The following is a 113501-nucleotide window of genomic DNA, read 5'->3' as shown; positions in this document are numbered from 1 at the left end:
CCCATGCGCCCAAAGCCCACAAAAGCAGGAGTTGTGCGAAAAACCGGGTTTTCCTGAGGGATGTCGGACGGCGGATCATCGTGGGAGCGACAAGACTGACAATCTGGCGAATGTATCATTTAACAATATTTATTATCATTGTATGAATATAAGTGACAATAGCGGTGTGCCAGCGATCAGCCACCGTTCCGCTGCGGCGCCTTCTCGCCCGCCCGGCCATGCGGCCCGCGTTTATGGATTATCCTTACACAGGCGCCGCCCCGAGCGGCCGCATCCGTTACAGGCACGCCCACGACACTCCATGACCGCCCCAGACACCCTCACCATCGCCGACCGCGTCTTCCATTCCCGCCTGCTGGTCGGCACCGGCAAGTACCGTGATTTCGAACAGACCCGCGAGGCCATCGAGGCCAGCGGCACGGAAATCGTCACCGTCGCCATCCGCCGCACCAACATCGGCCAGAACCCGGGCGAACCGAATCTGCTGGATTTCCTGTCGCCGGACCGCTACACCATCCTGCCGAACACGGCCGGCTGCTACACCGCCGACGACGCCGTGCGCACGCTGCGCCTGGCGCGCGAACTGCTGGACGGCCACAATCTGGTCAAACTCGAAGTCCTGGGCGACGCCGGCAACCTGTTCCCCAACATGCCGGAAACGCTGGACGCCGCGCGCACGCTGGTGGCCGACGGTTTCCAGGTCATGGTGTATTGCAGCGACGACCCGATCCAGTGCCTCATGCTGGAAGACATCGGCGTGGCGGCGGTGATGCCACTGGCCTCGCTGATCGGCTCGGGCATGGGCATCGTCAACCCCTGGAACCTGCGCCTGATCATCGACCAGTCCCGCGTCCCCGTGCTGGTGGACGCCGGCGTGGGCACGGCCTCGGACGCCGCCATCGCCATGGAACTGGGCTGCGACGCGATCCTGATGAACACCGCCATCGCCGGCGCGCGCGACCCGATCCGGATGGCGCGCGCCATGCGCCTGGGCGTCGAGGCCGGGCGCGAAGCCTACCTGGCCGGCCGCATCAAGCGCAAATACTACGACGCCGACCCCAGTTCGCCGGCCGAAGGCCTGCTGCCCTCGACCCGGGCGGCCTGACCCGATCCCGCGCACGCCGGGGCGACCCGCCCCGCCCCCATCCGCACGGAGCCTGCGATGATTCCCAATACCCTGTCGATTGCCGGCGTGGACCCCTCGGGGGGCGCCGGTGTCCTGGCCGACGTCAAGACCATGAGCGCGCTGGGCGCCTACGGCATGGCCGTGATCGCCGCCCTGACCGCGCAGAATACCCGGGCGGTCACGGGAATTTCCCCTGTGCCGCCGGAATTCGTCGCCGCCCAGATCGACACCCTGTTCGCCGATGTGCGCGTGGACGCCGTCAAGATCGGCATGCTGGGCCAGGCCGGCGTCACCCGCGTCGTGGCCGACCGCCTGGAATATTGGAAACCGGCGCATCTGGTGCTGGACCCCGTCATGGTCGCCAAGAGCGGCGACCATCTGCTGGAACGCCAGGCGGTGGTCGCCTTGCGCGAAGGCCTGATCCCGCTGGCCACCGTCATCACGCCCAACCTGCCGGAAGCCGGCGTGCTGCTGGGCCAGAGCCCGGCCGACAACCTGAAGGACATGCGCCGCGTCGCCGAACGCCTGCGCCGGCTGCTGGCCGACGATGGCGAGCGCTGGGTCTTCCTGAAGGGCGGCCACCTGCCCGGCGACGACACCATCGACCTGCTGCACGACGGCGACCGGCTGATCGAACTGCCGGGCCGGCGCATCGATACGCCCAACACGCACGGCACCGGCTGCACATTGTCGGCGGCGATGGCCGCCCTGCTGCCGCGCGCCCCGGACGTGCCCGAGGCCGCCCGCCACGCCAAGGCCTGGCTGGAACGCGCCATCGCCGCCGCCGGTCAGCTTCAGGTCGGCTCCGGTCACGGGCCGGTGCATCACTTCCACGCCCTGTGGCCCAAGCCCCAAGACTGACCCCTATCAAAGCCAGCGGCCGGGCCGCTGGCCTATAATCGGACTCGAATCAACCTCAGGTATCTTCGCGACATGAACGTCAACGACATCACAGACGCCGATCGTGCCCGTTTCAACATGGTCGAACAGCAGATCCGTCCCTGGAACGTCCAGGACGAACGGGTGCTGCAGGCCGTCTTCGACATGCCCCGCGAACGCTTCGTTCCGCCGCATCTGCGCGCCCTGGCCTTCGCGGACACGGAACTGCCGCTGGTGATCGACGGCGTCGATACCCGCGAAACCATGCTGTCCCCGAAAGTCGAGGCCAAGCTGGCCGAGGAACTGCGGCTTCAGCCCACCGACTGCGTGCTGGAAATCGGCACAGGCTCGGGCTACCAGGCCGCCCTGCTGTCGCGGCTGTGCCAGCAGGTCACCAGCATCGAACTCGAAAGCCGCCTGTCGGCCTTCGCCCAGGCGAATCTCGCGCGCAGCCAGGTCGCCAATGTCGCCCTGGAAACGGGCGACGCGCACGCCGGCTGGGGCACCGCCGAATACGACGCCATCCTGATCACCGGCTCGGTGCCCTCGGTGCCCGATGCGCTGAAATACCAGCTGGCCGTGGGCGGCCGCATGGTGGCCATCGTCGGCCACAGCCCGATCATGACGGTGTGCCGCATCACGCGCACCAGCGCCGCGAACTTCGACACCGCGTATCTGTTCGACACCTACGTGAAACCCCTGCGCGGCACGGCGCGTTCGCGCTTCAAGTTCTGATCTTGCGCAGCAGCGCCGTGGTCGAGCGCTGGTGCTCGAACGGGATCGCAACAGCCCGGCCGCCCCATCCGCGCACCACGGCGGTTTCCGGCAGCGCGTCCATCTCGTAGTCGCCGCCCTTGACGATCACGTCGGGCCGCAGCGCCCGGATCAGCTCCAGCGGCGTGTCCTCGGTGAACAGCACCACCGCGTCCACACAGGCCAGCGCGGCCAGCAGGGCGGCCCGATCGTCCTGACCATTCAGAGGCCGGTCGTCGCCCTTGCCCAGGCGGCGCACGGAATCGTCCGTGTTCACACCCACGATCAGCGATGCCCCCAGCCGGGCGGCCTGATCCAGGTAAGTGACATGACCGCGATGCAAAATATCGAACACGCCGTTGGTGAACACCAGCGGACGCGGAAGGCGTCCTTCGCGCACGGCCCGCTCGCAGGTCGCGCGGTCGAGGACCTTGGACTCGAAACGCGCGGCCGCCATCAGAGCCCCCCCCCACGCGTCAACGCCCAGACCGCCACGGCCAGTCCGGTCGCCAGGATGCCGCACAGCACGGCCAGCAAGGCGTTGGAACGATCCTGGGCGCGGCGCAACCGTTCGATTTCGGCCCGCATCGCCGGCCCGGGATCGGGATGGTTCAGGCGGGTGTAGACCAGTCGGGGAATCTGCGGCAGGATCTGCGCCCACTGGCTGGCCTCCTGGTCCAGACGCTGGCGCAGGCCGCGCAAGCCGACGCGCTGGTGCATCCATTTTTCCAGAAAGGGCTTGGCCGTCCGCCACAGGTCCAGGCTCGGATCCAGTTCGCGGCCCATGCCCTCGACGTTCAGCAGGGTCTTCTGCAGCAGCACCAGTTGGGGCTGGATTTCCACATTGAAGCGCCGCGAGGTCTGGAACAGGCGCAGCAACACCTGCCCCAGGGAGATTTCAGCCAGCGGCCGATCGAAATAGGGTTCGCAGACGGCGCGCACGGCGCCTTCGAGTTCCTCTTCGCGGGTGGTGGGCGGCACCCAGCCGGACTCAATGTGCAACTGGGCGACCCGACGATAGTCCCGCTGGAAAAAGGCGAGGAAATTCTGCGCCAGGTAGTTCTTGTCGAATTCCGACAGTGAGCCGACGATGCCGAAGTCCAGGGCGATGTAGCGCCCCAGGGTATCCGGATCGTCGGACACGTAGATGTTGCCCGGGTGCATGTCGGCGTGGAAAAAGCCGTCCGTGAACACCTGCATGAAGAAGATCTCGACCCCCTGGCGCGCCAGCAGGGGGATGTCCACACCCAGCGCGCGCAGGCGTTCGACCTGGCTGACTGGCACGCCGCGCATGCGTTCCATGGTGAAGACCTGGCTGGCGCAATATTCCCAGACGACCTCGGGCACCCGCAACAGGTGGGCGCGACCGGTGTCGGGACCGAAATTGCGCCGCAGCTGGCTGCAGTTCGCGGCCTCGCGGATCAGGTCCAGTTCATCGTGCAGGTATTTGTCGAATTCGGCCACGACCTCGCGCGGCTTCAGGCGCCGCCCGTCGGGCGCCAGCCGCTCGACCAGCCCGGCCAGCGCGCGCAGCAGCGTCAGGTCGCGCTCGATGGCTTCCCGCATCCCGGGGCGCAGGACCTTGACCGCAACCTCTCGGCCGTCGTGCAGCACGGCGAAGTGCACCTGGGCGATGGACGCCGAGGCCACGGGATCCCGGTCGAAACGGGCGAACAGGTTCTGGGGCGCGTCGCCCAGGGACTCGCGAATGATGTCGGCCGCCTGATCGGACGGAAAGGGGGGCACCCGATCCTGGAGCCGGGCCAGTTCGTCGGCGATGTCCTGAGGCACCAGGTCGCGGCGCGTGGACAGGACCTGGCCGAACTTGACGTAGATCGGCCCCAGGGTTTCAAGGGCCAGGCGCAGGCGTTCGCCGCGCGGGCGACGTGGCCGGCGGCCCAGGCAGACGATCTTCAGCAGCGCATGCGCCCAGGGGTGCTGGATGCCGGACAGGACCAGTTCGTCGAGCCGGTAGCGCAAGCCGATCCACAGGATGTAGACCAGGCGCAGGAACGTCAGCATGTCCCGCCCTCCAGCCGCCGCAGACGGACGTCAAGGCGTTCCAGACGGACTTCGAGGGCCCGACGCCCCTCCGTCCAGGCCCTCAAGTCCGTTTCCCGGACGCCCAGGCCGGATTCCTCGCCCAGATATTCCGTCAGATTGTCCTGCGCGCGGCGCGCGGCCCGCCGCAGGCCGCCGGCGAGTTCGCGCGCGCCCCGGGTCAGGCGCACGGCCGCCACATCGCCCACGACGCGCGACAGGTCGTCCTCGACATCCCAGCGCAAACCGCGTGCCAGGTCGGACACCAGGTGCGCCAGTCCGGCGTCCCCCTGGATATGCGCCAGACCGGTGATGCCAGCCAGGCCTTCGTCGCGCCAGGCGCCGGGCAGGTCGCGGCGGCGGTCGGGCGGGATGGACAGGATCACATCGGGCACCACGGCCCGGTCGCACGCCCGCAACGTGCCGTCGGAAGCGATCGCGCATTGCAGCGTCCAGGGTTCGCCCGCCGTCAGGCGAATCGATTTGCCGGCATGGCCCGCCAGCTTTTCACACGCCCAGCGCTCACGGCGCAGCAACGCGTTCAGCCCCCGGAGCAGGACATCGGAGGGGGAAGGAAAGGGCAAGGGAAGGGGCATGATCATGGACGACGGGACCGGACGCGCCAGGTCGGGCGCAGGGCAGGCCCCAGTTTACCGGTTTTGCGCATCGCGCAGGCGGGCCGGAAAAGCGCGTCGGACCCTGTCCCGTGTGCTCCCGAGGGGGCCGCAACGCAAGCGGCCGCCCGCCCCGGGAACGGGCGGGCGGCCGCGAAAACAGGCCGGACGCGGCGGATCAGCGCGCGTTGGTCTGCTGGATGCCGGCCAGCAACCAGCCGGCGTCATCGGCTTTGTACAGGTTCCAGACTTCTTCGAAGTGGAAGGCCTCGGACCCCGCCGACTCGCGCAGCATGCCGGAATAGCGCACACTGGCCAGGTGGCCTCCAGCCACGGTCTCGATGCCCAGCAGTTCGGCGTTCAGCAGCACGACATCAGTGCGGTTGCCCTCTTCGGGGCTGGGCAGGCGGGGAGTGATTTCCACCAGAAGATCATCGGTCAGGAATTCACGCAAACTGTCGCGGTTGCCCGCATCCCACAGGGTTTGCACACGCGTGAACTGCTGCTTGGCCTGATCCAGGAAGGCCGGCACGTCGAAGCCTTCCGGGATGAACCAGGATGGATCCTGGACCTGGACAGAGGGCGCGGACTCGATCACCGGCGCGGCGGACGAGGCCGACGCAGACGCCGGGTGGGCACCGGACGGATCGAAGCCACGATCCTGGGGCTCGGACTGTCGATAGCTGTTGCCCGAAGCCGTGGCGCCCGCGGCGGCCAGCGGCCGCTGGGCCCCGCGCAGGCGGCGCACCAGGAACATGACGGCGAAGACCACCAGGCCGATCAGCAAGGCGCTGGAGAGGAATTCCAGGAAGGCGCCGGACAGGCCCATGCTGGACAACAGGGCGGCGATCCCCAGGCCGGCGGCGATGCCGGCGATGGGGCCCAACCAGCGGGACATGCCCGACTTGGCGGCGGCGCCCGCGGCGGCCGTGCCCGCCGCACCGGCGGCCGGGGCGGCCGCGCGCTGTGTGGTCTGGGCGGCCGGCGGCGTCACGGCCTGGCGCTGCTTGACGACGTTGGTGGACTGGCGGCCGAAGCTCAGGCCGCCGCCCATGCGGCGGGCTTCCGCATCCTGGGTCACGGTCATCATGGTCGCAGCCGCCATCAGCAGCACAGAGGCGGCGGCCCAGCGGGGTAGACGAAGGTTCATGGAGTCTCCTGGAGGGTCAGGACCGATGCGTATTCCGGCAACCTGACAGAAAGCTGAATGAACCTGTAAATTACCATAGAACCCGCTGATCCGCTGGGCGGAAATGTTCTTTTTACGCATCGAAATACACACAGGCCGCCCGAAGGCGGCCTGTGTGATTCGCGGGAACGGCGACATGCGCCGCCCTGAGGACGGCTACGGATCAGTCCAGCCGAACCCCCTCGTGCAGCGCGACCACGCCGGCCGTCATATTGAAGTACCGCACACGGTCCAGGCCGGCCTCGCGCATCATGCCGGCCAGGGTCTCCTGGTCCGGATGCATGCGGATGGATTCCGCAAGGTAACGGTAGCTGGCCTCGTCGCCCGCCACCAGCTGGCCCATCTTCGGCAGAATGTTGAAGGAATACCAATCGTACGCGGGCGCCAGGGCCGGCGTCACGCGGGAGAATTCCAGTACCAGCAGTTTCCCGCCCGGCTTCAGCACGCGACGCATTTCCGCCAGGGCGCGGTCCTTGTGCGTCATGTTGCGCAGACCGAACGCCACCGACACCCGATCGAAGTACCGGTCCGGAAACGGCAGGCACTCGGCATCGCAGACCGCCACCGGCGCGACCACGCCACGGTCCAGCAGGCGGTCGCGGCCCACACGCAGCATGGAATCGTTGATGTCGGTCAGCCAGACCTCGCCCTCGGGACCGGCGCGGCGGGCAAAGGCGCGCGCCAGGTCACCGGTTCCCCCGGCGATATCCAGCACCCGCATGCCTGGCCGCACCTGGGCGCGTCCAATGGTGAAGGCTTTCCAGACGCGATGCAGTCCGGCCGACATCAGGTCGTTCATCACATCGTAGCGCGAGGCCACGGAATGGAAGACTTCGGCCACGCGGCGCGCCTTGTCCGTCTCCTGGACGGTCTCGAAGCCGAAATGGGTCTGCGGCTCCTGGCCGGCGTCTGATACGGGTGTGCTCATGATCCCCGTATCGTACCACCGCAGCAGAGCCCCACGACGCGCGGGCTTCGCCCTATATGACAACGTCACATCAGTGAAATAATGCGACCGTATGATGACAACCGTACCGGACCGATCATCCCGCGGCCGGAACGGCGCGGTCCTCTCCGGGCCACGCCGCCTTGCGAGACGAGACCCGCCCTATGCCCGCCACCATCCTGCTCATCGAAGACGAACCCGCCATCCAGGAACTGCTGACCGTCAACCTGAAACACGCCGGTTATGGCGTGCGCAGCGCGCTGGACGCGCAGCAGGCGCTGGAACAGATCCAGCAGGTACTGCCCGACCTGATCCTGCTGGACTGGATGCTGCCAGACCAGCCCGGCATCCGTCTGGCCCGCCAGTTGCGCGGCGACGCCCGCACCCGGGACATCCCGCTGATCATGCTGACCGCGCGCAGCGCCGAGCAGGACAAGGTGGACGGCCTCGAGGCCGGTGCCGACGACTACATCACCAAACCCTTTTCTCCGCGCGAATTGCTGGCGCGCGTCAAATCCCTGTTGCGCCGCCGGGCGCCGCAACTCACTCCCGACCCGATCGAGGCGGGCGGGCTGCGTCTGGAACCCGACTCCCGGCGCGTGTCCGGCAACGGCCAGCCCCTGTCCATGGGGCCGACGGAATTCCGCCTGCTACACTTCCTGATGACGCATGCGGAGCGTGTGTACAGCCGCAGCCAACTATTGGATCAGGTCTGGGGCGATCACGTCTTCGTCGAGGAACGCACCGTGGACGTCCACATCCGCCGCCTGCGCAAGGCCCTGTCGCCCGCCGGCCTGGAAGGCGCCATCCAGACCTCGCGCGGGGCGGGCTATCGTTTCAGCATCACACACCCGCAATGAGCAAGACTCTCGTTTCCATCGCGCTCTGGGCACTGGGCGGCTGGCTGCTGGGCGCCTGGCTGGGCCCCGCCACCGGCTGGGCCTTCTTCGCCCTGGGCCTGCTGCTGATGGTCCTCATCAGCGGCCTGCAGTTGTCGCGCATCGCCCGCTGGGTGAGCGCCATCGACGAACCGCCGCCGCCCTCGGTCGGCCCATGGGACGAGATCCTGGCGCCCATCTACCGCAAGCTGAAGCAGAACCGCCTGGACCTTCAGGACCGCGCGCGCAACTTCCACCGCGCCCTGCTGGCCGCCGAGGCCCTGCCCGACGGCGCCCTGACGCTCGCCCCGGACAAATCCCTGCAATGGTGCAATCAGATGGCGGCCGGCCACCTGGGGCTGGACCTGGACCGCGACCGTGGCCACAGCATCCTCAACATCGTACGCGCGCCGGAATTTGCCCGCTATGCCGACCAGGACACCTGGGACCGCCCCCTGATCCTGCACCTGGAGCGCGGCGGCCTGGCCCGTACGCTGTCGCTGCATCTGGCCCCCTATGGGGTCGGCCAGTTCCTGATGGTCACGCGCGACATCACCCAGATTGAACGGCTGGAAAACACCCGCAAGGATTTCGTCGCCAACGTGTCCCACGAAATGCGCACGCCGCTGACCGTGCTGTCGGGTTTCGTGGAGACCCTGCAGGACATGCCGGGCGATGCCCTGACGGACGAACAACGACGCCACTACCTGGACCTGATGGCGCAACAGGCCCACAACATGCAGGCGCTGGTGGCCGACCTGCTGACCCTGTCTTCACTGGAATCGACGCCCAACCGCGAAGGCGCTCCCGTCCTGGTCACGGCCCTGGTGCGCACCGCCCTGGCTCAGGCCCAGGCGCTGTCCGCCGGACAGCACACGTTCGACGTCCGGCTGGACGAAACCCTCCGCATCCTTGGACAGGACACCGAACTGGCCTCGGCGGTCGGCAATCTGCTGACCAACGCCGTGCGCTACACCCCGGCGGGCGGCGCCATCACGGTCCTGTGGGAATCGACGCCCGACGGAGGCGCGGCCTACCGGGTCAGGGACACCGGCATCGGCATCGAGCCGGCCGATATCCCGCGCCTCACGGAACGCTTCTTCCGGGTCGACCGGGGACGGTCGCGCGCCACCGGCGGCACGGGCCTGGGACTGGCCATCGCCAAGCACGTCGCCATGCGCCACGAAGCCACGCTGGACATCCGAAGCACCCCGGGCAAGGGCAGCGTCTTCAGCATCCTGTTTCCGGCGGCGCGCGTCTGTCGGCCCGATGACCTTCTTCGGGCACCGGCTCAGCCGTCCTCGCCCGCCCAGGCCGCCTGACCTGAAAGGCCGCCCCGCTACAGGAACAGGCGGTAGGCCGGATTCTCGGTCTCGTTCCAGCAGGGATAGCCCAGCGTGGACAGGAATTCCTTGAAGGCCTTCTTGTCGGCGGGCGGCACCTGAATGCCGACCAGAATGCGTCCGTAGTCGTCGCCCTGATTGCGGTAATGGAACAGGCTGATGTTCCAGTCCGGATTCATGGCCCCCAGGAACTTCATCAAGGCGCCGGGACGTTCGGGAAATTCGAAACGGTACAGGACTTCGTTTTCGGCCAGGCCCGAACGCCCCCCCACCATGTAGCGCAGGTGGGTCTTGGCCATTTCGTTGCCGGTCAGGTCCAGGGTGGGGAAATCCAGCTTGCGGAAATGCGCCGCCAGTTTCTCGATTTCAGGTTCGGAACGGATCTGCAAACCCACGTAGACATGCGCCTGTTCGGCATCGGAGATCCGGTAGTTGAACTCCGTCACGGCCCGCTGCCCCACGGCTTCGCACAAGCGCAGGAAACTGCCGCGCTTTTCCGGCAGGGTGATGGCGAACAGGGCCTCGCGCGCCTCGCCGACGTCGGCGCGCTCGGCCACGAAACGCAGCCGGTCGAAATTCATGTTGGCGCCGCAGGTGATGGCCACCAGCGTCTTGCCCTTCCATTTGTGCTGGGCGGCATAACGCTTGGCTCCGGCCAGCGCCAGCGCGCCGGCCGGCTCCAGGACGCTGCGCGTATCCTGGAATACGTCCTTGATGCCGGCACAGACGGCGTCGGTATCGACGGTGACATAGTCATCGACATATTCGCGCGCCAGCCGGAAGGTTTCCTGGCCCACCTGCTTGACCGCCGTCCCGTCGGAGAACAGCCCCACATCGGCCAGCCGGACCCTGCGGCCGGCCTGGACGCTGCGCACCATGGCGTCCGAATCCACAGTCTGGACGCCGATGATCTTGATTTCCGGGCGCAACTGCTTGATGTAGGCCGCCACCCCGGCGATCAGGCCGCCGCCGCCGATGGCGACGAAGACCGCGTCGATGGGGCCTGGGTGCTGGCGCAGGATCTCCATGCCCACGGTCCCCTGGCCCGCGATGACGTCGGGATCGTCGAAGGGATGCACGAAGGTCAGCCCTTCGCGCGCCTGCAGTTCGGCGGCATGTTCGGCGGCGTCGGTGAAGCTGTCGCCGAAGAGCACGACCTCGCCACCCAGGGCGCGCACGGCGTCGATCTTGACCTGGGGCGTGGTCACCGGCATGACGATCACCGCCCGGCACTTCAGACGGCTGGCCGACAGGGCGACCCCCTGGGCGTGATTGCCGGCCGATGCGGCGATGACGCCACGCTTCAGTTCGTCCCCGCTCAGGTGCGCCATCTTGTTGTAGGCGCCGCGCAGCTTGAAGCTGAACACGGGCTGCGTGTCCTCGCGCTTGAGCAGCACGGTGTTGCCGATCCGCTTGGAAATTCGGGGCGCCGGGTCCAGAGAAGTCTCGTGTGCGACGTCATAGACTTTGGACGTCAGGATGCGTTTCAGATAATCGACGGACATGGCGCGAATGGCGGGAGGACAGGTAATCGAAAAGAATATCATAGGCCTCGGACGCCCCATGCCCGTCGAATATGGACGGCCTGCGGCCCGCGAGCCAGGAAGCGCCTTCCGCCAGGGGGCCGGCGGCTCGACAAACCGGGGCGCGCGCCGTAAAGTTCTGTCACTTATAGACAAGCAGATCTCAGGCGCGGACCGTGCAGGACACAGACGGGAGAATCCTTCGATGACACTGTCCGTCAAGCCGGACAGTCCCCGCAAGTCCCCGATCACCGGTGGGGCTGGCTTCCGGTCGCCCAGCCTGTCGCTCCTGCAATTGTCGATCCTGCTGGCCGGCATGGCCGCCATCGCCCTGGTCTGGATCACCACCCTGCAGCGCATCACCTTCGAACGCGCCCAGGCCGTGACCGCCGCCATGCGCTCCAACGCCAACCTGGCGCTCGCCTTCGAGCAGCAGGTGGCCCGCACCCTGAAAGAAGCCGAGCAGATCGCCGCCTTCGCCCGCCAGGAATACCTGCGCGACGGCAAGCGCCTGGACCTGCGGCACTGGGTCGAACAGCGCATCATCCGCGATGGGGCCTTCACCATCCTCAGCATCGTCGACGAGAACGGCGACATCGTCACCAGTACGCAAGGCGCCAGTCGCGTCAACTACGCCGACCGCGACTTCTTCACGAAACAGCGCGACAGCCGGGAAGACTCGCTTTACCTGGACCGCCCCGTGCTGGGGCGGATCTCGGGCCAATGGCGCATCCCCATGTCCCTGCGCATCCGTCAACCGGACGGCGGCTTCGGCGGCGTGGTCGTCCTGTCGGTGGCGCCCGCCAATCTCGCCCATCTTCATGAGGGAATCGAGCTGGGGCCCGCCGACATGCTGGAAATCGCCGGCCTGGACGGCATTCTTCGCAGCCGCCTGATCGGCACCCGCCCCACGTACGGCCTGGACCAGGGCAAGCACGCCTGGAACCTGCGCCAGGCCACCCAGCCCGAGGGCGCGTTCGTGGACGACGGCGGATCCATCGACGGCGTGACCCGCATCATCAGCTACCGCACGATGGCCGACTATCCGTTGATGATCACGGTCGGTTCGGATTATGCCGAGGTCCTGCGTTCCGCCCAGCGGCGGCGCACGACCTATCTGTTCATCGCCTCCGGCGTGACGGCCGCCCTGGCCGGCCTCATCGCCCTGTTTCTCCTTCTGTCCCTGCGCCAGCGGGCGGCCACCGAAGCCCTGGAGGCCAACGAAGCGCTGTTCCGGGCCACGTTCCATCAGGCGGCCATGGGCATCGCCCGCATCGCGCCGGACGGCCGCTTTCTGGAAGTCAACGAAAAACTCTGCCGGATGTTGGGCTACGACGCGCCCGAATTGCTGGAACGGACCCTGTTCGATCTGGCGGATCCCGGCGACAGGGACGGTGCGCGCGCCTTCCTGAAAGCCCGGCTGACGGCGCATTTCCTGGGGCCGCCGCCCGAGGTCGAGAAAACCTACCGACGTCGCGATGGCGGCGTGCTCTGGGTCTGCGAAGCACTCAGCATCGTGCGCAATGCCGCGGGCCTACCGGATTTCCTGGTGGCCGTGGTGCAGGACATCACCGCCCGCAAGGACCTGGAGACCCGCCTCGCGCACGATGCCCTGCACGATGCGCTGACCGGCCTGCCCAACCGCATCATGTTCCAGGACCGTTGCGCCCGCGCCCTGGAATCCGCGAACCGGCACCATGGCCTGGCGGCCGTGCTGTACCTGGATCTGGACGGCTTCAAGGAAGTCAACGACAGCTACGGACACGCCATGGGCGACATTCTGCTGCAGCAGGTGGCCGGCAGCCTGGAGCACTGCGTCCGCGCCGAATCCGAGGACACCGTGTCCCGTTTCGGCGGCGACGAGTTCGGCATCGTCCTGTCGGGGCTGGACAGCCCCGAAGGCTGCGAGCGCGTCGCACTCACGATCCTGGACGCGCTCATCCAGCCCTTCGACCTGGCCGATGGCATCCAGGTACGGATCTCGGCCAGCATCGGCGCGGCGATCCATCCCCGGCACGGCCAGGATCCGGACGCCCTGGTGGCCCATGCCGACGCCGCCATGTACGCGGCCAAGCATTCCGGCAAGAACCGGTTCCGCTGGGAACCCCTGCCCGACGCGCCCGAGAACCGGCACATCTCCACGAGCCGTTCATAGCCGCCCCGGCCGGGCTACACTCCACACACCATGGAAGCCTGGCTGCAATCCTCGATCCACACCCTGCTGGCCCTGTTCGCGCTGCCCAAGGTCGGCCTGCCGGCGATATTCCTCGTCAGCCTGGTCTCGGCCACGCTGCTGCCGCTGGGGTCGGAGCCGGCCGTCTTCGCCTATGTGCAGGTCGCGCCCTCCATGTTCTGGCCCGCCGTCCTGGTCGCCACCGCGGGCAATACGCTCGGCGGCGCCATCAGCTACGCCATGGGCGCCGGGGCGGAAGCCGCCTGGCACCGCTGGCGCGCCAGCCAGCCGGACCACGCCGACGACGCCCCTCCGCCCCCCCGGACCGCTGGCGGCGACACCCCGTCTCCCGGCGGCCGCTGGCACGCCCTGACCACCCGCTGGTTCCAGCGCTTCGGCCCGCCCGCGCTGCTGCTGTCCTGGTTGCCCGGCGTCGGCGACCCGCTGTGCGCCGTCGCCGGCTGGCTGCGCCTGCCTTTCTGGCCCTGCGTCGCCTTCATGGCCATCGGCAAATGGCTGCGCTACATCGTCATGACGGCCGCCCTGCTGCACGCATGGCCGTGGCTGAGCGGGTGGCTGTGAGCGACGGATCCCCTCACCGCTCAAAACTTCCAGACATAAGCTCATCCCGAACCGGGGGCGTTTTGCCCTTAAACTAAGAGATTGCCCCTACGGACTCCAGGGGCACCGATATCTCGACACCCTCATGAACGCCCCTGTCGCCCGCGAACTGCTCGCATCTCCCCAGGCGCCGCGCCTGCGTGAAATCCCCTACAACTACACCTCCTGGTCGGACCGCGAAATCGTCTGCCGGCTGCTGGGCGAGGCGTCCTGGCGGGTGCTGTCCGAACTGCGCTCGCAACGACGCACCGGCCGCTCGGCCCGGATGCTGTTCGAGGTGCTGGGCGATATCTGGGTGGTGCTGCGCAACCCTTACCTCCAGGATGACCTGCTGGACGACCCGAAGCGCCGGCACCTGCTGATCGAGGCCCTGAACCACCGGCTGGCCGAGATCGACCACCGCCGCGACGACGATCATGGTCCGCGCGACGCCCAGGTCCAGAAGCTGCTGGCGGCGGCCCGGGGCGCCGTCGCGGACTTCGAGGCCCGCTTCGTCGAAACGGCCGAATTGCGCCAGGCGACCCTGAGGAAACTGTCCCGCCTGACCCGCCGCGACAATATCCGCTTCGACGGCCTGTCGCGCGTCTCGCACGTCACCGACGCCACCGACTGGCGCGTGGAGTATCCCTTCGTCGTGCTGACGCCCGACACCGAGGACGAGATCGCCGCCCTGGTGCGGGCCTGTATCCGGCTGGACCTGACCATCATCCCGCGCGGAGGCGGCACCGGCTACACCGGCGGCGCCATCCCGCTGACCTGGCGGTCGGTGGTCATCAACACCGAAAAGCTCGACGCCATCGGCCCGGTCGAGGCCGTCACGCTGCCGGGGGTCGAGGCTCCCGTCCACACGGTCCTGACCGGCGCGGGCGTGGTGACGCGCCGCGTGGCCGAGGCCGCAGAGGCCGCCGGGCGCGTCTTCGCCGTGGACCCGACATCGGCCGACGCGTCGTGCGTGGGCGGCAACGTCGCCATGAACGCCGGAGGGAAAAAAGCCGTGCTCTGGGGCACGGCGCTGGACAACCTGGCCTGGTGGCGCATGGTGGACCCCCAGGGCAACTGGCTGGAGGTCACCCGCCTGGATCACAACCTGGGCAAGATCCACGAGGTCGACGAGGCCCGTTTCGAGCTCCAGTGGTTCGATGGCGCCAGGCAACCCGGACAGGCCCCGCTCAAGAGCGAAATCCTGGCCATCGAAGGCCGGCGATTCCGCAAGGCCGGCCTGGGCAAGGACGTCACCGACAAGTTCCTCGCCGGCCTGCCCGGCGTGCAAAAGGAAGGCTGTGACGGCCTGATCACGGCCGCGCGCTGGATCCTGCACCGCATGCCGACGCACACGCGCACCGTCTGCATGGAATTCTTCGGCCAGGCGAAGCTGGCCGTGCCCTCCATCGTCGAGGTGAAGCAATATCTGGACACCCGGGGCCGCGCCCGGGGCGTGCTGCTGGCCGGCCTGGAACACCTGGACGAGCGCTACCTGCGCGCGGTCGGCTACGCCACCAAGAGCAAACGCGGCACGCTGCCCAAGATGGTCCTGATCGGCGACATCGTCGGCGACGACGAGCATGCCGTGGCGCTGGCCGCCAGCGAAGTCGTGCGCATCGCCAATTCGCGCCACGGCGAGGGATTCATCGCCGCCAGCCCGGAAGCCCGCAAGAAATTCTGGCTGGACCGCGCCCGAACAGCCGCCATCGCCCGCCACACCAATGCCTTCAAGATCAACGAGGACGTGGTGATCCCGCTGGCACGCATGGGCGAATACACCGATGCCATCGAACGCATCAACATCGAGCTGTCCACCCGCAACAAACTGCGCCTGGCGGACGCGCTGGAAGCCTATCTGGACGGCGACCTGCCGATCGGCAAGGCCGAGGATGCCGACGACGCGGCACACACCCGCGACACCATCCTGTCCGCGCGCCGCCGCGACGCCCTGGACACCCTGACCGCGGTGCGCAGGCGCTGGGCCTGGCTGCTGGACCACCTGGACGCGCCGCTGGCCGACAGCCTGGACACGCTGTCCTCACTGGGCCTGGACGAACGCCGCGCCGAACTCGAAGAACGCCTGGCCACCCAGCCGGACGCACGCATCATCGACCTGGTCCAGGACCATACCCTGCGGATTTCCTGGAAAACCGAGATCCGCGGCGCCATGGAGCGCCATTTCGCCGGCGCCGAATGCGCCGCGATCCTGGCCGGCCTGCAGGCCACCCACGACCGCATCCTGAAAAGCCGGGTGTTCGTCGCGCTGCACATGCATGCGGGCGACGGCAACGTCCACACCAACATCCCCGTCAACTCCGACGACTACGAGATGCTGCGCGAGGCCAACGACGCCGTCGCCCGCATCATGGACATCGCCCGCAGTCTGGACGGCGTGATCTCGGGCGAACACGGCATCGGCCTGACGAAATACGAATTCCTCAGCGAGGCCGAACTGGCGCCCTTCCAGGACTACAAGCGCCGCATCGACCCGGAGGGCCGCTTCAACGCCGGCAAACTGATGCCCGGCGCCGACCTGACGCGCGCCTGGACGCCCAGCTTCAACCTGCTGGGCTACGAATCGCTGATCATGCAGCGCACCGAGATCGGCGCCATCTCCAACGCCATCAAGGACTGTCTGCGCTGCGGCAAGTGCAAGCCGGTCTGCGCCACCCACGTGCCGCGCGCCAACCTGCTCTATTCGCCGCGCAACAAGATCCTGGCGACCTCGCTGCTGATCGAGGCCTTCTTGTACGAGGAACAGACCCGGCGCGGCGTCAGCATCCGCCACTGGGAGGAATTCGAGGACGTCGGCGATCACTGCACACTGTGCCACAAGTGCTTCAACCCCTGCCCGGTGGACATCGATTTCGGCGACGTATCCATGGAAATGCGCTCCCTGCTTCGCCGCATGGGGAAAAAGTCCTTCAACCCCGGCACGGCGGCTTCGATGTTCTTCCTGAACGCGAAGGATCCGCGCGTCATCAAGGCCACCCGCACCGCCATGATCGGCATGGGCTACAAGGCCCAGCGCCTGGCCCACGACTTGCTGGCGCCCGTGACGAAAAAACAGGTGGCGCAGCCACCCGCCACAGTGGGCAAGGCCCCGGTGCGCGAACAGGTGATCCACTTCGTCAACAAGAAGATGCCCGGCGGCCTGCCCAAGCAGACCGCCCGCAAGCTGCTGGACATCGAGGACCCGCACATCATCCCGATCATCCGCGACCCGGCCGCCACCGCCCCCGACAGCGAGGCGGTGTTCTATTTCCCGGGTTGCGGATCCGAGCGCCTGTTTTCCCAGGTGGGCCTGGCGACACAGGCGATGCTGTGGCACGTGGGCGTGCAGACCGTGCTGCCCCCCGGCTACCTATGCTGCGGATATCCGCAGCGCGGCAATGGCCTGGCCGACAAGGCCGAGCAGATGGTCACGGACAACCGCGTGCTGTTCCACCGCATGGCCACGACGCTGAACTACCTGGACATCAAGACCGTGGTGGTCAGTTGCGGCACCTGCTACGACCAGCTCGAAAGCTACCAGTTCGACAAGATCTTCCCGGGTTGCCGGCTGATCGACATCCACGAATACCTGCTGGAAAAGGGCGTGGACATCGCCGGCGTGCAGGGCGTGCGCTACATCTACCACGACCCCTGCCACACGCCCATGAAGCAGCAGGATCCGATGAAGACCGTGAAGTCCCTGCTGGGCTCGGACAAGGCCATCAAGACCGACCGCTGCTGCGGCGAATCCGGCACGCTGGCGGTTTCGCGCCCGGACATCTCCACCCAGATCCGCTTCCGCAAACAGGAGGAACTGGCGAAGAACACCGCCGCCATCCGCGCCGACGGCTTCCAGGGCGAAGTGAAGATGGTGACATCCTGTCCGTCCTGCCTGCAGGGCCTGTCGCGCTACGAGCAGGACACCGGCCTGTCGGCCGACTACATCGTGGTCGAAATGGCCCGGCACCTGCTGGGCGAGAACTGGATGCCGGATTACGTGAAGGCCGCCAACGCGGGCGGCATCGAGCGGGTGCTGGTGTAACCGGGCACCGTGGCCGCTTCGCCACGCGGGAGAACCACGGCTGGATAACCACTTTTTCAGAGTGGGTATTGGCAAACGATCAAAATTGATCTAAATTTGTTTTTGCTCTGAATTTTCAGAAAATACTGAAATCACAAGAACAAACGAATACCATGCCGCTCTCTTCACAATCCGAGCGCTTCATCCTGCACTTCGGCGAAATGGGCAGCCGCTGGGGCGTGAACCGTACCGTCGGTCAGATCTACGCACTCCTGTTCATCGCGCCGCATCCCCTGCACGCGGACGAAATCGCCGAAACACTGAAATTCTCGCGATCCAACGTCAGCATGGGACTCAAGGAGCTGCAATCATGGCGCCTGGTCCGCCAGGCGAACCGCGTCGGCGACCGGCGCGATTACTACGAATCACTGGGCGATGTCTGGGAAATCTTCCGCGTCCTCATGGAAGAAAAACGCAGGCGGGAGATCGATCCGACCCTCAGCCTGCTGCGCGACATGCTCCTTGAGGAACCCAAAAGCGAGGACGAGGCCCAGGCCCGCCAGCGCATGCAGTCCATGCTGGAGCTGATCGAACTGTCCACCGACTGGTTCGACGAGGTCCAGCGCCTTCCGCCAGAAACCCTGCAAAACCTGATGCGGCTCGGCGCCCGGGTCCAGAAGGTGCTCGATTTCGCCGGCAAGCTTCGCAGTCCCAAACCCTCGGGGAATCCATCATGATCGACTTCGACGTCGTCAACCTGTCGCGGTTCCAGTTCGCCGCCACCGCCCTGTATCACTTCCTGTTCGTGCCGCTCACGCTGGGCCTGTCCTTCCTGCTGGCGATCATGGAAAGCGTCTACGTCATGACCGGCCGCGCAATCTGGAAGCGCATGACGATGTTCTGGGGCTCGCTGTTCGGCATCAATTTCGCGCTCGGCGTGGCTACCGGCATCGTGATGGAGTTCCAGTTCGGCATGAACTGGTCCTACTACAGCCACTACGTCGGCGACATCTTCGGTGCGCCGCTGGCCATCGAGGGCCTGATGGCCTTCTTCCTCGAAGCCACGTTCGTCGGCCTGTTCTTCTTCGGCTGGGACAGACTGTCCAAGCTCGGCCATCTCGTCGTGACCTGGCTCGTCGCGTTGGGCACGAATCTTTCCGCCCTGTGGATCCTGATCGCCAACGGCTGGATGCAGAATCCCGTCGGCGCAGTGTTCAACCCCGACACCATGCGCATGGAAATGACCGACTTCGCCGCCGTGCTGTTCAATCCGGTGGCCCAGGCCAAGTTCGTGCATACCGTCAGCGCCGGCTACACCGCGGGCGCCATGTTCGTCATGGCGATCAGCGCCTGGTACCTGCTGCGCAAGCGGCACATCGACCTGGCCAAGCGCTCGATGGTCGTGGCCGCAAGCTTCGGCCTGGCCGCGTCGCTGTCCGTGGTCGTGCTGGGCGACGAGAGCGGCTACCTGACCACCGAGCACCAGAAAATGAAGATCGCGGCCATAGAATCCATGTGGCAGACGGAGCCCCCGCCCGCCAGCTTCAATCTGATCGCCATCCCCAATCAGGCGGAACGCAAGAATGATTTCGCCCTGGAGATCCCCTACGTGATGGGTATCATCGGCACGCGCTCGCTCACAACGCCCCTGCTGGGCATCAACGAACTGGTTGCGCGGGCCGAGACGCGCGTGCGCAACGGCATCGTTGCCTACGAAACCCTGCGTCACATCCGCGCCCATCCGGACGATCAGGCCGCCCGCAAGCGTTTCGAGGAAATCTGGCCCGATCTCGGCTACGGGCTGCTGCTCAAGCGCTATACACAGGATCTCTCCAAGGCGACAGACGACCAGATCCGCCAGGCGGCATTCGACACCGTCCCGAACGTGGCACCCCTGTTCTGGACATTCCGCATCATGGTGACCGTCGGCTTTTATCTGATCCTGTTCTTCGCCACCGCCTTCCTGCTCGCTTCGCGCGGACGCCTGGACGTCAGTCCCCGGATGCTGAAGATCGCGCTCTGGAGCCTTCCCCTACCCTGGGTGGCCATCGAATGCGGCTGGCTCGTGGCCGAATACGGCCGCCAGCCCTGGGTCATCGAAGGCGTGCTGCCCACCTACTACGCGGCCTCCGGTCTGACACTCGCGGACCTGGCCATCAGTCTGGCGGTCTTCCTGGTGCTGTACACCGCACTGCTGGTCATCGGCGTGAAAGTCATGCTGCGTGCCATCCGGAAGGGCCCCGGAGATGCGAGCGACCCTCTGGATCCAGCGGCACCCGGCGTGCCCGGACGGATCCCCCTGCAGGCCTGAACGGGAGAGCACAATGGAAACTTTGATTCCTCTGGACTATGGCACGCTGCGCGTGATCTGGTGGGCCCTGCTGGGCGCCCTGCTGATCGGCTTCGCAATCATGGACGGCTTCGATCTGGGCGTGGCCGCGCTGCTGCCCCTGGTCGCTCACACCGACGCCGAGCGACGCGTGGCGCTGAACCTCGTCGGTCCGGTCTGGGAAGGCAACCAGGTCTGGCTGATCACGGCGGGCGGTGCCATCTTCGCCGCCTGGCCCCTCCTGTACGCGGCATCCTTCTCGGGCTTCTATCTCGCCATGATGCTGGCACTGCTGGCACTGATCCTGCGGCCGGTCGGCTTCAAGTACCGCAGCAAGCTCGAAAACCCGCGCTGGCGCGGCAGCTGGGACGCCGCGCTATGCTTTTCCGGAACCATCGCGGCCCTGGTGTTCGGTGTGGCCATGGGCAATGTGATCCTGGGCGTGCCTTCGGGATTCGACCCGGACACCATGCGCCCCGTCTACTCGGGCCACTTCTTCCAGTTGTTCACACCCTTCGCCCTGCTGGCGGGCGTCCTGAGCGTCACGCTGGTGGCCATGCATGGCGCCGCGCTGCTGGCCTGGCGCACGGAAGACAGGGTGGCCGCCCGGGCGCGTCGCTGGGGAGCGAGGGCGGCCCTGCTGTCGCTCGCGCTGTTCCTGATCGGGGGCTTCTGGGTGGCGTACGGCATCCAGGGCCATGCCATCACCAGCCTCGTCGACCCCGGCGCCCCCTCCAACCCGCTGACCAAGAGCGTCGCGCTGCAGACCGGCGGCTGGCTGCGCAATTTCACGATCTGGCCCGCGATGTGGCTCGCTCCGGCCGCCGGCGCGTGCGGGGCACTGCTCACGGCCATCCTGCTGTCCATCGGCCGCGCCGGCCTCCTGTCGTTCCTGGCTTCATCCGCCTCGTTCGCCGGCGTGATCCTGACCGCGGGCTTCGCGCTGTTTCCCTTCATCCTGCCCTCGTCGAGCCAACCTGCGGCGGGGCTGACCGTCTGGGACGCGTCATCCAGCCATCTGACCCTGTGGATCATGCTGCTCGCGACCCTGATCCTGCTGCCCATCGTCACCGCCTATACCGCCTGGGTCTACCGCGTCATGCGGGGCAAGGTCACGGCGGAATCGATCGACACCGCCCCCCACGCTTATTGAGGCACCGGACATGTGGTATTTTTCTTGGATCCTGGGCCTGGGCCTGGCCTGCGCATTCGGCATCCTGAATGCAATGTGGTTCGAACTGCGCGAGGGCCATGCGCACGCGCCGCCCATGCCGCCCCCGGACACCGAGTGAACGATCGCTCCAGCCTGGAATACGATCCGGCCATCGTCCAGCCCTCAACGCCGGACCAGGCCCGATGGCTGCGGGGTCTGGCGCGCCAGGCCCGGGTGCCACTGGCCCTGGCATCGGCGGCCCCTCTGCTGGCCGGATGCCTGCTGGTCTTCCAGTCCTGGCTGCTGGCGCACACCCTGGAAGCCGGATTCATCCAAAGGGTCGGCCGCGACGCCCTGCTGCAGCCGCTCGCCTGGATCGCCGCGCTGATCCTGGCCCGCGCGGCCCTGGCCTGGATGGCGGAACGGGCGGGCGCCCTTGCCGCCGAACGCATCAAACGCGCCGTCCGCCAGATGCTGATGCGCACGCTGCTGGCGGCCGGTCCCGCATGGACACGGCGCCAGGCATCCGGCGAACTGGCGGGCGCGGTCGTTGAGCAGACCGAAGCCCTGGACGGCTATTTTTCCCGTTATCTGCCTTCCATGGCGGCCGCCCTCGTGCTGCCGATCGCATTTTCCCTCGTCGTCCTGCCCGTCGACCTCGTCGCCGGCCTCCTGCTGCTGGCGACCGCCCCGCTGATTCCGCTTTTCATGGCACTGGTCGGCTGGGGCGCGGAGGCGGCCAGCCGGCGCCACCTGCGGACGTTCGCCCGCCTGTCGGGTTTCTTCGCCGACCGGCTGCGCGGCCTGTCCACCCTGAAATTGCACGGCCGGGCGCAGGCCGAATCGGAAACGGTCGCCCAGGCCAGCGATACGCTGCGCGACCGCACCCTGGCCGTCCTGCGCATCGCGTTCCTGTCCTCCGCCGTGCTGGAGTTCTTCGCCGCCCTGGGCGTGGCGGGTGTCGCCGTCTACATCGGCCTGAGCTACCTGGGCTACCTGGATCTGCGCACCCAGCCCCTGACGCTCCAGGCGGGATTCTTCTGCTTGCTGATGGCGCCGGAAGTCTACGCGCCCCTGCGCCAGTTCGCCGCCCACTATCACGACCGCGCGGCCGCGCGGGCCGCCGCTGTGCAGATCGAAGCAACCTTTGGCGTCCTGCCTCCCCTCGGCGCCGCGATGCCGCAACCGCCCGACCCCGGCCGGGACACGGATACCGAAGCCCCGCCCACGGCCCCGCAGGCATCGGGCCTGGCCGTGCAGGCGGGCCCATTGCGGCTGATTCTGCCAGAACGATCCAGGCCCGTCCTGGATGGGCTTTCCTTGTCGATCCAGCCGGGCGAGCACGTCGCCTTGCTGGGTGGCAGCGGTGTCGGCAAGACAACCTTGCTCGAAGTCCTGGCGCGGCTCCAGACCGCCGAAGGCCCCCTGAGACTCGATGGACGCCCGCTGGCCGAATGGCCGGAATCCAGGCTGCGCGAACGGGTCATCCTGATCGGCCAGCGCCCCTGTCTGCTCCAGGGCTCGATCGCAGACAACATCCGTCTCGGACGCCCCGAGGCAAGCGCCGCGGAAATCTCCCGCGCCGCGCAACGGGCCTGCGTGACCGAGTTTTCCCAACACATGCCTCACGGTCTGGACAGCCGGCTCGACCCGCGCGGACACAGCCTGTCTGGTGGGCAGGCGCAGCGCGTCGCCCTGGCTCGGCTGTACCTGCGCGCCCCCGGCCTGATCCTGCTCGACGAGCCCACCGCCCATCTGGACGAAGCCACGCGCAACGCCGTACTGGATGGGCTCCTGGATTTCGCGCGCGGCCGCACCCTGCTGCTCGTCACCCACTCCGTCGAGGTGGCGCGCCGGCTGCCGCGCCGCCTCCGGCTGGAGAACGGCCGCATCGGGGCGGCAACATGACAGCACCACACAACCCCGGCAGCCTGCCCACGGATGCGCAACAGGGCGACCGCCCGATGGGCCGAGGGCGCCTGCTGGCACAGATCTACCGGCGTCATTGGCCAAGCCTGGCCGCCACCGTGGCCCTGGCCCTGCTGACGGCGCTGGCCGGCGCGGGCCTGCTGGGCGTCGCCGGCTGGTTCCTGACCGGCGCGGCCCTGGCCGGAGCCGCCTCGGCGAGCGCGGCCCAGGCCTTCAACCTGTTCGCACCCTCGGCGCTGGTGCGCGGGTTCTCGTTCATCCGCATCGGCGCCCGCTACGCGGAACGCCTGGCCGGTCACACGGCGACCCTGCACCTGCTCGCGGAACTGCGCAGCACGCTTTTCCGAGCGCTGGCCCGGTTGTCACCCCGTCAATTGGCCCGTTATCGCTCGGGCGACCTGGTGGCGCGCCTGACATCGGATGTCGATGCGCTCGATACCCTGTTCCTGACTCTGATGGCGCCGCTGCTGAGCGCCCTGCTGGCCGGCCTGGCCATGACGGCCATCCTGGCCTGGCAGTTGCCGGCAGCCGCCGGCGCCGTCGCCGCGGTTTTTCTTGCGGCCTGTCTGCTGGTCCCGGCCATCCTGCTTCACCAGGCCAAAGCGCCCGGCCAGGCCATCCAGGACAGCGCCGCCCAATTGCGCGCAGCAGTCCAGGAAGCGACCGAAGGCCATGCGGACATCCTGTCCCTGGCGCTTTCGGGACACATCCTGGAGCATTTCGATCAAGCCTGCGGTCGCGCCGCCCGCGCCCGCAATGCCCAGGCCAACCTGAGCGCCGGTGGCCAGGGCCTGATCCAGGCCGCCACCGGCATCGCCCTGCTGGCGATCCTGTGGACCGGCCTGGATGCCGTCGACCGCGGCCAGCTGGCCCCGCCCGTGATGGCCGGCCTGCTGCTGGGGACCCTGGGCCTGTTCGAAACCATCGGCCCCGTCATGCGCGGCGCGACCCGCATGGGTGCCGCGCTGGCCGCCCTGGTGCGCATCGAAGCCATTACATCGGTGGAAACCGACCTGCGCGATCCCCCTGCGCCCCGGATGCCGCCAGCCGGGAGCGCCTTGCAGGTCCGGGGGCTGCATTACGCCTATCCGGAGGCTCCGGACAGGCCGGTCCTGGACGGTCTCGATCTCGACCTCCCGCCCGGCAGCCGCACCGCGCTGACGGGGGCCAGCGGCGCGGGCAAATCCACGCTGCTGCACCTGTTGCTGCGCCTGGACGATCCCCAGGCTGGCCACATTTTCTATGGCGGCATCGATCTGCGCGCATGCGCCCAGGCCACGCTGCATGCGCGCATGGCGCTGCTGGCGCAGGATGCGCCACTGTTCCTCGGCACGATACGGACCAACCTGCTGATCGGCGACCCGCAGGCCGATGACGCGTCGTTGTGGCACGCCCTCGACGCCGCGCGTCTGGGCGCCTTCGTCCGCAGCCTGCCGCACGGCCTGGATACCTGGATCGGAGAAACGGGGGCCTGCCTTTCCGTCGGCCAGGCACGCAGGCTGGCCCTGGCACGGATCCTGTTGTCACCCGCAGAAATCTTGCTGCTCGACGAGCCAACCGCGGGTCTGGACGCCGACACGGAGGCGGAGTTCCTGGCCGACCTGCCTCGGGCGACCCGGGGCCGCACCGTCGTGCTGGCCACGCATGCGCCCCTGCCTCCCGGGGTCGTGGATCAGACTATGGCTCTGGATGCTCCGGACCCGTCTCGAATTCGCAGACCGTATACACCGGCAGACCCGAATCCCGGACGGCCTTCGAGCCGCCCAGGTCGGGCAGGTCGATGATGGCGGCGGCCTCGGCCACGTTGGCCCCCAGGCGCTGCAACAGGCGGGACGCCGCCAGCATCGTGCCGCCGGTGGCGATCAGGTCATCGATCAACAGCACGCGCTGGCCGGGCCGCACCGAATCCGTGTGCATCTCCACCGCGGCATTGCCGTATTCCAGGGCGTATTCCTCGGCCACCGTGCGAAACGGCAGCTTGCCCTGCTTGCGCACCGGCACGAAACCCAGGTTCAGTTCGTAGGCCAGCACCGAGCCCACGATGAAGCCGCGCGCGTCGATCCCCGCCACCAGGTCCAGACGCTGGCGCATGTAGCGGTAGACGAACAAATCGATCAGCACGCGGAACGAGCGCGGATCCTGCAGCACCGGGGTGATGTCCCGGAACTGCACACCGGGTTTCGGCCAATCGGGCACGGTGCGGATCGTGTCGCGGATGTACTGGGCCGGATCGGTTTGCATGGCGGGGTCCTGTGGCGGGAGCATGAGGCGGGCACAGTTTAACAAGCCCGCCCTCTCACCGGGGTGCCCATTCCGCTTAAAATCGCGGGATGCATGCCCACCCCAGACCCAGCCCGGAGGCGATCCGTGCCAGCGCCGACCGCACCTTCGGCATCGAGATCCAGGCCCTGCAAGCCCTGCAAGGCCGCATCGACGCGCGCTTCGCCCAGGCGGTCGGCCTGATCCTGGACTGTCCGGGCCGCGTCGTGGTCACCGGCATCGGCAAATCCGGCCACGTCGCCCGCAAGATCGCCGCCACCCTGGCATCCACCGGCACGCCCGCCTTCTTCATGCACGCGGCCGAAGCCATCCACGGCGATCTGGGCATGCTCACCGGCCAGGACATCCTGCTGGCGATCTCCTATTCCGGCTCGGCCCAGGAACTGATCACCATCATTTCCGTGGCCAAACGCATGGGCACGCGCATCATCGCCCTGACCGGCCACGCCGGTTCCGAACTGGCCATCAGCGCCGACCTGACGCTGGACGCCGCAGTGGACCAGGAAGCCTGCCCCCTGAACCTCGCCCCCACCGCCAGCACCACGGCCGCCCTGGTGCTGGGCGACGCCATCGCCGTCGCCTGCCTGGAGGCGCGCGGCTTCAACCGCGACGATTTCGCCCGATCGCATCCCGGCGGCGCCCTGGGCAGGCGGCTGCTGACCTCCGTGGCCGACATCATGCGCAGCGGCGCGGCCCTGCCGCGCGTCGCCCCCGACACCCTGATCCCCGACGCCCTGACCGAAATGTCGGCCAAGGGCATGGGGATGACCATCGTCCTGGAAGCCGGACGCCCCGTGGGCCTGTTCACCGACGGCGACCTGCGCCGCATGATCGCCCAGCACGGCGACATCCGCGCCCTGCCGGTCTCGGCCGGCATGAGCCGCCACCCGCGCTCGATCGCGGCCGACGCGCCCGCCATCGAGGCCGCCACGATCATGGACGAGCACAAACTCAACCAGATGCTGGTCCTGGATGGCGACGGGCTATTATTGGGGGCTCTGCACATGCACGACCTCCTCGCCGCAAAGGTCATCTGATGAACGAATTGCCCGGTTTCTCCCATCCCGCCGAAGCCCAGATCCTGGCCCGCATCCCGGAAGCGGTCCGCGATCGGGCTCGCGCGGTGCGCATGATGGTGTTCGACGTCGACGGCATCCTGACCGATGGCAGTCTCTGGTATGGCGAACACGGCGAGGCCGTCAAGCCCTTCAATGCGCTGGATGGCCACGGCCTGCGGCTGCTGCGCGAGCAGGGCATCCACGTCGCCTGGGTCAGCGGCCGGAAAAGCGCCATCACGGCCCGCCGGGCGGCCGAACTGGGCATCTCGCCCATCCTCCAGGGTGTCCGCGACAAGATCAACACGGTCGAAGACCTTGCCCGCGAGGCCGGCCTGTCCCTGCAGGACTTGGGCTACATGGGCGACGACATCATCGATCTGCCCGTGCTGCAGCGGGTCGGCTTCGCCGCCAGCGTGCCCAACGCGCCCTTTTATGTCGGCCAGGCGGCCCACTGGACCAGTACCCTGCGCGGCGGCGCGGGCGCCGTGCGCGAATGCTGCGACCTGATCCTGGCGGCCCAGGGCCGCCTGGGCGCCTGCTTCACGGCCTCCCTGTCCACGCTGGGCGGAGCCATCCAGTGAAGGACCGCCTGCCCAGCCTCGTCGCCGTGCTGCTGCTCGGCCTGCTGGTGCTGGGCACCTGGTGGGCGTCCGACTACACCCTGCGCTCGATCCAGGTCGACCCGCCCCGGCGCGTCACCCACGAACGCGACTCCTGGTCGGACCGGTTCACGATGGTGCGCACGGACCCCGCCGGACGCGCCATCAACCGCCTGGAAGGTTCAGCCATGGAACACTTCCCGGACACCGACGCCTACGAAATCACCTCGCCGCGCGCGGTCGGCCACCAGCCCGGCGCCCCCATCACCGAGGGCACCGCCGATCACGGCACGCTGGACGAGCGCGGCGACCGCATCGTGCTCAACGGCAACGCCCACCTCAAACGCCTGCCGGACGCCAATCACCAACTGCTGGACGTGCGCAGTTCCCAGCTCGTCATCGAACCCAACCGGGACCTTGTCCACACGGACCGCCCGGCATTGGTCGTCAACGGCCATTCCACGCTGCGCGGCAAGGGCATGCGCTACGATAACCGCACCCGCCAACTGACCGTCACGGCGGCCAGCGACGTCAAGATTTCGGGCGAAGACCAGGCCGCCCGCAACGCCGCACCCAAAAAGAACGCTCAACCATGAAAATCCCGTCTTCCGCCCTGATCGCGGCGATCGCCGCCGGCCTCTTGTCCCTGGCTTCCCTGGCGGCCGCCGCCCAGGACACGCCCGCGCCCAAGGACGAGCCCGACACGGTCATCCTGTCCGACACCCTGCACTACGACGACGTCAACAAGACCAGCACCTTCACCGGCAATGTGATCCTGACCCGGGGCGCGATGACCCTGCGCGGCGACAAGCTCGTCACCCGCGAGGACGCTCAGGGCAACCAGTTCGGCACCGCCACGGCCGACAAAGGCCGGGTCGTCACCATCCGCCAGGAAAACCCCGAGAAATTCGAGACGATCATCGCCACCGGCCTGCAGGCCGACTACGCCGGATCCTCGGGCGACATCACCCTGACGGGCCAGGCCACCGTGACCCGCCTGATCTGCGGCCAGGCCTTCGACAACGTCCGCGGCGCCCGGATCATCTATCACGAAAAATCCGGCACCTACGAGGCGTTCGGCGGACAGAACTCGGCCGCCGCCGGCGGGCGCGTCCGGTCCCTGGCACAGCCCCAGTCCCGCATCGACCAGGCGATCGCCCGGTGCAAGGCCAAGAAAGCGGGCCGGTCGTAATGCCCATGACCACGCACGACGCCACTTACACGCCGAACGACGCCGCCCGCGCGTCCGGCAGCCTCCAGGCCATCGGCCTGGGCAAGACCTTCGGACGCCGCGCCGTCGTCCAGGACGTTTCCCTGTCGGTGGACAGCGGCGAGGTCGTCGGCCTGCTCGGCCCCAACGGCGCCGGCAAGACCACCAGCTTCTACATGATCGTGGGGCTGATCCCGGCCGACACGGGCCGCATCCTGATCGACCAGCACGACGTCACGGGCATCCCCATGCACCGGCGCGCGCGGCTGGGCCTGTCCTATCTGCCCCAGGACGCCTCGGTCTTCCGGCGCCTGACGGTGGAACAGAACATCCGCGCGGTGCTGGAACTGCAGCGCGACGCCCAGGGCAAGCCCCTGTCGGCCGCCGCCCTGGAAGAACGCCTGGAATCGCTGATCGACGAACTGCAGATCGAACACATCCGCCGCAACATGGCGATTTCCCTGTCGGGCGGGGAACGCCGCCGGGTGGAGATCGCCCGCGCCCTGGCCACCCACCCGCGCTTCATCCTGCTGGATGAGCCCTTCGCCGGAGTGGACCCGATCGCCGTGATCGAGATCCAGCGCATCGTGCAATTCCTGAAGGGCCGCAACATCGGCGTGCTGATCACCGACCACAACGTGCGGGAAACCCTGGGGATCTGCGACCGCGCCTACATCATCAGCGAAGGCCGCGTCCTGACCAGCGGCCATCCCAGCGAGATCGTGGACAACGAGGCCGTGCGCCAGGTCTATCTGGGCAAGAACTTCAGGATGTAGGGCGACCGGCGCGGGAGGTCCGCGAAGACTGCGCCGCGTCCGGGCCGATCCCGGTATCCTACACCGAAAACAGGCGCTTGATGTTGCGGATGCAATGGGTAAACTGGACCTGTCATCGAACTGTCAGAAAAGGAGATCCATCCCGTCCATCCCCGGTTCCCTCCGAACCCTCCCCGTCTTTCCGCAAGGAGTCTGCATATGAGCCTGACAATCACCGGTCGCAATCTGGAAATCACCCCGGCCATCCGCGAATACGTCCTCACCAAGACGGCGCGTGTCCTGCGGCACTTCGATCAGGTCATCGACACCCAGGTCATGCTCTCGATCGAGCCCCTGAAGCACACCGCCGAAATCACCATGCGCCTGCGTGGCAAGGACCTGCACTGCGAAGCCTCGGACGAAAACCTGTATGCGGCCATCGATCTGCTGGTCGACAAGGCCGACCGCCAGGTCATCAAGTACAAGACCAAGGCTCAGGATCACGTCGTCCACGAACCCCCGAAACGCCAGGAAGTGACCGTCTGACGGCACGCGCGGGCCGGTCTCCGGCCCGGGACCACACATGGCCTCGAGACTTCCGTCCGGGGCCATATTGTTGTGGGGCCCATTTACCTATAATGGACGCCATGAATCTCACTCCCCGCATCCTGCCGCCCGACAATATCGTCCTGGATCTGGCCGCGACCAGCAAGAAACGCGCCTTCGAACACGCCGGGCTGCTGTTCGAGAACCACCAGGGCGTCGCGCGCACGGCGGTGTTCCACAGCCTGCTGGCCCGCGAACGGCTTGGATCGACCGCGCTGGGCCACGAGGTCGCCATCCCGCACGGACGCCTCAAGGACCTGCGCGAGCCTCACGCCGCCTTCATCCGGCTGGCCGAGCCCGTCCGATTCGATGCCAACGACGGCCGCACGGCCCGCCTGCTGTTCTTCCTGCTGATCCCGGAAACCGCCACCCAGACCCATCTGGACCTGCTGGCCGGCATCGCCCGCCTGATGTCCGACGCCGGCATCCGCCAGGCGTTGACGCAATCTGCGGACCCCCAGGAAGTCCATCACCTGATCCTGACTGGCGCGAGCGCCCCGGCCCCTGAACATGCTGACCATCCAAGAGCTGATTCGTGACAACACCGAGAAGATCCGTTTCTCCTGGATCGCTGGCCAGGACGCCGCCGACCGGCGTCTGATTCCCGACACCAGCGGCGCCGCCGCCGACCTGATCGGCCACCTGAACCTGATTCATCCGGGGCGCATCCAGGTCTTCGGCGCGGAGGAAGTGTCCTACTATCTGCGGCTCGACCCGCGCCGCCGCCAGCACCACATGGACGAGCTGGTCTCCGGAGGCGTCCCCGCCATCGTCATGGCGGCGGGCACCCAGACGCCCGAGGATCTCCGGGCCTACTGCCTGGCGCACGAAATCCCGCTGCTGTCCACGGCCACCGACGCAGCCCTCCTGATCGACCTGCTGCGCATCTACCTGGGCAAGCGGATGGCGCCCAAGACCACGGTGCACGGCGTCTTCATGGATGTCCTGGGCCTGGGCGTCCTGATCACCGGGGAATCGGGACTGGGCAAGAGCGAACTGGCCCTGGAACTGATTTCCCGGGGGCACGGACTGGTGGCCGACGACGCCGTCGAACTCTCGCGCACCGCGCCGAACTTCATCGAGGGCCAATGCCCGCCTCTGCTCCAGAACCTGCTGGAGGTCCGCGGCCTCGGACTGCTGGACATCCGCACGATCTTCGGCGAGACCTCGGTGCGGCGCAAGATGAAGATCAAGCTGATCGTCCACCTGGTGCGCCTGACGCCCGACAACTTCGAGCGGCTGCCGACCCAGGACGAATACCAGGACATCCTGGGCATCCCGATCCGCCGGGTGATGCTGCAGGTCGCGGCGGGCCGCAACCTGGCCGTGCTGGTCGAGGCCGCCGTGCGCAATACCATCCTCAGCCTGCGCGGCATCGACACCATGGGCGAATTCATCGAACGCCAGGCCCTGGCCATCATGGAGAACTCCCGGGAGGCCCGATCATGACGACGCGCCCCCCCTCGTTGCGCACGCCATGCTGAACATCGTCCTCATCACCGGAATCTCCGGCTCTGGCAAGTCCGTGGCCCTGCGCATGCTGGAGGACACCGGCTATACCTGCATCGACAACCTGCCGGTGCGTTTCCTGCACGAATTCATCGCCAGCACCCAGGACAGCGGCCTGGAACGGGTGGCGGTCGCCATCGATGTGCGCACGCCGGGCGATCTGGACGACCTGCCCGGCATCCTGACCAGCCTGCGCGCCATGGGCACGGCGCTGCACGTGATCTTCCTGGAAGCCGACGACCATACCCTGATGCAGCGCTATTCCGAATCCCGGCGCCGCCATCCGCTGACCGACCGCCTGCAGCACGAAGGCCTGGAAGCCTCGCTGCAGGACTGCATCACCCGCGAACGGGAACTGCTGGCCCCCCTGCGCAACCAGGAACACGTCATCGACACGTCGGACCTGGCGCCCGGGCAACTGCGCGCCTGGGTCCGTGACCTGGTCCAGACGGACCGCCCCTCGGTCATTCTGACCTTCGAGTCTTTCGCCTACAAGCGCGGCGTTCCGCACGATGCCGATCTGGTCTTCGACGTGCGCTGCCTGCCCAATCCCCACTACGACGCGCAGTTGCGCCCGTTGACGGGGCGCGACGCTCCGGTCGCCGCCTGGCTGGCCCAGTTCGGCAGCGTCGAATCCATGATCGACGACATCGCCGCCTTCATCCGCAAATGGCTGCCCTTGTACATGCAGGACACACGCAACTACCTGACCGTGGCCATCGGCTGTACCGGCGGCCAGCACCGTTCGGTCTACGTCACCGAACAGCTCGCTCGGCGTTTCGCGGACCACTCCCCCCTGCTGGTGCGCCATCGAAACCCCAAACTGCAGGAGACCCGGCCATGAGCGCCGGGATGCGCGCGGACGCGGGGCAGTCCTTGCGGACTGGCCTGCGCCTGGCGAACCCGGGCGCCTTGCAGGCCGCGAAGTGGACGATGCGCCACCTGACGCTCGTCCTGCTGGGCGCCACGCTGGTGGTCCTGGCGGGCTGCGCCTCGCGCTCGGGCGGCTACTACAAGGACGACGGCCCCGGCCGCGACATCCCGGCCGACATCGCCTCCATTCCCGACGCCGTCCCGCGTATCGAGCGGCACGCCCCGGCCAATTTCCGCCCCTACGAAGTCTTCGGCGTGCGCTATGTCCCCATCGCCGAGGATCGGCCCTACCGCCAGGAAGGCGTGGCCTCTTGGTACGGCCGCAAGTTCCATGGCGAAAAGACCGCCAACGGCGAAACCTACGACATGTACGCGATGACGGCGGCGCACCCGACCCTGCCCATCCCAAGCTATGCGCGGGTGACCCGGGCGGGCACCAATCGCTCGGTGGTCGTGCGCATCAACGACCGGGGTCCCTTCCATCCAGGCCGGATCATCGACCTGTCCTACGTGGCCGCCGCCAAACTCGGCCTGATCGGCCCCGGCAGCGGCCGCGTGGTCGTGCAGGCCATCACCAACACCGACATCCGCGCCGGCCGCTATCCGGCGGCGCCCCTGATGGCCTCGGCCCCGGCGTCCCCGCCGCCCGACGCGGTCCAGGCCAGGCCGGTCGGTCTGCCCGCCGCCCCCCTCGAGCCCCTGGCGCCCGTTCCCACGGTTTCCGAGGCATCCGGGCCGGGCGGCATCTACCTGCAGTTCGGCGCCTTCTCCTCGGCCCAGAACGCCCAGTCGCTGGCCCAGCGCGTCAACACCGAGGCCGCCGGCCAGGCCGGCCCCGCCACCGTCATCCACCAGCCGCCGCTCTACAAGGTCCGCATGGGCCCCTACCTGTCGCGCGACGAAGCCGCGCACACCGCCTCGCGTCTGGCGGAATCCGCCGGCCTGAACCCCGTGATCGCGCTGGACCAAGGGCTTTGATCAGCGTGCTCCGATTCGTCAGGCGCCGATCAGTCCGCAGGGACTGATCGGCGTCCGGACTCATGCCTGCGCCAGGGCCCAGGCGTACAGCCGGTCACGCGCCAGGCCCGTGGCCCGGGCGCCGATCCGCGCCGCGTCGCGCACCGACAATTCCTCCAGCAGCGCTTCCATGACCCGGCGTTGCTCGGGTGACAAGTCCTCGTCCGGCTCGCGCGCCGACTCGTCGGCATGCACCACCAGCACGAACTCCCCCTGTTCCCGGTGAGCGTCCTCGTCCAGCCAGGCGAGGGCATCGCCCGCCGCCAACGTCCGGATTTCCTCGAAACGTTTGCTCAGTTCGCGCGCCACAGTCACCCGCCGGTCCGGCCCGGCCGCCATCGACAAGTCCATGAGCGCGGCCCGCAGGCGGTGCGGTGTCTCGAACATCACCACCGGCACCGGCCAGGCGAGCCACTGGTCCAGCCACTTGCGCCGCGCCTGGGCCTTGGACGGCATGAACCCGGCAAAGGCGAAGCCGGGCGCATCGTCGCGGGTGGCTCCGCTCGCCATGAGGGCGGCCACGACGGCGCTGGGCCCCGGCAGCGGCACGACCCGATAGCCGGCCGCCTGGACTTCACGCACCACCCGCGCCCCCGGATCGCTCACCGCGGGTGCGCCTGCGTCGGACACCAGGGCGATGCGCTCGCCCAGGGACAGCCGCCGGATCACGGCGCCGGCCGCCTCGCGCTCGTTGTGGCGGTGGGCCGCCAGCAGTGGCGTATCGATCCCCCAGGCGTCGAGCAACGCCCGGGTGGTGCGGGTATCCTCGGCGGCAATCGCGTCGCAGCGGCGCAGGGCCTCCCAGGCCCGCAGGCTCAGGTCGCCCAGATTGCCGATCGGCGTGGCGACCACGTACAGACAGCCCGCCGGCCACGACTGGCCCGCCACCTGCTCGGCGTGACGTTTCCATGTCGGCCCGGTCTTTTCCCAGTCTGCGCTGTCCGTCATACTCGTTGCTTCCTCTTTTCTTGCGGATTGGATGTCCAGCCATGCCCGCCGATCCTTACGAAACCGCCCTGCAGGCCCAACGCCGCGCGGCGACGCGCCGCCGGCGCCATGCCCGGCGATCCGGTACGTCTCCCGGCCGCGCCGGCGCGGCCGGCGACGAACCGCCGACGGGGTCTCCGACCCAGCGCCAGGGCCGCGAGGCCGAGGCCCGCGCGGCGCGCCACCTGCGGGCGCACGGCGTCCGCATCCTGGCGACCAACCTGCGCTGCCGCGCCGGGGAAATCGACCTGGCGGCCCGCGAAGGCGGCCTGCTGCTGTTCATCGAAGTGCGGGAACGCCGCAACCCGTCCTTCGGCGGCGCCGCCGCCAGTGTAAACCGCGCCAAGCAGGCCCGGCTGATCCGGGCCGCACGCCACTTCCTGCCCCGGCTCGTCCGCCTGCATTTCGGCGGCGACGCGCCGGCCTGCCGCTTCGACGTGGTGGCCTTCGACACGGACCAGCCCCACTGGATCCGCGACGCCTTCCGCGCCTGAGCCCCGGTGCGACCCGCAAACTGTTACGTTCGGCGGCGCCGGGGTCGCGCGCTCATGCGATAATCGGCTCCATGGACATGACCTCCCGCATGACGTCGCATTTCGACGACGCCGTCGACGCGTTCCGCTCCAGCGCCCGCGACCTGGCCCCGGCCCTGGCGGCCGCGGTCGACCTGCTTTTCGGCGCGCTGACCAACAACGCCCGCATCCTCGCCTGCGGCAACGGCGGCTCCGCCGCCGACGCCCAGCATTTCGTCGCCGAACTCGTCGGACGCTTCGAGCGCGACCGCCTGCCGCTGGCCGGCATCGCGCTGAACACCGACACCTCCATCATGACCGCCGTGGGCAACGACTACGGCTTCAACGCCGTTTTCGAACGCCAGGTGGCCGCCCTGGGACAGCCCGGCGACATCCTGGTGGCCATCACCACCAGCGGCAATTCGCCCAACGTCCTGCGCGCGATCGAGGCCGCACACGAACGCGACATGCAGATCATCGCCCTGACCGGCAAGGGCGGCGGCCAGATCAATTCCCTGCTCTACGAGACCGACATCCACCTCTGCGTCCCGCACGACCGCACCATGCGCATCCAGGAAGTCCACATCCTGCTGCTGCACGCGCTGTGCGACGGCATCGACGCACTGCTCCTGGGAGACCCCCTCTGATGCCCGTGCCCGCCCGCCCCCTCGCCCGCCTCCTGATCGGCCTGGCCTGCCTGGCCTCCCTGTCGGGCTGCGGCCTGTTCGTCGTGGGCGGCGCCGCCGCCACCTCCGCCGCCGTGGCCACGGACCGGCGCACCGCCGGCGAGCAGGTCGACGACCAGACGATCGAACTGCGCGTCTCCAGCGAAATGAACAAGGCCTTCGGCGACAAGGCGCGCGTCCTGGGCACGTCCTACGCGGGCCGGCTGCTGCTGGTGGGCGACGTCCCCACCGACGCCGACCGGCAACGGGCCGAGACCATCGCCCGGGACATCACCAAGGTCCGCGCGGTGGACAACTACATCCGGGTCGGGGACATCACGCCCCTCAGCGTACGCACCAACGACACCTGGCTGACTTCCAAGGTCAAGAGCCAGCTTGTCGCCACCGAGCACGTGCCCTTCCGCACCATCAAGGTCACGACCGAACGCGGCGTCGTCTACCTGATGGGCAAAGTCACCGACGACGAAGGCCGCCGCGCCGCCTCCGTCGCCTCCGGCATCTCGGGGGTCAACAAAGTCGTAAAATTGTTCACGATCGTGGCGCGCGAAACCCTGCTCACCGAGCCCGGCACGCAGGGCGCCGCGCCCGTCACCGATTCCAGTTCATCCGGCGCTTCCTCACCGCCGCCCGCGGGCAACGGTGATGGCGCCCAGACCATGCCTGTGCAATGAAAAAGATCCTGATCGGCCTGGCGGCCGTCGTGGCGATCGGCGCCGCCGCCCTCTGGCAATTCCAGGGCTCCGCCCAGGCGGCGCCCGATGTCGCCTTCACCGACCTGAACGGCCGCACCGTCACCACGCAGGATCTGCGCGGCAAGGTCGTGCTGGTCAAATTCTGGGCCACCAGCTGCACCACCTGCGTGGCGCAGATGCCCGACACCATCCGCCACTACCAGGAACTGAAAGCCCGGGGCTTCGACACCATCGGCGTGGCCATGCAGTACGACCCGCCCAACTACGTCAAGAACTTCACCGAAACGCGGCGATTGCCCTTTCCAGTCGTGATCGACGCCCAGGGCAAGATCGCCCGGGCCTTCGGCGACGTCCGTCTGACCCCCACGGCCTTCCTGATCGACAAGCAAGGCCACATCATCAAACGCTATCTCGGCAACTATGACGAGAAAGCCTTCATGGCCACGGTTGAAAAGGCGCTGGCTTCCTGACATGACGAATACCGCCCAGGACATCACGTCCCAAACGCCGGCCGCCCTCAAGGCCGAGGTGCTCTCCGAGGCGCTGCCCTACATCCGCCGCTTCCACGGCAAGACCGTCGTCATCAAATACGGCGGCAACGCCATGACCGACGAGCACCTGCAGCGCAGCTTCGCCCACGACGTGGTGCTGCTCAAGCTCGTCGGCCTGAATCCTGTGGTGGTCCACGGCGGCGGCCCGCAGATCAACAGCGCGCTCAAGCGCATCGGCAAGGAAGGCACCTTCATCCAGGGCATGCGCGTCACCGACGCCGAAACCATGGAAGTCGTCGAATGGGTGCTGGGCGGCCAGGTCCAGCAGGACATCGTCATGATGGTCAACGAGGCCGGCGGCAAGGCCGTGGGCCTGACCGGCAAGGACGGCTGCCTGATCCAGGCGCGCAAAAAGCTCATGCCCGACCCGGACCACCCCGGCGAGATGCTGGACATCGGCTTCGTGGGCGACATCGAGCGCATCGAGCCGGCCGTGGTCAAGGCGCTCCAGGACGACCAGTTCATCCCCATCATCTCGTCCATCGGTTATGGCGAGGACGGCCAGGCCTACAACATCAACGCCGACGTCGTCGCTGGCAAGATGGCAGAGGTCCTGGGCGCGGAAAAACTCGTCATGCTGACCAACACCCCCGGGGTGCTGGACAAGGACGGCCAGTTGCTGCGCAGCCTGTCGGCCCAGACCATCGATACGCTGTTCCAGGACGGCACTCTGTCGGGCGGCATGCTGCCGAAAATATCCTCGGCGCTGGACGCCGCACGGTTCGGCGTGAATTCGGTGCACATCATCGACGGCCGCGTGCCGCACTGCCTGCTGCTGGAAATCCTGACGGATCGCGGCGTGGGCACCATGATCAGTTCGCACTGATGCATCGGCCCGCATGACCCCGCCGCGATCACCGGGGCGCTCCAGGCAAACGTTTCCCCCCGGGGGAATGCGGCTGGCGCCAGGCGCCAAGAGGGCCGCGTGAAAGCGCCCAGCCCCTTGCGGCGCCGGCGGGCCGTCCGGCCCGACGAACCGGTCTGGCTGTTCGATCTGGACAACACCCTGCACGACGCCTCGCGCGGCATCTTCCGCGCCATCGACCGGCGCATGGGCGCCGCCGTGGCCCAGGCCCTGGATCTGCCCCAGGACCAGGCCGACGCCCTGCGTCTGCATTACTGGCAACGCTATGGCGCCACCGCCATCGGCCTGGCGCGCCACCATGGTGTGAGCTTGCGCCAATTCCTGGCAACCTGCCACGATTTCGACATTGCCCCGCTGGTGCATGCGGAAACCGGCCTGGCGGCCCGCCTGCGCGGCCTGCCGGGCAGGCGCATCGTGCTGACCAACGCCCCGGCCCACTACGCCCGCCGCGTGCTGAACGCCCTGGGCATCCTGCAGGAATTCGACGGCCTGTGGGCCATCGACCACATGATGCCCATGGGTCTGGCGCGGCCCAAGCCATCGCCCGGCCTGATGCGCATGGTGGTCGCCCGGCTGGGCGTGCCCGCTCGCCGGATCATCCTGGTCGAGGACACCGAACGCAATCTGAAGTCCGCCCGCCAGGTCGGCATGCGCACCGTGTGGCTGTACCATCCGGGCACGCCGTTTTCCCGCCAGCGCAATGGCCGCGACCTTTACGTGGACGCGCGGATCAACCGCCTGGGGACGCTGCTGCTGCAGGCGCGCGCCGGGCGCATGCCGGGCAATCGGGATCGCGCCTGAAGCGGATCGTGTGCCACTGCATGCGCAAGGCATCGACCGACAGCAACCGCCCGACCAGGGTTTCGCCCATGCCGGTGATCACCTTGATGGCCTCCGCGGCCTGAACGCTGCCCACCATGCCCACCAGGGGCCCCAGCACGCCCGTGGTGGCGCAACGCAGTTCCTCGACGTCGTCGGACTCGGGAAACAGGCAGTGATAGCAGGGCGCGGTCTCGTCCCGCAGGTCATAGACGCTGACCTGCCCCGAGAACTTGATCGCCGCCCCCGACACCAGCGGCTTGCGGGCCGCCACGCACGCGCGGTTGATGGCATGACGGGTGGCGAAATTGTCACTGCAATCCAGAACCACGTCGGCATCCAGCACCCGTTCACGCAGGCGGGTCTCGTCCAGTCGCTCCACCAGCGCCCGCACCTGGACATCGGGGTTCAACGCTCGCAAGGCGTCCCGCCCCGATTCGGCCTTGGGCCGCCCCAGGCCCGCCATGTCATGCAGGATCTGGCGCTGCAGGTTGCTGAGCTCGACGATGTCGTCGTCCACCAGCGTGATCCGCCCCACGCCCGCGGCAGCCAGGTACAACGCCGCCGGCGATCCCAGGCCGCCCGCGCCGACAATCAGCGCATGGGCCGCCAGCAGGCGCTCCTGGCCTTCGATGCCGAACTCGTCGAGCAGGATGTGCCGGGCATAGCGCGTCAGCCGCGCGTCGTCCAGGACGGATTCGTCCCCCATCACGGAATCCTGATCAGTCCTTCCGGGGTGACACGATAGCGTTCAACCCCGTCACCGGCATCATTCAGGGTTTTTTTTTCCGCCTGCCCGGGTTTCCGGGCCTCTCCGGTCGCCGCATCCGCCCCCGCGTCCCCGTTCCGGGCCTCGGCGCGCGCCTGCTTCACCTGAACGGGATCGGACTTCTGGACCGGGCGCCCCTGCAGGGCATTGACGGCTTGCCGCAACTGCCAGTCGTCGGCGCCGCCGAATTCGAACATCTTGATCTCGCCCTGGACGAAATCGCCATCGGCCGAATCATCCGCGCCCTGGGCGCCGGGCTGGTTTTCCAGATGGTGCCGCAGGTCGACCTCGCGCTGCATACGGAACAGGTTGCCGGCGGCGCTGTCGTCCACGACATAGTCGGGCTCCACCCCCGTATTCTGGATCGAACGGCCGCTGGGCGTGTAATAACGCGCCGTGGTGAGCTTGATGCCCGTGTCCTTGTCCAGTTGCAGGACGGACTGTACGGACCCCTTGCCGAACGTGCGGTTGCCGATGATGCGGGCGCGCTTGTAATCCTGCAGGGCGCCGGCCACGATTTCAGAGGCCGAGGCCGAACCGACGTTGACCAGCACCACCATCGGCACCGTGCGCGTCCAGGCGGGCAACTGCCCGCCGTCCTCCACGCCATGGCTGCCGTCCAGGGGACGGGCGTAGAACTCCTCGTTCGAAGACGGAATGCGGCCCTTGGTGGAAACGACCAGCTTGCCCGGTTCCAGGAAGGCGGAGGCGACGCCGATGGCGCCATCCAGCAGCCCGCCCGGGTCGTTGCGCAGATCCAGCACCAGGCCTTTGGGCGCCTGCTTCTTGGACAGGCTGGCCAGCATCCGGACCATGTCGGACGTGGTGCGGTCCTGGAACTGGCTGATGCGCACATAGGCGATATCGTGATCGAGCATCTTGCCGCGCACGCTGCGGGTCTTGATCATTTCCCGGACGATGTGGAATTTCAGGGGCTTGGAACTGCCGGCGCGCCGGATGGTCAGGTCGATGGGGGTGCCGGGCTCGCCGCGCATCTTCTTCACGGCATCGTTCAGGCTCATGCCCTTGGTGGGTTCGCCGTCGATCCCGGTGATCAGGTCGCCCGTCAGGATGCCGGCGCGCGCCGCCGGGGTGTCCTCGATCGGTGCGATGACCTTGGGCATGCCGTCCTGGGTGCCGATCTCGATGCCCAGGCCGCCGAAGCCGCCACGCGTGATGTCCTGCATCTGCTTGTAGGCTTCCTCGTCCAGGTACACCGAATGCGGATCCAGGTCGGCGAACAGGCCCTTGATCGCGTCGTCGATCAGCGTCTGGTCGGGCACCGGCTCGACGTAGCTGGATTTGATCGCGCCGTATACGTTGGCGAACTGCTGGAGCGCCTTGAGCGGCAGCGGTTCGCCCTTCTGGGCGACCGCCGAAATCCCGAGACTGACCAGGACGCCCCCGAGAAAGCCCGTCAGGATCCAGCTCAACGATCGATTTTTGCGAGTGCTCATGCACGTTCCTAAGCGATGATCAGATCGCCGCGACAGCGCCGGCGCGTATCGGGCGATGAAGGATACATAGTACAGAAATTAAAACGGGAATGGTCCGCGGGAATCCGGCCCTATTTCAACCAGACTTCGGGGTTGATGGGCGCCCCCTGATGCCGTAATTCGAAATACAGACCGGGCTCGACCTGGCCGCCCGTGGCGCCGACCCGCGCCACTTCGTCGCCACGCGCCACCACGTCCCCGACCTGACGCAACAGGGACTGGTTGTAGGCGTAGATGCTGAGGTATTGCCTGCCGTGGTCGATGATCAGCAGATTGCCGAAGCCGCTGAGCCAATGGGCGAACACCACGCGACCGGCGGCCACGGCGCGCACGGGCGTGCCCGTCGCCGCGCGCAGCACGATGCCGCGCCACAGGCCGCCTTCGGGGCGCTGCGCGCCGAAACGGCCCTGGATCTCTCCCTGGACGGGGCGGGGCAGGCCCTTGGTCAGTCCGGGGAACCCGTCCGCAGGCTCGGCCTCGGCGTCGGCTTTGCCCTGTGCGTCGGCCTTGGCCCCGGCCGGCTCCTGCCCGGCCGGGGCGGGCGGAACCGGCGCGCGAACCCGGTCATCCTCGGGCGGCCGGGGCGCCGGCGCCTCTTCCGTCCGCATGTGGCGTTCGGCCTGCTCGCGCACCCGGCGCGCCTGCTCGGCGGCGCGCGCGCGTTCCTGCTCCTGGCGGGCTTTTTCGGCCTGCGCGCGGGCGGCCTGCTCGCGCGCACGGCGTTCCGCCTCGGCCTTCAGCGCCGCCTGGCGCCTGGCCTCGGCCCGGGCGATCTCGGCGTCCAGATCCTTGATCAGGCCACCCAGGCGCGCATCGCGCGCCTGGAGCTGTTTCGCCCGCCCGCGCTCATCGTCCAACCGCGCCCGGATCTTGTCCAGCACTTCACGGCGCTGCGCCTGCTGGGCCTGCAGATCATGGCGGCGTTGTTCGACGTCGGCCCGCACCGCGTCGAGATCGCGACGGCCGTCGTCGGTTTGCCGCCGCAGGTCGGCCAGCCGGTCGATCGTGCTCCGCAAAGCATCGAGCGCCTGGGTTCGGGACCGGGTGACGTAGGCCAGCCAGGCCAGTTCGCGGCCGATCTCCTGGGGGTCGCGCCCCGAAAGCAGTGCGGTCCAGGGCGACAGTCCGCTGGCGTACTGGGCGCGCAATTGGTCCGCCAGGGCTTTCTGCTGCCGCTCGAGTTCGTCGGACTGCTGGTCGCGGGCGGCGTCCAGTCCACGCAGGGCGTCCCGCAACGCGGCCTCGCGCCGGTCCAGCTCCACCAGTTCGCGGCTGATGTCGGAGATCGCCTGCTCAGAGGCCTGCAGCGCGCGGCTGGCGTCCTCGCGCGAGGATTCCGACGCATCGATCCGCTTTTGCAGCGCGTCGATCTGCTCGCGCAGGGCCTGCCGGTCCTCGCGGGCCTGCGCCTGGCGCGTCTGCAAAGACGTTTGCGCCTGGGCGCAGCACGCGGCCAGACACAGCAACAGCCCCAGGCCCGCGTGGCGCATATCAGGCCTGACGCGCCTTGCCCTGGTTGGCGACCGCCTGCATGGCGGCGCGGATCTGGTCCTCGTCGCCCAGATAATAATGGCGCAGGGGACGCAATTCGTCGTCCAGTTCGTAGACCAGCGGCTGGCCGGTCGGGATGTTCAGGCCGATGATGTCCTCGTCCGAGATCCCGTCCAGATGCTTGATCAGGGCGCGCAGGCTGTTGCCGTGGGCCGAGACCAGCACCCGCCGCCCGGAACGGATGGCGGGCGCGATGGATTCGTTCCAGAAGGGCACCACGCGATCCACCGTGTCGCGCAGGCATTCCGTGGCCGGCAATTCACTGGCCGGCACCCGACGGTAGCGGGCATCGAAGCGTGGATGGCGCGGATCGTCCTCGGCCAGGGGTTCGGGGGCGATCGCATAGGCGCGGCGCCATTGCAGCACCTGGGCTTCGCCATAGCGGGCGGCCGTCTCCGCTTTGTTCAGCCCCTGGAGCGCCCCGTAATGACGCTCGTTCAGCCGCCAGTGCAGGCCGATGGGCGTGTGCATGGCGTCCATGGCGTCCAGCGCGATCCACAGGGTACGGATGGCGCGCTTGAGCACAGAGGCATAGGCCAGGTCGAATTCATAGCCTTGCGCGCGCAGCAGTTCGCCGGCCAGGCGCGCCTGCTCGCGGCCGGTCTCGGTGAGGTCGACGTCGGTCCAGCCCGTGAAGCGGTTTTCGAGATTCCATTGGCTTTCGCCATGGCGCATGAGTACCAGTTTGTGCATGATCGGCAGACCCGGAAAGTTCAAAACTGCCGACCATTTTATAATCCCGGGGCTTTCTTTTTTTCCGACCCCTGTCACAGGAACCGCCGTGGACTTCTTACTCAGCCAGAACAACCTCTGGATTCTGCTCATCGCCCTGGCTTCCGGGGGCCTGCTGCTGTGGCCCAGCCTGTCCAAGGGCCGCTCGACCGGGCGCGTCGCCCTGGCCGAGGCCATCCGCCAGGTCAACCAGGATCACGGCCAGTTCGTGGACCTGCGCCCCGCCGACCAGTTCAAGACCGGCGCCATCCCGCAGTCCCGCAATATCCCGCTGGACACGCTGGAATCGCACATCAACAGCCTGCCCAAGGACAAGCCCATCGTGCTGGTCGACGCTCACGGGCGCGACGGGGCCAAGGCCGTCGCCCAGTTGCGCAAGCACGGCTTCGATCGGGTATCCTGCCTCGAGGGCGGGCTGAGCGCCTGGACCGAAGGCGGACTGCCCCTCAAGAAATCCTGACCGGAACCCACCCACCATGGCTCAAGTCACCATGTACTGCACCTCCGTGTGCCCCTATTGCGTGCGCGCCGAAATGCTGCTCAAGCAGCGCGGCGTGACGGACATCCACAAGATCTTCATCGACCGCGACCCGGCCCAGCGCTCCATCATGATGGAGCGCACCGGCCGGCGCACCGTGCCTCAGATCTACATCGACGAGCGCCACATCGGCGGCTTCGACGACCTCTCGGCCCTGGACCGCGCCGCCGGCCTGCTGCCCCTGCTGCAGGCCTGATTCCGGCCCGACCAGGCCGCCCCCCACCCCTCACACCGGAACCCCTCATGTCCGACGAAAACCAAACCCAGAACGACCAGGCTCCCAGCTTCGGCCTGCAGCGCACCTACGTGAAGGACCTGTCGCTGGAAATGCCCAACGCGCCGGAAATCTTCCTCGAACAGGAAGGTCCGACCGTCGAGGTCTCCATCCAGGTCGGCGGCCAGCAACTGGCCGAATCCGTGTTCGAATCCACGGTGACCGCCACGGTGACCACGCGCATCGGCGACAAGGTCCTGTACCTGGTCGAACTCTGCCAGGCCGGCATCTTCGAGGCCGCCAACATCCCGGCCGAACAGCTCGATCCGCTGCTGGGCATCGTCTGCCCGACCATGCTCTACCCCTATCTGCGCGCCAACGTCGCCGACGCGATCACGCGCACCTCGATGCCGCCGCTGCACCTGAGCGAAATGAATTTCCAGGCCCTGTACGAGCAGCGCCTGGCGCAGCAATCGGGCGAACAGGCCCAGGGCGAGGACTCCGGCCTGATCCTGCCCCCCGGCGCACGCAACTGACCGGGGACTGCACGTCATGGCGCCGGTCCGGCTTTGCGTTCTAGGCGCGGGCAGCTGGGGGACCGCCCTGGCGGCTCTTGCCAGCGCGCGGTCCGACGCCCTGATCTGGGCCCGCGACCCCGAACTGGCGCGGATCATCGACCAGCAACACATCAATCCGCGCCGCCTGCCCGACATCGTCCTGCCGCCCGCCCTGCGGGCGACCGGCGATTTCGACGCCGCACTGGCGCACGTGCTGGACGGGTCCGACCCGCAGGAACGCCTGATCGTGCTGGGCGTGCCCATGGCGGGCCTGGCCGACGTGTGCCTGCGCATCGCGCAGGCCCTGCCGGTCCGCGGCCCCGACGCCGCGCCGGTCCATCTCTTGTGGACCTGCAAGGGCATCACGCCCGACACTCATGAATGGCCCCACCAGATCGTCGCCGAAGCCCTGTCCGGCATCGCCTGGTTGCGCACGGGCGTGCTGTCGGGGCCATCCTTCGCCCGCGAAGTGGCCCAGGGACTGCCGGTCGCCCTGACGGTCGCCAGCCGCGACCCGGACACCGGCCGCGCGGCCCAGGCGGCTTTCCATGGCACCCAGGCGCGCATCTACGGCACCCGGGATGTCATGGGCGTGGAGGTCGGCGGCGCCCTGAAGAACGTCATGGCCATCGCCTGCGGCATCAGCGACGGCCTGCGGCTGGGCACCAACGCCCGCGCCGCCCTGATCACGCGCGGGCTGGCGGAAATCCAGCGCCTGGGCGTGGCGCTGGGAGGTCAGGCGGACACCTTCGTCGGCCTGACCGGGCTGGGCGACCTGGTCCTGACCGCCACCGGCGAACTGTCCCGCAACCGCCAGGTGGGCGTCGCCATCGGCCAGGGGCGGACACTGGACGACATCCTGGCGGGCGGCATGACCGCCGAGGGCGTCCGCTGCGCCCGTGCCGCCCAGGCCCTGGGCCGGCAGCACGGGCTGGACCTGCCCATCACCGACGCCGTCTGCGATGTGCTGTTCGGCGGTGTCGCGCCGCCCCGGGCCGTGGCCGCGCTGCTGGCGCGCGATCCGCGCGACGAATGATTCCGGCCGCGGGCGGCCCGGATCAGAGTCCGCCCGCGTAGCCCGTCTGCCGCCAGGCCTCGAAAATCGTGACCGCCACGGCATTGGACAGGTTCAGGCTGCGCTGTTGCGGCCGCATCGGCAGCCGGATGCGCTGCGCCGGGGGAAAGAAGGCCAACTGCCCTTCCGACAGGCCGGCGGTTTCCCGGCCGAACACGAACACATCCCCCGGCAGGAACGCATGGCCGCCGATCAGCGACGACCCGCGCGTGGTCAAGGCGAAGCGCCGTGCCGGATCTCCGCCGATCGCCGCCAGCGCCTCGCCCAGGCCATCGTGCACCCGCATGTCCGCCCACTCGTGGTAATCCAGGCCTGCGCGCCGCATGCGCGCGTCGTCCAGCGCGAAACCCAACGGCCGCACCAGGTGCAGGAAGGCGCCGGTGTTGGCCGCCAGGCGGATCACATTGCCGGTATTGGGGGGGATTTCGGGTTCGACGAGGACGATGTGGAACATGGGATGGAAGCCAGGGAGCCGGTCGGCGGCCCCTATTGTAAGACCCGGCCGCGAGGTGGCTCGCGGCGTCGATCCACGGCACGGGCCAGCACCCAGCCCTCGACATGCGCGGCGCCGGCCTCCTTCAGCGCCAGCGCGACCGCCTGCAGCGTCGCGCCCGTGGTCAGCACGTCGTCGACCACCGCGATCCGCCCGCCGGACAGGCCGTCCATGACGTCGCAGGCGAAGACCCCCGCCTGTGCCCGCAAGCGCAACGCGCGATCCCGCCCCACCTGCCGGTCGCCTTCGCGCACCCGCCGCACGCCATCCAGGCGGTAGCGCGGCCCCAGCCGACGGGCCAGCAGACGGGCCACCTCGGCCGGCGGACTGAATCCGCGCCGCAAAAGCGCCGCGCGCCGGGCCGGCACCGGCACGATCCAGTCCGGCGTGTCCGCCCGCAGCCCGGCCTCGCGCACCGCCCGCGCCAATTGATCCGCCAGCAAGCCCGCCAGGGACAGGCGGCAACGGATCTTGTAGTCATGGATCAGATCCCGCCCCAGGCCGGTGTAGTCGAACGCGGCCACGACGCGATCGTAAGCCGGCGCGGCCGGGCCGCAGCCGGGGCAACGCCCTTCGTCCAGCGGATGCGCGCAGCGCGGGCAGCGCGGCCGCGCCGCGTCCGGCATCAGGCGCCCCAGACAATCGGCGCACAGGCCCTGGCGGGCTACGCGCCGCCCACAGCCTGGACAGTCGGCCGGAATCCAGTCGCGCCAGCGCTTGATCGACGGATGCAGCATAATGACGTGTCCTTTCGCAGGAAACCTCCATCACAGCACGCTTCGGGGCGCCCCGGAGCCGGTCTTGATCGTTTATGCCACAGCTTCCCCGTCTGCCCATCGACCCCCAGGCCGTGACGCGCCAGTTCGCCCGGCGCGCGCCGCTCGACGCCCCGCAATTCCTGTACGGGGAAATCGCCCAGCGCATGCTGCGCCGCCTGAGCTACATCCGCATCGCGCCGCACGACATCCTGGATGCGGGCTGCGGCGCCGCCCACGCGCTGGATCCGTTGCGCGCCCGCTACCCCGACCAGCATTACACCGGCCTGGACGCCTGCGGCGCGCTGCTGGACGCGGCGCGCGAACGCTACGCGGCCAGGCCCGGATTCTGGCACCGGTTGCGCAACAAGCCCACGCCCAAGCCGGATTTCCGGCAGGCCGACCTGGCCGAGACCGGCCTGCCGGACGAAAGCCTGGATCTGGTCTGGTCGAATCTGGCCCTGCACTGGCACCCCGAGCCCCACCTGGTGCTGCAGGAATGGCGCCGCATCCTGCGCAACGACGCGCTGGCGATGTATTCCAGCCTGGGACCCGGATCCTTCCGCGAACTGCGCGAGGCCCTGGCCGAGGCCGATCCGGACACGCAGCCCATGGCATTCGTGGACATGCACGATTTCGGCGATCTGATGCTGCAGGTCGGATTCGCCGATCCCGTCATGGACCAGGAAATCATCACCCTGACCTACAAGACCGCCGACAAACTGCTGGAAGACGTCCGCGCGCTGGGCGGCAACCCCCACACCGGGCGCCGCCGCGGCATGCCGGGCCGCGCCTGGCGCGAACGCCTGGTCCGGGCGCTGGAACGCCGCCGCCACGCCGACGGCACGATCCACCTGAGCCTGGAAGTCGCCTACGGCCACGCCTGGCGCGTCGCCGCGCGGCGCGGCGTATTCGGCGATCTGCCCGTCACCACGTTCAAGCGCGCCCAGCCCCTGGAAGCCGGCAAGCCGCCCCCGCGCGTAGTGCCGCGCAAGCCGGACGAGGAAACCTGAAAGCGTCTGCGCGCAGCGTCCTAGACCGGCACGCCGTACAGGTCGTATTCGTCCGCGTCCTCGATGCGCACCTGGATCAGGTCGCCCGGGGCGCAGCCGGCGGCGTCGCGCAGCAGCACGCTGCCGTCGATCTCGGGGGCGTCCGCCATGGACCGGGCGGTGGCGCCTCCCTCCGCGTCGACTTCGTCCACCAGCACCGTCAGTGTGCGGCCGACCTTGGCGGCCAGGCGCCGCGTGGAGATCGCCTGCTGGTGCGCCATGAAACGTTCCCAGCGCTCGGCCTTGACTTCGTCGGGCACGGGGTCGGCCAGCTCGTTGGCGCGCGCGCCCTCGACCGGGGAATACTGGAAACAGCCGACGCGGTCGAGCTGGGCTTCCGTCATCCAGTCGAGCAGGTACTGGAAGTCCTCCTCCGTTTCGCCGGGGAAGCCGACGATGAACGTGGACCTCAGGGTCAGGTCCGGACAGGTCTCGCGCCACTGGCGGATGCGGGCCAGGGTGCGGTCCTCGAAGGCGGGGCGCTTCATGGCCTTCAGGATGCGCGGGCTGGCGTGCTGAAAAGGAATGTCCAGGTAGGGCAGGACGCGGCCTTCGGCCATCAGGGGGATCAGTTCGTCCACGTGGGGATAGGGATAGACGTAGTGCATGCGCACCCAGACGCCGAATTCCCCCAGGGCGCCGGCCAGCTCGGTCAGCCGGGTCTTGACCGGACGCCCCTCCCAGAAGCCGGTGCGGTACTTGACGTCCACCCCGTAGGCGCTGGTGTCCTGAGAGATCACCAGCAGTTCCTTCACGCCGGCGTCCACCAGGCGGCGGGCCTCGCCCAGCACGTCGCCGATCGGGCGGCTGACCAGGCGGCCCCGCATGGAGGGGATGATGCAGAAGCTGCAGTTGTGGTTGCAGCCTTCGGAGATCTTCAGGTAGGCATAGTGGCGCGGCGTCAGGCGGATGCCCTGGGGCGGCACCAGGTCCACGTAGGGATCGTGCGGACGTTCGTGCGGCGCGGCGGCGTGCACGGCGCGCACCACCTGCTCGTACTGCTGGGGGCCGGTGACGGCCAGCACCGCGGGATGCACGTCGCGGATCATGTCGGCTTCCACGCCCAGGCAGCCGGTGACGATGACCTTGCCGTTTTCCACGATGGCCTCGCCGATGGCGTCCAGGGATTCGGCCTTGGCACTGTCGATGAAGCCGCAGGTGTTCACCACGACGACGTCGGCCCCCTCATAGTCGGGGCTGATGGTGTAGCCGTCGGTGCGCAGCTGGGTCAGGATGCGCTCGGAATCGACCAGGGCCTTGGGACAGCCCAGGCTGACGAAACCGACGCGGGGGGATTGGCTCATGGAAATACTCGGTGGAATGCGGAAGGAACGACGCGGGACCGCGCCGGCCGTGCGGCCATTGGACGGACCTGGTCGAGGCAACCCTTGATTTTAGCCAATTGGTGCTAAAGTCCCCCGAATCCATCCCGCAACCCCCCATTCTGGATCCTTTTCGTGCCGGAATCGCCACAATCCCCCGTCCTGTCCGATCAGTTGCTGGCCGCCGCCCGGGCCATCGGAGCGGTGCTGGACGGCCAGTCCCTGTCCGAGGCGCTGGAATCGATCCCGGCCGCGCTGCGACCGGCCGCCCAGGCACTGTCCTTCCACGCCATGCGCCGGCTGGGCCATGCCCGGGCCGTGCGCGAGCGGCTGGTGCCGCGCCGTCCGCCGGAACGCCTGGCCGAGGCCCTGATCCTGCTGGGCCTGAGCCTGCTGGAAGCCAGCCTGCGCCAGGGCGAAGGCGCCGGACAGCCGCCCGGCACGCCGCTCTACCATGAGCACACCCTGGTCCATCAGCTGGTCGAAGCGGCGGCCACCGACCGCCGCACGCGGCCGGCCAAAGGCCTGATCAACGCCGTGCTGCGCCGCTATGGGCGCGAACGCACGGCGCTGACCGGGGAACTGGCCCGGCGGCCCGACGCGGTCTGGAACCATCCGGACTGGTGGATCGCCGCCGTGCGGGAAGCCTGGCCGGACGATTGGCGAACGATCCTGGCAGCCGCCGACCAGCCACCGCCCATGGTCCTGCGCGCCAACGCCCGGCGCATCGGCCGGGACGCGCTGCGGGCGCGTCTGGCCGAGGCCGGTCTGGCCACCCGGCCCGCAGGCGAAGACGGACTGATCCTGGACACGCCCCGCCCCGCGCGCGACATTCCCGGCTACGCCGAAGGCTGGTGGTCGGTGCAGGATCCGTCGGCCCAACGGGCCGCGCCGCTGCTGCCTGTGCGGGACGGCATGCGGGTGCTGGACGCCTGCGCGGCGCCCGGGGGCAAGACGGCCCACCTGCTGGAGCGCCACACGCTGCGCCTGACGGCGCTGGACAGCGATGCCCGCCGCCTGGAGCGCGTGGGCGAGAACCTGCGGCGGCTGGGCCTGGAGTCCCCCGACGTGACCCTGCGATGCGCCGACGCGGCCCGGCCCGAAGACTGGTGGGACGGGCGGCCCTACGACGCCATCCTGGCCGACGTCCCCTGCACAGCGTCGGGCGTGGTGCGTCGCCACCCCGACATCCGCTGGCTGCGCCGCGAAGACGACCTCGCACGCACGGCGGCCCTGCAGGCGCGCATCCTGGACGCGCTGTGGCCGCTGCTGGCACCCGGCGGCCATCTGCTGTACGCCACCTGCTCGATCTTTCCCCAGGAAGGCGAAGCGCAGGTCCGCGCCTTCCTGGACCGGCATCCCGGGACGCTGCGGTTGGCGGCCCCCGGCCACATCCTGCCCGGCGGCCCCGACAGCGGCGACGGCTTCTTCTACGCCCTGCTGCGCAAGCCCTCATGAGGCCGCCGGCACGGCACCGCGCGGCTTGCGCTTTGGCGCGGGCTCAACAATACTGCGACTGTCCGTGACTTTCCGCTCCATCCCCGCCAGCGCATGCCACGTTTCCTGATCCTACTGGCCTTCAGCCTCCTGTTCCTGACCTCCCCGGCCGCCCGGGCCGACGACGGCCGGATCGTGCGCATCGAACCCGTGATGCGCCAGGACCAGCTCCTGTTGAACGCCGACATCGAGTTCACCCTGGGCGACGAACTGCACGACGCCGCCCGCAAAGGCCTCCCGCTGTACTTCACGGCGGACCTGACCATCGATCACCCGCGCTGGTGGTGGTTCGACGAGACGGTCCTGTCGACCAGCCAGACCTGGCGCATCCAGTACAACGCGCTGACGCGCCAGTGGCGGGTCGGGACTGGGGATCTGTCCCTGCCGGCCACATCCCTGGACGAAGCCCTCGACCTGGTGCGCCACATCCGCGACTGGCCTCTCGGCGATGTCGGCCGCTTCACGCCAGACCAGACCTATCAGGGGCGGCTGCGGCTGCGGCTGGACACGTCCCGACTGGCCCGCCCCTTCCAGGTCGACGCCCTCAACAGCGCGGCCTGGTCCCTGACGACTCCATGGAAAGAATTCACTTTTTCGATCTCCGCCGCAACGCCCCGCGGCTGATCCGCTGGGCGCTGCGCTCCGCGCTGGGGGTCGCCGCCGCCAGCGCGATCGCGCTGCTGGGCCTCCTGGTCTGGTCCACCGGCAATGCCTCGCGCTATGCGCAGCAGTACGACGTGCTGCTGGTGCTCAACGGCATTCTGGCAATCGCCTTGATGTCCTGGGTCGCCATGCTCTCGATCCGGCTGCTGCGCCAGATCCGGCGGCGCCAGTTCGGCGCCCGGCTGACCGCCCGCTTTACGCTGTATTTCACCCTGATCGGCATCCTGCCGGGCGTGCTGATCTACGTGCTGTCGGTACAGTTCATGTCGCGCTCGATCGAGTCCTGGTTCAACGTCCGGGTCGACACCGCCCTGGAAGCCGGCCTGAACCTCGGCCGCGCGGCGCTGGACGCCCAGCTCACCGAACTCAACGGCCGGGCGCGCAACATGGCCTTGCGGCTGAGCAGCGCCAGCGACGCTGAAACCGCCCTGCTGATCACCTCGCTGCGCGCCGCCAACGAAATCGACGAAGCCATGGTCTTCACCGGCAACGGCCGCCTGGTGGCCTTTTCCTCGTCGGCCTTCAGCCAGTTGTTGCCGGATCTGCCCCCCAGCAGCGTCATGAACCAATTGCGGGTCGCCCAGGGCTACGCCGCGGCCGAGGCCGATGCGGGCCCCGGCGACGGGCCGACCAGCGACGGTCTGCATCTGCGCGTCGTGATCCCGCTGGGTCCGGCCGCCGCGGACCGGCTGGGCAACCCCATGAGTCTGGGCGGCGATTCGCGCTGGCTGCAGGTGATCCAGGCCGTGCCGGAACGCATCGCCCACAATGCCAGCCAGGTCCAGCAGGGCTTCCGCGACTACCAGGAACTGGCCCTGTCGCGCCTGGGCCTGCGCAAACTCTATGGCATCACCCTGACGCTGGCCCTGATCCTGGCCGTCTTCGCCGCCGTCGTCGTGGCACTGGCCGTCTCGCGCCGCCTGGTGCGGCCTTTGCTGTCGCTGGCTTCGGGCACCCAGGCCGTCGGGGTCGGCGACTACCGCCCCCTGCCAGAGCCGCCCGCGCGCGACGAAGTCGGCCAACTGACCCGCTCGTTCAACGCCATGACGCGCCAGCTGGACGAGGCCCGCCAGATGGTCGACCGTCACCGCCGCCAGTTGGAACAGAGCAACCTGTACCTGGAATCGGTGCTCAGCAACCTGTCCTCCGGGGTGCTGGTGTTCGACCACGCCTTCCGGCTGACGCTGTTCAACCAGGGCGCCCAGAACATCCTGCATGTCGACCTGCGCACCGCCCAGGGCCGCCCGCTGGAAACCGTCGATGGCGCGCTGGCGCTCGCCAGCCTGATCCGCCAGGCGTTCTCCGCCCACGACGCGGTCGAATCGACGCGCCCCTACTGGCAACAGCAGTTCGAAGTCGAGCTCCAGGCCGCGCCGGACAATGAGCGCAAGAAACACGTCGTCACTCTGCTGGCCCGGGGGACCCGGCTGCTCATGGACGGCCACGAGGACGGTTACCTGGTGGTGTTCGACGACATCAGCGAAGTGATCTCCGCCAACCGCACGGTCGCCTGGGGCGAGGTCGCCCGCCGCCTGGCGCATGAAATCAAGAACCCCCTCACCCCCATCCAGCTGTCGGCCGAGCGGCTGGCCATGAAACTGGCCGACCGGCTGGCGCCGGACGACGCCGCCATGCTGCAGCGGTCCATCCAGACCATCGTCAACCAGGTCGCGTCCCTGAAACGCATGGTGGACGATTTCCGCGAATACGCCCGCACGCCGCCTGCGCAGATGCAGGACATCGATCTGAACGCCCTGCTGACGGAGGTCCTGACCTTGTACGGCTGGGATCCCGCCGAGCCGGCCCCGCCGCCCGCCACCCCGGGCGCGGCCCGCTTCGATGCCCTGCTGGCGCCGGACCTGCCGCCGATCCAGGGAGACCCGGCCCAGTTGCGCCAGGTCATCCACAACCTGCTGGCCAACGCCCGCGACGCCGCCTGCCAGCACGCCGGGCCCGGCACGGCCGAGGTCCGCGTGCAGACCCGCCTGATCCGTCCGGAGGACGGATCAGGGCAGCCCCGTATCCGGCTCACGGTCTCGGACAACGGCCCGGGCTTCGCACCCGAGGTGCTGCACCGCGTCTTCGAACCTTATGTGACGACCAAACCGACCGGCACCGGACTGGGACTGGCGATCGTCAAGAAGATCATCGAGGAACACGCCGCCCAGGTGGACATTTCCAACCGGACCGAAGGCGGCGCCCGCATTTCCATTCTGTTTTCGAGGCTGGCGACCTAGTCCTTCCGGCTGGACGCGCCCAGGCAAGCACACGATAATACGCAGAACACAAGGTGAGGTGATATGGCCAGAATTCTGGTGGTGGACGACGAAATAGGCATCCGCGAACTGCTGTCCGAAATTCTCTACGACGAAGGCCACACGGTCGAACTCGCGGAAAATGCGGCGCAGGCTCGCGAATCCCGTCTCCGCCAACGCCCCGATCTGGTGCTGCTGGACATCTGGATGCCCGACATCGACGGGGTCAGCCTGCTCAAGGAATGGTCCAGCCAGGGCTTGTTGAACATGCCCGTCATCATGATGAGCGGCCATGCCACCGTGGACACCGCCGTCGAGGCCACCCGCATCGGTGCCGTCGACTTCCTGGAAAAGCCCATCACGCTGCAGAAGCTGCTGAAGACCGTCGCCGCCGGCCTCGCGCGCCCGGTGATCCCGGCCTCCATGCGCAGCCGCACCGAACGTCCGCCCCCCCCCGCCGACCCGGTCTTCACCCAGCCGCCCGCGCTGGCGGGCGGCCCTGCCGCCGCGCAGCCCATGGGCGCGGCGCCCGCCGATCCCGCCCCCGATGATTCGCATCTGGGCCGGATCTCGTTGAACCAGCCCCTGCGCGAGGCCCGCGACGAATTCGAGCGGATCTACTTCGAATACCACCTGCTGCACGAAAACCACAGCATGACGCGGGTTTCCGAGCGCACCGGGCTGGAGCGCACCCACCTGTACCGCAAGCTGAAACAGCTCGGCATCGACACCTCGCGCAAGAAATCGTCCGGCGGCTGAACGACACGCACGGCCCCGGCCGGGCCGCCGCGACCGCCCGGCGCGCGCCGGGCCTAGCCGCGATACGACCGCATGAACTCGGCCACCGGCTGGCGCCGCCCACCGGGCTTCTGCAGCGCCGTCACACGCAATACGCCATCGGCCGTCGCCACATCGATGCCGTCAGGCCCCATGGCCACGATCGCACCGGGCGCCAGCGCGCCGTTCCCGATCACGCCTGTGGCCGGCAACGCCCGCGCCGCCCAGACCTTCACCGGCTGGTCCATGCCCGGCAGCGGCATCGTCGTGCCGGGAAAGGGATCGAAGGCCCGCACCCGCCGCGCCAGTTCCCCTGCGGAGCGGGAAAAGTCCAGCGCCGACTCGGACTTCTGCAGCTTGTCCGCATAACATACGCCCGCCTCCGGCTGAGGGACCGGCACGGGCGCATGCCCGGCCGCCAACCACGCCAGGACATCCACGATGGCGCGCGCGCCATCGGCCGCCAGCCCGTCATGCAGGCTGGCGCCGGTCTCGTCGGCCGTCAGCGGACGTTCCACCCGATGCAGCATGTCGCCCGTGTCCAGGCCCGCGTCCATCTGCATGATGGTCACGCCGCTGACGGCGTCGCCCGCCTCGATCGCGCGCTGGATGGGCGCCGCCCCGCGCCAGCGCGGCAGCAGGCTGGCGTGGATGTTCAGGCAACCGTGGCGCGGCAGGTCCAGCACCCATCGGGGCAAGATCAGGCCATAGGCCGCCACCACCATGACGTCCGGCGCCAGATCCCGAAGCGCGGCCTCGGCATCCCGGGCGTCTTCCGGATATTTGCCGTCCAGGCGCAGGCTGCGCGGCTGCAGTACGGGGATGCCGGCCTCGATGGCGGCCTGCTTGACGGAGCTGGGCACGCGCTTCATGCCGCGCCCCGAGGGGCGGTCAGGCTGGGTCAGGACACAGACGATCCGATGCCCCGCCCCGATCAGGGCATCCAGGGCCTGCCGGGCGAATTCCGGGGTTCCCGCGAAGGCGACACGCATTCAGACTCCGGCGGATTCACGCTGGGACTCGCGCTGCTGCTTGCGCAGGCGCGTGCGGATGCGGTTCTGCTTGAGCACGGACAGGTACTCGACGAAGACCTTGCCCAGCAGATGATCGAGTTCGTGCTGCACGCACACGGCCAGCAGACCCTCGGCGTCGAACTCGTAGGGTTCGCCGCGCTCGTCCAGGGCGCGCACGTGGATGCGCGCGGAGCGTTCGACCTCGTCGTAGACACCGGGCACCGACAGGCAGCCTTCTTCGTAGACCTGGAGTTCTTCGCTCTTCCAGGTGATTTCGGGGTTGATCAGCACGTGCAGGTCGTTGCCGTCTTCGGAAACGTCGATGACCACGATCCGTTCGTGGACATCCACCTGGGTGGCCGCCAGGCCGACCCCGGGCGCCGCGTACATGGTTTCGGCCATATCGCGCACCAGTTGGCGGATGCGATCGTCCACCTGTCGCACCGGGGCGGCGACCTTGTGCAGCCGGGGATCCGGGTATTTGAGAATGGGAAGCAGAGCCATGTCTAAAACCGTGACGGTGATGCCAAAGCTCCATGATAAATCAGGACCATGTCCCGGGACATAAACCGCCCGCCCACAGCGAAACGCGGCCGCCGTTCATGGCACACTGGCGCCATGCCCCTGAACGCCCCCGAACCTGAACTGCGCGCCTGGATCCGCCTGAGCCTCGAACCCGGACTGGGCGCGGCCCGGATCCGTCTGCTGCTGTCGGTCTTCGGCATGCCGCAGCACATCGTCGAGGCCACCACCGGCAACCTGGCCCGCTATCTGGATCCGGCGCTGGCGGCCCGCCTGCGCCAGCCGCCCGAACCGGAGATCCAGGTCGCCATCGACCAGACGCTGGACTGGCTGCGGGGCGACGACCATCACTTGCTGACCCTGGCCGATCCCCACTATCCGCGCACGCTGTACGCGCTGAGCGACCCGCCGCCGATCCTGTACGCCCATGGCCGGCTGGCTGTGCTGAACCGGCCCATGCTGGCGATCGTCGGCGCGCGCCACGCCACATCGGACGGCGAACGCAACGCCCATGCCTTCGCGCGCCACCTGGCGCTGCAGGGCTGGTGCGTGGTCAGCGGCCTGGCCAGCGGCATCGATGGCGCGGCCCATGCCGGCGCCCTGGACGCCGGCGCAGCCGGCGGCGGCACCCTGGCCGTCCTGGGCACAGGTGTCGACCGGGTCTATCCGCCCGCTCACCACGCCCTGGCCCACCGCATCGCCACCCATGGCCTGCTGCTGTCCGAATTTCCCCTGGGAACACCGGGACTGCCTTTTCATTTCCCGCAGCGCAACCGCATCGTCGCCGCCCTGAGCCAGGGGGTGCTGGTGGTCGAGGCCGCGGCGCGCAGCGGTTCGCTGATCACCGCCCGGCTGGCCGGCGAACTCGGGCGCGAGGTCTTCGCGATTCCCGGTTCCATCCACTCCCCCCTGTCGCGCGGTTGCCACGCCCTGATCCGCCAGGGCGCCAAGCTGGTCGAGTCCGGCCAGGACATCGCCGAGGAACTCCGGCAAGGCGCGCTGCCGGGGATCCCGGCGGCCAGACCGACATCCGATGCGGGGCCCGACGTCTCCCGGCATGACGGCGCTTCATCGACCGTGCCCATTCCCCCGACGGGGCCGGCCATTTCCGAGGGGGCGCCGGACACGGGTGCCGATCCCGACGCCGATGCCCTGCTGCGCCGGATCGGCCTCGACCCGGTCGCCCTGGACACCTTGCAGACGGATCTGGAATGGCCCGTCGACCGCCTGATGGGCCGGCTGACCCTGCTGGAAATCGCCGGCCGGATCGAGCGCACCGCCGACGGCCGCTACCGGCGCGGAACCTGAGTCCGGCTGCGCTATGATGGACCCCTCTCCCGATTGGGGATCCTCGCCGGACGAAATCCATGGCCGAACACATCAAAATCGTCGAAGTCGGGCCGCGCGATGGCCTGCAGAATGAAAAGCAGTTCGTCGACACCGCCGTCAAGATCGAGCTCGTCGACCGCCTGGCGGCCGCCGGCTTCCAGAATGTCGAGGCCGCGTCCTTCGTTTCCCCGAAATGGGTGCCGCAAATGGCCGACGGCGCTGCAGTCATGGCCGGCATCGACCGCCGTCCCGGCACGATCTACTCCGTCCTGGCGCCCAATCTGCGCGGCTTCGAAGGCGCCCTGGCCGCGCGCGCCGACGAGGTCGTGATCTTCGGCGCCGCCAGCGAGGCCTTCTCCCAGCGCAACATCAACTGCTCCATCGCCGAATCCATCGCCCGCTTCGAGCCCGTGGCCGCCGCCGCGAAAGAGGCCGGGATGCGCCTGCGCGGCAGCATCAGTTGCGCGCTGGGCTGTCCCTACCAGGGCGAAACCCCGGTGGCCGCCGTCGTCGACGTGGCCGAACGCCTGCTGCGGCTGGGCTGCGACGAAATCGATGTGGCCGATACCATCGGCGTGGGCACGGCCGCCCAGGTCGGGCGCGTGCTGCGCGCCGTCGGTCAGGTCGCCGACCTGGGCACGCGGGTTTCGGGGCATTTCCACGACACCTACGGCCAGGCGCTGGCCAACATTCTGGCCGCGCTGGACTGCGGGGTGCGCATCTTTCACAGCTCGGTCGCCGGCCTGGGCGGCTGCCCCTATGCCAAGGGCGCCACCGGCAACGTCGCCACGGAAGACGTGCTGTACCTGCTGCGCGGCCAGGGGCTGCATACCGGGGTGGACCTGGACGCCGTCGTGGACATCGGCCAATGGATTTCCGAACGCATCGGCCGCCCCACCTCCAGCCGCGCGGGCCGCGCCCTGGCACTGAAGAAGGCCTGACGATGTCCCCGTTCGGCCGTCCCTCCCCCGAAGAACACGACGCCCTCATGGCCCAGATCGGGCCGCTGCCGCTGCGCGGCCGGGCGTGGCCCCGCTGGATCGCCGTCGTCGCCTGGCTCATCATGGCCGCGATCGCCGTGCGTCTGGTCATGGTGCTGCAACTCTCGCCGGAGCGGGCGTTGCCGATGCCGGTCATCGCCAGCATCGTGGTGTGCTTCGGCGCGCTGCTCTGGATGAGCGTCCACATGTGGACCTCGGTGACGGAAATATCCGACTGGGGCATCCGCCAGTCCTGGATCACGCGCCGCGAGGTGCCCTGGAACGAACTCCAGTCCACCAAGTTCATTCCGCTGTTCGCCTCGAAGAAACTGGTGTGCTTCGTGCAAAAAGGCCGGCCCGTGATCTTTCAGGCCGGCACGCCGGAATTGCAGGCGGCCTTCGCCCGCATCAGCCTGGTGTACCGGAAGAGGCTCTAGTCACCGGATCGGCAACGGATACAGCAGGCCGCCGTCCTTCCAGAGGGCGTTCAGGCCGCGCTGGATCTGCAGCGGGCTGCCCATGCCCACGTTGCGTTCGAACGATTCGCCGTAGTTGCCCACCTGCTTGACGATGCGATAGGCCCATTGCTCGTCGTCCAGCCCCAGGTTCTTGCCCGCGTTGCCTGTCACGCCCAGCAGGCGTTGCACGTTGGGATCTGTGCTTTTCAATTGCGCGTCGACATTGGCCGCGGTCACGCCCAGCTCTTCGGCGCCGGCCATGGCGTGGAAGCTCCATTTGACGATGTTCAGCCAGGCGTCGTCGCCCTGGCGCACGAAGGGGCCGAGGGGTTCCTTGGAGATGATTTCCGGCAGGATCACGTAGTCGGCGGGCTGGGACATCTTGGAGATGCGGATCGAGGCCAGGCCCGAAGCGTCGGTGGTGAACACGTCGCAGCGGCCGGCCGCGAACGCGTTGACGACTTCGTTGAACTGCGCGATCACGACCGGCGTGTATTTCACGTTGTTCGCGCGCGCCCAATCGGCCATGTTCTGCTCGTTGGAGGTGCCGGTCTGCATGCAGACCGTGGCCCCGTTCAGGCCGCGGGCCGATGTGACGCCCAGGGACTTGGGCACCATGAAACCCTGGCCGTCATAGAAGTTGATGGCGGCGTGAATGGCGCCCAGCGAGGTATCGCGCGACTGGGTCACGGTGGTGTTGCGCGCCAGCAGGTCGATTTCGCCCGATTGCAGGGCGGTGAAGCGCTGCTGCGCGTTCAGGGGCACGATCTTGACCTTGGACGCGTCGCCCAGCACGGCGGCCGCGACGGCGCGGCACATGTCCACGTCCAGGCCCTTCCATTCGCCCTTGGTGTCGGGCGCCGAGAAGCCGGCGAAGCCGGTGGTGACGCCGCACTGCACGGCGCCGCGTTCCTTGACGACGGACAGGGTGTCGGCCTGGGCCAGGGGCATGCCGGCGCCCAGCAGGACGGCCAGGCCGGCGATCATTTTGAATCCACGCATGGAAGAATCTCCCTCGGTCTGCTTCACGGATCCGCACATAGTAACTGAGGGAGCCCGGGAATCGATATGCCCGGACACAATATCCATATGCGGGCGCGCCCACGCCACACCGCCGCTGCCGCGCCGCGCACCGCTCAGTCGTAGCGGCGGGCGTCCTCGATCACCTTGCCATCGTTGGGCAGGCTGCCGGCCGCCACGACCTCGACGACGGCCCGCAGCTTGGTCTGTTCGCGCACCGTGGCGGCCACCGCCGCAGTGTCGAGCGCGGCATCGGCCTCGACGCGCAGCGTCATGACATCGTGGCCCGTCTCCCCCGAGACCACCAGCCGCGCGCGCCCGATCTCCACATGGCGGTCCAGCACGCGGGCGATCTGTTCGGGATGCACGAACATGCCGCGCACCTTGGTCGTCTGGTCGGCCCGTCCCAGCCAGCCGCGGATCCGCAGATTGGTCCGGCCGCAGGGCGAGACCCCCGGCATCAAGGCCGACAGATCGCCGGTGCCGAAGCGCAGCAGCGGGTAGTCCGCGTTCAGGGTCGTGACGACCAGTTCGCCGACCTCGCCCTCGGGCACAGGCTGGCCGGTGCCCGGCCGCACGATTTCCAGGATCAGATCCTCGTTGGCGACCAGGCCCTCGCGCGCGGGGGTTTCGAAGGCCACCATGCCCAGGTCGGCACTGCCGTAGGCCTGGAAGCCCTGGATGCCACGATCCCGGAACCAGGCCTGCAGCGACGGCGGATAGGCCTCGCCGGAGAACAGCGCCCGCTGCAGCGAAGGCAGCGCCACCCCCATTTCATCGGCTTTTTCCAGGATGATGCGCAGGAAGCTGGGCGTGCCGGTGTAGGCGTGCGGCGCCAGATCCGCCATGGCGCGCACCTGCAGCTCGGTCTGCCCGACGCCGCCGGGAAACACCGTGCAGCCCAGCGCATGGGCGGCGGTCTCCATCATGGAGCCGGCCGGCGTGAAATGATAGGAAAAACAATTGTGCACCAGCATGCCGGCGCACACCCCCGCCGCATGCAGGGCGCGGGCGAATCCCCAGTAATCCGGACGCGGGCCTTCGGGTTCGTAGATGGGACCCGGCGAGGCGTACACCCGCCGCGCCGCGCCCCACCCGATGGTGGAAAAACCGCCGAACACGCGCAGACGTTCGGCATCGGCGGAGCCCCCGGCCCGGGCGATGCGTTCGGCGTGCTGGGTCTGCAGCAACTCGCTCTTGCGCAGCACCGGTACGCGGGCCAGGGCTTCGCGCGATTCCAGCATCGCCGGTTCGATCCCCCGAAGCTGCCGGGCGATGGCCGGCGCCCGCTCCCGGGCTCGCTCCAGCGCGGCGGGCAGGCGCTCGAACAGTTGCCGTTCGCGCTCGTCGGCGGGCAGGGTCTCGCGCGCATCGTAGTATGCCTGCATGCCATTCCCCCGTATCAGGCCAGCCAGCGCTTGCGCCGGCGGTAGAACTTGGTGTCGCGAAAGCTGGTGCGCCCCGCCCCCGAGACGCCCAGATAGAATTCCTTCACGTCCTCGTTCTCGGCCAGCGCGCGGGCGGCGCCGTCCATCATCACGCGGCCGTTTTCCAGGATGTAGCCGTAATCCGCGTAGCGCAGGGCCACGTTGGTGTTCTGTTCCGCCAGCAGGAAACTGACGCCTTCGCGCTGGTTCAGGTCGCGCACGATCTCGAAGATTTCCTCGACGATCTGCGGCGCCAGGCCCATCGAAGGCTCGTCCAGCAGAATCATGCGCGGGTCGGCCATCAGCGCCCGGCCGATGGCGGCCATTTGCTGTTCGCCGCCGGACGTATACCCCGCCTGGCTCTTGCGTCGCTGCTTCAGGCGCGGAAAGTAGCGATAGACCCGCTCCAGGGCGGCGTCCAGGTCGGCGCGCCCCAGGCGCCGCGTATAGGCGCCGGTGAGCAGGTTTTCCTCGATGCTCAGGTGGGCGAAGCAATGGCGGCCCTCCATGACCTGGACCACGCCGCGCTGCACCAGATCGGCCGGAGACAGGGATTCGATCCGTTCCCCGCGGTATTCGATCCCGCCCTTGGTGACCTCGCCGCGCTCGCCGCGCAGCAGGTTGGAGATCGCCCGCAGAGTGGTGGTCTTGCCGGCGCCGTTGGCGCCCAGCAATGCCACGATCCGGCCCTCCGGCACGGTCAGGGACACGCCCTTGAGCACCAGGATGACATGGTTGTAGATGACCTCGATGCCGTTGACGTTCAACAGCACCGCGGGTTCGGACGCCTGTGCGCTATCCATCGATTCCTCTCCCAGGGGCCGGGCACGGCCCGGCCCCGGCACGGCTTACTCGGCGGCGCAGTCGCGCGTCGGCAGTTTCTTCTCGGCGGCATACTTGTCGCCCAGGGACTTCACCAGCGGCTGCACGTACTTCGGGTTGGACTGGTACCAGTCGGATACGACGTCGAATTTCTTGCCGTCCCACTGGATGATGCGTGCCCAGTCGTCGCCCATGTGGTTTTCGCACGAGGTCTTGACCGGCCGCATCAGCTTGGCGAAACCCAACTGTTCCAGGCGGGCCTGGTCCAGGTTCAGGTTTTCATAGCCCCAGCGCACCTGCTCGGGCGTCATGTGCTTGCCCTTGCCGAATTTTTCCTGGGCCGTGCGGATGGCCTCGACCTGCAGCATGGAGATCATCATGCCGCGCGTGTAGGCCAGCGAGCCGAACGTGCTGCCATCCTTGTCGGCGCCCTCGCCCTTGTCGTAGACGTATTTCTTGACGTCCTCGTGCACCCGGCCGTGTTCCGCGCTGTTCTGGATGGTGATGCCGTGGTAGCCCTTGGCGACGTCGCCCAGGTCCTTGACGTCGGTCTCGGAGCTGGCCCACCAGATGCCGTACATCTTGTCGCGCGGATAGCCCACGCCCTGGGCCTCGCGAATGGCGGTCGGGGTCATGATCCCGGCACTCCAGAGGATGACGTAATCGGGCCGGTTCTTGCGGATCTGCAGCCAGGTGGATTTCTGCTCGACCCCGGGCGCGGCGACCGGATAGAGCTGCAGGTCGAAGCCATTGGCCTTGGCGCGTTCCTGGAGCAGCGGGATGGGCTCCTTGCCGAAGGGCGAGTCGTGGTAGATGAGGGCGATCTTCTTGCCCTTGAGCTTGTCCTCGCCGCCCAGCTTCTTGGCGATGTCCTGGATCATGACGTCGGCCGCTGTCCAGTACGTGCCCAGCAGCGGGAAGTTCCACTTGAAGACCCGGCCATCGGCCGATTGCGACAGGCCATAGCCCACCGTGACCACGGGCTGCCCGTCGACGATCGCCTTGTCGGTCACGGCGAAAGTGATGCCCGTGGACTGGGTGTCGAAGCCGGAGGCACCGCCGTCCTTGTTCTTCAGGCGTTCATAGCATTCCACGCCCTTGTCGGTGGAATAGGCGGTCTCGCATTCCTCGTAGGAGATCTTGACGCCGTTGACGCCCCCGTCGCGCTCGTTGACGAGCTTGAGGTAGTCGATCTTGCCGTTGGCCCAGGGAATGCCGAGGGGGGCGAACGAGCCGGTCCGGTAGACCAGCAGGGGAATGAACTGCTCATCGGCGGCCTGGGCCGTGCCGGCGGCACCCGCCAGCCCGACGACGGCCAGCAGGGCCGCGGCGGCGGTCTTCGTCAGTGCGTGCTTCATCTGTAGCTCCTCCTGGTGCGTGTGGCACCTATCGTGTCAACAAAGAACGGGTCCGGTCGAACGCCGCCCCAAAGGCCCCCTTGATCGCTCAATGGGGGAACGGCCAGATCCTGAGTTTTTCCTTGGCGATGCTCCACAGCCTGGCCAGACCATGCGGCTCCGCGATCAGGAAGAAAACGATCAGGAAGCCGAAAACCATGTGTTCGATATGCGAGGCCACGTCCACCGGCAGATCCAGGCCCAGCCAGTGCGGCACGTTGGTCAGCAGCACCGGCACCAGCACCATGAAGGCCGCGCCGAAGAAACTGCCGATGATGGAGCCCAGGCCGCCGATGATGATGATGAACAGCAGCTGCAGCGAGCGGTTCAGGTCGAAGGCCAGGGGTTCCCAGGATCCCAGATGGATATAGGCCCAGAGCGCGCCCGCCACACCGATGATGAAGGAACTGACGGCGAAGGCGGTGAGCTTGGCGTACACCGGACGGATGCCGATGACGGCGGCGGCCACGTCCATGTCGCGGATCGCCATCCACTGCCGGCCGATGGCGCCGCGCACCAGGTTCTTGGCCAGCAGGCCGATGACCGCCACGAAACACAGCACGAACAGGTATTTCTGCGCGGGCGTGGACACCGGCAGACCGAAGGCCTCCAGTGCCGGCACGGACACATTGCCCGAGGACGAATAATTGGTGAAATAGGGGATGCGCAGGAACGCCCAGTCCATGAAGAACTGCGCCGCCAGCGTCGTCACCGCCAGGTACAGGCCGCGGATGCGCAGGCTGGGGATGCCGAACACCACCCCCGCCAGCGTGGCGAACACGCCGCCCAGCAGGATCTGGACCACCAGCGGCAGATCCAGCCGGACGCCGAAGTTCCAGGCGGCGTAGGCGCCCACCGCCATGAAAGCCCCCGAGCCGATGGAGATCTGGCCGCAATAGCCGACCAGGATGTTCAGACCGATGGCCGCCAGCGACAGGATCAGGAAGGGCGTGAGAATCGCCTGCAGAAAGTAGTTCGACGCGCCCAGGGGGACGAAGACGAAGGCGAGCAGCAGCAGGCCGGCGATGAACCAACGGTCCTGGCGGATCGGGAAGATCTGCTGGTCCGACCGGTAGGTGCTCTTGAACTGGCCGTTTTCGCGATAGAACATGGATGGCTGCCCCTATCAGACGCGGTCGATGATTTTTTCGCCGAACAGGCCCTGGGGCCGGAACAGCAGGAACACCAGGGACAGCACGTAGGCGAACCAGATCTCGATGCCGCCGCCCACGAAGGGCCCCAGGTAGACCTCGGACAGCTTTTCGCCCACGCCGATGATGAGGCCGCCGACGATGGCGCCGGGCACCGAGGTCAGGCCGCCCAGGATCACCACGGGCAGGGCGCGCAGGGCGGCCGTGGACAGGGTGAACTGCACGCCGAATTTGGATCCCCAGACGATGCCCGTGACCAGGGCCACCAGGCCGGCCACCGTCCAGACCACCACCCAGATGCGGTTCAGGGGGATGCCCACCGACTGCGCCGCCTGGTGATCGTCGGCCACCGCGCGCAGCGCCCGGCCCACCGTGGTGTACTGGAAGAAGAAAGCCAGCACCGCCACCAGCACGGCGGCGACGACGGCGGCCGTCAGGTCTTCGAGACTGACCAGCACGCCGCCGTCGAACACGGTGTCCAGGATGATGACGGGATCCTTGGGCATGCCGACATCGATCGAATACACCGAGCTGCCGAACAGGATCTGGCCGATGCCGTCGAGGAAGTAACTGATGCCGATGGTGGCCATCAGCAGCGTGGTGGCCTCCTGGTTGACCAGGTGGCGCAGCACCAGGCGCTCGACCAGCATGGCGATCAGCCACATGAACAGGGCGGCGAGCACGAAGGCCAGCAGGTTGGCCAGCACGGGCGAGGCGCCGCCCAGCCAGGCGTCGATCCAGCCCGACAGGCGGGCCATGGCCAGCGCCGCGATCAGCACCATCGCGCCCTGGGCGAAATTGAACACCCCGGATGCCTTGAAGATCAGCACGAAACCCAGGGCCACCAGGGCATAGAGCATGCCGCTCATCAGGCCGCCGATCACCGTTTCCAGTAAGAATCCCATTGCGACTCCTCAGTGGCTGGCGCCCAGGTAGGCCCGGACGACTTCGGGGTTGCCGCGCACCTCGTCGGGCGCGCCATCACCGATCTTGCGGCCGTAGTCCAGCACCACGACCCGGTCGGAAATATCCATCACCACGCCCATGTCGTGCTCGATCAGCACGATCGTGGTGCCATATTCATCGTTCACATCCAGGATGTAGCGGCTCATGTCCTGCTTTTCTTCGATGTTCATGCCGGCCATGGGCTCGTCGAGCAACAGGATGCGCGGTTCCATGGCCAGCGCCCGGCCCAGGTCCACGCGCTTCTGCAGGCCGTAGGGCAGGCGCCCGACCGGGGTTTTGCGCCAGGCCTGGATTTCCAGGAAATCGATGATGTTCTCCACGACCTCGCGGTGGGCGATTTCCTCGCGCTCGGCCGAACCCAGCCGCAACGCCTGGGCCAGCACGCCGCTCTTCATGCGCAGGTTGCGGCCCGTCATGATGTTGTCCAGCACGCTCATGCCCTTGAACAGGGCCAGGTTCTGGAAGGTGCGGGCGATGCCCATTTCGGCGGCGCGGCGCGGGTTCATCCGGGCGAACTGGCGGCCTTGCAGCAGGATGCGGCCTTCCTGGGGCGTATAGACGCCGTTGATGACGTTCAGCATCGAGCTCTTGCCCGCGCCGTTGGGGCCGATGATGGCGCGGATCTCGTGTTCGCGCACATCGAAGGAAATGTCAGTCAGCGCCTTGACCCCGCCGAAGGACAGGGAAATGTTCTGCAGATCCAGGATGGTCTCGCCGATGCGGTCGGCGCGGTCCGCAGCGCCTTCCGGCGCGGCCGCCGGGATCTGTGCTGTCGCCGGTTGGGTCATTCAGGCCACCTTCTTCAGGGGTACGGGCCGCGTGACGGCCGCGGGTTCGATGCGCAGGTCGGCGGAGATCCGGCCCGTGCGGCCGTCCTCGAATTTGACCTCGGTCTCGATGAACTGGCTCGCGCGGCCCTCGAACAGGGCTTCGACCAGCACGGCGTATTTCTGGGCGATGAAGGCGCGGCGGACCTTGCGGGTGCGGGTCAGCTCGTCGTCATCGGGGTCCAGCTCCTTGTGCAGGATCAGGAAACGGCTGACCTGGGAGGCCGCCAGCTTCGGGTCCTGGGCCAGGTCGGCATTGACCTGTTCGACACAGTCCCGGATCAGGGCGTAGACCTCGTCCTTGCCGGCCAGGTCGGTGTAGCCGGCGTACGGCAGGCCGCGGCGTTCCGCCCAGTTGCCGACGGCCTCGAGGTCAATGTTGATGAAGGCGCAGACCTCGGGGCGGTCCGCCCCGAAGGCCACGGCCTCCTTGACGAAGGGGAAGAACTTGAGTTTGTTTTCGATGTATTTCGGCGCGAACAGGCTGCCGTCGGCCAGATGCCCGACGTCCTTGGCGCGGTCGATGATCTTCAGCTGGCCGTCGGTGTCCAGGTAGCCCGCGTCCCCGGTGTGGTACCAGCCATCCGCCGTGTAGGATTCGGCCGTCGCCTTGGGGTTGCGGTAGTAGCCGGAGAACAGCCCCGGACTGCGCAGCTGGATCTCGCCGTTGTCGGCCACGCGGATGTCCACGCCCTCGCAGGGCGGGCCGACCGTGTCGTCGCGCACCTGGCCGTTGGCCTGGACGCAGACGAAGACCGAGGTCTCGGTGGATCCGTAGAGTTGCTTGAGATTGATGCCGATCGAGCGGTAGAAGACGAACAGGTCGGGGCCGATGGCCTCGCCCGCCGTGTAGGCCACGCGCACCCGGCTCATGCCCAGGGTGTTGCGCAAGGGTCCATAGATCAGCAGGTCGCCCAGGGCGTATTTCAGACGATCGAACGGGCCGACGCCCGCGCCGCCGTCCAGGATCCTGTCCCCCACCCGCCGCGCCAGGCCCATCGCCCGACGATACAGCCAGCGCTTGAAGCGGCCGGCGTCCTCCATGCGGATCGTGACGTGAGTCAACAAGCCTTCCAGCACGCGGGGCGGCGCGAAATAATAGGTGGGACCGATATCCCGCATGTCGATCGACACGGTCTCCGGCGATTCCGGATGGTTGACGGTAAAGCCCGTGGTCAGGAACTGGGTGTAGGAAAACATGTTCTGCCCGATCCAGGCGGGCGGCAGATAGGCCAGCACGTCCTCCCGGTCGGTCAGCCCTTCGAAACGCTCGATGGCCCGCGCCCGGTCGATCAGGGCGTGGTGGCTGAGCACCACGCCCTTGGGCTTGCCCGTGGTCCCGGAGGTATAGAACATCGCGGCGGTATCGTCGGGGCCGATCGCGGCGATGCGGCCGTCGATCTCGTCGGGCATGCCCTGGGCGCGCGCATCGCCGCGCGCCAGCAGGGATTCCCAGGCCAGCAGGCGCGCATCGTCGTAATGGCGCAGGCCGCGCGGGTCGTCGTAAACGATATGGTGCAACACCGGGCAGCGGCCGGAGACTTCCAGCATCTTGTCGACCTGCTCCTGGTCCTCGGCCACCACCACGCCGACCTCGGCGTCCTGCAGCACATAGGCCATTTCCTCGGCCACGGCGTCCTGATAGAGCGGCACGGGGATCGCCCCCAGGCATTGCGCCGCCATCATCGCCATATAGAGCCGGGGGCGGTTTTCGCCGACCACGGCGACGTGTTCGCCCGCCCCGACGCCCAGGTCGGCCAGCCCCGAGGCCACGCGCCGGACCTCGGCCGCCACCTGCGCCCAGGTCAGCGTCTGCCAGATGCCCAGATCCTTTTCCCGGATCGCCGGACGCGCGCCTCGCACCCGGGCATGGTGCATCAGCAGTGCGGGGAACGTCGTCGCGGCGGTGGTTTCCTGTACCATGATGTCTCCTCGGCCTTGCGCGGATCCTGCGGCGCGCGGGGCCTTCAGTGCGCCTCTGATGGGCGTGTCATGGACTAAGGTACAGGCTGCGACACCCCCCCGACTGTCGCACGTATGACATTCGATCTCGATCTAGGGTAAGTCCCCATGAATCTGACTCAGGCTTTGCCGGCGCGCGCCGCCTGGTTCGACCTGCTCGACGACGAACAGCAGGCGCGCGTCCTGCAGGACACCGCCGTGGCGCATGTCGAGGCCGGCACCATCGTCGAGCACAAGGGCGTGATCGCCTGCGCCTGGATCGGCGTGCTCGACGGGCTGGTCAAGGTCTCGGTGGGCAACGCCGACGGCAAACTGGCGTCCCTGACCGGGGTGCCGGCCGGCGGCTGGATCGGCGAAGGCTCGCTCCTGAAACGCGAAGCCCGCAAATACGACATCATCGCGCTGCGGCGCAGTACCATCGCCCGCCTGCGCGGCGACACGTTCTACTGGCTGCTGGACGCCAGCATCCCCTTCAATCGCTACCTGCTGCACCAGCTCAACGAACGGGTGGCGCAGTTCATCGGCAAGGCCGAATACGACCGCCTGCTGGCGCCCGACGCGCGCGTGGCGCGCTGCCTGGCGGAACTGTTCAATCCGCTGCTGTACCCGGGCAATTCGATGCGCCTGGAGATCACCCAGGAGGAAATCGGCTACCTGGCGCGCATTTCCCGCCAGCGCACCAACCAGGCCCTGCGCGCGCTGGAGTCCGCGCAACTGCTGAAGATCGAATACGGCGCCGTCCAGGTGCTGGACCTGGACGGACTGAAGCACTACGGCCTGTGAGGCTGTTCGCCGACTAGTGCCCGCCCAGATAAGCCGCGGCGACGGCGGGATCGCTGCGCAACCGCTGCGCGGGCCCTTCGACGGCGATGCGGCCGTTTTCCAGCACGTAGCCGTAATCCGCCACCGCCAGCGCCGCCGCCGCGAACTGCTCCACCAGCAGCATGGTCACCCCCTCGGACTTCAGGCGCGAAATGATGCGGAAGACTTCGTCGACCAGGATGGGGGCCAGCCCCATCGAAGGCTCGTCCAGCAGCACGACCTCGGGGTTGAGCATGACGGCGCGCGCCATGGCCAGCATCTGCTGTTCGCCGCCCGACAGGGTGCCCGCCAACTGCGCGCGCCGTTCCTTCAGGCGCGGGAACAGGTCCATGGCGCGATCCAGGTCGCGGGCGACGTCGCCGCGGGCGCGGCTGCCGGTCAGGCGCGGAAAGGCGCCCAGCAACAGGTTGTCGGTCACGCTCAGCGTGGGAAAGACGCGCCGGCCTTCCGGAGAGTGCGCCAGGCCCAGACGGGCGATCCGGTGGGACTCCAGCCCCTGGATCGCCCGGTCGCCCAGGGTGATGGTGCCGGCCGAAGGTCGCAGCATGCCGGACACGGCCCGCATGGTGGTGGTCTTGCCCGCCCCGTTGGACCCGATCAGGGTCACGACCTTGCCGGCGGGCACGTCCAGGCTGATGCCATGCAGCACCTTGACCTTGCCGTAGCCGGCTTCCAGGTTCTCGATTTTCAGCATGCCTGCGCTCCCGCCTGTTCACCGCCCAGATAGGCTTCGACGACCCGGGGGTCGGCCTGCACGTCGGCGGGCAGTCCCTCGGCGATCTTCTGTCCGAAATCCAGCACCGACACTGCGTCGCAGACCCCCATCACCACGTCCATGTGGTGTTCGATCAGGATGACGGTGAGACCCCGGGCCTTGAGCTTGCGCATGATGTCCAGCAGTTCCTCGATGTCCGGAGCCGTCAGGCCGGCCGCCGGCTCGTCGAGCAACAGCAGTTGGGGATCGAGCGCCAGGGCGCGGGCGATCTCCAGCAGGCGCTGCTTGCCGTAGGGCAGATTGCGCGCCTCTTCGTGGGCCAGCGAGGCGAGGCCGACGAATTCCAGCAGTCCGAGCGCCCGGGCGCGTGCCTGGCGTTCTTCTCGCCGCCAGCCGGGCGTGCGCAGCGCAATGCCCGTCAGTCCGCTGCCGAACGTGTGATGCAGTCCGACCAGCACGTTTTCCAGCGCGCTCATCTCGCCGAAGAGCTGCACGTTCTGGAAGGTGCGCGCCACGCCCCGGGCGGCGATCTGCGCGGAGGTCAGGCCGGCCAGGTCCCGGCCGGCGAAGACGACGCTGCCCGACGTGGGCACGTAAATGCCCGTCAGCACGTTCATCATGGTGCTCTTGCCCGAGCCGTTGGGACCGATCAGTCCGTGGATCGTGCCGCGCCGGACTTCCAGGTCGACTCCGTTGAGCGCCTTGAGGCCGCCGAACTGCATCACGGCCTGGCCGACGGTGAGCAGGACGCCGTGCGACGCGTCCGGCAGTCCGTCGGCCTCGACGGCCAGGGCGGCCTGCGCCCGCCCGTTCTGTGCCGTGTCCGCCCGGGGACGGCCCAGGGCCTGCGTCACGAAACCGACGATGCCGTCCGGCAAGTAATAGACGACGAACAGGATCATGAGGCCGAAGATCGACAGCCGCCAGTCGGTCATCTGGTCCAGCGCCAGCGAGCCGCCTGCCAGGACCAGGGCGCCGATCACCGGTGCCGCCATGCGCGCCGGGGTGGCGCGGCCGCGCCGCACCGCCATCACGGCGCCCGCCGTGACCAGCACCGCCAGGCCAATGGCCAACGGCCGGAAGGTGGACACATCGTCGAGCATCTTGGGCAGCAGCACGATGATGGCCGCCCCCAGCAGCGCGCCCGAACGGGTCTTGCGCCCGCCCATGATCAGGGCGAGCAGGAACAGCACCATCAGTTCGAAGGTATAGGTGTTGGGCGAAATGTACTGTTCCGAGTAGGCGTGCAACGCACCCGACAGGCCGGCCAGGCCGGCGCTGATGACGAAGGCCACGACTTTGTAGCGGTAGACCGATACGCCCATGCAGTCGCAGGCGATCGGACTGTCGCGCAGGGCCTCGAAGGCGCGCCCGTAGTGCGAACGCGCCACCCGCTCGGTGAACAGCACCGCCAGCGCCAGCAGGGCCAGGACCAGCCAGAAGAATTCGGGACCGCTGAGCATGTGGCCGGCCACGGAGGGCTTGTCCAGGCTGATGCCCAGCGGCCCCGCCGTGAGGAAGTCCATCTCGTTGATGAGGATCTGGATGATGGTGCCGAAAGCCAGGGTCACCATCGCCAGGTAGGGTCCGGTCACGCGCAGCGCCGGCAGGGCGAGGATCGCGCCGAAGGCAGCCGTCACCACGACGGCGGCCGGCAGGGTGATCCAGAACGGCATGTCCAGGTGCAGGACCAGCGTCCCCACGACATAGGCGCCGATTCCGAACAGCCCCGCATGGCCGAGGGACACCTGGCCGGTGTAGCCCACCACGATATCCAGCCCGAGCAGCAGGACGGCGTAGATCAGGATGGTCTCGATCAGGTGCAGGTAGTAGGGATTGACGACGATGAGCGGCACCATCGCCAGCACGGCGGCCAGCGCGACGAAAGACAGCAGATGCTTCTTGTTCATGGTGAATCAGACCTTCTTGATGGCGGTCTTGCCGAACAGCCCGGCGGGCCGCACCGTCAGGACGAGCAGCAGCAGGATCAGGCCGGGGACGTCCTTGTAGCCGGTGGAAAGATAGAAGCCGGTGGTGGTTTCAATGACGCCCAGCAGCAGGCCGCCCACGATGGCACCCAGGCCGCTGTTCAGGCCGCCCACGATGGCCACCGCGAAGGCCTTGAGGCCCAGCACCGCACCCATGGAGGCGCCGGTGAGGGTCAGCGGGGCGACCAGCACACCCGCGAAGGCGGCCGTCAGGGAGGACAATGCGTACGAGAACGTGATGACCAGCTTGGTGTTGATGCCCATCAGACCGGCGGCGTCGCGGTCGCCGGAGGTCGCCACCACCGCCTTGCCGTAGATCGAGGTGCGATTGAACAATTCGATGGCGCCCATGATCAACAGCGCGCCCGCGACCACCAGCAGTTCCATCGGCAGGATGTTGGCGCCCAGCACGCTGAGGGGCGTCTCGGACACGGGCGAGGGAAAATGCAGGGCGTCGCGGCCCCAGATGTTCTCGGCCATATTGCGGAAGATGATGCCCAGGGCGATGGTCGCCATGATCCAGCCGAATTCGGAACGCGCCTGGATCGCGGGGCGCACGGCCACGCGTTCGACCACGGCGCCCTGCGCCATCCCGAACAGGCAGACCAGCGGGATCATCAGCCAATAGCTCACGCCCATGCCGACCAGGGTCAGTCCGACCAGCCCCCCCAGCATCAGGGCGTCGCCCTGGCCGAAGTTCAGGGTTTCGGAAGTGGCGTAGGTCAGTTGGTAGCCAAAGGCGATGACCGCGTAGATCATGCCCAGGGCCACGCCGCTGTAGGCCAGTTGCAGAAAAATCGTCATGTTCTTTCCAGCGGAGACGCGCATCCCGCCCTGGGGCGGGATGCGCCGGTGCGGCGGTCTTACTGCGCGGACTGGCCGGCGTTGGCGACGCTGCGCTGCGCGTCCTCGGGGTGGGCGAAGATCACGCGGCCCTTGGACACCTCGCCCATGTAGACCAGGCCGGGACCGTCGATGGTCTCGTGGTCGGTCGTCGAGTAGGGCGCCTTGTAGGTCATGATCACGCCTTCGACGGGCTTCTTCAGGTTTTCGAGCGCGGCGCGGATGTCGGCGCCCTTGGTGTCGCCGGCCTGCTCGATGGCGGCGGCCAGCAGCAGCACCGAGTCGTAGCCCTGGGCGGCGGACACGGCCGATTCGATCCGGTCGTTCTTGGGCTTGAAGGCCTTGACGTACGCGTCGATGAAGGCCTTGCGCTTGGGGGTATTGGGATTCTGGATGAAGGTCTGGGGCATCAGGGCGCCGTCACCGTTGGCGCGCGCCGTGTCGATGAAATTCGCCATGGCCAGCGTCCAGCTGCCGATCAGGGGCACTTTCCAGCCGAGCTTGGCCATGCCGTTGGCCAATTGGGCCAGCTCGGGGCCGATGCCGTAGGTCAGCAGGGCCTCGGCGCCGGCTTCCTTGGCGCGCAACAGCTGCGCGGTCATGTCGACGTCGCCGATGTTGAATTTTTCCACCGCGACCGGTTTGACGCCCAGCTTGTCCAGCGCCTTTTCCATGTCCTCGCGGCCCAGCTGGCCGTAATTGGTGGAGTCGGCCATGATGGCGACCTTCTTGAAGCCGCGCTTGGTGATGGCCTCGGCGGCGATCATGGGCGCCTGGATGTTGTCGGCGGCCGACATGCGGAACACGTAGTTGTGCTCGTATTTCGGCGGCAGGAACTGCTGGGTGACCACCGAGCCCGTCGCCACGTTGGCGATGGCCGGGATGCCGGCGTTCTGGTAGAAGCGGGTCGAGGCCAGGGCCACCCCGGTGTTGATGAAGCCCAGCGTGGCGACCACCTGTTCGCGGTTGATCAGTTCCTGGGCGATCTGCACGCCGCGCTCGTTCTTTGCCTCGTCGTCGCGCTCGACCAGTTCGATCTGGCGCCCCAGCACGCCGCCCTTGGCGTTGATGTCCTGGGCGGCCAGGCGCACGCCGTCGCGCATGCTCACGCCCATGGAGGACGACCCTCCCGTGAAGGGCCCGGATACGCCGATCTTGATGGTGTCGGCCGCCTGGGCGGTCGCCGCCAGCGACAGAGTGATGGCCAGGGCCAGGCAGGTCTTGTGGAATGTCATGTCGTCTCCGTTCTCGATGTGGCCGGCTGACGCGCCGGCCTGATTTACATGCTCGGCGGAAAGTCTATCGACCGTCCCGGGACGCTGTCGGAAATTGCATCGGGCCAGGGCGGAAAGAAATTCCGCACCCTGTCGCAAGGCCTAGGAAGAACTGGATATCCTGGCGCAGAGCGCCTTCAGCCATAGGGAAAACGCTAGGTGCGCGCCGGTCAGCGGGGTGGAGGCCTCGCGGCACAGGTAGTAGTGGGAATCGGGCGCCGCCTGGATCCCGAAAGGCGCGACCAAGCTGCCCTCGTCAAGGTAGGCGCCCGCCAGGCTGCGCCGCGCGATCACGACGCCCTGGCCCGCCCGCGCGGCGGTCATGGCCAGCCCCACATCGAAGAAGCTCACCCCCCCTTCGGGCTCAGGCCAGTCCAGCCCGGCGGCGTCGAACCAGGGTTTCCAGGGATCCAGGGGGCAGCGCAGCAGGTTCGCGCCGGCCAGGTCGGCGGGGCGGCGCAGGGCGCCATGGCGCGCCAGATAACCGGGCGAGCACGCCGGGAACACCGCGTCGTCCGTCAGACGTTCGGACACCGCGCCCGGATACCGGCCCAGTCCGAAACGCACCCAGAAATCCGCTTGGGTGGGACCGATGTCGAGGTAAGGGATCGACAGCACCACGCTCATGTCGACGTTGGGATGGGCCGAGGTGAACTCGTGCAGATACGGCCCCAGGATGTAGTGGCCGAAGGTCGGCGTCGTGACCAGCCGGATGCGTTCCCGGGGCCGGGACCGGCGATGCAGGGAAATGTCGGACAACAGGTGCAGCGCCGTTTCGATCTGGTCCAGGTATTCGTGCCCCGCCGCAGTCAACGCGACGCCCCGGCTGCCCCGGTCGAAAAGGGGCTGGCCGAGGGCGGTTTCCAACTGGCTGATGCGTTTGCCGACCGCGCTGGCCGTGATGCAGAGTTCCTCGGCCGCGCGGCCGAACGAGCCCAGGCGGGCGGCCGACTCGAACGCCTGGATCGTGGCCAGGGAGGGCAGGCGGAGGTTCTGATGGGCGAATCGGAGCATGTGGCTTCACGGCGACGGGCCGGACACCGGCCACCCCGCGTCATTCTGCCACGGAGTCCCGCGGCCGCCCATCGGGATTCGCCCCGAATCAGGCCCGCGTCAACGCCGGACCAGCCCGGCCGCCGCCGTCTGGTTCGTGGCCGTATCGATCAGGATGAAGGCGCCCGTCGCCCGCTGCGCGTCGTAGTCGTCCAGGATCAGGGGATCGCGGGTCCGCAACTGCACGCGTCCGATGTCGTTCATGGCCAGAGTGCCGTTCCAGTCCACCGAACGCAACTCGTGGATATCGCGGCGGGTGAGCACGGCCTGGACACGCGCCTGCGTCAGGCGGGAACCCTGTTTCAGCCAGTACAGCCGTGCCGGATTCAGCGCCTGCTGGTCCAACCAGCACAGATCCGCCTCGAAGTCGCTGCCCAGCGCCGGCCGCGCCCTGGCGTCGACCAGCACGTCGCCCCGGGACAGGTCAATGTCGCGGTCCAGCACCACGGTGACGCTGTCGCCCGCCAGGGCATGATCGACCGCCTGCGCACCGCGCAGCAGACCCGCGATGCGCGCGGATTCGCGGCTCGGCAGGACCTGGACGGCGTCGCCGACCCGCCAGGCGCCGCCCCGCAACTGGCCCGCGTAGCCCCGGAACGCGTCGGGGCCGCTGCCGTTGTGGCGGATCACCCACTGGACGAAGAAGCGCGCCTGGTCTTCCGCAGGCCCCGTGTCCACCGGCAGGTCCTCCAGCAGGGCCAGCAACGGCGGCCCCTGGTACCAGGGCGTCCGCTCGCCGCGCCGCACGACGTTGTCGCCCGACAGGGCCGAGAGCGGCACGATATGAAAGGCCGGAATGCCCAGGCGCCCGGCCAGATCGCGGTACGCCGCATGGATCCGGTCGAACACCGCCCGGTCCCAGCCGACCAGATCCATCTTGTTGACCGCGACCACGATGTGGCGCAGCCCCAGCAGGCGGGCCAAGGTGCTGTGACGCTTGGTCTGCGGCAACAGCCGGCCATCCCTCGCCCGGCTGGCGTCGATCAGGATCACGGCGGCGTCGGCCGTCGAGGCCCCCGTGACCATGTTGCGCGTGTACTGCTCGTGGCCGGGCGCGTCGGCGACGATGAACTTGCGCGCCGGGGTGGCGAAATAGCGGTAGGCCACATCGATGGTGATGCCCTGCTCGCGCTCGGCCTCCAGGCCGTCGGTCAGCAGCGCCAGATCCAGCTCGCTATTGGGGGCGCGCGTGTATTTCGAGCCCGCGATGGCCTGAAGCTGGTCGGCGAACACGCCCTTGCTGTCGACCAGCAGACGACCGATCAGCGTGGATTTGCCGTCGTCCACGGACCCGGCCGTGATCAGGCGCAGGACGCTGGTTTCCGGCGCGGCCTGCCATTGTTCGTTGATTGCGTTCATTGTGATTCCTTGATCCGATTCGGATGCTCAAGTTCGGATGCCTGGGCTTGTCAGGCAAGGCGCAAACCGCGGCGATAGCCAGACTATCGCGAGGATTTGCAACGCAGCATGACGAGGCCAGGCACTCAGAAATAGCCTTGTTTCTTGCGCCGTTCCATCGACGCCTCACTGGTCTGATCGTCCATGCGCGTGGCGCCGCGCTCGGTGATGGTGGTGACGGCCGTCTCGGCGATGATGTCGGCCGGCGTGGCCGCCGTGGACGCCACCGGACACGTGCAGGAAACGTCGCCCACCGTGCGGAAACGCACGCTCAGGCGCTCGACCGGCTCGCCCTCTCGCGGCGGGGTCAGCGGCGTGACGGGGACCAGCAGGCCGTTGCGGCGGACCACCTCGCGGTCGTGCGCGTAGTAGAGCGAAGGAAGATCCAGGTTTTCGCGCTCGATGTACTGCCAGACGTCCAGTTCGGTCCAGTTCGAGATCGGAAAGACACGGATGTTTTCGCCCGGGTGCGTGCGCGTGTTGTACAGATTCCAGAGTTCCGGCCGCTGGGCCTTGGGATCCCACTGGCCGAACTCGTCGCGAAACGAGCAGATGCGCTCCTTGGCGCGTGCCTTTTCCTCGTCCCGGCGGGCGCCGCCGACGCAAGCGTCGAAACCGAATTCCGCGATCGCTTCCAGCAGCGTCGTGGCCTGGGCCGCGTTGCGCGAGTCGTTGGCATGGCGCAGCACGACCGTGCCACGCGCAATGGAGTCCTCGACGCCGCGCACGATCAGCGTCTCGCCCAGTTCCGCCGTCCGACGGTCGCGAAAGGCGATGACCTCGGGAAAGTTGTGGCCCGTGTCGATGTGCATCAACGGGAAGGGAAAGCGCCCCGGGCGAAAGGCCTTTTCCGCCAGGCGCAACAGCACGCAGGAGTCCTTGCCGCCGGAAAACAGCAGCACGGGCCGCGCGCATTCGGCGGCGACCTCGCGCAGGATGTGGATGGCTTCGGATTCCAGCCAGTCGAGGTGGGTCCGGGTGAGAAGGGCGGTGCTCATGATGTCGGTGCTTCCGTGGTGTCCGAGGAAAGGCGTGCGCGCGGACGCGCGCCCGGTGTGCCAGTCATCCGCAAATTGCCGGCGTGCAGGCCGCATTCGCGGCTGTCGCGCTGTTCCCACCACCAGCGGCCGGCGCGCGGATCCTCGCCGGGACGCACGGCGCGCGTACAGGGCTCGCAGCCGATCGAGGGATAACCCCGCTCGTGCAACGGGTTGCGGGGCACGTCCAGGGCGCGCGCCACGCCCCAGACCTCGTCGGCCGTCCAGAACGCCAGGGGATTGAATTTCCGCAAGCCAAAGAGGTCGTCCCACTGCGTTTCCGGCAGTTCGACCCGGGTCGGCGATTGTTCGCGTCGCTGACCGGTGATCCAGGCCGAATGCCCCGCCAGCGCACGACGCAGCGGCTCGACCTTGCGGATGCCGCAGCAGGTCTTGCGCAGCGCCACGCTTTCGTAGAAGGCGAATTCGCCGTGCGCGGCCACATGGGCCCGCACGGCCTGCGGATCGGGGTGCATCACACGCGTCTCGATGCCGTAGCGTTCACGCACGACGCCCACCATGGCCAGGGTCTCGGCATGCAGGCGGCCGGTATCGAGCATGAAGACCGCCGGCGGGCGGGGCAGTTGCGCCACGGCATGGATCAGCAGTGTGTCCTCGATCCCCATGGACGAGGCCAGCAGCGCATCCGGGTGCTCGTCCGCGATGCGCGCGAGGCCGGCCAGCAGGGCCTCCCAGCGGGCCGCCAGCGGCGGGGAAAGCGTCATCGTCACGATCGATCTCCAGGAGCCGGTCCAGCCGGCGGAAGCGGTCAGTGTGACCGCCCGCCATCCCTTGCGGAACGAAAAAAACGTTGATTCGATATAACCGGAGCCCCTTCCACCCATTCTTCGCGGGACACAGCGCGCGGCCGCCGCACTAAAATGGGGCCGGTAGTATGTCCCTGACTGTTCTGCACTCATACAAAAGGCCGCACACCATGTCCGAACCGATTGCCCAAGCCCTGCCCTCTTACCTGGATCCGGCCCACCCCGGTCCCTGGGGCATCTATCTGGAACAGGTCGACCGCGTCACGCCCTACCTGGGTTCCCTGGCGCGCTGGGTCGAAACCCTGAAGCGTCCCAAGCGCATCCTGATCGTGGACGTGCCGGTGGAACTGGACAACGGCACGATCGCCCATTTCGAGGGCTATCGGGTTCAGCACAACACTTCGCGCGGTCCCGGCAAGGGCGGCGTGCGCTACCACCAGGACGTCACCCTGTCCGAAGTCATGGCGCTGTCGGCCTGGATGTCGGTCAAGTCCGCCGCCGTGAACCTGCCCTTCGGTGGCGCCAAGGGCGGCATCCGCATCGACCCGCGCAAATATTCCCAGGCCGAACTGGAACGCATCACGCGCCGCTACACCAGCGAGATCGGCGTGATCATCGGCCCCAACAAGGACATCCCCGCGCCCGACGTGAACACCAACGCCCAGACCATGGCCTGGATGATGGACACCTATTCGATGAACGAGGGCTCTACGGCCACCGGCGTGGTCACCGGCAAGCCGGTGTCCCTGGGCGGGAGCCTGGGCCGCGTCGAGGCCACGGGCCGCGGCGTGTACGTGGCGGCCTGCGAGGCCGCGCGGGAATCCGGCATCGACATCAAAGGCGCGCGCATCGCCATCCAGGGCTTCGGCAACGTGGGCGGCACCGCCGGGCGCCTGTTCCATGAGGCCGGCGCCAAGGTCGTCGCGGTCTACGACCACACCGGCATCGTCCACAACGCCAACGGCCTGAACGTCCTGGCCCTGTTCGACCACGTGCGTGAAAACGGCGGCGTGGCGGGCGCCCCCGATGCCCAGACGCTCACCCCCGATGAATTCTGGTCGCTGGAAACCGAAATCCTGATCCCGGCCGCCCTGGAAGGCCAGATCACCCACGACAACGCCGACCTGATCCGCACCCGCATCCTGGTCGAGGGCGCCAACGGCCCCACCACCCCCGAGGCCGACGACATCCTCTCGGCCAAGGGCACGATCATCGTCCCCGACGTGGTCGCCAACGCGGGCGGCGTCACGGTCAGCTATTTCGAATGGGTGCAGGACTTCTCCAGCTTCTTCTGGACGGAACAGGAAATCAACCATCGCCTGGAAGCCATGATGCGCGCCGCCTACGCGGCCGTGTCGGCGGTGGCCCGCCAGCACGGCGTGTCGCTGCGCACGGCATCCTTCATCGTGGCCTGCACCCGCATCCTCGAAGCCCGCCAGGTGCGCGGCCTGTACCCCTGATGCGGCCACGTCTGGTCCTGATCGGCACGGGCGGCACCATCGCCGCCACGGCCGGCGACGCCCGCACGCTGACCGGCTACCGGGTCACCCAGGGGATCGAGGCCATGCTGGCGGCGATCCCGGGGGCGGCCGATGTGGCCGATATCCGTTGCGAGCAGCCGTTCAACGTGGACAGCCGCGACCTGGGCACCGCCCAGGTCCTGCGCCTGGCACGCGCCGCGGACCGCCACTTGCGCGATCCGGACGTGGACGGCGTGGTGATCACGCACGGGACCGACAGCCTGGAGGAAACCGCCTTCCTCCTGCACCTGACGGTGCGCTCCCCCAAGCCCGTCGTGCTGGTCGGCGCCATGCGCCCGGCCTCGGCCCTGAGCGCCGACGGGCCGCTGAATCTGGTCAATGCCCTGCTGGCGGCGGCCGCCCCGGCCAGCCGCGACCGGGGCGTGCTGGTGGTCATGAACGATCGCATCGTCGCCGCACGGCATGCGGTCAAGCGCCACACCACCCGGGTGGACGCCTTCGGGACGGACGGCACAGGCGTCCTGGGCGCGGTCACCGACGGCCGGGTGCGCTACGCCATGCGGCCCGACCTGCCCGGGACGGCGGTGTTTTCCCTGGCGGGTCTGCGGACCCTGCCCCCGGTGGACATCATCCTGGACTACCAGGATGCGCCTGCGCATGCCTACGGTGCCGCGATCCAGGCGGGCGTGCGCGGCATCGTCGTGGCATCCATGGGTAACGGCAGCCTGAGCCCGGCCGCCGTGCGGGGCTGCGCCCAGGCAAGCCGCCGCGGCCTGGTCTGCGTGCGCGCCAGCCGGGTGCCGGACGGGCCGGTCACCGACGCCGATGGCGGTCCGATGGCGGCCCATGCGCTCAATCCCCTGCAGGCGCGCATCGCCTTGCGGCTGGCGCTGGCGCGCGGCATGGACCGCGCCGGAATCGGCGATCTGCTGCAGCGACTGTAAGCAGCCCGCCTCCAGCCGGGGCAGCTCTCCACTTCGCGGCTTGCATGCCGCTCCGATTCGCCAGGCACGGAACATCTCCAGCCGGGGCAGCTCTCCACCTCGCGCCTTGCAAGGCGCTCGGATTCGCCAGGCACGGAATAGTCCGCAGGGACTATTCCGTGTCCTGGCTCATCCAGTCCAGAATCACCTTGCCGCTCTGGCCCGACAGCATCGCGTCGAAACCCTGGCGGAAGTCCGCCACCGGATACCGGTGGGTCAGGATAGGCGACAGATCCAGGCCGCTTTGCAGCATGGCGACCATCTTGTACCAGGTCTCGAACATCTGGCGGCCATAGATCCCCTTGATCTCCAGACCCTTGAAAATCACCTGGCTCCAGTCGATGCCCACGCCGTCGGGCAGGATGCCCAGCATGGCGATCTTGCCGCCATGGTTCATCTGGTCCAGCATCGAGGCGAAGGCGCTGGGCACGCCTGACATTTCCAGGCCCACGTCGAACCCCTCGGTCATGCCCAATTCGCGCATCACGTCGCGCAGGTTCTCGCGCGACACGTTCACTGTGCGGCTGGCGCCCATGCGGGCGGCCAGGTTCAGACGATAGTCGTTGACGTCGGTGATGACGACGTTGCGCGCGCCCACGTGGCGCGCGATCGCGGCCGCCATGGCGCCGATCGGGCCGGCGCCGGTGATGAGCACATCCTCGCCCACCAGGTCGAACGCCAGCGCCGTATGGGTGGCGTTGCCGTAAGGGTCGAAGATCGCGGCCAGGTCGTCGGACACGTCGTCCGGAATGCGAAAGGCATTGAAGGCCGGGATCGCCAGATAGTCGGCGAAGGCGCCTGGACGGTTCACCCCCACACCCTGGGTGTTGCGGCACAGGTGCCGGCGGCCGGCGCGGCAGTTGCGGCAATGACCGCACGTGATGTGGCCCTCGCCGGACACACGGTCGCCTACCCGGAATCCCTGCACTTCCTGGCCGATCTCGACGACCTCTCCCACATACTCATGGCCCACATGCATGGGCACGGGAATGGTGCGCGCCGCCCAGTCGTCCCATTTCCAGATGTGGATGTCGGTGCCGCAGATGGCGGTCTTGCGGATGCGGATCAGCAGGTCGTTGTGCCCGATGACGGGCTTGGGGACATCCACCAGCTCCAGCCCGACGGCGGGCTGCATTTTGGCCAAGGCTCTCATGAAATCTCCCATCATCCCGCGCCGCGCCTTCGGCTTGCCTGGTTCGCCTTGGGGCGGCCGGCGGCGGAAAAGTCGGATTTAACGGATCACGCCCAGTTCACGGCCCACATGGGCGAAGGCCTGAACGGCGCGGTCGATGTCTTCGGGCATGTGCGCCGCGCTCATCTGGGTGCGGATGCGGGCACGGCCCTTGGGCACCACCGGAAAGGAAAATCCGATCACATAGATGCCCTGCGCCAGCAGCGCATCGGCCATGCGGCCGGCCAAGGCGGCGTCGCCCAGCATGACCGGAATGATCGGGTGTTCTCCAGGCACCAGGTCGAAGCCCAGCGCCTGCATCTCGCGGCGGAAATGCGCACCGTTGCGGTGAACGCGGGCACGCAGTTCGGCGCCTTCGGCGTCCTGGAGCAGTTCCAGGACCCGTCGGGACGCCGCCACGATGGCCGGCGCAAGCGTATTGGAAAACAAGTAGGGACGCGAACGCTGGCGCAGCAGATCGACGATCACGGGATCGGCCGCGACATAGCCGCCCGAGGCGCCGCCGAGCGCCTTGCCCAGCGTTCCAGTCAGAATATGGACCCTGCCCTCGACACCGCAATGCTCCGGCGTGCCGCGCCCGCCCGCGCCCATGAAACCCACGGCATGGGAATCATCCACCATCACCAGGGCATCGAACTCGTCGGCCAGATCGCAGATCGCCGCCAGATCGGCGACGATGCCGTCCATGGAGAACACCCCGTCGGTGGCGATCATGACATGTCGCGCCCCGCCGTCGCGGGCCGCCTGGAGCTGCGCGCGCAGGTCGCCCATGTCGTTGTTGGCGTAGCGGTAGCGACGCGCCTTGCACAGGCGGATGCCATCGATGATGCTGGCATGGTTCAGGGCGTCGCTGACGATGGCGTCCTGTTCGTCAAGCAGGGCCTCGAACAGGCCGCCATTGGCGTCGAAGCAACTGGAATACAGGATGGCGTCCCCCATCCCCAGCCAGCGGGCCAGGTCGGACTCCAGGGCCTTGTGCCCCGTCTGCGTGCCGCAGATGAAGCGCACCGACGCCAGGCCGAACCCGTCGGCTGCGAGGCCGGCGCCGGCCGCCTGGATCAGGCGCGGGTCGTTGGCCAGGCCCAGATAGTTGTTGGCGCAGAAATTCAGCACGTCGGCCCCGTCGGCGAGCCGCACATGCGCGGACTGCTGGCTGGCGATGACACGTTCGGACTTGTAAAAACCGTCTTCGCGCAACCGCCCGATCCGGGCGCGCGCATCCGCAAGGAATTGCTGGGACATGATCCACCTTTTGGGGGAATGCATCGGAATGGGACTACGTGCCGGCATTGTACGCCGCGGCCCGCGCGGCCAGCCCGGGATACGGAACGCCGGGGCGCGGCATGCCCGGATTGTTCACAATCTCTACAATTGATGACAATCCGGCGGGCAGTACAACACTTTGCCATGCGCCGATCGACACTATCATGTCTGCTTTCAGACCCGTTCCAGCGTTCCGGCACGCGCCGGCCCCTCGCCATCCCGGGGCCTTGCGCCGCCGATCCGGACTTCCGGATACCAGACTGAACCTATGGCCTCTCGCGATCGCCCGCACCGCGGCATCCTCGTGCCTGCCCTCGCGCTGTGCCTGGGCATGCATGCGTCGATCGCGCACGCTCTGACCCTGGATGTCGGCATCTATGACCAGAAACCCGACGTCTACATCGCACGGGATGGCCGTCCCGCTGGAATCCTGGGCGAACTGCTGAACGAAATCGCGCGCCGCGAGGGCTGGACGATCCGGACCCAGGCCTGCACCTGGGAACAGTGCATGCGGCTGCTGGCCGACGGCAAGATCGATCTGTTGCCCGACGTCTATTACACGCCGGAACGCGCCCAGGCATTCGGCCTGCATCATGTCCCGGCCATGCATAGCTGGTCCCAGGTCTACGCCCGCACCGACCATGCCCTGCGCTCGATCGAGGATCTGCGGGGCCATTCGATTGCGGTGCTGGCGGGCTCGACCCAGCAGGACTACTTGAAGAGCACCCTGTCGGGCCTGAAAATCGACGCCCGCGCCGACGCCGTGCAGAATCTCGAAATCGGCTTCCAGCGGGTCCAGTCCAAACTGGACGACGCCGTGGCGGCCGATTTCTACGTCGGCGAACTGTTCGCGCAGCAATACAATCTCGTCGCGACGCCCATCATCTTCCAGCCCACTCAGGCCTTCTACGCCGCGCCCAAGGGGCGGCACCCCGAGGTGCTGGCGGCCATCGACCGCCACCTCAGCGCCTGGCAGGCCAAGCCGGGTTCGTTCTACTACCGCACCCTGGACAGCTGGCGCCTGCCGCGCACCCAATCCCTGCTGAGTCGCTACGGCACCTGGATCGTCACCGGCCTGAGCGGATTGCTGGCCCTGACCCTGATCATCACCCTGGCGCTGCGCATCCAGCTCGGCCGCCAGCGACGGCTCCTGCGGCGCACCGAACGCCGCCTGGGCGCGATCCTGGACGCCATCGACGCCTCCGTCAGCATCAAGGACCTGGACCGGCGCTATACCTTCGCCAACCGCAAGCACGAGGAATTCCTGGGCCTGGACGAAGGCCGGCTCATCGGCCTGCGCGACGACGAAGTCCTCGCCGACGCCGACTCCCTGGCCAACATCCGCCGCGGCGACCAGGCCGTCATCGAGTCCAGGGAACGCAGCGTATCCCAGGTGACGGTCCGGCCGCGCAACGGCGAGCCCCGCACCTTTCTGACAATCAAGGCGCCGATGCGCGCCCCGGACGGCGCGTTGGAGGCGATCTGCACGGTCGCCACCGACATCACCGAGCGCCTGCGCGCCGAGGAAACAGCCCACCACCTGGCCGTCTACGACACGCTGACCGGCCTGCCCAACCGGCGCACGGCGCTGGCGCACCTGGCGCAGATGCTGGAGTCGGCCCGCCAGGGGCGACCCATCGGCGCGCTGCTGCTGATCGACCTGGACGGCTTCAAACGGATCAACGACATGCATGGCCACGGCACCGGCGACGAGGTGCTGCGCGGCATCGCGGACCGCTTGCGGGCCAGCGTGCGTGACCGGGATCTGGTGTCGCGCGTCAGCGCCGACGAATTCATCGTGCTGCTCAACGGTCTGGGCGACCACATCAGCGACGCGGCCCGCAACGCCATGCACGTGGCCGAGAAAATACGGCTCGCCATCTGCAACAGCGCATTCTCCATCCAGGACAAGCCCGCCTACGTCACCGGCAGTATCGGCCTGACCCTGATCCAGGGCGAGGGCCAGACCTCCGACACCGTGATGCGCGAGGCCGACATGGCCACCCACCGCGCCAAGCAGCACGGCGGCAACCAGGTCACGTTCTACGAGCGGGGCCTGCAATCCGAGGTCGAGCAGCGGCTCTGGCTGGAGCACGACCTGCTGCAGGCCATCGGTACGCCGAACCTCACGCTGCACGTTCAGCCGCAGTTCGGTCGTGACGGGCGCGTCACCGGCGGCGAACTGCTGGCCCGCTGGAATCACCCCACCCGAGGCGCAGTCTCGCCCGCCCTGTTCATTCCCATCGCCGAGGAAACCGGCCTGATCGGCCTGTTGGGCTCCTGGTCCCTGCGGTTCGCCTGCGACGCACTGCTGGCATTGCAGGAAGCAGGCGAAACCTACCCCCTGTCCCTGAACGTCAGTCCCCGCCGGCTGATGGAACCCCAGTTCATCGAGTCCGTGCGCGACACGCTGGCAAACAAGGGCATCCCCGGCAACCGGCTGATCTTCGAGATCACCGAAGGCGTGCTGATCCAGGACATGCAGGCCGTGGCCCAACGCATGCAGGCGCTGTCCCGGCTGGGCATCCGTTTTTCCATCGACGATTTCGGCACAGGCTATTCCAACCTGGCTTACCTGAAACGCCTGCCGCTGTATGAGCTGAAGATCGACAAGAGCCTCGTCCAGGACATTCCCAACGACAGCGACAGCATCGCCATCGTCCAGTTGATCCTGGCCATGGCCGACCAGCTCAACCTGCGCGTGGTCGCCGAGGGCGTGGAGACCGAATCGCAGTCCCGGTTCCTGTTCGAGCACGACTGCCATGCCCTGCAGGGCTACCTGCTGGCCCGTCCCATGCCGCTCGAGGCATGGCTCGACGTGGTGCGCACGCGGCGGCGGTCCGCGACCGGCGCCGCAGGCTGAAGGCGGCCGGAAAAAAGACAAAAAGAAAGGCCCTGCACGGGCCTTTCGACGGCCGGCCCCGCCGAAGCGGGGCCGGCCACTGGGCGCACAGCCCTACTTGAACATATTGTTGTAATCCTGGTCCGAGGTGCCCGATGACTGGCCGTCGGCTCCGGCGCCGTAGCCGCCGAAATTGCCCGGATCGATGCTGATGTTCTCGATGTTCACCTTGGGCCGGTCGGCCTTGTAGTGGGTGACCATGCCCGGATACAGCAGCACCAGGACCACCATGGCGATCTGGATCACGATGAAGGGAATCGAGCCCCAGTAGATCTGGCCGGTGGTGACCTTGGCGATGGTCTGGCCGGTGACCCGGTCCTGGTAGTCTTCCTTGGGCGCCACCGACCGCAGGTAGAACAGCGCGAAACCGAACGGCGGATGCATGAACGACGTCTGCATGTTCACGGCCAACAGGACGCCCAGCCAGATAAGGTCGATACCCATCTTGTCCGCCACCGGCCCGATCAGCGGCACGATGATGAAGGCCAGTTCGAAGAAGTCCAGGAAGAAGGCCAGGCAGAAGGTCAGGACGCTGACCACGACCAGGAAGCCCATCTGTCCGCCCGGCAGGCCGGTGAGCAGATGCTCGACCCACAAGTCGCCGTTCACGCCGCGGAAGGTCAGGCTGAAGACCGAGGACCCGATCAGGATGAACACCACGAAGCAGGTCAGCGTCGTGGTGGTATCCATGGCCTGGCGCAACAGCTTGAGGTTCAGCCGCCGCTTGATCAACGCCATGATCAGCGCGCCCACCGCCCCCATGGCACCGCCTTCGGTCGGCGTGGCCACGCCGATGAAGATCGTGCCCAGCACCAGGAAGATCAGTGCCAGCGGCGGGATCATGACGAAGGTCACGCGTTCGGCGATCTGCGACAGCAGGCCCAGGCGCAGGATCTTGTTGAGCCCGGCCATGGCAAAGGCCGCCGCGCCCCAGATCAGGATGCTGGTGACGATCAGTTCGTCCACGTGCGCGCCGTCGTCGAGCAGGAACTCCACGCCCGCGATCGACACACCGACCGACACCGCCATGAGCGCCAGCAGCGAGGGAATGCCGTGTCCGCCGTTGGGCTCGACGAAGGTGCGCGCTTCGGGCGGAATGGCGGGCGCCGACTTCGGCTTGAACACGGCCATCGCGACGACGTACAGGACATACAGGCCCGTTAGGGCGAAGCCCGGCAGGAAGGCGCCCTTGTACATGTCGCCGATGGAGCGGCCCAGCTGGTCGGCCAGCACGATCAGCACCAGCGACGGCGGGATGATCTGCGACAACGTGCCCGAGGCCGCGATCACCCCCGTGGCCAGACGACGGTCATAGCCGTAGCGCAGCATGATGGGCAGCGAGATCAGCCCCATCGAGATCACCGAGGCGGACACCACGCCGGTCGTCGCCGCCAGCATCGCGCCCACCAGGACGACCGCGATCGCCAGGCCCCCGCGCAGCGGGCCGAACAGCTGGCCGACGGTCTCGAGCAGGTCCTCGGCCATGCCGGAACGCTCCAGGATCAGGCCCATAAAGGTGAAGAACGGCACCGCCAGCAGGGACTCGTTGGACATGACCCCGAACACGCGCTGCGGCAGGGCCTGGAACAGCGCGGGGGACAGCAGACCCAGGTCGATGCCGATCAGGCCGAACAGGATGCCGTTGGCCGCCAGCGAAAAAGCCACAGGGAAGCCCAGCAGCAGCAGGACCACCAGCATGCCGAACATGATCGGCGCCATATAAGCCAGTAACAATGCTTCCATGGTCAGTGCCCCTCATGCGAGGCGGCCTCGCGCTGTTGCGCCTCGCGGGCGATTTCCTCGGCGAGCAGTTCCTCGGCGGACTTGCCCGTGTGCACATCGCGGGGGTCGGGACACTGGCCGCGCAGGCAGCCGACGCACTTGATCAGGTGCGACAGGCCCGCGCTCACCAGCAGGAAGAAACCGACAGGGATCAGCAGCTTGGCCGGCCAGCGGATCAGGCCGCCAGCGTTCGAGGACTGTTCGTTGTTCACGAAGGCATCCATGAAGAACGGCCAGGACAGCCACATGATGAGCCCGCAGGCGGGCAGCAGAAAGAACAGCACGCCGAAAATTTCGATCCAGAGCTGAGTGCGCCGGGAAAGATGCGAGGCCAGGACGTCAACGCGGACGTGTTCGTTCTTGAGCAGGGTATAGCCGGCCGCCAGCAGGAAGACGGCGCCGAACAGATACCACTGCAATTCAAGCCAGGCGTTGGAACTGACGTTGAACAGCTTGCGTACCGTCGCGTTGGTGGCGCTGACGAGTACCGCAAGCAGGATCAGCCAGGTCACGGCCCGGCCCACGCGGCGATTGACGGCGTCGATCGCTCGCGACAGGGCGAGAAGTGTATTCATGGTGAGAGCCAATGAAAAATGATTACGCCCGGACACGCGCAAGCCCCCACGGGGGGGGCTAGGGCGTGATCGGGTCATGAACGGCCTTCAAAATGACAGGCCGGCACGAGGGTCGATTACTTGGCGGCGGTGGCCATGTATTGGTCGAAGCTGCCTTCGGCGATCCGGAACCAGGGGATTTCGTGGTCGCGGAAACCCATGTAGGCGTCGTGGATCTTCTTGAAGCCGGGATCCTTGGCGGACAGTTCCGCGTAGGTTTCCTGGGCGGCCTTGTAGCAGGCATCCATGACGGGTTTCGGGAAGGCGCGCAGTTTGGCGCCTTCGCCGATCAGGCGCTTGAGCGCGTTGGGGTTCTCGGCGTCGTAGGTGGCGATCATGGTGTTGGTCGCCAGGGCGGAAGCCTGGTCCAGCACGGCCTGGTAGTGCTTGGGCAGCGCTTCGTACTTGTCCTTGTTGACGTACAGGGACACCTGCAGCGTGCCTTCCCACCAGCCCGGGAAGTAGTAGAAGGGCGCCACGCGATGGAAACCCATTTTCTCGTCATCGTAGGGGCCGATCCATTCGGCCGCGTCGATGGTGCCCTTTTCCAGGGACGGGTAGATGTCGCCACCGGCGATCTGCTGCGGCACCACGCCGAGCTTCATCAGCACCGCGCCGGCGAAGGCCGCCGTGCGGAATTTCAGGCCCTTCAGATCGTCGACGGTCTTGATTTCCTTGCGGAACCAGCCGCCCATCTGGGTGCCGGTATAACCGCAGGGGAAATTCACGATGTTGAACTTGGCGAACAGTTCGCGCAGCACGGCCAGGCCGCCGCCATGGCGCACCCAGGCGTTGTACTGGCGGGTGTTCAGGCCGAAAGGCACGGCGCCGTCGAAGCACAGGGACGGATCCTTGCCATAGTAGTAGTAGGACGCGGTATGGCCGCATTCGACCGTGCCGTTCTGCACGCCGTCGAGCACGCCCAGGGCGGGCAGGATTTCGCCGCCGGGGAATGCGCGAATCTGGAACTTGCCGCCGGTCGCCTCGGACACGAACTTGGCGATGTTTTCGCCGCCGGAATAGATGGCGTCGGCGCTGCGCGGGAAGCTGGAGGCGAGGCGCCAGCTGAGGGTGGGCGATTCCTGGGCGAAAGCGGGAGCGGCCAGGGTGGCGCCGCCGGCGGCCGCGCCAAGGGCAGCCTTCTTGAGGAAGGAACGACGTTGCATGAGAGAGAGCCCCTAAGTTGGTTGGTAAACCGGTCTGATGTGCCGTTTTGTAAACGGTCGAGAGCGCGTGAATGATGCACGAAACCTGAAGCTTCACGCAATCAGTAATAACGCCTAGAGTTTTCCTCGATTGAATCTGCCAATTTCCATGACAACAATAGGGGAACCCACCTATGCCGTCGGCTCCAGGGTATTGCCGCCCCCGTGTGCGACAATGCCGATTTGGTCATCACGACCCGCCGGCGTGCCTCCCTCTTCCGACCCCTTCAGCCTGGCCCGGATCGCCCTGCCGGCGTTCGGCCCTTCCCTGCTCTTCGGCCTGGGCGAAGGCGCCATCTACCCGATCCTTGCCCTCAGTGCCCGCGACCTGGGCGCCAGCTCGGCCCAGGCCGGCCTGATCGTGGCCCTGATCGGCATCGGCTCCATGATGGCCAACCTGCCGGCCGCCGCGCTGTCCAACCGCTACGGCGAACGCCGCGCCATGATCGGCGCGGCCGTCTTCAGCCTGGCCGCCCTGGCGCTGTGCCTGGCCGCCCGGACTCCCTGGGTTCTCGGCCTGGGCGTCCTGATGATCGGCCTGGCCAGTTCGGTGTTCCTGCTGGCGCGCCAGACCTACCTGATCGAGGCCGTGCCGCCCCCCATGCGCGCGCGCGCCATGTCCACACTAGGGGGGACCATGCGGGTGGGCCTGTTCGCCGGCCCCTTCATGGCCGCCGGCTTCATCCACCTGATGGGGCTTCCGGGCGCTTACTGGGCCGCCGTCCTGGCTTTCCTGGGGACGGGCATCCTGGCCTTCACCATTCCTGACCTGGAGCCCCGCGACCGCGACACGCGCCGCGAGGCCCCGCGACTGACGCTGAAAGATCTGGCCCGCAGGCACGCGGGCGTCTTTCTGACGCTCGGGGTGGCCACGGCGCTGGTCTCGGCGATCCGGTCCTGCCGTCAGATCGTCATCCCCCTCTGGGCGAACCAGATCGGCCTGGACGCCACGGCGACCGCGCTGATCTACGGGCTCATGGGCGGCGTGGACATGCTGCTGTTCTATCCGGCCGGCCGGATCATGGACCTGCGCGGCCGCCTCTGGGTCGCCCTGCCCTGCATGCTGATCATGGGCGCGAGCCTGGTCGCCATCCCCTGGACGACGGGATTCGCCGGGCTGCTGGCGGTCAGCATGACGCTGGGCGTGGGCAACGGCATCGGCTCGGGCATCATCATGACCATCGGCGCCGATGCGTCGCCATCGGCCGACCGCACCCGGTTCCTGGGCATCTGGCGCCTGATCACCGACCTCGGCGGCGGCGGCGGCCCCTTGCTGATGTCCAGCGTCACCGCCGTCCTGTCGCTCGCCGGCGGCATCACCGCCATCGGCGCCCTGGGCTTCGTCGCCGCCTGGATGTTCTGGCGCTGGCTGCCCCGCAAAACCGCCTTCCCCTGACGCCCCCATGCCGCCGCACGCCGCCCCCGAATCCCGCGCCGCCGATGCCCCGGTGCGCGCCGCCTTGTTCCTGGTGCTGGTCGGCATGTGCGCTGCGCTGCACATCTGGAAGGTCCCTCCCGCACTGCCCCAATTGCAAGCCGAATTCCGGCTCGGCCTGGTGCAATCGGGCTTCCTGCTGTCGGCCGTGCAGCTCGGCGGACTGGTCCTCGGCCTGCCGATCGCGCTGGTGGCCGAACGCGTCGGCCTGCGCCGCTGCGTCCTGAGCGGACTGGCCATCCTGGCAACCGCGTCGACACTGGGAGCCTGGCTGGATTCCGGCCTGCTGGTGCTGCTGTTCCGCGCCGCGGAGGGCTGCGGCGTCCTGATGGTGGCCATGCCGATCCCCGCATTGATCCGTCGCCTCGTGCCGCCGGACCGTCTGAGCCGCGTCATGGGCCTGTGGGGCAGCTACATGCCGCTGGGTACCGTGGCCATCCTGCTCGCGGGGTCCTGGATTCTGAGCCTGGGCACCTGGCAACTGCTCTGGTCGCTGCTGGCGGCGCTGACCCTGTGCTGCCTGCTGCTCACCCTGCGCCTCGTGCCGCCCGACCCCGCCCCCGATGCGGGCCGGCCCCGGGATTCCCTGGCACGTTTGGCACGCACGACCCTGGGATCGGCGAATGTCTGGCTGGTCGCCCTGATCTTCGGCCTGTACGCGGGCCAATGGATGGCGGTGATCGGTTTTCTGCCGACCATCTATGCCGCCCAGGGTATCGGCGGCGCCACGGCGGGTCTGCTGACGGCCATCGTCGCGGGCGCCAACGCGATCGGCAATCTGTCCGCGGGCCGCCTGCTGCATCATGGCGTGGCGGGCTGGCGACTGCTGGTGGCCGGGCTGGCGACCATGATCCTGTGCGCCTGGGCCGCGTTCGGCGCCGGCCTGCCGGCCCAGGGCCAGTTCGTGGCCGTGCTGATGTTTTCCATGGTGGGCGGTCTGGTGCCGACCACCCTGTTCGTGCTGGGACTGACCCTGGCCCCCAGTCCTCAGACCGCCTCGACGACCATTGGCTGGATGCAGCAATGCTCGTCCCTGGGCCAGTTCGTCGGGCCGCCCTTCGTGGCCTGGGTGGTCAACCGTGCCGGCGGCGACTGGCAATGGACCTGGACCGCCACCGCCTCCTTCGCGTCGGCCGGCATCGTCCTGGCGATCATGATCGGCCTGCGGACGCGATCCGCCACGCCTACACGATAGACGGCACAGGCAGGCCCGACTGCGCCCAGTCCACCGGCGCGACCACGGGCATGACACGGCAGGGGCAATCCGGCTCGGCCAGATTCACCCGACGCTCGGGGATGGCGTGACTCCAGCGGATCGAATAGAAGATCTTCACCACGGGCAGCTCGGGCGTGCCGGGATTCTGCGCCACCACCAGGCCCAGTTCACTCTGCGTCAGGCTGATGATGGAACCCACCGGATAGCGCCCCACCGTGCGCACGAAGGCGCCCAGGAGGTCCATGTCGAACTGTCCCGAGGACTGCAACATCTTGAACAGCGCGAAGGCCGGGTCCCAGCCCTTCTTGAAGGGCCGTGTCGAGATGACTTCATCGTAGTAATTGCAGATGGCCGCCATCCGGGCCAGCAGACTGATGTCCTCGCCCGCCAGGCCGTCTGGAAACCCCTGGCCATCGAAGCGCTCGTGGTGATGCAGGCAGACGTCGATCACCTCGGGCGGCACGTTCGAATCCCGGCTCAGCGCCTCGGCGCCGGCTTGCGGATGCTTGCGCTGCAATTCCTCGCAGGGCGGAACCGGGCGACCGAGCTTGCCGGATATCGCTGCGGCATCGCCGATCTTGCCGATGTCGTGCAGCAGACCGGCCATGCCGGCCAGGCGGATCTGCTCGTCGGACAGTCCCAGGGTCCGCGCCAGGGCGGTCATCAGCGCCGATACGGCCACCGAATGCGCATACAGATACTGATCGGCGCGCTTGATCCGGGCCAGGCTGGTCAGCGCGTCGGGATGGCCGTCGATGGAGTCGGCCATGTCCTGGACCAGATCCTCGATCTGTCGCAGATCGATCTTGCCCCCCAGGTCCGCCTCGTCGAACAATTGCTGGACCTGTTGCCGCGAGCCTTCGATGATGTCCCTGGCATCGTCGAAGGCCTGCTGCTCCGACGTGGCGGACGGGGGTTCGGCATCGGGTGCGCGCGCGGACTGCTGATTCGCCTCGGGCACGGCCTGGGTGCCGGCAGCGGCGGGCACGTCCACCCCCCTGCTGGTGTCGATCAGCACCCATTCCAGCTTCGATTCCCGCAAACTGCGCAGCTTGCGCTCGTTCTGTATCAGGAAACGCGAACGCCAGAAAGCATGGTCCAGGAAGGAAGCGCCCAGGTCATGCACGTACATGCCGACGCACAATTGGGACACAGGGACTTTTTTGATCATGCGGAAATTCCGGAAAACAGGCGGAGACGGGCTCAGGCGGTCCCGGCGCCCCGCGGGTGGACGCCTGGGTCGTCGAGGCCTTCCCATCGCGGCCCGGGCACGGGTATGTCGAAGAGTTCCAGCACACGGCACACAGTATGGTCGATCAGGTCGTCCAGCGTGGCCGGGCGCAGGTAGAACGCCGGCAGCGGCGGGAAGATCACCCCCCCCATCTCGGTCACTGCCGTCATGTTGCGCAAATGCGCCAGATTGAAGGGGGTTTCCCTCACCATCAGCACCAGCCGGCGGCGCTCTTTGAGGGTCACGTCCGCCGCCCGCGTAATCAGATTGTCCGACAGGCCGAACGCCACGGCCGCCAGCGTCCGCATGGAGCAGGGCGCCACCACCATGCCGGCCGTGCGGAAGCTGCCGCTGGCCAGCACCGCGCCCACATCCCGGTGGCTGTGAACATGGTCGGCCATCGCATGCACCGCCTGGCGATCCAGGCCCAACTCGTGGCGCACGTTCAGCACACCCGAGGGCGACATGACGAGATGGGTTTCCACCCCGCCGTGTTCCCGTGCGATTTCGAGCAGTCGGGTGGCGTATCGAACGCCTGTCGCGCCGCTGATGCCGACGACCAGGCGCTTGACTGGTTCAGAGGGCCCCTTGGGGGGATTCACTCGATCGCCCCGGCGTCCTTCAGCAACTGGGCCAATTCGCCGTTCTGGTGCATTTCATTCATGATGTCGGTGCCGCCGATGAACTCGCCCTTGACGTAGAGCTGGGGAATCGTCGGCCAGTTGGCATAGTCCTTGATGCCCTGACGGACTTCCGGGTCTTCCAGCACGTTGACGGTCACCAGCTTGGTGACGCCGGTTTCCTTCAGGACCTGGATCGCGCGGCCGGAAAAGCCGCACTGGGGAAACTGGGCCGTTCCCTTCATGAACAGGACGACCGGGTGGCCGGTGACCGTTTCACGGATGAAATTCTGGACTTCGGATTGCACTGCTTCGCTCATGGTGGTCTCGCTTGAAAATGCCCCCACGCCACGCCTTCGGCTTGCTGCCGCCCCGAGGGGGCGCTTTTGCCTTGGGACGCACTGGTGGCAAAAAAATCAGGTTGGCATACATCCACGGGTCACGCGTTCGATGCCGGACAGATCCCGCTCGCTGGCGACGTCGGCGAACCCCTGACGCAAAAACAGGGACCGGACGGCCGCCGCCTGGTCCCAACCGTGCTCCACGCACAGGATCCCACCCGGCGACAGATGATCCGGCGCACCCCGCACGATCTCGCGCAAGTCACGCAAGCCATCCGCGCCATCGGTCAGGGCGTCCCGGGGTTCAAAACGCAGGTCTCCCCGCCCCAGGTGCGCATCCCGCGCGTCGATATACGGCGGGTTCGAGACAATCAGATCGAATTGCTTTGAACCCAACTCTGTATCGTACCAATTCCCAAATGAAAACAATAGTTTTGCCCCCAGGACGCGTGCGTTCTTTTGCGCCACGTCCAGCGCTTCGGCACTCTGGTCGGTGGCCCGCACCCGCGCGTCGGGCCGCTCCAGCGCCAGGGTGACCGCCACGATGCCGCTGCCCGTACCCAGATCCAGCACATGAGGCTCACGCACATCCCGGATGGCACGCAGGCCGCATTCGACCAGCAACTCGGTGTCCGGCCGGGGGATCAGCACCGCCGGGGTGACCAGGAAATCGCGTCCGAAGAACTCCCGATGCCCCAGGATGTAGGCAATGGGCTCGCCCGCCAGCCGGCGAGCCTCCAGTGTCCGGTAGGCGTCGATTTTCGCCGGCTCCAGGGAGTCCGCGTCGTGCGCAATCAGCCAGGCGCGCGGCACGCCCAGCACCCGCTGCCACAGCAGGTGGGCTTCCAGGCGCGGCAGCGGGCTGGCCGCCAGGGCTTCGCGCAAGGTCAGGCTCATTCCAGCGCCAGCGCGGCGAGCTGTTCGGCCTGGTGTTCTGCCAGCAGCGCGTCGGTCAACTCGCCCAGTTCGCCGTCCATCACCTGCGCCAGTTTGTACAGGGTCAGATTGATGCGATGGTCGGTGACGCGCCCCTGCGGAAAATTGTAGGTGCGGATGCGTTCCGAACGGTCCCCGGAACCCACCAGGCTCTTGCGCTGGGCGGCCTCACGGGCATGGACTTCCTGCTGCTGGCGGTCCTTCAGGCGGGCGGCCAGCACCTGCATGGCCTTGTCCTTGTTACGGTGCTGCGAACGGTCATCCTGGCATTCCACCACCAGGCCGCTCGGCAGGTGGGTGATGCGCACCGCCGAATCGGTCTTGTTGATGTGCTGTCCGCCCGCCCCGCTGGCGCGGAACGTGTCGATGCGCAGTTCGTTGGGATCGATCCGGATGTCGGCCTGCGGATCGGCCTCGGGCATCACGGCGACCGTGCAGGCCGACGTGTGCACACGCCCCTGCGATTCGGTCTCGGGCACCCGCTGGACGCGGTGGGCGCCGGACTCGAACTTCAGCCGGCCATAGACGCCGTCGCCCTCGACATGGGCGATGACTTCCTTGTAGCCACCCAGTTCGGACGGGCTTTCGGACATCAGTTCCACCCGCCATCCCCGGATTTCCGCGTAGCGGGTATACATGCGCAGCAGATCGCCCGCGAACAGGGCGCTCTCGTCGCCCCCCGTGCCGGCGCGGATTTCCAGGAAGACGCTGCGGTCGTCATCCGGGTTCTTCGGCAGCAGCAGGATCCGCAATTCGTCTTCCAGCGCCTCGATGCGGGCGTCGGCGCCCGACAGCTCTTCCTCGGCCAGCGCCTTCATGTCGGGATCGGACAGCATGTCACGGGCCGCGTCCCGGTCGTCGCACGCCCGCCGCCAGGACTCGAAGACCCGCACCACGGGCTCCAGTTCGGCGCGTTCGCGGGTCCATTTGCGGAAACGATCCATGTCGTCGGCGCTGTCCGGCTCGGCCAGCAGGGCGTCGATCTCGGCCAGTCGGTGGACGAGCTGTTCCAGGCGGCTGCGCATCGAACTTTTCATGAAGGGAGGTTCCGGGGAATCACAAAGAAGCCGGTACCCGGTCCCGCGCGGGACCGGATCGGCACGAAGGGGGGAGGATCGCCGCTACCGGCGGCGGGCGCCGGATTCTGGCAGCAGGCGGGGCAGCAGCGTCAGCAATTGGTCGCGTTCGGCACCCTCGCTGCGATTCAGCGCGGCCAGGGGGCCATGCATGTACTTGTGGGTCAGGCTGTGCGCGAGGAGTTCGAGGACGGCTTCCGGATCGTCGCCGCGGGCCAGCAGCCGCCGGGCACGGTCCAGTTCGGACAGACGCAGGGCGTCGGCGCTTTGCTGGTAATCGATGATCGCCGGCACGATGGCGCGATTGCTGAGCCAGTGCATGAAATGCCGCACCCGGGCCTCGATGATGGCCTCGGCCTGGACCACGGCGGCGCGGCGCGCGTCGGTGCCCGATTGCACCATGCGGCCCAGGTCGTCGACCGTGTAAAGATAAACGTCGGCCAGACGGCCGGCTTCGGGCTCGATGTCGCGCGGCACGGCCAGGTCGACCATCACCATGGGGCGGTGGCGGCGCGCGCGCGCAGCCCTTTCCACCATCCCCAGTCCGAGGATGGGCAGGGACGAGGCCGTACAGGAGACAACCACGTCGAATTCGGCCAGATGGTCCGGCAGTTCCGAGAGTTTCAGCGTACGCGCGTCGAACTGGGACGCCAGGGCCTCGGCGCGCTCCAGCGTGCGGTTGGCCACCGCGATCTGGCGCGGCCGCACCGCCGCAAAGTGCGTGGCACAGAGTTCGATCATCTCACCCGCGCCGATGAACAGCACGTTGCTACAGGACAGATCCCCCAGCACGCGCTCCGTCAGGCGCACGGCGGCGGCGGCCATGGACACCGAATGCGCGCCGATGGCCGTCTGCGAACGGACTTCCTTGGCGACGGAAAAGGTGCGCTGGAACAGCTGGTGCAGCAAGGTGCCGAGCGTACCGGCCTGCTCGGCCGTGCGCACGGCGTCCTTCATCTGGCCCAGGATCTGCGGTTCGCCCAGCACCATGGAATCCAGGCCGCTGGCCACCCGGAAGGCATGGCGCACGGCGTCGTTGCGCTGATACTGGTAGAGATGGGGCGACAGCAGGCCGGTTTCCAGACGATTGAATTCGGCCAGCCAGCCAGGCAGTTCGGTCGCGACGCCGGGGTCGGCCGCACAATAGATTTCCGTGCGGTTGCAGGTGGACAGGATGGCGGCCTCGCGCACGCCGCTGCCGAAGGCGGACCGCAGGGCCGCCAGCGCGGGCTTGACCAGTTCGAGCGGAAACGACACGCGTTCCCGCACCGAAACCGGTGCGGAAACGTGGTTCAAGCCAAAGGTCAGGACGTCGACGGACATGCCCGCAAGAAGTAGTTGCACACAAAGATGGACTGTATTATAGGTCGCCGGGGGCGGCCTTGGAATGGCTGACGTGTCTTTTAGCCACCAATCGTCTGCACCGGATCAAATTTTCATGTATGATTCTGCGTCTTGGCCCGGTAGCTCAGTCGGTAGAGCAGAGGATTGAAAATCCTTGTGTCGGTGGTTCGATTCCGCCCCGGGCCACCAGAATTCAGCGCCCATCCGTTCTCCGGTGGGCGTTTTCATTTGTGTTTCCCGCATGGCACGCGGCGTTCCCGCGCAGTCTGCGGGCGGTCACGGGATCACCGTGCCGCCCACCGCGCATCGGCCAGCTTCGCCGACAGGAACTCCACCAGGGCGCGCACCTTCGGCAAGACGAACTTGCGGGTGGGGTAAATGGCATAGATGCCAAGCTCCATCGAGCGATACTGGGGCAGCACTTCGACCAGTTGCCCGGACGCAAGCTCGCTCTCGATCAAAAAGGTCGGCTGCAACTGGATGCCCGCCCCGCGAACGCACGCTGCCACGCATGTGTCACCGTTGTTGGACCAGACATGGGGGCGCACTTTGACGGTGACGGGGCCCTGTGGGCCGGTGAACCGCCATTGATCACTCATGGCCAGCAAGCTGTAGCCGATCACATCATGCCCGGCGAGCTCGCCCGGATGCCCGGGCGTGCCCCTCCTGCTCAGGTACTCGGGCGACGCGCTCAGTACCAGACGCGTGGAGGCGAGCTTGCGCGAGACGAGGGACGAATCCGGCAGGCGCGCGATCCGCACCGCCAGATCGAAGCCCTCGTCGACCAGGTCCATGATGCGATCGGCCAGTTGCACATCCAGCGTCACTCGCGGATGGGCTTGCATGAACTCGCGCCATAGGGGCGCGAGGTGCCGTATGCCAAAGCTGACGGGAACACTCACCTTCAGCAGACCGCTGGCGGTATGGCTGCGCGTGGAAACCTCCGCTTCCGATTCTTCGATGCGGGCCAGGATCTCGCGCGATCGCGCCAGGAACACCTCGCCCTCGGCGGTCAGCGAAAGCCTGCGCGTCGTGCGATGCAGCAGCCGAACGCCAAGGCGCTGCTCCAGATCGGACACGTACCGCGAGACGGCCGCCTTCGACATGCCCAGCGCCCCGGCGGCCGCCACGAAGCTGCCTGCGTCGACCACCGCCGTGAATACGCGCATCTCCTGATACTTGTCCATAGTTCCGATTTTCTGAACAAACAATCGCAAAAATAGCAGTTTATCTTATTGATGCGGATCAATAAACTTCTTTCCATGCCGGCAATCCGGCATCAATCAGACACCCGCTTCAATAGGAACAGAGATGAAAGTACTCGTCATCGGTGCCGGCAACATGGGCTCCGGCTTCGTCAAGCAACTCAGCGCAGCCGGCCACCAGGTCAGCGTCACGGCACGCAATATGGCCAAGGCCCAGGCTGTGGCCCAACCGTACGGTGCCAAGGCTGTCCCGGCGGCCGGCTCGGCCGATGCGGTGGACGCGGTCGTGCTCGCCACCGGCTACGAACAAGCGGTCGACGCGCTGCGCGGCGTCGGCAAGGTTCAAGGCAAGCCGGTGATCGACATCACCAACCCGCTGACGGCCGATTACATGGGTCTGACGGTTGGCCACAGCACGTCCGCCGCCGAGCAGATCGCCCAGGCCGTGCCTGGCGTCGAACTCGTCAAGGGCTTCAACACCCTCTTCGCCCAGGTCCTTGCCGCAGGCTCGACCCTGAACGGGCAGAAGGTCACCGTGTTCCTGGCCAGCGACGGCGAGCGGGCCAAGCAGACTGCGCGCACGCTGGCGGAAAGCATGGGCTTTGCGGTCGTCGATGCGGGCGGGCTGAAGAACGCGCGCTACCTCGAACCGCTGGCCGGACTGAACATTTACCTCGGCTACGGCGCCGGGCTGGGCACCGGCATCGCACCGACCTGGATTGGCAAGAACTGAAAGGAACCATCATGAGCAACAGCAACATCGTCCAACGCATCCTCGCGACCCGCGCCGGCTGGGGCACGCTGGCCCTGCGCATCCCCGTAGGCATCATCTTTGCCGCCCATGGCGCACAAAAATTGTTCGGCTGGTTCGGCGGCTATGGCCTGGAGGGCACCGGCCAGTGGATGGCTTCGATCGGGCTCGCGCCTGGTTACCTGATGGCACTCCTTGCCGGCAGCACCGAATTTTTCGGCGGCTTGGCGCTGATCGCCGGCCTGCTGGTGCGTCCCGCCTCCGCCGCGCTGGCCTTCGCGATGGTGGTCGCCATCCTCAGCGCCCACCTCGACAAGGGCCTGTTCGTTGCGAACAATGGCTATGAGTTCGCGCTGGCCCTGTTGGCGGTCACTGTGTCGCTGGTCTTTACCGGCGCCGGCCGCGCGTCGCTCGACCGCACGCTCGGCCAGAGGCCGGCCTGAGCCTGGAGCACGATCCGAAGGAGAGCCTCATGGCCACGCTGCCCACTGTCTTCGTCTCGCACGGCGCACCCACGTTCGCAAACGAGCCCGGCCTCGCCGGTGCCCAGTTGCGCGCGCTGGGACAGGCGCTGGACAAGCCCCAGGCCATCCTCGTGGTCTCGCCGCACTGGATGACCCGCTCAGTCGAGATCACAGCCACGGCCCAGCCTGACACTATTCACGACTTCGGCGGATTTCCGCGTGCACTGTATGCGATTCAGTACCCGGTGGCGGGCTCGCCGCAGTTGGCGGCACGGGTAAAGCAAGTCCTGTCGCCTCGCGGAATCACGGCCTCTCTGGACTCGCGGCGCGGCCTGGACCACGGTGCCTGGGTTCCCCTGCTGCACATGTACCCGGATGCCGACGTGCCGGTCGTGCAGGTCTCCATTCCCTTCGACACGGACGAGGCCAAAGCGCTCGCGCTGGGGCGGGCGCTCGCGCCTCTGGCCGCCGAGGGGGTTCTGATCGTCGGCTCCGGCAGTCTCACGCACAACCTGTACGAGTTCCGCATGGGCGATGCCCACGAGGCCGGCTACGCCCGTGAGTTCTCGCTGTGGGTTCGCGATGCCGTCGTACATGGCGACATGCATCGGATCGCCCAGGCGCTGAGGGATGCGCCGCACGCCGCCCGTGCGCACCCCACGACCGAACACTTCTTGCCGCTGCTGGTTGCCGCTGGCGCGGCGGGCGCGCCGACGCCGACCACGGTGCTCGATGGCGGTATCCGCCATGGGGTGCTGGCGATGGAGTCGTATGTGTTTGGCCAACGCGTGACACTGCAAGTCCAGGAGGTCGCCCATGCATGACGGCTCCATCGTGATCGCCACGCCGGCGCAGGCCAGGCACCTGGTGCTCCTGTTCCATGGGTTGGGCTCCTCGGCAGACAACTTCGCGCCCGTCGGTGGCGCGATCGCGCGCGCAAGGCCCGACGCCTTCGTCGTGAGCGTCGACGGGCACCATCCGTCGACGCTGGGCAGCGGCCGCGAATGGTTCTCTGTCGTCGGGATCACTGAAGAAAACCGCCCCGAACGCATTGCCGATGCAATGCCGCTGTTTCAGGAGTCCATCGCGTATTGGCAGAAAGCCAGCGGGATCGGCGCCGGGGACACGACGCTTGCCGGCTTTTCACAAGGGGCCATCATGGCGCTCGAGTCATCGCAAATCGAGCGGCCGCCTGCGGCGCGAGTCGTCGCCCTTGCAGGGCGCTTCGCCCAAGCAGTCCGACGCGCACCGACAGGCCTGAAGTTTCACTTGATCCATGGGGAGCAGGATGGTGTCGTGCCCGCCCGCGCCTCGGTGGAGGCCGCGCGGGCCCTGCAGGCTGCCGGCGGCGATGTGACGCTGGATTTGCTGCCAGGCCTGGGTCACGGCATCGACGCGCGAGCGCTGCGGCTGGCGATCGGATATCTCGACCGCTCGCACCCCTGAACCGTAAGGGCCACCTTGACAGCGCGCCTGATCATTGCAGACAGCGCCTACCTACTGCGGCAGGCGAGTGACTCAGTCTTCAGGCCAGCTGATGGCGGGCAGTTGTTCAAAGGCCGGCTTGGCGAACAGATAGCCCTGGAAATAATGGATACCCAAAGCCCGCAGGGTGCGGTATTCAGCCAGCGTTTCGACGCCCTCCGCAATCACCTCGATCGACAAAGCCTGGCACACCCCCAGAATGCCTTGCACGATGGCATGGCGCACCGGGTTGGTGTCGATGGCGCGCACCAGCTCCATATCGAGCTTGATGATGTCCGGCTGGAACTCCGCCAGCAGATTCAGGCCCGAGTAGCCTGCGCCGAAGTCGTCTATGGCGGTTTTGAAACCACGGCGCCGGTATTCCTGCACGATGCGCTTGAGGTGGTCTTTATCCACCACACGCTCGTTTTCGGTGATTTCGAAAATCAGGTGATTGGTGGGGAACTGGTATTGCCGCGCCGCTTCCAGCGTGGTGCGCAGACAGGCGGCGGGCTCATACACCGCATTAGGCAAAAAATTGATGCTGACGCCGCAGTCCACGCCCAACTGGGCCGCCAGGCGGACGGCGCTGACGCGGCAGGCCTGGTCGAACTGGTAGCGGATCTCGTCGTTCACCTGGCCCAGGATTTCAGCCGCGCCACGGCCATCCAGGCCCCGGACCAACGCTTCGTAGGCGAATACCTTGCGGCTGCGCACGTCCACGATCGGCTGAAACGCCATGCTGAAATCGATCGGCAGCGGCGGCCGGTCCTGGCAGGACTTGCAAGGCGCCATGGACGAGTTCTGAGGGGTGACCATTGCCGGATTCTACTATAGCCCCCCTGGCGTGCGTCATTCCTTCAACTTTAAAAAGATCGGTTGGCATCCGATGCTGGCCGCTGACCCATCCGGGCGCCACGAAGGCTCTTTTTTTGGCACAATGAATTCGAGTGTTCGCGTTGTCCGATACCCGAACGACCCTGAGGCTCGTGGCCGCCGCCTGGAGCCAGGCCCATCACGCCCATGCGGAAAAAAACCTACACGCCCGACGCCAACTTCATCGACCTCCTCATGGACGCGGTGTTCGCGGTCGATGTCGATGCACACGTCGTGTTCGCCAGCGCGGCATGCGAACGCATCTTCGGATACACCCCGGACGAGATGATCGGCATGAACATGTTCGACCTCATGGTGCCGGAAGACCGCGAGCGGACCCGGCAGTCGGTCAACATGATCATGGCCGGCCACCCTCAGCTTCACTTCGAAAATCGCTATGTCCGCAAGGATGGACGCATCGTCGACCTCATGTGGACGACACGCTGGTCGCCCACCGATCAGGTGCGGATCGGCGTGGCGCGGGACATCACCGAACGCAAGCGCGCCGAGCTGGTTCAGACTTCCCTCTATGCGATCTCCGAAGCGACGCACAGGGTCGGCGACCTGCTCGCACTGATTCAGCGCATCCACCAGATCGTCGGCACTTTGCTTCCGGCAGACAATTTTTCTGTCGCGCTTTACGATCAAGAAACAGGATTGCTGGACTTCCCCTATTACGCGGACCGATACAACGCCACGCCCGGCCCCTGCGCACCACTGCCCGGAACGCTGTACGCGCGGATCCTGCAGAGCGGGCAGCCGCTCCTGCTGTCGCAGGAAACCGGCATGACCGATGAGCCTGGCATGCGGGTCGGCCCGAGGCCGCTTTGCCTGCTGGGGGTTCCGCTCAAATCGCATCATGGCACCATCGGCGTGCTGTTGCTCAAGAGCTATCCGGACGGCACCCGCTACAACGAGAAAGACCAGGCGCTGCTTCAGTTCATCTCCGCCCAGATCGCCACCGCCATAGAAAGTCAGCGGATGCAGGCCCGACTGCAACATATGGCGCAATACGACCAACTGACCGGGTTGCCCAACCGCGGACTGCTGTACGACCGGCTCACGACGGCCCTGTCCATGGCACGCCGGGCAAGCGAACGATTGTCTGTGCTTTATCTCGACCTGGACCGGTTCAAGCCGGTCAACGACACCCTGGGCCATAGCGTGGGCGACCTGCTGCTGGAAGAAGTCGCTCGCCGTCTGAAACAATGCGTGCGAGAGTCGGATACGGTCGCGCGCATTGGGGGCGATGAATTCGTCGTGCTTCTTCAGCGCGTGCCCGGTCCCGGACAGGCCGCCACGGTCGCGTCGAAGATCCGCGACGCGATGCGCCATCCGTTCTCACTGGACGGACACTCGCTGAACATCGCGCCAAGCATCGGGATCGCGCACTATCCCGAACACGGCGAGCTGCCGCAACAACTCCTCAAACATGCCGACCAGGCCATGTACCAGGCCAAGCGCAAAAGGAAGCGGAAGGCGGGAGAACCCGTGTGACCACATCCAGCACACACCGGACGCCCCACTCGCCACCCGATCGCCCCCGCCTGCTCTTGTTCAACAAGCCCTTCGGCGTGCTGACCCAGTTCAGCGACACCCAGGGTCGCGCCACGCTGAAGGACTTCGTCGACGTGCCGGGCGTCTACCCGGCCGGACGGCTGGATCGCGACAGCGAAGGCCTGCTCCTGCTGACCGACGACGGCCGCCTGCAGGCCCGCATCGCCGACCCACGGCACAAGATGGAAAAGACCTACTGGGTACAGGTCGAAGGCGAGCCGGCCGAACACCAGTTGCAACGCCTGCGCGACGGCCTGGACCTGAAGGACGGTCCAACCCTGCCCGCCCAGGCCCGCCTGCTGGCGGACCCGCGGCTCTGGCCGCGCGACCCGCCGGTACGTTTCCGCAAGAGCATCCCGACCGCATGGATGGAAATCACCATCCGCGAAGGCCGCAACCGCCAGGTGCGGCGCATGACCGCCGCCGTGGGCCTGCCGACCTTGCGTCTGGTGCGCACGCGCATCGGGCCTTGGCGCCTCGAAGACCTGCGGCCCGGCATGTGGTGCGAAGCCACCCCTTGAGCGCCGCCACCGCGACGGAACCCACGGGCGGATGCCAGGGGACAGTGTCGCGCGGTGTCCGGACCGGCGGGCCGGCCGTGGATCAGTCTTCGATGCGCTGCGCCAGCGCCCAGGTCACATGCTCGCGCACCAGGGCGCTTTCATGATCGACGCGGCTGAGCAAAGCGGCGCGCAGTTCCCCGGCCTGCGCCGGATCGGCTGCGCGCAGCGCATTGCCCAGCGCCACGGCGATGTTGCGCAGCCAGCGCTCGTGATTGATGCGCCGGACCGGCCCGCCCTCGGTCCGCTTGAGGAATGTCTCCTCGTCCCAGGCGAACAATTCGACGAGCCGGCGGCCGACCAGCGGCGCGCGCTCGTCGAAATCGGGCAGTTCCGTGGTCTGCGCGTACTTGTTCCAGGGACAGATCGTCTGGCAATCGTCGCAGCCGTAGATGTGATTGCCCATCAACGGGCGCAGGGCCTCGGGAATGGGGCCGTGGTTCTCTATGGTGAGATAGGAAATGCAGCGGCGCGCGTCCACCACGCCGGGTGCCACGATGGCGCCCGTGGGGCAGACATCGATGCAGGCGGTGCAGGTGCCGCAATGTGCGCTCACCGGATCGGTCGGCGCCAGCGCGAAGTCCACGAAGATCTCGCCCAGGAAGAACATCGACCCGGCATCGCGCGAGAGCACCAGGGAATGCTTGCCGCGCCAGCCCAGGCCGCTGCGGCTGGCCAGCTCCTTTTCCAGCACAGGCGCCGAATCGGAAAAGACGCGATAGCCGAACGGCCCGACCAGCGCCTGGATCTGGTCGCAGAGCTTTTGCAGGCGCGCGCGCACGACCTTGTGATAGTCGCGGCCACGGGCATAGAGCGACACCACGCCCTCGCCGGGATCGTTCAGCCGCGCGAGTTCACGGTCCTGCCAGCCGGGCTCGGTGCCACGCGGCAGATACGGCATGCGCGCGGTGATCACGCTCACCGTGCCGGGCACCAGTTCGGCCGGCCGCGCGCGCTTGAGGCCATGCCGCTCCATATAGTCCAGATCGCCGTGATAACCCTGGGCGAGCCATTGCAGCAGACGCGGTTCGGCCGAAGACAGATCCACCCCCGAGACACCGATCCCGGAGAAACCCAGTTCCTGGGCCCAGGCCCGTATCTGGTGGATCCATTGACTGTTCGCGCTCATCGGGAAATTATAGGGAAATCATTCCGTGCCCATGGCAATCGCGCGCCATTTCCGCCCGTCACGCGCGAAAATAGAGACCGACCCTGACCGAGGAAAAGGACCATGACCATCAAAGCCTACGGCGCCCATGCGGGCAATCTCCCCCTCGAACCCATCGACATCGCCCGCCGCGCACCGGGCGCGCACGACGTGAAAATCGACATCGCTTATTGCGGCGTGTGCCATTCGGACCTGCACCAGGTGCGCGCCGAATGGGCGGGCACCCGCTATCCCTGCGTGCCGGGCCACGAGATCGTGGGCCGCGTCTCGGCGGTGGGCGCGCACGTGTCGGGTCACCAGGTCGGCGACCTGGTCGGCGTGGGCTGCATCGTCGATAGCTGCCAGCACTGCGACGACTGCGAAGACGGACTGGAGAATTATTGCGATCACATGATCGGCACCTACAACGCCCCCACGCCCGACGCGCCCGGCCACACGCTGGGCGGCTATTCCCAGCAGATCGTGGTGCATGAGCGCTATGTGCTGCGCGTCCGACATCCCGAGGCGCAACTGGCCGCCGTGGCGCCGCTGCTGTGCGCGGGCATCACCACCTATTCGCCGCTGCGCCACTGGCGGGTGGGGCCGGGCCACACCGTGGGCGTGGTCGGCATCGGCGGCCTGGGCCACATGGGCATCAAGCTGGCGCATGCGATGGGCGCGCACGTGGTGGCGTTCACGACCTCGGAGTCCAAGCGCGAGGCGGCCCGCGCACTGGGCGCGCACGAAGTCGTGGTGTCGCGCAACGCCGACGAGATGGCCGCGCACGCCAAACGCCTCGATTTCATCCTGAACACGGTGGCGGCGCCGCACGACCTCGACGCGTTCTTCACGCTGCTCAAGCGCGACGGCACGATGACGCTGGTGGGCGCGCCGGCCTCGCCGCATCCTTCGCCCACTGTGTTCAATCTGATCATGAAGCGCCGCAGCCTGGCCGGCTCGATGATCGGCGGCATCCCCGAGACGCAGGAAATGCTGGATTTCTGCGCCGAACACGGCATCGTCGCCGACATCGAGATGATTCGCGCCGACCAGATCAACGCAGCCTACGAACGGATGCTCCAGGGCGACGTGAAGTACCGCTTCGTCATCGACTGCGCATCGCTCGCGGGCTGAGCCGCGGCGTCGCGCCAGTCAAACCAGCCGGGAGCGCATACCATGCGATTGCGGATACCAGTGTGGACACCCAGCCGTCGGACAATCCGGATCCTGGCGGGCACCGGACTGACGCTGCTGGTGCTGGCCGCCCTGGCCGCGTGGCTGGTGCCAAAAACCGTGCGCGGCGCGCTGACCCAGGACGTCTCGGATCTGCTGGGCCGCCCGGTCCAGGTGGGCGACATCCGTTTCAATCCGTTCACGCTGGCACTGCGCGCGCAGGACATCGTCGTCGAGCAGCCCGGTTCCGATCAACCGCTGCTGCGGGTGGGCGCACTCGACCTGCGCGTGGCATGGCGCTCCCTCGTGCTGTTCGCGCCGGTGCTCGACAGGATATACGTCGACCAGCCCCGGATCGTTCTGGTGCGACAGGAAGCCGCACGCTTCAATTTTTCCGACATCGTCGACCGGCTGGCCGTGCGCGCGGCCCGGCAATCCGCCGCATCCGAACCGGATGATGACGGGCCGCCGCGATTCTCCCTGAACAACCTGTCGTTGACGGGGGGCGTCATCCGCCTGGACGACCAGGTCACCGGCCGTCAGCAGACCATCGACGAACTCACGCTGGGCATCCCTTTCATTTCCTCGTTCGGTTACGCCACCGACATCGACGTGCAGCCCACGGTGCACATGCGGATCAATGGCAGTCCCTTCGACCTGAGCGGCACGGCGCGACCATTCGAGGCGGTGCCCACGTCCACGCTGGACGTGACGCTGGACGGCGTGTCGCTCGACAAATGGGCCGACTTCTGGCCGCTGCCCTTGCCTGTCAAGGTCAAGAGCGCCCTGCTGGATTCCCGGCTGCAGGTGCGATTCGAGCAGCCGCCGGGCGCTGCACCACGGATCCGCGTGCAGGGCGCCCTGGGCCTGCGCCAGCTGGACGTGGCCGAGGTTTCCGGAGCGCCGCTGCTGGCCTGGGAGGCCCTGAGAGCCGAGGGACTGGCGCTCGACCTGGGCGCGCGGACGGTCTCCATGGACACGCTGACCCTGACGAAACCGCGTGTGGAAGCGCACCGCGACGCCACGCAACTGAACTGGCAGCGCGTGGCCGAGGGCTTCGCCAGGCTGACGGAACCCGCACCCGCGAATCCGCAGGCCGTCGAAGCACAGACCGCGACCGCCGATAGCTCCTGGAAAATCACCCTGGGCGCCTTCAGGCTCGACGCCGGCTCCGTGCATCTGCGCGACGATCCCAGCGGCCTGGACTACCCGCTGGACGGTCTGAACGCCGAGGTCGAGCGCATCGCCTGGCCGCAGGCTCCCGACCAGCCCATGCAGGCCAGGCTGAACATGGTCAACAGCCTGGACGGCGGCACGCTGCGGGTCCAGGCCCCGGTCATGCTGCGCCCCCTCTCAGCCCAGGCGCAGGTCAGCCTGGAAAACCTGGCGCTGGCGCCGTTCGCGGCGGCCGTGCGCCACGTCGCGCCCATCGCGCTGAAGGACGGCCGGCTGAGCCTCTCCGGCCTGGTCGTGGTGGCCGGTGAGCGGGCCGAGGCCCGCAATGTTCATCTCGGCCTGAGCCAGTTCGCGGCGCGCGACGAGTCCGCGCGGCCCGGCGTGGACCTGTCCCTGGGCTCGCTGACACTGACGGCCGACCGTCTGGGCCTGGATGACAGGGCAACGCATTTCACCCTGCGGGCCGAAGGCATCCAGACACACGGCACACTGGCGCTGGACGGGTCGCTGACGGCGCGGCCGCTGACGGTCGAGACCTCGGTCGACCTGAGGAAATTCGACGCGGCTTCCCTGGCGCCCTACATTGCGTCCCGCCTGAACGCCACGGTGCGTAGCGTGACCCTGGGTGCGCGCGGCAAGGCCGAATTCGCCGCGCCGCAAGACGGACAGGCCTTGCGGGCGGACTGGCGCGGCGCGGTCCAGGTCGACGGCCTGGACCTCCAGGACCGCGTCAACAAGGCCGCGTTCCTGAACTGGAAGCACCTGGGCCTGAGCAACATGCATGTCTCCGTGGCGGGGCCGAAGCTCGGCCTGGGGCTGGGGGACATCCGGCTGGACGATTTCTACGGCAACATCCTGCTCAACAGCGACGCGCGCCTGAACGTGATGGACATCCTGGTGGACAAGGGCACCGCCGCCGGCTCGATCACCCAGGACACGCAGACCCGGCGCGCACGCGCGGGCAGCGCGGCTTCTTCGAAGGCGAAAGCGAAGGCGGGCAGGTCCGCTCCCCCGCCCGCCGCGCCCGACATCTCGATCGACAGCGTCACCCTCAAGCACGGCCGCATGACATTCAATGACCGTTTCGTGCGCCCCAACTACCGCGCCGAACTGTCCGCCATCGAAGGCACGCTCACGGCCGTGTCCTCGACCCGGCCGAAGCCGGCCAAGGTCCGCGTCACCGGCCGCGTCTACGGCACCGCCCCGCTTTCCGTCTCGGGCACAGTCCAGCCTTTCGCGCGCTACCTGGCGCTGGACCTGAAGGCTTCGGCCAAGGGCGTGGACCTGCCCCGGTTCACCACGTACTCGTCCAAGTACGTCGGCTACGCGATCGAACGCGGCAAGCTTTCGGTCGACTTGCACTATCAGATCAAGGACCGCGCCCTGATGGCCGGCAACCAGGTGCTGCTCAACCAGATCACCTTCGGCAAACCATCCGGCAGCCCCGACGCGCTCAAACTGCCCGTCTTGCTGGCCGTCGCCCTGCTGAAGGACGCCAACGGCAACATCGACATCAACCTGCCGATCTCCGGTTCCCTGGACGACCCGCAGTTCTCGGTGGGCGGCATCATCGTGCAGGTGATCGTGAACACGATCGCCAAGGCGGTGACCGCGCCCTTCAAACTGCTGGCCTCCGCCTTCGGCGGGGGGGAAGACCTGTCGCGCGTCGATTTCGCGCCGGGCAGCGCCGCACTCGACGAAACGGCGCAATCGAATATCACCACGCTGGTCAAAGCGCTGACCGACCGGCCCGCACTGAAGATGGACATCATCGGCCGCGCAGACCCGCGGGCCGACGAAGCGGGGCTGCGCCAGGCCTGGGTGGACGGCCGGATCCGCGCGGCCAAGGCCAAGGCGGCCGGCAAGCGGGGCGGACAGGCGGGCGCCGGCATCGAGCTGACCGACGCCGACCGCGCCAGATACCTGGAGGACGCCTACGACGGCACCAAGATCAAGAACAAACCGCGCAACGCCATCGGCATCGCCAGATCGTTGCCGCCCGAGCAGATGAACGCCCTGCTGCTGGCCGCCGCCCCGCTGGGAAAACAGCCCCTTGCAGCCCTGGCCGAGGCGCGCGCGCAAGCCGTGTACGAGCAGATCATGGCGACCGCGCCGGCACTGGCCGACCGGGTCTTCCTCGTGGCGCCCAAGCCCGACGCCGAAGGGATCGAGGACGGCGGCGCGGCCACGCGCGTGGATTTCTCGCTGCACTGAGTCCGGCGGCCCCTGCGCTCAGCGCCGACAGGCGAACGCCGGCCCGAAGGCCTGCTCCAGGGTCTGGACCTGTCCCAGCAGGCTGCAATCGTAGCCCACCAGGTTGCGCACGTACTCCTGATAGGCGTCCCCGTTCATCAGGTCCAGCAGCCGCTGCAGGGACTGGGTGCCGACCAGTTCCTTGTTGATGCCGAAGAAATAACGCTCCCGCGCCAGCGGCACGAATTCCAGCCCGCATCGCCAGGCGGCGGTCTCGACGCCGATGCCGACGTCGGCCATGCCGCTGGCGATATGAGCGGCGATGGCCATGTGCGTGAATTCACCGCTGTCGAAACCGATGACGTCTTTTGGATCGATGCCCAGGCGCTCCAGCATCAGATGGATCAGGAAACGGGTGCTGGAACCGATCTGCCGGTTCACGAAGCGCACATCCGGGCGCACCAGGTCGCTGGCCGACAGGATGCGCTTCGGGTTGCCGGGTTGCACGAACAGCCCCGTATTGCGTTCCGCCAGATGCAACAGCAGCATGCGGTCCGGATCGAGCCAGCGCATGTAGCGTTGCAGGATCGGCTTCTCGTATTCCGCGACCGGCACCTGGAAACCGGCCAGATCGCATTCCCCCCGGTCCAGCGAGGCCAGCGCCTCGATCCCGGTACGGTAGCGCAGTTCGAGCGGCAGCATGTCCTGGCCGTTGGCCAGACGCATGAGACCCTCGACGGCGAAGCCGTGGCTGGCATGCAGGCGCAGCACGGACATTTCCTCGGAATACAGGCGCTGAAGCTCTTCCTGCAGTTCGGAGGCCAGGCTCTCGAAAGTCGGGGCCAGGCGCGCATCGATGCGCCGGTTGGCCCACAGCAGATGTTGCGCGAAGCTGGTCAGGCGCGAGCCGCGCCGCCGCGACGTTTCGATCAAGGGCGCCTGGAATTCGGCTTCGGCCTTGCGCAGGATGCCCCAGGCATGGCGATAGGACACGCCGCGCGCCTGACACGCCCCCGCGATATGACCATGCTCGTCAACGGCGGCCAGCAGCCGCAACACGTCGCCCATAGGCAGTATTTCCCCGGATTGCTTTTCCAGCACCCATTCCGAATGCAGACGGGGTTTGAAGCGATAAACCGCCATGTCTCCTCCTGGAAGTCTTATTAATATGAATTAAATTACATATAAAAATATGACCCTGAGGTAAATATGTTTTTATTATCTTATTGAAATCAAATTATTTTCAAGAGTAGAGTCAATCAACGGCACTGATTCATATATGCACAGATAAACCTATTAAAGCGCATGCCCGCCGATCATGCGCCCGGAGACGAAGCCATGGATATCATCCGGCCCGATGCCGACGCAGCCCCGCATGATGCCGATCCGCTGGTGCGGGACATCCTGGCGCGGCACGCCGGCCAACCCGGCGCCCTGTTGCCGATTCTGCACGACGTGCAGGATGCCCTGGGCTGGATTCCCGAGACGGCCGTGCCGCAGATCGCCGCCGCCCTGCAACGGTCCCGCGCCGAGGTCCATGGGGTGATCAGCTTCTACAGCCATTTCCGTACCGCGCCACCCGCGCGCACGCAACTCGAGGTCTGCCGCGCCGAATCCTGTCAGGCCTGTGGCGGCGGCGCCCTGTACGAACACGCCCGGGCGCGCGTCGCCGCCGGGAACACCGGCGAAATCTCGCTGGCCCCGGTGTTCTGCCTGGGCCTGTGCGCCCAGTCTCCGGCCGTCATGATCGACGGGCGTCCCCACGCGCACGTCACGCCTGAAAAACTGGACGCCCTGCTGGCCGCGGCGCGGGAGGCCTGAGCCATGGAACGCATCCTCTACCTCCCGCTGGACACCGCCGCGCTGGCCATGGGGGCCGACGCCGTGGCCGACGCCTTCCACGCGGAAGCGGCCCGACGCGGCCTGGACCTGCGCATCGTGCGCAACGGCTCGCGCGGCCTGCACTGGCTCGAACCGCTGGTCGAGGTCGCCACGCCTTCCGGGCGGGTCGCCTACGGGCCCGTCGCGCCGGAAGACGTCCCTTCCATCCTGGACGCGGCCTGGACGGACGGGGCGGTCCATCCCTTGTGCCACGGCCCGACCGAAGACATCCCTTTCCTGAAAAAGCAGGAACGCCTGACCTTCGCCCGGGTCGGCCTGATCGACCCGCTCAGCATTCCCGACTACGAAGCCCACGGCGGTTACGCCGGGCTGCGCCAGGCACTGGCCATGGACCCCGGAGCGATCGTCGACGCCGTCACCGAATCCGGCCTGCGCGGCCGGGGCGGGGCCGCCTTCCCCACCGGCGTCAAATGGCGCACGGTGCTGCAAGCCCCGGGGGCGCAGAAATACATCGTCTGCAACGCCGATGAAGGCGACTCGGGCACATTCTCCGATCGCATGCTGATGGAGGGCGATCCCTGCGCCCTGATCGAGGGCATGACGATCGCCGGCCTGGCCGTGGGCGCCACGCGCGGCTATCTCTACGTCCGCTCCGAATATCCCCAGGCCGAACGGATCCTGGCCGGCGCCCTGCGCGCGGCGCGCGCAGCCGGCTGGCTGGGCGACGACATCCAGGGTTCCGGCCGCGCCTTCGACATCGAACTGCGGCGCGGCGCGGGCGCCTACATCTGCGGCGAGGAGACCTCGCTGCTCGAAAGCCTGGAAGGCCGCCGGGGCCTGGTGCGCGCCAAGCCGCCGCTGCCCGCCGTGCGCGGCCTGTTCGGCTGCCCCACCGTCATCAACAACGTGATTTCCCTGGCCACGGTGCCCTTCATCCTGGCCCGTGGGGCGCAGGCCTACCGCGACTTCGGCATGGGCCGCTCCCGGGGCACGCTGCCCTTCCAGCTGGCGGGCAACATCCGCCACGGCGGTCTGGTCGAAAAAGCCTTCGGCCTGACGCTGCGCGAGCTGTTGTTCGACTTCGGCGGCGGCAGCGCCTCGGGACGGCCGCTGCGCGCGATCCAGGTGGGCGGCCCGCTGGGCGCCTACCTGCCCGAATCCCAGTGGGACACGCCACTGGACTACGAGGCCTTCCTGGCCATTTCCGCCATGCTGGGTCACGGCGGCGTGGTCGCCTTCGACGAGACCGCCGACATGGCCGCCCTGGCCGAATACGCCATGGAATTCTGCGCCATCGAATCCTGCGGCAAATGCACGCCCTGTCGCATCGGCTCGGTGCGCGGCACCGAGGTCATCCGCGCGATCCGCGACGGCCAGGACCGCGAGGCCCGCGCAGAGCTCCTGCGCGACCTGTGCGACACGATGATGGCCGGATCGCTGTGC

General features: G+C 67.6%; 107 protein-coding genes and 1 tRNA gene (2 of these 108 running past the window's edge). 59 read left to right on the top strand and 49 right to left on the bottom strand.

The window, feature by feature from the left end:
• A protein-coding gene (locus O4H32_RS03690) for a CHASE2 domain-containing protein (protein WP_269356782.1) crosses the window boundary here: on the bottom strand, positions 1–79 show its start. Its footprint begins 1358 nt before the window's first position; only the first 79 of its 1437 coding nucleotides appear in the window; the start codon lies at positions 77–79; the stop codon falls past the left edge of the window.
• Positions 80–301: 222 nt separating this feature from the next.
• On the opposite strand from O4H32_RS03690, the gene O4H32_RS03685 reads away from it, so the two are divergent.
• From O4H32_RS03685 to O4H32_RS03675, 3 genes are all read left to right on the top strand, one after another.
• On the top strand, positions 302–1105 hold the full coding sequence (locus O4H32_RS03685) for a thiazole synthase (RefSeq protein ID WP_269356780.1): 804 nt from the start codon (positions 302–304) through the stop codon (positions 1103–1105).
• A 57-nt stretch (positions 1106–1162) separates the two neighbouring features.
• Positions 1163–1987: a bifunctional hydroxymethylpyrimidine kinase/phosphomethylpyrimidine kinase gene (gene thiD, locus O4H32_RS03680; protein WP_269356778.1), complete on the top strand. Its 825-nt coding sequence runs from the start codon at positions 1163–1165 to the stop codon at positions 1985–1987.
• 72 nt (positions 1988–2059) lie between these two features.
• Positions 2060–2740: a protein-L-isoaspartate O-methyltransferase family protein gene (locus O4H32_RS03675; protein ID WP_269356777.1), complete on the top strand. Its 681-nt coding sequence runs from the start codon at positions 2060–2062 to the stop codon at positions 2738–2740.
• Here the strand turns inward: O4H32_RS03675 and rfaE2 are convergent.
• The 5 genes from rfaE2 to ubiE form a co-directional block, all read right to left on the bottom strand.
• Positions 2730–3215 carry a D-glycero-beta-D-manno-heptose 1-phosphate adenylyltransferase gene (gene rfaE2, locus O4H32_RS03670; protein ID WP_269356775.1) on the bottom strand — a complete coding sequence of 162 codons (486 nt, stop codon included), beginning with the start codon at positions 3213–3215 and terminating at the stop codon, positions 2730–2732. The two genes, O4H32_RS03675 and rfaE2, sit on opposite strands and share 11 nt — an antisense overlap.
• The gene (gene ubiB / locus O4H32_RS03665) at positions 3215–4780 is read right to left on the bottom strand and encodes a ubiquinone biosynthesis regulatory protein kinase UbiB (protein ID WP_269356773.1); all 1566 of its coding nucleotides are present in this window, start codon (positions 4778–4780) and stop codon (positions 3215–3217) included. Before ubiB ends, rfaE2 begins: the two co-directional genes overlap by 1 nt.
• Positions 4774–5400 carry a ubiquinone biosynthesis accessory factor UbiJ gene (locus tag O4H32_RS03660; RefSeq protein WP_269356771.1) on the bottom strand — a complete coding sequence of 209 codons (627 nt, stop codon included), beginning with the start codon at positions 5398–5400 and terminating at the stop codon, positions 4774–4776. The genes ubiB and O4H32_RS03660 overlap by 7 nt, the downstream gene beginning before the upstream one ends.
• A gap of 190 nt (positions 5401–5590) precedes the next feature.
• A complete protein-coding gene (locus O4H32_RS03655; protein ID WP_269356769.1) occupies positions 5591–6562 on the bottom strand; it encodes a Tim44 domain-containing protein in 972 nt (323 codons plus the stop codon).
• 202 nt (positions 6563–6764) lie between these two features.
• Positions 6765–7529, bottom strand: coding sequence for a bifunctional demethylmenaquinone methyltransferase/2-methoxy-6-polyprenyl-1,4-benzoquinol methylase UbiE (ubiE, locus tag O4H32_RS03650; RefSeq protein WP_269356767.1), 765 nt, complete (start codon positions 7527–7529; stop codon positions 6765–6767).
• Positions 7530–7711: 182 nt separating this feature from the next.
• On the opposite strand from ubiE, the gene phoB reads away from it, so the two are divergent.
• Both phoB and phoR read left to right on the top strand, forming a co-directional pair.
• Complete coding sequence (phoB, locus tag O4H32_RS03645) at positions 7712–8407, top strand: phosphate regulon transcriptional regulator PhoB (RefSeq protein ID WP_269356765.1); 696 nt, start codon at positions 7712–7714, stop codon at positions 8405–8407.
• Positions 8404–9747: a phosphate regulon sensor histidine kinase PhoR gene (gene phoR, locus O4H32_RS03640; protein ID WP_269356762.1), complete on the top strand. Its 1344-nt coding sequence runs from the start codon at positions 8404–8406 to the stop codon at positions 9745–9747. The genes phoB and phoR overlap by 4 nt, the downstream gene beginning before the upstream one ends.
• A gap of 17 nt (positions 9748–9764) precedes the next feature.
• Here the strand turns inward: phoR and ilvA are convergent, their stop codons facing one another.
• A complete protein-coding gene (gene ilvA, locus O4H32_RS03635) occupies positions 9765–11273 on the bottom strand; it encodes a threonine ammonia-lyase, biosynthetic (RefSeq protein ID WP_269356761.1) in 1509 nt (502 codons plus the stop codon).
• Positions 11274–11496: 223 nt separating this feature from the next.
• Between ilvA and O4H32_RS03630 the strand changes: the two genes are divergently transcribed.
• The 9 genes from O4H32_RS03630 to cydC all read left to right on the top strand — a co-directional run bounded on the left by O4H32_RS03630 (position 11497) and on the right by cydC (position 25277).
• The gene (locus O4H32_RS03630) at positions 11497–13446 is read left to right on the top strand and encodes a sensor domain-containing diguanylate cyclase (RefSeq protein WP_269356759.1); all 1950 of its coding nucleotides are present in this window, start codon (positions 11497–11499) and stop codon (positions 13444–13446) included.
• Positions 13447–13476: 30 nt separating this feature from the next.
• Positions 13477–14046 (top strand): YqaA family protein, encoded by a 570-nt coding sequence (locus O4H32_RS03625; protein ID WP_269356757.1) that lies wholly within the window; start codon positions 13477–13479, stop codon positions 14044–14046.
• 124 nt (positions 14047–14170) lie between these two features.
• Positions 14171–18103 (top strand): FAD/FMN-binding oxidoreductase, encoded by a 3933-nt coding sequence (locus O4H32_RS03620; RefSeq protein WP_269356755.1) that lies wholly within the window; start codon positions 14171–14173, stop codon positions 18101–18103.
• Between the two features lie 152 nt (positions 18104–18255).
• Complete coding sequence (locus O4H32_RS03615; RefSeq protein ID WP_269356753.1) at positions 18256–18819, top strand: GbsR/MarR family transcriptional regulator; 564 nt, start codon at positions 18256–18258, stop codon at positions 18817–18819.
• Positions 18816–20393 carry a cytochrome ubiquinol oxidase subunit I gene (locus O4H32_RS03610; RefSeq protein ID WP_269356752.1) on the top strand — a complete coding sequence of 526 codons (1578 nt, stop codon included), beginning with the start codon at positions 18816–18818 and terminating at the stop codon, positions 20391–20393. Before O4H32_RS03615 ends, O4H32_RS03610 begins: the two co-directional genes overlap by 4 nt.
• A gap of 13 nt (positions 20394–20406) precedes the next feature.
• Complete coding sequence (gene cydB, locus O4H32_RS03605) at positions 20407–21564, top strand: cytochrome d ubiquinol oxidase subunit II (RefSeq protein WP_269356750.1); 1158 nt, start codon at positions 20407–20409, stop codon at positions 21562–21564.
• A 10-nt stretch (positions 21565–21574) separates the two neighbouring features.
• On the top strand, positions 21575–21703 hold the full coding sequence (gene cydX / locus O4H32_RS03600; RefSeq protein WP_269356748.1) for a cytochrome bd-I oxidase subunit CydX: 129 nt from the start codon (positions 21575–21577) through the stop codon (positions 21701–21703).
• Positions 21700–23472: a thiol reductant ABC exporter subunit CydD gene (gene cydD / locus O4H32_RS03595; RefSeq protein ID WP_269356746.1), complete on the top strand. Its 1773-nt coding sequence runs from the start codon at positions 21700–21702 to the stop codon at positions 23470–23472. Before cydX ends, cydD begins: the two co-directional genes overlap by 4 nt.
• Positions 23473–23528: 56 nt before the next feature.
• Complete coding sequence (cydC, locus tag O4H32_RS03590; RefSeq protein ID WP_269356975.1) at positions 23529–25277, top strand: thiol reductant ABC exporter subunit CydC; 1749 nt, start codon at positions 23529–23531, stop codon at positions 25275–25277.
• On the opposite strand, the gene O4H32_RS03585 is transcribed toward cydC, so the two are convergent.
• Positions 25171–25734 (bottom strand): adenine phosphoribosyltransferase, encoded by a 564-nt coding sequence (locus O4H32_RS03585; protein ID WP_269356744.1) that lies wholly within the window; start codon positions 25732–25734, stop codon positions 25171–25173. The two genes, cydC and O4H32_RS03585, sit on opposite strands and share 107 nt — an antisense overlap.
• A gap of 89 nt (positions 25735–25823) precedes the next feature.
• Here O4H32_RS03585 and O4H32_RS03580 point away from each other — a divergent pair, with 89 nt between their 5' ends.
• The 10 genes from O4H32_RS03580 (at position 25824) to O4H32_RS03535 (ending at position 33361) form a co-directional block, all read left to right on the top strand.
• Complete coding sequence (locus O4H32_RS03580) at positions 25824–26810, top strand: KpsF/GutQ family sugar-phosphate isomerase (RefSeq protein ID WP_269356742.1); 987 nt, start codon at positions 25824–25826, stop codon at positions 26808–26810.
• Positions 26810–27412, top strand: coding sequence for a KdsC family phosphatase (locus O4H32_RS03575; protein WP_269356740.1), 603 nt, complete (start codon positions 26810–26812; stop codon positions 27410–27412). The genes O4H32_RS03580 and O4H32_RS03575 overlap by 1 nt, the downstream gene beginning before the upstream one ends.
• Positions 27409–28026, top strand: coding sequence for an LPS export ABC transporter periplasmic protein LptC (gene lptC / locus O4H32_RS03570; protein ID WP_269356739.1), 618 nt, complete (start codon positions 27409–27411; stop codon positions 28024–28026). Before O4H32_RS03575 ends, lptC begins: the two co-directional genes overlap by 4 nt.
• Positions 28023–28622, top strand: coding sequence for a lipopolysaccharide transport periplasmic protein LptA (gene lptA / locus O4H32_RS03565; RefSeq protein ID WP_269356737.1), 600 nt, complete (start codon positions 28023–28025; stop codon positions 28620–28622). Before lptC ends, lptA begins: the two co-directional genes overlap by 4 nt.
• 5 nt (positions 28623–28627) lie before the next feature.
• Positions 28628–29416: an LPS export ABC transporter ATP-binding protein gene (gene lptB, locus O4H32_RS03560; RefSeq protein ID WP_269356736.1), complete on the top strand. Its 789-nt coding sequence runs from the start codon at positions 28628–28630 to the stop codon at positions 29414–29416.
• 198 nt (positions 29417–29614) lie between these two features.
• A complete protein-coding gene (hpf, locus tag O4H32_RS03555; protein WP_269356734.1) occupies positions 29615–29941 on the top strand; it encodes a ribosome hibernation-promoting factor, HPF/YfiA family in 327 nt (108 codons plus the stop codon).
• A gap of 101 nt (positions 29942–30042) precedes the next feature.
• The gene (locus tag O4H32_RS03550) at positions 30043–30540 is read left to right on the top strand and encodes a PTS sugar transporter subunit IIA (protein WP_269356732.1); all 498 of its coding nucleotides are present in this window, start codon (positions 30043–30045) and stop codon (positions 30538–30540) included.
• Positions 30512–31450, top strand: a complete 939-nt coding sequence (gene hprK, locus O4H32_RS03545) for an HPr(Ser) kinase/phosphatase (protein ID WP_269356730.1) — start codon at positions 30512–30514, stop codon at positions 31448–31450. Before O4H32_RS03550 ends, hprK begins: the two co-directional genes overlap by 29 nt.
• Positions 31451–31478: 28 nt before the next feature.
• Positions 31479–32354 carry an RNase adapter RapZ gene (gene rapZ, locus O4H32_RS03540; RefSeq protein ID WP_269356728.1) on the top strand — a complete coding sequence of 292 codons (876 nt, stop codon included), beginning with the start codon at positions 31479–31481 and terminating at the stop codon, positions 32352–32354.
• Complete coding sequence (locus O4H32_RS03535) at positions 32351–33361, top strand: septal ring lytic transglycosylase RlpA family protein (RefSeq protein WP_331284270.1); 1011 nt, start codon at positions 32351–32353, stop codon at positions 33359–33361. The genes rapZ and O4H32_RS03535 overlap by 4 nt, the downstream gene beginning before the upstream one ends.
• 60 nt (positions 33362–33421) lie before the next feature.
• Here O4H32_RS03535 and rsmI read toward each other — a convergent pair whose 3' ends face one another.
• On the bottom strand, positions 33422–34348 hold the full coding sequence (gene rsmI, locus O4H32_RS03530) for a 16S rRNA (cytidine(1402)-2'-O)-methyltransferase (protein ID WP_269356726.1): 927 nt from the start codon (positions 34346–34348) through the stop codon (positions 33422–33424).
• Between the two features lie 41 nt (positions 34349–34389).
• Between rsmI and O4H32_RS03525 the strand changes: the two genes are divergently transcribed.
• From O4H32_RS03525 to O4H32_RS03500, 6 genes are all read left to right on the top strand, one after another.
• Entirely contained in the window at positions 34390–34881 is a 492-nt protein-coding gene (locus tag O4H32_RS03525) for a YraN family protein (RefSeq protein WP_269356724.1), read from the top strand.
• 71 nt (positions 34882–34952) lie between these two features.
• The gene (locus tag O4H32_RS03520) at positions 34953–35546 is read left to right on the top strand and encodes a phosphoheptose isomerase (protein WP_269356722.1); all 594 of its coding nucleotides are present in this window, start codon (positions 34953–34955) and stop codon (positions 35544–35546) included.
• The gene (locus O4H32_RS03515; protein ID WP_269356721.1) at positions 35546–36256 is read left to right on the top strand and encodes a BON domain-containing protein; all 711 of its coding nucleotides are present in this window, start codon (positions 35546–35548) and stop codon (positions 36254–36256) included. The genes O4H32_RS03520 and O4H32_RS03515 overlap by 1 nt, the downstream gene beginning before the upstream one ends.
• Positions 36253–36747, top strand: a complete 495-nt coding sequence (locus O4H32_RS03510; RefSeq protein ID WP_269356719.1) for a peroxiredoxin family protein — start codon at positions 36253–36255, stop codon at positions 36745–36747. Before O4H32_RS03515 ends, O4H32_RS03510 begins: the two co-directional genes overlap by 4 nt.
• A 1-nt stretch (position 36748) precedes the next feature.
• The gene (gene argB, locus O4H32_RS03505; RefSeq protein ID WP_269356717.1) at positions 36749–37654 is read left to right on the top strand and encodes an acetylglutamate kinase; all 906 of its coding nucleotides are present in this window, start codon (positions 36749–36751) and stop codon (positions 37652–37654) included.
• A gap of 99 nt (positions 37655–37753) precedes the next feature.
• Positions 37754–38494: a pyrimidine 5'-nucleotidase gene (locus O4H32_RS03500; protein WP_269356715.1), complete on the top strand. Its 741-nt coding sequence runs from the start codon at positions 37754–37756 to the stop codon at positions 38492–38494.
• Here the strand turns inward: O4H32_RS03500 and O4H32_RS03495 are convergent.
• The 4 genes from O4H32_RS03495 to gpmA form a co-directional block, all read right to left on the bottom strand.
• Positions 38424–39203 (bottom strand): HesA/MoeB/ThiF family protein, encoded by a 780-nt coding sequence (locus O4H32_RS03495; protein ID WP_269356971.1) that lies wholly within the window; start codon positions 39201–39203, stop codon positions 38424–38426. The two genes, O4H32_RS03500 and O4H32_RS03495, sit on opposite strands and share 71 nt — an antisense overlap.
• Before the next feature lie 17 nt (positions 39204–39220).
• Positions 39221–40738: a S41 family peptidase gene (locus O4H32_RS03490; protein WP_269356713.1), complete on the bottom strand. Its 1518-nt coding sequence runs from the start codon at positions 40736–40738 to the stop codon at positions 39221–39223.
• Between the two features lie 110 nt (positions 40739–40848).
• Entirely contained in the window at positions 40849–42267 is a 1419-nt protein-coding gene (locus O4H32_RS03485; protein ID WP_269356711.1) for a murein hydrolase activator EnvC family protein, read from the bottom strand.
• A gap of 1 nt (position 42268) precedes the next feature.
• Complete coding sequence (gene gpmA / locus O4H32_RS03480) at positions 42269–43021, bottom strand: 2,3-diphosphoglycerate-dependent phosphoglycerate mutase (protein WP_269356709.1); 753 nt, start codon at positions 43019–43021, stop codon at positions 42269–42271.
• 88 nt (positions 43022–43109) lie between these two features.
• Here gpmA and O4H32_RS03475 point away from each other — a divergent pair, with 88 nt between their 5' ends.
• From O4H32_RS03475 to O4H32_RS03460, 4 genes are read left to right on the top strand one after another with little or no spacing between them, the layout of a single operon-like run.
• Positions 43110–43520 carry a rhodanese-like domain-containing protein gene (locus O4H32_RS03475; RefSeq protein ID WP_269356707.1) on the top strand — a complete coding sequence of 137 codons (411 nt, stop codon included), beginning with the start codon at positions 43110–43112 and terminating at the stop codon, positions 43518–43520.
• A 16-nt stretch (positions 43521–43536) separates the two neighbouring features.
• Positions 43537–43794 (top strand): glutaredoxin 3, encoded by a 258-nt coding sequence (grxC, locus tag O4H32_RS03470; protein WP_269356705.1) that lies wholly within the window; start codon positions 43537–43539, stop codon positions 43792–43794.
• A gap of 47 nt (positions 43795–43841) precedes the next feature.
• Complete coding sequence (gene secB / locus O4H32_RS03465; RefSeq protein ID WP_269356703.1) at positions 43842–44348, top strand: protein-export chaperone SecB; 507 nt, start codon at positions 43842–43844, stop codon at positions 44346–44348.
• 16 nt (positions 44349–44364) lie between these two features.
• On the top strand, positions 44365–45405 hold the full coding sequence (locus tag O4H32_RS03460; RefSeq protein WP_269356701.1) for an NAD(P)H-dependent glycerol-3-phosphate dehydrogenase: 1041 nt from the start codon (positions 44365–44367) through the stop codon (positions 45403–45405).
• Between the two features lie 22 nt (positions 45406–45427).
• Here O4H32_RS03460 and O4H32_RS03455 read toward each other — a convergent pair whose 3' ends face one another.
• Together O4H32_RS03455 and O4H32_RS03450 are read right to left on the bottom strand one after the other, a co-directional pair.
• A complete protein-coding gene (locus O4H32_RS03455; protein WP_269356699.1) occupies positions 45428–45898 on the bottom strand; it encodes a tRNA (cytidine(34)-2'-O)-methyltransferase in 471 nt (156 codons plus the stop codon).
• A 32-nt stretch (positions 45899–45930) separates the two neighbouring features.
• The gene (locus O4H32_RS03450) at positions 45931–46674 is read right to left on the bottom strand and encodes a ComF family protein (RefSeq protein WP_269356697.1); all 744 of its coding nucleotides are present in this window, start codon (positions 46672–46674) and stop codon (positions 45931–45933) included.
• 74 nt (positions 46675–46748) lie between these two features.
• On the opposite strand from O4H32_RS03450, the gene O4H32_RS03445 reads away from it, so the two are divergent.
• The gene (locus O4H32_RS03445) at positions 46749–47705 is read left to right on the top strand and encodes a methyltransferase domain-containing protein (RefSeq protein ID WP_269356696.1); all 957 of its coding nucleotides are present in this window, start codon (positions 46749–46751) and stop codon (positions 47703–47705) included.
• Between the two features lie 20 nt (positions 47706–47725).
• Here O4H32_RS03445 and rimO read toward each other — a convergent pair whose 3' ends face one another.
• A complete protein-coding gene (rimO, locus tag O4H32_RS03440; RefSeq protein WP_269356694.1) occupies positions 47726–49048 on the bottom strand; it encodes a 30S ribosomal protein S12 methylthiotransferase RimO in 1323 nt (440 codons plus the stop codon).
• 153 nt (positions 49049–49201) lie between these two features.
• Between rimO and rsmB the strand changes: the two genes are divergently transcribed.
• The 4 genes from rsmB to O4H32_RS03420 all read left to right on the top strand — a co-directional run bounded on the left by rsmB (position 49202) and on the right by O4H32_RS03420 (position 54240).
• Positions 49202–50524: a 16S rRNA (cytosine(967)-C(5))-methyltransferase RsmB gene (gene rsmB / locus O4H32_RS03435; RefSeq protein WP_269356693.1), complete on the top strand. Its 1323-nt coding sequence runs from the start codon at positions 49202–49204 to the stop codon at positions 50522–50524.
• A 93-nt stretch (positions 50525–50617) separates the two neighbouring features.
• Positions 50618–51187 carry a DUF4390 domain-containing protein gene (locus O4H32_RS03430; RefSeq protein ID WP_269356691.1) on the top strand — a complete coding sequence of 190 codons (570 nt, stop codon included), beginning with the start codon at positions 50618–50620 and terminating at the stop codon, positions 51185–51187.
• On the top strand, positions 51187–53463 hold the full coding sequence (locus O4H32_RS03425; RefSeq protein WP_269356969.1) for a sensor histidine kinase: 2277 nt from the start codon (positions 51187–51189) through the stop codon (positions 53461–53463). Before O4H32_RS03430 ends, O4H32_RS03425 begins: the two co-directional genes overlap by 1 nt.
• Before the next feature lie 63 nt (positions 53464–53526).
• Positions 53527–54240 (top strand): response regulator, encoded by a 714-nt coding sequence (locus tag O4H32_RS03420; RefSeq protein ID WP_269356689.1) that lies wholly within the window; start codon positions 53527–53529, stop codon positions 54238–54240.
• A 53-nt stretch (positions 54241–54293) separates the two neighbouring features.
• Here O4H32_RS03420 and fmt read toward each other — a convergent pair whose 3' ends face one another.
• Positions 54294–55250, bottom strand: coding sequence for a methionyl-tRNA formyltransferase (fmt, locus tag O4H32_RS03415; RefSeq protein WP_269356688.1), 957 nt, complete (start codon positions 55248–55250; stop codon positions 54294–54296).
• Complete coding sequence (gene def / locus O4H32_RS03410; RefSeq protein WP_269356686.1) at positions 55251–55775, bottom strand: peptide deformylase; 525 nt, start codon at positions 55773–55775, stop codon at positions 55251–55253. It lies immediately after the preceding gene.
• A gap of 114 nt (positions 55776–55889) precedes the next feature.
• On the opposite strand from def, the gene dprA reads away from it, so the two are divergent.
• From dprA to O4H32_RS03395, 3 genes are read left to right on the top strand one after another with little or no spacing between them, the layout of a single operon-like run.
• Positions 55890–57101: a DNA-processing protein DprA gene (dprA, locus tag O4H32_RS03405; protein WP_269356684.1), complete on the top strand. Its 1212-nt coding sequence runs from the start codon at positions 55890–55892 to the stop codon at positions 57099–57101.
• A 59-nt stretch (positions 57102–57160) separates the two neighbouring features.
• Complete coding sequence (locus tag O4H32_RS03400; RefSeq protein ID WP_269356683.1) at positions 57161–58063, top strand: hydroxymethylglutaryl-CoA lyase; 903 nt, start codon at positions 57161–57163, stop codon at positions 58061–58063.
• A gap of 2 nt (positions 58064–58065) precedes the next feature.
• Positions 58066–58539, top strand: coding sequence for a hypothetical protein (locus tag O4H32_RS03395; protein ID WP_269356682.1), 474 nt, complete (start codon positions 58066–58068; stop codon positions 58537–58539).
• Here the strand turns inward: O4H32_RS03395 and O4H32_RS03390 are convergent, their stop codons facing one another.
• The 8 genes from O4H32_RS03390 to O4H32_RS03355 all read right to left on the bottom strand — a co-directional run bounded on the left by O4H32_RS03390 (position 58540) and on the right by O4H32_RS03355 (position 68093).
• On the bottom strand, positions 58540–59562 hold the full coding sequence (locus O4H32_RS03390; protein WP_269356680.1) for an amino acid ABC transporter substrate-binding protein: 1023 nt from the start codon (positions 59560–59562) through the stop codon (positions 58540–58542).
• A gap of 134 nt (positions 59563–59696) precedes the next feature.
• Positions 59697–60968, bottom strand: coding sequence for a phenylacetate--CoA ligase family protein (locus tag O4H32_RS03385; RefSeq protein WP_269356678.1), 1272 nt, complete (start codon positions 60966–60968; stop codon positions 59697–59699).
• 14 nt (positions 60969–60982) lie between these two features.
• Complete coding sequence (locus O4H32_RS03380) at positions 60983–61810, bottom strand: ABC transporter ATP-binding protein (RefSeq protein ID WP_043680029.1); 828 nt, start codon at positions 61808–61810, stop codon at positions 60983–60985.
• A 45-nt stretch (positions 61811–61855) separates the two neighbouring features.
• Positions 61856–63187 carry an ABC transporter substrate-binding protein gene (locus O4H32_RS03375; protein ID WP_269356675.1) on the bottom strand — a complete coding sequence of 444 codons (1332 nt, stop codon included), beginning with the start codon at positions 63185–63187 and terminating at the stop codon, positions 61856–61858.
• An 88-nt stretch (positions 63188–63275) separates the two neighbouring features.
• A complete protein-coding gene (locus tag O4H32_RS03370; protein ID WP_269356673.1) occupies positions 63276–64337 on the bottom strand; it encodes a branched-chain amino acid ABC transporter permease in 1062 nt (353 codons plus the stop codon).
• A 15-nt stretch (positions 64338–64352) separates the two neighbouring features.
• The gene (locus O4H32_RS03365; RefSeq protein WP_269356672.1) at positions 64353–65282 is read right to left on the bottom strand and encodes a branched-chain amino acid ABC transporter permease; all 930 of its coding nucleotides are present in this window, start codon (positions 65280–65282) and stop codon (positions 64353–64355) included.
• A 9-nt stretch (positions 65283–65291) separates the two neighbouring features.
• Complete coding sequence (locus O4H32_RS03360; protein WP_269356671.1) at positions 65292–66131, bottom strand: ABC transporter ATP-binding protein; 840 nt, start codon at positions 66129–66131, stop codon at positions 65292–65294.
• The gene (locus O4H32_RS03355; RefSeq protein WP_269356669.1) at positions 66132–68093 is read right to left on the bottom strand and encodes an AMP-dependent synthetase/ligase; all 1962 of its coding nucleotides are present in this window, start codon (positions 68091–68093) and stop codon (positions 66132–66134) included.
• 147 nt (positions 68094–68240) lie between these two features.
• Between O4H32_RS03355 and O4H32_RS03350 the strand changes: the two genes are divergently transcribed.
• Positions 68241–68915 (top strand): Crp/Fnr family transcriptional regulator, encoded by a 675-nt coding sequence (locus O4H32_RS03350; protein ID WP_269356667.1) that lies wholly within the window; start codon positions 68241–68243, stop codon positions 68913–68915.
• Positions 68916–68928: 13 nt separating this feature from the next.
• Here O4H32_RS03350 and O4H32_RS03345 read toward each other — a convergent pair whose 3' ends face one another.
• The 8 genes from O4H32_RS03345 to O4H32_RS03310 all read right to left on the bottom strand — a co-directional run bounded on the left by O4H32_RS03345 (position 68929) and on the right by O4H32_RS03310 (position 77987).
• Complete coding sequence (locus O4H32_RS03345) at positions 68929–69648, bottom strand: ABC transporter ATP-binding protein (protein WP_269356666.1); 720 nt, start codon at positions 69646–69648, stop codon at positions 68929–68931.
• Entirely contained in the window at positions 69642–71579 is a 1938-nt protein-coding gene (locus tag O4H32_RS03340; RefSeq protein ID WP_269356664.1) for a branched-chain amino acid ABC transporter ATP-binding protein/permease, read from the bottom strand. Before O4H32_RS03340 ends, O4H32_RS03345 begins: the two co-directional genes overlap by 7 nt.
• Before the next feature lie 6 nt (positions 71580–71585).
• Positions 71586–72461, bottom strand: coding sequence for a branched-chain amino acid ABC transporter permease (locus tag O4H32_RS03335; protein WP_269356662.1), 876 nt, complete (start codon positions 72459–72461; stop codon positions 71586–71588).
• Positions 72462–72520: 59 nt separating this feature from the next.
• Entirely contained in the window at positions 72521–73735 is a 1215-nt protein-coding gene (locus O4H32_RS03330; protein WP_269356661.1) for an ABC transporter substrate-binding protein, read from the bottom strand.
• Positions 73736–73876: 141 nt separating this feature from the next.
• Positions 73877–74788: a LysR substrate-binding domain-containing protein gene (locus tag O4H32_RS03325; RefSeq protein WP_269356659.1), complete on the bottom strand. Its 912-nt coding sequence runs from the start codon at positions 74786–74788 to the stop codon at positions 73877–73879.
• A gap of 99 nt (positions 74789–74887) precedes the next feature.
• Positions 74888–76186, bottom strand: coding sequence for a sulfate adenylyltransferase subunit 1 (locus O4H32_RS03320; protein WP_269356657.1), 1299 nt, complete (start codon positions 76184–76186; stop codon positions 74888–74890).
• Positions 76187–76311: 125 nt separating this feature from the next.
• On the bottom strand, positions 76312–77223 hold the full coding sequence (gene cysD / locus O4H32_RS03315; RefSeq protein WP_269356656.1) for a sulfate adenylyltransferase subunit CysD: 912 nt from the start codon (positions 77221–77223) through the stop codon (positions 76312–76314).
• Positions 77220–77987 carry a phosphoadenylyl-sulfate reductase gene (locus O4H32_RS03310; protein ID WP_269356967.1) on the bottom strand — a complete coding sequence of 256 codons (768 nt, stop codon included), beginning with the start codon at positions 77985–77987 and terminating at the stop codon, positions 77220–77222. Before O4H32_RS03310 ends, cysD begins: the two co-directional genes overlap by 4 nt.
• Positions 77988–78199: 212 nt before the next feature.
• Between O4H32_RS03310 and O4H32_RS03305 the strand changes: the two genes are divergently transcribed.
• Both O4H32_RS03305 and O4H32_RS03300 read left to right on the top strand, forming a co-directional pair.
• Positions 78200–79489 carry a Glu/Leu/Phe/Val family dehydrogenase gene (locus tag O4H32_RS03305; protein ID WP_269356654.1) on the top strand — a complete coding sequence of 430 codons (1290 nt, stop codon included), beginning with the start codon at positions 78200–78202 and terminating at the stop codon, positions 79487–79489.
• Positions 79489–80454, top strand: a complete 966-nt coding sequence (locus tag O4H32_RS03300; RefSeq protein ID WP_269356652.1) for an asparaginase — start codon at positions 79489–79491, stop codon at positions 80452–80454. Before O4H32_RS03305 ends, O4H32_RS03300 begins: the two co-directional genes overlap by 1 nt.
• A 151-nt stretch (positions 80455–80605) precedes the next feature.
• On the opposite strand, the gene tdh is transcribed toward O4H32_RS03300, so the two are convergent.
• Both tdh and O4H32_RS03290 read right to left on the bottom strand, forming a co-directional pair.
• Positions 80606–81646, bottom strand: coding sequence for an L-threonine 3-dehydrogenase (tdh, locus tag O4H32_RS03295; RefSeq protein ID WP_269356650.1), 1041 nt, complete (start codon positions 81644–81646; stop codon positions 80606–80608).
• Between the two features lie 78 nt (positions 81647–81724).
• A complete protein-coding gene (locus O4H32_RS03290; protein ID WP_269356648.1) occupies positions 81725–82927 on the bottom strand; it encodes a glycine C-acetyltransferase in 1203 nt (400 codons plus the stop codon).
• 289 nt (positions 82928–83216) lie between these two features.
• Here O4H32_RS03290 and O4H32_RS03285 point away from each other — a divergent pair, with 289 nt between their 5' ends.
• Positions 83217–85811, top strand: coding sequence for an EAL domain-containing protein (locus O4H32_RS03285; RefSeq protein ID WP_269356646.1), 2595 nt, complete (start codon positions 83217–83219; stop codon positions 85809–85811).
• Positions 85812–85904: 93 nt separating this feature from the next.
• On the opposite strand, the gene O4H32_RS03280 is transcribed toward O4H32_RS03285, so the two are convergent.
• The 3 genes from O4H32_RS03280 to O4H32_RS03270 all read right to left on the bottom strand — a co-directional run bounded on the left by O4H32_RS03280 (position 85905) and on the right by O4H32_RS03270 (position 89412).
• Positions 85905–87593, bottom strand: coding sequence for a TRAP transporter large permease (locus O4H32_RS03280; RefSeq protein ID WP_269356644.1), 1689 nt, complete (start codon positions 87591–87593; stop codon positions 85905–85907).
• A 2-nt stretch (positions 87594–87595) separates the two neighbouring features.
• Positions 87596–88207: a TRAP transporter small permease subunit gene (locus O4H32_RS03275; protein ID WP_269356642.1), complete on the bottom strand. Its 612-nt coding sequence runs from the start codon at positions 88205–88207 to the stop codon at positions 87596–87598.
• 116 nt (positions 88208–88323) lie between these two features.
• Positions 88324–89412: a TRAP transporter substrate-binding protein gene (locus O4H32_RS03270; RefSeq protein WP_269356640.1), complete on the bottom strand. Its 1089-nt coding sequence runs from the start codon at positions 89410–89412 to the stop codon at positions 88324–88326.
• 244 nt (positions 89413–89656) lie between these two features.
• Here O4H32_RS03270 and O4H32_RS03265 point away from each other — a divergent pair, with 244 nt between their 5' ends.
• Together O4H32_RS03265 and O4H32_RS03260 are read left to right on the top strand one after the other, a co-directional pair.
• Positions 89657–90847, top strand: coding sequence for an MFS transporter (locus O4H32_RS03265; protein ID WP_407932596.1), 1191 nt, complete (start codon positions 89657–89659; stop codon positions 90845–90847).
• A 7-nt stretch (positions 90848–90854) separates the two neighbouring features.
• Positions 90855–92081: an MFS transporter gene (locus tag O4H32_RS03260; RefSeq protein ID WP_269356636.1), complete on the top strand. Its 1227-nt coding sequence runs from the start codon at positions 90855–90857 to the stop codon at positions 92079–92081.
• Here O4H32_RS03260 and O4H32_RS03255 read toward each other — a convergent pair.
• From O4H32_RS03255 to hemA, 6 genes are all read right to left on the bottom strand, one after another.
• Positions 92071–93273: an HD-GYP domain-containing protein gene (locus O4H32_RS03255; protein WP_269356635.1), complete on the bottom strand. Its 1203-nt coding sequence runs from the start codon at positions 93271–93273 to the stop codon at positions 92071–92073. The two genes, O4H32_RS03260 and O4H32_RS03255, sit on opposite strands and share 11 nt — an antisense overlap.
• Before the next feature lie 32 nt (positions 93274–93305).
• Positions 93306–93935 carry a UbiX family flavin prenyltransferase gene (locus O4H32_RS03250; protein WP_269356633.1) on the bottom strand — a complete coding sequence of 210 codons (630 nt, stop codon included), beginning with the start codon at positions 93933–93935 and terminating at the stop codon, positions 93306–93308.
• A complete protein-coding gene (grxD, locus tag O4H32_RS03245) occupies positions 93932–94273 on the bottom strand; it encodes a Grx4 family monothiol glutaredoxin (protein WP_269356631.1) in 342 nt (113 codons plus the stop codon). Before grxD ends, O4H32_RS03250 begins: the two co-directional genes overlap by 4 nt.
• 96 nt (positions 94274–94369) lie before the next feature.
• Positions 94370–95191 (bottom strand): peptide chain release factor N(5)-glutamine methyltransferase, encoded by an 822-nt coding sequence (gene prmC, locus O4H32_RS03240; protein WP_269356629.1) that lies wholly within the window; start codon positions 95189–95191, stop codon positions 94370–94372.
• Positions 95188–96267: a peptide chain release factor 1 gene (gene prfA / locus O4H32_RS03235; RefSeq protein ID WP_269356627.1), complete on the bottom strand. Its 1080-nt coding sequence runs from the start codon at positions 96265–96267 to the stop codon at positions 95188–95190. Before prfA ends, prmC begins: the two co-directional genes overlap by 4 nt.
• A gap of 84 nt (positions 96268–96351) precedes the next feature.
• Positions 96352–97629 (bottom strand): glutamyl-tRNA reductase, encoded by a 1278-nt coding sequence (hemA, locus tag O4H32_RS03230; RefSeq protein ID WP_269356625.1) that lies wholly within the window; start codon positions 97627–97629, stop codon positions 96352–96354.
• A 134-nt stretch (positions 97630–97763) separates the two neighbouring features.
• On the opposite strand from hemA, the gene O4H32_RS03225 reads away from it, so the two are divergent.
• Positions 97764–97839: transfer RNA gene (locus O4H32_RS03225), tRNA-Phe, on the top strand.
• A gap of 95 nt (positions 97840–97934) precedes the next feature.
• On the opposite strand, the gene O4H32_RS03220 is transcribed toward O4H32_RS03225, so the two are convergent.
• Positions 97935–98837 carry a LysR family transcriptional regulator gene (locus O4H32_RS03220; RefSeq protein WP_269356623.1) on the bottom strand — a complete coding sequence of 301 codons (903 nt, stop codon included), beginning with the start codon at positions 98835–98837 and terminating at the stop codon, positions 97935–97937.
• Positions 98838–98961: 124 nt separating this feature from the next.
• On the opposite strand from O4H32_RS03220, the gene O4H32_RS03215 reads away from it, so the two are divergent.
• From O4H32_RS03215 to ypfH, 4 genes are read left to right on the top strand one after another with little or no spacing between them, the layout of a single operon-like run.
• Positions 98962–99588: an NADPH-dependent F420 reductase gene (locus O4H32_RS03215; protein ID WP_269356622.1), complete on the top strand. Its 627-nt coding sequence runs from the start codon at positions 98962–98964 to the stop codon at positions 99586–99588.
• Positions 99589–99599: 11 nt separating this feature from the next.
• Positions 99600–100049, top strand: a complete 450-nt coding sequence (locus O4H32_RS03210) for a DoxX family protein (protein WP_269356621.1) — start codon at positions 99600–99602, stop codon at positions 100047–100049.
• A 29-nt stretch (positions 100050–100078) separates the two neighbouring features.
• Entirely contained in the window at positions 100079–100894 is an 816-nt protein-coding gene (locus tag O4H32_RS03205; RefSeq protein ID WP_269356619.1) for a dioxygenase family protein, read from the top strand.
• The gene (gene ypfH, locus O4H32_RS03200; RefSeq protein ID WP_269356618.1) at positions 100887–101516 is read left to right on the top strand and encodes an esterase; all 630 of its coding nucleotides are present in this window, start codon (positions 100887–100889) and stop codon (positions 101514–101516) included. Before O4H32_RS03205 ends, ypfH begins: the two co-directional genes overlap by 8 nt.
• 72 nt (positions 101517–101588) lie before the next feature.
• Here ypfH and O4H32_RS03195 read toward each other — a convergent pair whose 3' ends face one another.
• Positions 101589–102353: an EAL domain-containing protein gene (locus O4H32_RS03195; RefSeq protein WP_331284269.1), complete on the bottom strand. Its 765-nt coding sequence runs from the start codon at positions 102351–102353 to the stop codon at positions 101589–101591.
• A 204-nt stretch (positions 102354–102557) separates the two neighbouring features.
• On the opposite strand from O4H32_RS03195, the gene O4H32_RS03190 reads away from it, so the two are divergent.
• Positions 102558–103907 carry a sensor domain-containing protein gene (locus O4H32_RS03190; protein WP_269356616.1) on the top strand — a complete coding sequence of 450 codons (1350 nt, stop codon included), beginning with the start codon at positions 102558–102560 and terminating at the stop codon, positions 103905–103907.
• Positions 103904–104488, top strand: a complete 585-nt coding sequence (locus O4H32_RS03185) for a pseudouridine synthase (RefSeq protein WP_269356613.1) — start codon at positions 103904–103906, stop codon at positions 104486–104488. Before O4H32_RS03190 ends, O4H32_RS03185 begins: the two co-directional genes overlap by 4 nt.
• A gap of 82 nt (positions 104489–104570) precedes the next feature.
• Here the strand turns inward: O4H32_RS03185 and queG are convergent, their stop codons facing one another.
• Positions 104571–105656, bottom strand: coding sequence for a tRNA epoxyqueuosine(34) reductase QueG (queG, locus tag O4H32_RS03180; protein WP_269356612.1), 1086 nt, complete (start codon positions 105654–105656; stop codon positions 104571–104573).
• Between the two features lie 102 nt (positions 105657–105758).
• Here queG and O4H32_RS03175 point away from each other — a divergent pair, with 102 nt between their 5' ends.
• Positions 105759–106808, top strand: a complete 1050-nt coding sequence (locus O4H32_RS03175; RefSeq protein WP_269356611.1) for an NAD(P)-dependent alcohol dehydrogenase — start codon at positions 105759–105761, stop codon at positions 106806–106808.
• 60 nt (positions 106809–106868) lie between these two features.
• Positions 106869–110237: a DUF748 domain-containing protein gene (locus tag O4H32_RS03170; RefSeq protein ID WP_407932595.1), complete on the top strand. Its 3369-nt coding sequence runs from the start codon at positions 106869–106871 to the stop codon at positions 110235–110237.
• Positions 110238–110255: 18 nt separating this feature from the next.
• On the opposite strand, the gene O4H32_RS03165 is transcribed toward O4H32_RS03170, so the two are convergent.
• A complete protein-coding gene (locus tag O4H32_RS03165; protein ID WP_269356607.1) occupies positions 110256–111359 on the bottom strand; it encodes a substrate-binding domain-containing protein in 1104 nt (367 codons plus the stop codon).
• A gap of 195 nt (positions 111360–111554) precedes the next feature.
• Here O4H32_RS03165 and O4H32_RS03160 point away from each other — a divergent pair, with 195 nt between their 5' ends.
• A complete protein-coding gene (locus tag O4H32_RS03160; protein ID WP_269356606.1) occupies positions 111555–112037 on the top strand; it encodes an NAD(P)H-dependent oxidoreductase subunit E in 483 nt (160 codons plus the stop codon).
• A gap of 3 nt (positions 112038–112040) precedes the next feature.
• Positions 112041–113501, top strand: partial view of a formate dehydrogenase beta subunit gene (locus O4H32_RS03155; RefSeq protein WP_269356605.1) — the 5' portion only. The gene runs 99 nt beyond the window's last position; only the first 1461 of its 1560 coding nucleotides appear in the window; its start codon is at positions 112041–112043; its stop codon lies beyond the right edge, outside the window.

The sequence above is a fragment of the Castellaniella denitrificans genome (genome assembly GCF_027214045.1).
Lineage (GTDB): Bacteria > Pseudomonadota > Gammaproteobacteria > Burkholderiales > Burkholderiaceae_B > Castellaniella > Castellaniella denitrificans_A.
The sequence above is the reverse complement of the archived record's forward strand: the minus strand, read 5'-3'. Positions and strand labels throughout refer to the sequence as shown.

Coding starts and splice junctions, on each gene's coding strand:
- O4H32_RS03685 (WP_269356780.1), top strand. CDS start 302: ATGACCGCCCCAGACACCCTCACCATCGCCGACCGCGTCTTCCATTCC.
- thiD (WP_269356778.1), top strand. CDS start 1,163: ATGATTCCCAATACCCTGTCGATTGCCGGCGTGGACCCCTCGGGGGGC.
- O4H32_RS03675 (WP_269356777.1), top strand. CDS start 2,060: ATGAACGTCAACGACATCACAGACGCCGATCGTGCCCGTTTCAACATG.
- rfaE2 (WP_269356775.1), bottom strand. CDS start 3,215: ATGGCGGCCGCGCGTTTCGAGTCCAAGGTCCTCGACCGCGCGACCTGC.
- ubiB (WP_269356773.1), bottom strand. CDS start 4,780: ATGCTGACGTTCCTGCGCCTGGTCTACATCCTGTGGATCGGCTTGCGC.
- O4H32_RS03660 (WP_269356771.1), bottom strand. CDS start 5,400: ATGATCATGCCCCTTCCCTTGCCCTTTCCTTCCCCCTCCGATGTCCTG.
- O4H32_RS03655 (WP_269356769.1), bottom strand. CDS start 6,562: ATGAACCTTCGTCTACCCCGCTGGGCCGCCGCCTCTGTGCTGCTGATG.
- ubiE (WP_269356767.1), bottom strand. CDS start 7,529: ATGAGCACACCCGTATCAGACGCCGGCCAGGAGCCGCAGACCCATTTC.
- phoB (WP_269356765.1), top strand. CDS start 7,712: ATGCCCGCCACCATCCTGCTCATCGAAGACGAACCCGCCATCCAGGAA.
- phoR (WP_269356762.1), top strand. CDS start 8,404: ATGAGCAAGACTCTCGTTTCCATCGCGCTCTGGGCACTGGGCGGCTGG.
- ilvA (WP_269356761.1), bottom strand. CDS start 11,273: ATGTCCGTCGATTATCTGAAACGCATCCTGACGTCCAAAGTCTATGAC.
- O4H32_RS03630 (WP_269356759.1), top strand. CDS start 11,497: ATGACACTGTCCGTCAAGCCGGACAGTCCCCGCAAGTCCCCGATCACC.
- O4H32_RS03625 (WP_269356757.1), top strand. CDS start 13,477: ATGGAAGCCTGGCTGCAATCCTCGATCCACACCCTGCTGGCCCTGTTC.
- O4H32_RS03620 (WP_269356755.1), top strand. CDS start 14,171: ATGAACGCCCCTGTCGCCCGCGAACTGCTCGCATCTCCCCAGGCGCCG.
- O4H32_RS03615 (WP_269356753.1), top strand. CDS start 18,256: ATGCCGCTCTCTTCACAATCCGAGCGCTTCATCCTGCACTTCGGCGAA.
- O4H32_RS03610 (WP_269356752.1), top strand. CDS start 18,816: ATGATCGACTTCGACGTCGTCAACCTGTCGCGGTTCCAGTTCGCCGCC.
- cydB (WP_269356750.1), top strand. CDS start 20,407: ATGGAAACTTTGATTCCTCTGGACTATGGCACGCTGCGCGTGATCTGG.
- cydX (WP_269356748.1), top strand. CDS start 21,575: ATGTGGTATTTTTCTTGGATCCTGGGCCTGGGCCTGGCCTGCGCATTC.
- cydC (WP_269356975.1), top strand. CDS start 23,529: ATGGGCCGAGGGCGCCTGCTGGCACAGATCTACCGGCGTCATTGGCCA.
- O4H32_RS03585 (WP_269356744.1), bottom strand. CDS start 25,734: ATGCAAACCGATCCGGCCCAGTACATCCGCGACACGATCCGCACCGTG.
- O4H32_RS03580 (WP_269356742.1), top strand. CDS start 25,824: ATGCATGCCCACCCCAGACCCAGCCCGGAGGCGATCCGTGCCAGCGCC.
- O4H32_RS03575 (WP_269356740.1), top strand. CDS start 26,810: ATGAACGAATTGCCCGGTTTCTCCCATCCCGCCGAAGCCCAGATCCTG.
- lptA (WP_269356737.1), top strand. CDS start 28,023: ATGAAAATCCCGTCTTCCGCCCTGATCGCGGCGATCGCCGCCGGCCTC.
- lptB (WP_269356736.1), top strand. CDS start 28,628: ATGACCACGCACGACGCCACTTACACGCCGAACGACGCCGCCCGCGCG.
- hpf (WP_269356734.1), top strand. CDS start 29,615: ATGAGCCTGACAATCACCGGTCGCAATCTGGAAATCACCCCGGCCATC.
- O4H32_RS03550 (WP_269356732.1), top strand. CDS start 30,043: ATGAATCTCACTCCCCGCATCCTGCCGCCCGACAATATCGTCCTGGAT.
- hprK (WP_269356730.1), top strand. CDS start 30,512: ATGCTGACCATCCAAGAGCTGATTCGTGACAACACCGAGAAGATCCGT.
- rapZ (WP_269356728.1), top strand. CDS start 31,479: ATGCTGAACATCGTCCTCATCACCGGAATCTCCGGCTCTGGCAAGTCC.
- O4H32_RS03535 (WP_331284270.1), top strand. CDS start 32,351: ATGAGCGCCGGGATGCGCGCGGACGCGGGGCAGTCCTTGCGGACTGGC.
- rsmI (WP_269356726.1), bottom strand. CDS start 34,348: ATGACGGACAGCGCAGACTGGGAAAAGACCGGGCCGACATGGAAACGT.
- O4H32_RS03525 (WP_269356724.1), top strand. CDS start 34,390: ATGCCCGCCGATCCTTACGAAACCGCCCTGCAGGCCCAACGCCGCGCG.
- O4H32_RS03520 (WP_269356722.1), top strand. CDS start 34,953: ATGGACATGACCTCCCGCATGACGTCGCATTTCGACGACGCCGTCGAC.
- O4H32_RS03515 (WP_269356721.1), top strand. CDS start 35,546: ATGCCCGTGCCCGCCCGCCCCCTCGCCCGCCTCCTGATCGGCCTGGCC.
- O4H32_RS03510 (WP_269356719.1), top strand. CDS start 36,253: ATGAAAAAGATCCTGATCGGCCTGGCGGCCGTCGTGGCGATCGGCGCC.
- argB (WP_269356717.1), top strand. CDS start 36,749: ATGACGAATACCGCCCAGGACATCACGTCCCAAACGCCGGCCGCCCTC.
- O4H32_RS03490 (WP_269356713.1), bottom strand. CDS start 40,738: ATGAGCACTCGCAAAAATCGATCGTTGAGCTGGATCCTGACGGGCTTT.
- O4H32_RS03485 (WP_269356711.1), bottom strand. CDS start 42,267: ATGCGCCACGCGGGCCTGGGGCTGTTGCTGTGTCTGGCCGCGTGCTGC.
- gpmA (WP_269356709.1), bottom strand. CDS start 43,021: ATGCACAAACTGGTACTCATGCGCCATGGCGAAAGCCAATGGAATCTC.
- grxC (WP_269356705.1), top strand. CDS start 43,537: ATGGCTCAAGTCACCATGTACTGCACCTCCGTGTGCCCCTATTGCGTG.
- secB (WP_269356703.1), top strand. CDS start 43,842: ATGTCCGACGAAAACCAAACCCAGAACGACCAGGCTCCCAGCTTCGGC.
- O4H32_RS03460 (WP_269356701.1), top strand. CDS start 44,365: ATGGCGCCGGTCCGGCTTTGCGTTCTAGGCGCGGGCAGCTGGGGGACC.
- O4H32_RS03455 (WP_269356699.1), bottom strand. CDS start 45,898: ATGTTCCACATCGTCCTCGTCGAACCCGAAATCCCCCCCAATACCGGC.
- O4H32_RS03450 (WP_269356697.1), bottom strand. CDS start 46,674: ATGCTGCATCCGTCGATCAAGCGCTGGCGCGACTGGATTCCGGCCGAC.
- O4H32_RS03445 (WP_269356696.1), top strand. CDS start 46,749: ATGCCACAGCTTCCCCGTCTGCCCATCGACCCCCAGGCCGTGACGCGC.
- rimO (WP_269356694.1), bottom strand. CDS start 49,048: ATGAGCCAATCCCCCCGCGTCGGTTTCGTCAGCCTGGGCTGTCCCAAG.
- O4H32_RS03430 (WP_269356691.1), top strand. CDS start 50,618: ATGCCACGTTTCCTGATCCTACTGGCCTTCAGCCTCCTGTTCCTGACC.
- O4H32_RS03420 (WP_269356689.1), top strand. CDS start 53,527: ATGGCCAGAATTCTGGTGGTGGACGACGAAATAGGCATCCGCGAACTG.
- fmt (WP_269356688.1), bottom strand. CDS start 55,250: ATGCGTGTCGCCTTCGCGGGAACCCCGGAATTCGCCCGGCAGGCCCTG.
- def (WP_269356686.1), bottom strand. CDS start 55,775: ATGGCTCTGCTTCCCATTCTCAAATACCCGGATCCCCGGCTGCACAAG.
- dprA (WP_269356684.1), top strand. CDS start 55,890: ATGCCCCTGAACGCCCCCGAACCTGAACTGCGCGCCTGGATCCGCCTG.
- O4H32_RS03400 (WP_269356683.1), top strand. CDS start 57,161: ATGGCCGAACACATCAAAATCGTCGAAGTCGGGCCGCGCGATGGCCTG.
- O4H32_RS03395 (WP_269356682.1), top strand. CDS start 58,066: ATGTCCCCGTTCGGCCGTCCCTCCCCCGAAGAACACGACGCCCTCATG.
- O4H32_RS03390 (WP_269356680.1), bottom strand. CDS start 59,562: ATGCGTGGATTCAAAATGATCGCCGGCCTGGCCGTCCTGCTGGGCGCC.
- O4H32_RS03385 (WP_269356678.1), bottom strand. CDS start 60,968: ATGCAGGCATACTACGATGCGCGCGAGACCCTGCCCGCCGACGAGCGC.
- O4H32_RS03380 (WP_043680029.1), bottom strand. CDS start 61,810: ATGGATAGCGCACAGGCGTCCGAACCCGCGGTGCTGTTGAACGTCAAC.
- O4H32_RS03375 (WP_269356675.1), bottom strand. CDS start 63,187: ATGAAGCACGCACTGACGAAGACCGCCGCCGCGGCCCTGCTGGCCGTC.
- O4H32_RS03370 (WP_269356673.1), bottom strand. CDS start 64,337: ATGTTCTATCGCGAAAACGGCCAGTTCAAGAGCACCTACCGGTCGGAC.
- O4H32_RS03365 (WP_269356672.1), bottom strand. CDS start 65,282: ATGGGATTCTTACTGGAAACGGTGATCGGCGGCCTGATGAGCGGCATG.
- O4H32_RS03360 (WP_269356671.1), bottom strand. CDS start 66,131: ATGACCCAACCGGCGACAGCACAGATCCCGGCGGCCGCGCCGGAAGGC.
- O4H32_RS03355 (WP_269356669.1), bottom strand. CDS start 68,093: ATGGTACAGGAAACCACCGCCGCGACGACGTTCCCCGCACTGCTGATG.
- O4H32_RS03350 (WP_269356667.1), top strand. CDS start 68,241: ATGAATCTGACTCAGGCTTTGCCGGCGCGCGCCGCCTGGTTCGACCTG.
- O4H32_RS03345 (WP_269356666.1), bottom strand. CDS start 69,648: ATGCTGAAAATCGAGAACCTGGAAGCCGGCTACGGCAAGGTCAAGGTG.
- O4H32_RS03340 (WP_269356664.1), bottom strand. CDS start 71,579: ATGAACAAGAAGCATCTGCTGTCTTTCGTCGCGCTGGCCGCCGTGCTG.
- O4H32_RS03335 (WP_269356662.1), bottom strand. CDS start 72,461: ATGACGATTTTTCTGCAACTGGCCTACAGCGGCGTGGCCCTGGGCATG.
- O4H32_RS03330 (WP_269356661.1), bottom strand. CDS start 73,735: ATGACATTCCACAAGACCTGCCTGGCCCTGGCCATCACTCTGTCGCTG.
- O4H32_RS03325 (WP_269356659.1), bottom strand. CDS start 74,788: ATGCTCCGATTCGCCCATCAGAACCTCCGCCTGCCCTCCCTGGCCACG.
- O4H32_RS03320 (WP_269356657.1), bottom strand. CDS start 76,186: ATGAACGCAATCAACGAACAATGGCAGGCCGCGCCGGAAACCAGCGTC.
- cysD (WP_269356656.1), bottom strand. CDS start 77,223: ATGAGCACCGCCCTTCTCACCCGGACCCACCTCGACTGGCTGGAATCC.
- O4H32_RS03310 (WP_269356967.1), bottom strand. CDS start 77,987: ATGACGCTTTCCCCGCCGCTGGCGGCCCGCTGGGAGGCCCTGCTGGCC.
- O4H32_RS03305 (WP_269356654.1), top strand. CDS start 78,200: ATGTCCGAACCGATTGCCCAAGCCCTGCCCTCTTACCTGGATCCGGCC.
- O4H32_RS03300 (WP_269356652.1), top strand. CDS start 79,489: ATGCGGCCACGTCTGGTCCTGATCGGCACGGGCGGCACCATCGCCGCC.
- tdh (WP_269356650.1), bottom strand. CDS start 81,646: ATGAGAGCCTTGGCCAAAATGCAGCCCGCCGTCGGGCTGGAGCTGGTG.
- O4H32_RS03290 (WP_269356648.1), bottom strand. CDS start 82,927: ATGTCCCAGCAATTCCTTGCGGATGCGCGCGCCCGGATCGGGCGGTTG.
- O4H32_RS03285 (WP_269356646.1), top strand. CDS start 83,217: ATGGCCTCTCGCGATCGCCCGCACCGCGGCATCCTCGTGCCTGCCCTC.
- O4H32_RS03280 (WP_269356644.1), bottom strand. CDS start 87,593: ATGGAAGCATTGTTACTGGCTTATATGGCGCCGATCATGTTCGGCATG.
- O4H32_RS03275 (WP_269356642.1), bottom strand. CDS start 88,207: ATGAATACACTTCTCGCCCTGTCGCGAGCGATCGACGCCGTCAATCGC.
- O4H32_RS03270 (WP_269356640.1), bottom strand. CDS start 89,412: ATGCAACGTCGTTCCTTCCTCAAGAAGGCTGCCCTTGGCGCGGCCGCC.
- O4H32_RS03260 (WP_269356636.1), top strand. CDS start 90,855: ATGCCGCCGCACGCCGCCCCCGAATCCCGCGCCGCCGATGCCCCGGTG.
- O4H32_RS03255 (WP_269356635.1), bottom strand. CDS start 93,273: ATGATCAAAAAAGTCCCTGTGTCCCAATTGTGCGTCGGCATGTACGTG.
- grxD (WP_269356631.1), bottom strand. CDS start 94,273: ATGAGCGAAGCAGTGCAATCCGAAGTCCAGAATTTCATCCGTGAAACG.
- prmC (WP_269356629.1), bottom strand. CDS start 95,191: ATGAGCCTGACCTTGCGCGAAGCCCTGGCGGCCAGCCCGCTGCCGCGC.
- prfA (WP_269356627.1), bottom strand. CDS start 96,267: ATGAAAAGTTCGATGCGCAGCCGCCTGGAACAGCTCGTCCACCGACTG.
- hemA (WP_269356625.1), bottom strand. CDS start 97,629: ATGTCCGTCGACGTCCTGACCTTTGGCTTGAACCACGTTTCCGCACCG.
- O4H32_RS03220 (WP_269356623.1), bottom strand. CDS start 98,837: ATGGACAAGTATCAGGAGATGCGCGTATTCACGGCGGTGGTCGACGCA.
- O4H32_RS03215 (WP_269356622.1), top strand. CDS start 98,962: ATGAAAGTACTCGTCATCGGTGCCGGCAACATGGGCTCCGGCTTCGTC.
- O4H32_RS03210 (WP_269356621.1), top strand. CDS start 99,600: ATGAGCAACAGCAACATCGTCCAACGCATCCTCGCGACCCGCGCCGGC.
- O4H32_RS03205 (WP_269356619.1), top strand. CDS start 100,079: ATGGCCACGCTGCCCACTGTCTTCGTCTCGCACGGCGCACCCACGTTC.
- ypfH (WP_269356618.1), top strand. CDS start 100,887: ATGCATGACGGCTCCATCGTGATCGCCACGCCGGCGCAGGCCAGGCAC.
- O4H32_RS03195 (WP_331284269.1), bottom strand. CDS start 102,353: ATGGTCACCCCTCAGAACTCGTCCATGGCGCCTTGCAAGTCCTGCCAG.
- O4H32_RS03190 (WP_269356616.1), top strand. CDS start 102,558: ATGCGGAAAAAAACCTACACGCCCGACGCCAACTTCATCGACCTCCTC.
- queG (WP_269356612.1), bottom strand. CDS start 105,656: ATGAGCGCGAACAGTCAATGGATCCACCAGATACGGGCCTGGGCCCAG.
- O4H32_RS03175 (WP_269356611.1), top strand. CDS start 105,759: ATGACCATCAAAGCCTACGGCGCCCATGCGGGCAATCTCCCCCTCGAA.
- O4H32_RS03165 (WP_269356607.1), bottom strand. CDS start 111,359: ATGGCGGTTTATCGCTTCAAACCCCGTCTGCATTCGGAATGGGTGCTG.
- O4H32_RS03160 (WP_269356606.1), top strand. CDS start 111,555: ATGGATATCATCCGGCCCGATGCCGACGCAGCCCCGCATGATGCCGAT.